Origin of the sequence: Tamlana carrageenivorans, assembly GCF_002893765.1 — a bacterium.
Classification (GTDB): Bacteria; Bacteroidota; Bacteroidia; order Flavobacteriales; family Flavobacteriaceae; genus Pseudotamlana; species Pseudotamlana carrageenivorans.
This window is the reverse complement of record NZ_CP025938.1, coordinates 3,360,244-3,475,586: the sequence shown is the minus strand read 5'-3', so window position 1 is coordinate 3,475,586 and position 115,343 is coordinate 3,360,244. Positions and strand designations below refer to the sequence as shown.

General features: G+C 33.3%; 105 protein-coding genes, 1 other RNA gene and 2 pseudogenes (1 of these 108 running past the window's edge). 51 read left to right on the top strand and 57 right to left on the bottom strand.

The genetic code is table 11. The features are described from left to right. From C1A40_RS15280 to mgrA, 7 genes are all read left to right on the top strand, one after another. Positions 1 to 1,299, top strand: the 3' portion of a protein-coding gene (locus tag C1A40_RS15280; RefSeq protein ID WP_102996654.1) for a peptidase domain-containing ABC transporter. Its footprint begins 897 nt before the window's first position; the window shows 1,299 of its 2,196 coding nt (coding positions 898–2,196); its start codon lies off the left edge, out of view; the stop codon is at positions 1,297 to 1,299. A gap of 101 nt (positions 1,300 to 1,400) precedes the next feature. Beyond that, a complete protein-coding gene (locus tag C1A40_RS15275; protein WP_338418055.1) occupies positions 1,401 to 2,150 on the top strand; it encodes an HlyD family secretion protein in 750 nt (249 codons plus the stop codon). Further along, positions 2,113 to 2,502 (top strand): beta-barrel domain-containing protein, encoded by a 390-nt coding sequence (locus C1A40_RS18745; RefSeq protein WP_338418054.1) that lies wholly within the window; start codon positions 2,113 to 2,115, stop codon positions 2,500 to 2,502. Before C1A40_RS15275 ends, C1A40_RS18745 begins: the two co-directional genes overlap by 38 nt. Positions 2,503 to 3,169: 667 nt before the next feature. Then, the gene (locus C1A40_RS15270) at positions 3,170 to 3,787 is read left to right on the top strand and encodes a YqaA family protein (RefSeq protein WP_102996653.1); all 618 of its coding nucleotides are present in this window, start codon (positions 3,170 to 3,172) and stop codon (positions 3,785 to 3,787) included. Between the two features lie 60 nt (positions 3,788 to 3,847). Beyond that, positions 3,848 to 4,144: a DUF3817 domain-containing protein gene (locus C1A40_RS15265; RefSeq protein ID WP_102996652.1), complete on the top strand. Its 297-nt coding sequence runs from the start codon at positions 3,848 to 3,850 to the stop codon at positions 4,142 to 4,144. Next, entirely contained in the window at positions 4,141 to 5,388 is a 1,248-nt protein-coding gene (locus C1A40_RS15260; protein WP_102996651.1) for a mechanosensitive ion channel family protein, read from the top strand. Before C1A40_RS15265 ends, C1A40_RS15260 begins: the two co-directional genes overlap by 4 nt. Before the next feature lie 329 nt (positions 5,389 to 5,717). Further along, positions 5,718 to 6,734, top strand: coding sequence for an L-glyceraldehyde 3-phosphate reductase (gene mgrA / locus C1A40_RS15255; RefSeq protein ID WP_102996650.1), 1,017 nt, complete (start codon positions 5,718 to 5,720; stop codon positions 6,732 to 6,734). Between the two features lie 57 nt (positions 6,735 to 6,791). Here the strand turns inward: mgrA and C1A40_RS15250 are convergent, their stop codons facing one another. After that, the gene (locus tag C1A40_RS15250) at positions 6,792 to 7,457 is read right to left on the bottom strand and encodes a hypothetical protein (protein WP_102996649.1); all 666 of its coding nucleotides are present in this window, start codon (positions 7,455 to 7,457) and stop codon (positions 6,792 to 6,794) included. 193 nt (positions 7,458 to 7,650) lie between these two features. Continuing rightward, entirely contained in the window at positions 7,651 to 9,627 is a 1,977-nt protein-coding gene (locus tag C1A40_RS15245) for an alpha-ketoacid dehydrogenase subunit alpha/beta (RefSeq protein WP_102996648.1), read from the bottom strand. Positions 9,628 to 9,788: 161 nt separating this feature from the next. Between C1A40_RS15245 and C1A40_RS15240 the strand changes: the two genes are divergently transcribed. The 7 genes from C1A40_RS15240 (at position 9,789) to C1A40_RS15210 (ending at position 17,230) form a co-directional block, all read left to right on the top strand. Next, positions 9,789 to 10,736: an isopenicillin N synthase family dioxygenase gene (locus tag C1A40_RS15240; RefSeq protein WP_102996647.1), complete on the top strand. Its 948-nt coding sequence runs from the start codon at positions 9,789 to 9,791 to the stop codon at positions 10,734 to 10,736. Between the two features lie 61 nt (positions 10,737 to 10,797). Continuing rightward, positions 10,798 to 11,127, top strand: coding sequence for a translation initiation factor (locus C1A40_RS15235; RefSeq protein ID WP_102996646.1), 330 nt, complete (start codon positions 10,798 to 10,800; stop codon positions 11,125 to 11,127). A 3-nt stretch (positions 11,128 to 11,130) separates the two neighbouring features. Further along, the gene (locus C1A40_RS15230) at positions 11,131 to 12,072 is read left to right on the top strand and encodes a DUF1835 domain-containing protein (protein WP_102996645.1); all 942 of its coding nucleotides are present in this window, start codon (positions 11,131 to 11,133) and stop codon (positions 12,070 to 12,072) included. After that, entirely contained in the window at positions 12,062 to 12,931 is an 870-nt protein-coding gene (locus C1A40_RS15225) for a nucleoside phosphorylase (RefSeq protein WP_102996644.1), read from the top strand. The genes C1A40_RS15230 and C1A40_RS15225 overlap by 11 nt, the downstream gene beginning before the upstream one ends. A 12-nt stretch (positions 12,932 to 12,943) precedes the next feature. Then, entirely contained in the window at positions 12,944 to 13,798 is an 855-nt protein-coding gene (locus tag C1A40_RS15220; RefSeq protein ID WP_102996643.1) for a substrate-binding domain-containing protein, read from the top strand. A gap of 237 nt (positions 13,799 to 14,035) precedes the next feature. Further along, positions 14,036 to 15,646: a polysaccharide lyase family 7 protein gene (locus C1A40_RS18685; RefSeq protein ID WP_102996642.1), complete on the top strand. Its 1,611-nt coding sequence runs from the start codon at positions 14,036 to 14,038 to the stop codon at positions 15,644 to 15,646. A 210-nt stretch (positions 15,647 to 15,856) separates the two neighbouring features. Next, on the top strand, positions 15,857 to 17,230 hold the full coding sequence (locus C1A40_RS15210) for a TlpA family protein disulfide reductase (protein ID WP_102996641.1): 1,374 nt from the start codon (positions 15,857 to 15,859) through the stop codon (positions 17,228 to 17,230). A gap of 118 nt (positions 17,231 to 17,348) precedes the next feature. Here C1A40_RS15210 and C1A40_RS15205 read toward each other — a convergent pair whose 3' ends face one another. Further along, positions 17,349 to 18,935, bottom strand: coding sequence for an NAD(P)H-hydrate dehydratase (locus C1A40_RS15205; protein ID WP_102996640.1), 1,587 nt, complete (start codon positions 18,933 to 18,935; stop codon positions 17,349 to 17,351). Between the two features lie 344 nt (positions 18,936 to 19,279). On the opposite strand from C1A40_RS15205, the gene thrA reads away from it, so the two are divergent. The 4 genes from thrA (at position 19,280) to C1A40_RS15185 (ending at position 25,238) form a co-directional block, all read left to right on the top strand. Further along, positions 19,280 to 21,724, top strand: coding sequence for a bifunctional aspartate kinase/homoserine dehydrogenase I (gene thrA, locus C1A40_RS15200; RefSeq protein ID WP_102996639.1), 2,445 nt, complete (start codon positions 19,280 to 19,282; stop codon positions 21,722 to 21,724). Between the two features lie 66 nt (positions 21,725 to 21,790). Then, positions 21,791 to 22,714 (top strand): homoserine kinase, encoded by a 924-nt coding sequence (locus tag C1A40_RS15195; protein ID WP_102997232.1) that lies wholly within the window; start codon positions 21,791 to 21,793, stop codon positions 22,712 to 22,714. Positions 22,715 to 22,819: 105 nt separating this feature from the next. Then, complete coding sequence (thrC, locus tag C1A40_RS15190) at positions 22,820 to 24,115, top strand: threonine synthase (RefSeq protein ID WP_102996638.1); 1,296 nt, start codon at positions 22,820 to 22,822, stop codon at positions 24,113 to 24,115. A 244-nt stretch (positions 24,116 to 24,359) separates the two neighbouring features. Then, on the top strand, positions 24,360 to 25,238 hold the full coding sequence (locus C1A40_RS15185) for an IS982 family transposase (protein WP_102996637.1): 879 nt from the start codon (positions 24,360 to 24,362) through the stop codon (positions 25,236 to 25,238). A 26-nt stretch (positions 25,239 to 25,264) separates the two neighbouring features. On the opposite strand, the pseudogene C1A40_RS15180 reads toward C1A40_RS15185, so the two are convergent. Next, positions 25,265 to 25,812 (bottom strand): annotated as a pseudogene (locus C1A40_RS15180) (NUMOD4 domain-containing protein). A 188-nt stretch (positions 25,813 to 26,000) separates the two neighbouring features. Beyond that, entirely contained in the window at positions 26,001 to 27,476 is a 1,476-nt protein-coding gene (locus C1A40_RS15175; RefSeq protein WP_102996636.1) for a carbohydrate porin, read from the bottom strand. 422 nt (positions 27,477 to 27,898) lie between these two features. Here C1A40_RS15175 and gcvT point away from each other — a divergent pair, with 422 nt between their 5' ends. From gcvT to C1A40_RS15145, 6 genes are all read left to right on the top strand, one after another. After that, positions 27,899 to 28,978, top strand: a complete 1,080-nt coding sequence (gcvT, locus tag C1A40_RS15170) for a glycine cleavage system aminomethyltransferase GcvT (protein WP_102996635.1) — start codon at positions 27,899 to 27,901, stop codon at positions 28,976 to 28,978. A gap of 2 nt (positions 28,979 to 28,980) precedes the next feature. Beyond that, complete coding sequence (locus tag C1A40_RS15165; RefSeq protein WP_102996634.1) at positions 28,981 to 29,895, top strand: glutaminase; 915 nt, start codon at positions 28,981 to 28,983, stop codon at positions 29,893 to 29,895. Positions 29,896 to 29,919: 24 nt separating this feature from the next. Beyond that, positions 29,920 to 30,753 (top strand): sugar nucleotide-binding protein, encoded by an 834-nt coding sequence (locus C1A40_RS15160; protein ID WP_102996633.1) that lies wholly within the window; start codon positions 29,920 to 29,922, stop codon positions 30,751 to 30,753. A gap of 59 nt (positions 30,754 to 30,812) precedes the next feature. Continuing rightward, positions 30,813 to 31,106 carry a 4a-hydroxytetrahydrobiopterin dehydratase gene (locus C1A40_RS15155; RefSeq protein ID WP_102996632.1) on the top strand — a complete coding sequence of 98 codons (294 nt, stop codon included), beginning with the start codon at positions 30,813 to 30,815 and terminating at the stop codon, positions 31,104 to 31,106. Between the two features lie 97 nt (positions 31,107 to 31,203). Next, the gene (locus C1A40_RS15150; RefSeq protein WP_102996631.1) at positions 31,204 to 31,923 is read left to right on the top strand and encodes a YebC/PmpR family DNA-binding transcriptional regulator; all 720 of its coding nucleotides are present in this window, start codon (positions 31,204 to 31,206) and stop codon (positions 31,921 to 31,923) included. A gap of 246 nt (positions 31,924 to 32,169) precedes the next feature. After that, the gene (locus C1A40_RS15145) at positions 32,170 to 33,156 is read left to right on the top strand and encodes a Gfo/Idh/MocA family protein (RefSeq protein WP_102996630.1); all 987 of its coding nucleotides are present in this window, start codon (positions 32,170 to 32,172) and stop codon (positions 33,154 to 33,156) included. 21 nt (positions 33,157 to 33,177) lie between these two features. Here C1A40_RS15145 and C1A40_RS15140 read toward each other — a convergent pair whose 3' ends face one another. Further along, complete coding sequence (locus C1A40_RS15140) at positions 33,178 to 33,915, bottom strand: NYN domain-containing protein (RefSeq protein WP_102996629.1); 738 nt, start codon at positions 33,913 to 33,915, stop codon at positions 33,178 to 33,180. 391 nt (positions 33,916 to 34,306) lie between these two features. On the opposite strand from C1A40_RS15140, the gene C1A40_RS15135 reads away from it, so the two are divergent. Then, positions 34,307 to 36,664, top strand: a complete 2,358-nt coding sequence (locus tag C1A40_RS15135; RefSeq protein ID WP_241910433.1) for a zinc-dependent metalloprotease — start codon at positions 34,307 to 34,309, stop codon at positions 36,662 to 36,664. A gap of 369 nt (positions 36,665 to 37,033) precedes the next feature. On the opposite strand, the gene C1A40_RS15130 is transcribed toward C1A40_RS15135, so the two are convergent. The 5 genes from C1A40_RS15130 to C1A40_RS15110 all read right to left on the bottom strand — a co-directional run bounded on the left by C1A40_RS15130 (position 37,034) and on the right by C1A40_RS15110 (position 41,736). Next, entirely contained in the window at positions 37,034 to 37,582 is a 549-nt protein-coding gene (locus tag C1A40_RS15130; RefSeq protein WP_102996628.1) for a 1-acyl-sn-glycerol-3-phosphate acyltransferase, read from the bottom strand. 3 nt (positions 37,583 to 37,585) lie between these two features. Then, positions 37,586 to 38,674, bottom strand: coding sequence for an iron-containing alcohol dehydrogenase family protein (locus C1A40_RS15125; protein WP_102996627.1), 1,089 nt, complete (start codon positions 38,672 to 38,674; stop codon positions 37,586 to 37,588). Positions 38,675 to 38,828: 154 nt separating this feature from the next. Next, positions 38,829 to 39,527 carry an HAD family hydrolase gene (locus tag C1A40_RS15120; protein ID WP_102996626.1) on the bottom strand — a complete coding sequence of 233 codons (699 nt, stop codon included), beginning with the start codon at positions 39,525 to 39,527 and terminating at the stop codon, positions 38,829 to 38,831. Further along, the gene (gene kdsB / locus C1A40_RS15115) at positions 39,521 to 40,231 is read right to left on the bottom strand and encodes a 3-deoxy-manno-octulosonate cytidylyltransferase (RefSeq protein WP_199287785.1); all 711 of its coding nucleotides are present in this window, start codon (positions 40,229 to 40,231) and stop codon (positions 39,521 to 39,523) included. Before kdsB ends, C1A40_RS15120 begins: the two co-directional genes overlap by 7 nt. A gap of 80 nt (positions 40,232 to 40,311) precedes the next feature. Further along, positions 40,312 to 41,736, bottom strand: a complete 1,425-nt coding sequence (locus C1A40_RS15110; RefSeq protein ID WP_102996624.1) for an ATP-dependent DNA helicase — start codon at positions 41,734 to 41,736, stop codon at positions 40,312 to 40,314. A gap of 129 nt (positions 41,737 to 41,865) precedes the next feature. On the opposite strand from C1A40_RS15110, the pseudogene C1A40_RS15105 reads away from it, so the two are divergent. The 3 genes and pseudogenes from C1A40_RS15105 (at position 41,866) to rsmD (ending at position 43,954) form a co-directional block, all read left to right on the top strand. Then, positions 41,866 to 42,607 (top strand): annotated as a pseudogene (locus C1A40_RS15105) (hypothetical protein). Further along, a complete protein-coding gene (locus tag C1A40_RS15100; RefSeq protein WP_102996623.1) occupies positions 42,591 to 43,412 on the top strand; it encodes a DUF3822 family protein in 822 nt (273 codons plus the stop codon). The pseudogene C1A40_RS15105 and the gene C1A40_RS15100 overlap by 17 nt, the downstream one beginning before the upstream one ends. After that, entirely contained in the window at positions 43,412 to 43,954 is a 543-nt protein-coding gene (gene rsmD, locus C1A40_RS15095; protein WP_102996622.1) for a 16S rRNA (guanine(966)-N(2))-methyltransferase RsmD, read from the top strand. The genes C1A40_RS15100 and rsmD overlap by 1 nt, the downstream gene beginning before the upstream one ends. Positions 43,955 to 44,206: 252 nt before the next feature. Here the strand turns inward: rsmD and rnpB are convergent. Continuing rightward, positions 44,207 to 44,544, bottom strand: an RNA gene (rnpB, locus tag C1A40_RS15090) — RNase P RNA component class A. Between the two features lie 102 nt (positions 44,545 to 44,646). Between rnpB and dnaX the strand changes: the two genes are divergently transcribed. Then, positions 44,647 to 46,374: a DNA polymerase III subunit gamma/tau gene (gene dnaX, locus C1A40_RS15085; RefSeq protein WP_102996621.1), complete on the top strand. Its 1,728-nt coding sequence runs from the start codon at positions 44,647 to 44,649 to the stop codon at positions 46,372 to 46,374. A 20-nt stretch (positions 46,375 to 46,394) separates the two neighbouring features. After that, positions 46,395 to 46,976 (top strand): MiaE family protein, encoded by a 582-nt coding sequence (locus C1A40_RS15080; protein WP_102996620.1) that lies wholly within the window; start codon positions 46,395 to 46,397, stop codon positions 46,974 to 46,976. Here C1A40_RS15080 and C1A40_RS15075 read toward each other — a convergent pair. From C1A40_RS15075 to C1A40_RS15040, 8 genes are all read right to left on the bottom strand, one after another. After that, positions 46,973 to 47,500, bottom strand: coding sequence for a porin family protein (locus tag C1A40_RS15075; protein ID WP_102996619.1), 528 nt, complete (start codon positions 47,498 to 47,500; stop codon positions 46,973 to 46,975). The genes C1A40_RS15080 and C1A40_RS15075 overlap by 4 nt on opposite strands. Positions 47,501 to 47,529: 29 nt before the next feature. Beyond that, positions 47,530 to 47,901, bottom strand: a complete 372-nt coding sequence (locus C1A40_RS15070; protein WP_158651384.1) for a glycosyltransferase — start codon at positions 47,899 to 47,901, stop codon at positions 47,530 to 47,532. Between the two features lie 25 nt (positions 47,902 to 47,926). After that, positions 47,927 to 49,120 carry an IS256 family transposase gene (locus tag C1A40_RS15065; protein ID WP_102996617.1) on the bottom strand — a complete coding sequence of 398 codons (1,194 nt, stop codon included), beginning with the start codon at positions 49,118 to 49,120 and terminating at the stop codon, positions 47,927 to 47,929. A gap of 93 nt (positions 49,121 to 49,213) precedes the next feature. Beyond that, positions 49,214 to 49,579, bottom strand: a complete 366-nt coding sequence (locus C1A40_RS15060; RefSeq protein ID WP_158651383.1) for a glycosyltransferase family protein — start codon at positions 49,577 to 49,579, stop codon at positions 49,214 to 49,216. Positions 49,580 to 49,668: 89 nt separating this feature from the next. Further along, positions 49,669 to 49,890 (bottom strand): hypothetical protein, encoded by a 222-nt coding sequence (locus C1A40_RS15055; RefSeq protein ID WP_102996615.1) that lies wholly within the window; start codon positions 49,888 to 49,890, stop codon positions 49,669 to 49,671. A 99-nt stretch (positions 49,891 to 49,989) separates the two neighbouring features. Next, positions 49,990 to 50,895 carry a Ppx/GppA phosphatase family protein gene (locus C1A40_RS15050; protein ID WP_102996614.1) on the bottom strand — a complete coding sequence of 302 codons (906 nt, stop codon included), beginning with the start codon at positions 50,893 to 50,895 and terminating at the stop codon, positions 49,990 to 49,992. 1 nt (position 50,896) lies between these two features. Then, positions 50,897 to 52,963 (bottom strand): polyphosphate kinase 1, encoded by a 2,067-nt coding sequence (gene ppk1, locus C1A40_RS15045; protein ID WP_102996613.1) that lies wholly within the window; start codon positions 52,961 to 52,963, stop codon positions 50,897 to 50,899. Between the two features lie 138 nt (positions 52,964 to 53,101). After that, positions 53,102 to 53,587: a SixA phosphatase family protein gene (locus tag C1A40_RS15040; RefSeq protein ID WP_102996612.1), complete on the bottom strand. Its 486-nt coding sequence runs from the start codon at positions 53,585 to 53,587 to the stop codon at positions 53,102 to 53,104. A 441-nt stretch (positions 53,588 to 54,028) separates the two neighbouring features. Between C1A40_RS15040 and C1A40_RS18230 the strand changes: the two genes are divergently transcribed. Continuing rightward, positions 54,029 to 54,241 carry a hypothetical protein gene (locus C1A40_RS18230; RefSeq protein ID WP_158651382.1) on the top strand — a complete coding sequence of 71 codons (213 nt, stop codon included), beginning with the start codon at positions 54,029 to 54,031 and terminating at the stop codon, positions 54,239 to 54,241. 299 nt (positions 54,242 to 54,540) lie between these two features. Here C1A40_RS18230 and C1A40_RS15030 read toward each other — a convergent pair whose 3' ends face one another. Together C1A40_RS15030 and C1A40_RS15025 are read right to left on the bottom strand one after the other, a co-directional pair. Next, entirely contained in the window at positions 54,541 to 55,020 is a 480-nt protein-coding gene (locus tag C1A40_RS15030; RefSeq protein WP_067148328.1) for an Lrp/AsnC family transcriptional regulator, read from the bottom strand. A 70-nt stretch (positions 55,021 to 55,090) separates the two neighbouring features. Continuing rightward, on the bottom strand, positions 55,091 to 56,236 hold the full coding sequence (locus C1A40_RS15025; RefSeq protein ID WP_102996610.1) for a M14 family zinc carboxypeptidase: 1,146 nt from the start codon (positions 56,234 to 56,236) through the stop codon (positions 55,091 to 55,093). Between the two features lie 290 nt (positions 56,237 to 56,526). On the opposite strand from C1A40_RS15025, the gene C1A40_RS15020 reads away from it, so the two are divergent. Both C1A40_RS15020 and C1A40_RS15015 read left to right on the top strand, forming a co-directional pair. Continuing rightward, on the top strand, positions 56,527 to 56,928 hold the full coding sequence (locus tag C1A40_RS15020; RefSeq protein WP_102996609.1) for a helix-turn-helix domain-containing protein: 402 nt from the start codon (positions 56,527 to 56,529) through the stop codon (positions 56,926 to 56,928). Positions 56,929 to 56,963: 35 nt separating this feature from the next. Beyond that, a complete protein-coding gene (locus tag C1A40_RS15015; RefSeq protein WP_102996608.1) occupies positions 56,964 to 57,332 on the top strand; it encodes a DNA topoisomerase IV in 369 nt (122 codons plus the stop codon). A gap of 2 nt (positions 57,333 to 57,334) precedes the next feature. Here C1A40_RS15015 and C1A40_RS15010 read toward each other — a convergent pair whose 3' ends face one another. After that, positions 57,335 to 57,835 (bottom strand): hydrolase, encoded by a 501-nt coding sequence (locus C1A40_RS15010; protein ID WP_068604039.1) that lies wholly within the window; start codon positions 57,833 to 57,835, stop codon positions 57,335 to 57,337. A gap of 9 nt (positions 57,836 to 57,844) precedes the next feature. Continuing rightward, on the bottom strand, positions 57,845 to 58,606 hold the full coding sequence (locus C1A40_RS15005; RefSeq protein ID WP_102996607.1) for an MBL fold metallo-hydrolase: 762 nt from the start codon (positions 58,604 to 58,606) through the stop codon (positions 57,845 to 57,847). 92 nt (positions 58,607 to 58,698) lie between these two features. Here C1A40_RS15005 and C1A40_RS15000 point away from each other — a divergent pair, with 92 nt between their 5' ends. Continuing rightward, positions 58,699 to 60,162, top strand: a complete 1,464-nt coding sequence (locus C1A40_RS15000; protein WP_102996606.1) for a nicotinate-nucleotide adenylyltransferase — start codon at positions 58,699 to 58,701, stop codon at positions 60,160 to 60,162. Between the two features lie 54 nt (positions 60,163 to 60,216). Here the strand turns inward: C1A40_RS15000 and bcp are convergent, their stop codons facing one another. After that, a complete protein-coding gene (bcp, locus tag C1A40_RS14995; protein ID WP_102996605.1) occupies positions 60,217 to 60,669 on the bottom strand; it encodes a thioredoxin-dependent thiol peroxidase in 453 nt (150 codons plus the stop codon). Between the two features lie 35 nt (positions 60,670 to 60,704). Here bcp and C1A40_RS14990 point away from each other — a divergent pair, with 35 nt between their 5' ends. Next, positions 60,705 to 61,364 (top strand): endonuclease III domain-containing protein, encoded by a 660-nt coding sequence (locus C1A40_RS14990; RefSeq protein WP_102996604.1) that lies wholly within the window; start codon positions 60,705 to 60,707, stop codon positions 61,362 to 61,364. Positions 61,365 to 61,387: 23 nt separating this feature from the next. On the opposite strand, the gene C1A40_RS18350 is transcribed toward C1A40_RS14990, so the two are convergent. Further along, positions 61,388 to 61,534 carry a hypothetical protein gene (locus C1A40_RS18350; RefSeq protein WP_199287718.1) on the bottom strand — a complete coding sequence of 49 codons (147 nt, stop codon included), beginning with the start codon at positions 61,532 to 61,534 and terminating at the stop codon, positions 61,388 to 61,390. A 52-nt stretch (positions 61,535 to 61,586) separates the two neighbouring features. Further along, positions 61,587 to 62,171, bottom strand: coding sequence for an RNA polymerase sigma factor (locus C1A40_RS14985; protein WP_102996603.1), 585 nt, complete (start codon positions 62,169 to 62,171; stop codon positions 61,587 to 61,589). Positions 62,172 to 62,415: 244 nt separating this feature from the next. On the opposite strand from C1A40_RS14985, the gene uvrA reads away from it, so the two are divergent. Next, on the top strand, positions 62,416 to 65,199 hold the full coding sequence (gene uvrA, locus C1A40_RS14980; RefSeq protein ID WP_102996602.1) for an excinuclease ABC subunit UvrA: 2,784 nt from the start codon (positions 62,416 to 62,418) through the stop codon (positions 65,197 to 65,199). Between the two features lie 3 nt (positions 65,200 to 65,202). Here the strand turns inward: uvrA and C1A40_RS14975 are convergent, their stop codons facing one another. The 3 genes from C1A40_RS14975 to C1A40_RS14965 form a co-directional block, all read right to left on the bottom strand. Beyond that, positions 65,203 to 66,288: a DUF3667 domain-containing protein gene (locus C1A40_RS14975; protein WP_102996601.1), complete on the bottom strand. Its 1,086-nt coding sequence runs from the start codon at positions 66,286 to 66,288 to the stop codon at positions 65,203 to 65,205. 244 nt (positions 66,289 to 66,532) lie between these two features. After that, complete coding sequence (locus tag C1A40_RS14970; RefSeq protein WP_241910544.1) at positions 66,533 to 67,195, bottom strand: T9SS type A sorting domain-containing protein; 663 nt, start codon at positions 67,193 to 67,195, stop codon at positions 66,533 to 66,535. A 338-nt stretch (positions 67,196 to 67,533) separates the two neighbouring features. Continuing rightward, on the bottom strand, positions 67,534 to 68,703 hold the full coding sequence (locus C1A40_RS14965; protein ID WP_102996599.1) for an IS4 family transposase: 1,170 nt from the start codon (positions 68,701 to 68,703) through the stop codon (positions 67,534 to 67,536). 289 nt (positions 68,704 to 68,992) lie between these two features. Between C1A40_RS14965 and C1A40_RS14960 the strand changes: the two genes are divergently transcribed. Then, positions 68,993 to 70,138, top strand: a complete 1,146-nt coding sequence (locus C1A40_RS14960) for a hypothetical protein (RefSeq protein WP_102996598.1) — start codon at positions 68,993 to 68,995, stop codon at positions 70,136 to 70,138. 74 nt (positions 70,139 to 70,212) lie between these two features. Here the strand turns inward: C1A40_RS14960 and C1A40_RS14955 are convergent, their stop codons facing one another. The 4 genes from C1A40_RS14955 to C1A40_RS14940 are packed head-to-tail and all read right to left on the bottom strand — an operon-like array spanning position 70,213 to position 75,730. Further along, positions 70,213 to 71,670: an oligosaccharide flippase family protein gene (locus tag C1A40_RS14955; RefSeq protein ID WP_102996597.1), complete on the bottom strand. Its 1,458-nt coding sequence runs from the start codon at positions 71,668 to 71,670 to the stop codon at positions 70,213 to 70,215. Position 71,671: 1 nt separating this feature from the next. After that, complete coding sequence (locus C1A40_RS14950; RefSeq protein WP_102996596.1) at positions 71,672 to 72,952, bottom strand: glycosyltransferase; 1,281 nt, start codon at positions 72,950 to 72,952, stop codon at positions 71,672 to 71,674. 50 nt (positions 72,953 to 73,002) lie between these two features. After that, on the bottom strand, positions 73,003 to 75,435 hold the full coding sequence (locus C1A40_RS14945) for a YfhO family protein (RefSeq protein ID WP_102996595.1): 2,433 nt from the start codon (positions 75,433 to 75,435) through the stop codon (positions 73,003 to 73,005). Between the two features lie 31 nt (positions 75,436 to 75,466). Then, on the bottom strand, positions 75,467 to 75,730 hold the full coding sequence (locus tag C1A40_RS14940) for a DUF4834 family protein (RefSeq protein ID WP_102996594.1): 264 nt from the start codon (positions 75,728 to 75,730) through the stop codon (positions 75,467 to 75,469). A 144-nt stretch (positions 75,731 to 75,874) separates the two neighbouring features. Between C1A40_RS14940 and C1A40_RS14935 the strand changes: the two genes are divergently transcribed. Both C1A40_RS14935 and C1A40_RS14930 read left to right on the top strand, forming a co-directional pair. After that, positions 75,875 to 76,879: a transporter gene (locus C1A40_RS14935; RefSeq protein ID WP_102996593.1), complete on the top strand. Its 1,005-nt coding sequence runs from the start codon at positions 75,875 to 75,877 to the stop codon at positions 76,877 to 76,879. A 35-nt stretch (positions 76,880 to 76,914) separates the two neighbouring features. Next, entirely contained in the window at positions 76,915 to 78,036 is a 1,122-nt protein-coding gene (locus C1A40_RS14930; protein WP_102996592.1) for a GTP cyclohydrolase, read from the top strand. A 59-nt stretch (positions 78,037 to 78,095) separates the two neighbouring features. On the opposite strand, the gene capB is transcribed toward C1A40_RS14930, so the two are convergent. The 3 genes from capB to C1A40_RS14915 all read right to left on the bottom strand — a co-directional run bounded on the left by capB (position 78,096) and on the right by C1A40_RS14915 (position 82,788). Further along, positions 78,096 to 79,355, bottom strand: coding sequence for a cysteate-C-fatty acyltransferase (gene capB, locus C1A40_RS14925; RefSeq protein ID WP_067148268.1), 1,260 nt, complete (start codon positions 79,353 to 79,355; stop codon positions 78,096 to 78,098). Between the two features lie 249 nt (positions 79,356 to 79,604). Next, positions 79,605 to 80,642, bottom strand: coding sequence for a cysteate synthase (gene capA / locus C1A40_RS14920; protein WP_102996591.1), 1,038 nt, complete (start codon positions 80,640 to 80,642; stop codon positions 79,605 to 79,607). A 73-nt stretch (positions 80,643 to 80,715) separates the two neighbouring features. Continuing rightward, entirely contained in the window at positions 80,716 to 82,788 is a 2,073-nt protein-coding gene (locus C1A40_RS14915) for a S9 family peptidase (RefSeq protein WP_102996590.1), read from the bottom strand. Between the two features lie 243 nt (positions 82,789 to 83,031). On the opposite strand from C1A40_RS14915, the gene C1A40_RS14910 reads away from it, so the two are divergent. Together C1A40_RS14910 and C1A40_RS14905 are read left to right on the top strand one after the other, a co-directional pair. Then, entirely contained in the window at positions 83,032 to 83,355 is a 324-nt protein-coding gene (locus tag C1A40_RS14910) for a YbaB/EbfC family nucleoid-associated protein (RefSeq protein WP_102996589.1), read from the top strand. Positions 83,356 to 83,446: 91 nt separating this feature from the next. Further along, entirely contained in the window at positions 83,447 to 83,776 is a 330-nt protein-coding gene (locus C1A40_RS14905) for a YegP family protein (protein WP_102996588.1), read from the top strand. 35 nt (positions 83,777 to 83,811) lie between these two features. Here the strand turns inward: C1A40_RS14905 and C1A40_RS14900 are convergent, their stop codons facing one another. Further along, the gene (locus C1A40_RS14900; RefSeq protein WP_102996587.1) at positions 83,812 to 84,837 is read right to left on the bottom strand and encodes a threonine aldolase family protein; all 1,026 of its coding nucleotides are present in this window, start codon (positions 84,835 to 84,837) and stop codon (positions 83,812 to 83,814) included. 91 nt (positions 84,838 to 84,928) lie between these two features. On the opposite strand from C1A40_RS14900, the gene prfB reads away from it, so the two are divergent. The 5 genes from prfB (at position 84,929) to C1A40_RS14880 (ending at position 89,609) form a co-directional block, all read left to right on the top strand. Further along, a protein-coding gene (gene prfB, locus C1A40_RS14895; protein WP_158651380.1) for a peptide chain release factor 2 occupies positions 84,929 to 86,039 on the top strand; the annotation gives its coding sequence in 2 pieces (ribosomal slippage) (positions 84,929 to 84,991 and positions 84,993 to 86,039; 1,110 coding nt in all). Beyond that, positions 86,036 to 86,656 carry an HAD family hydrolase gene (locus C1A40_RS14890; protein ID WP_102996585.1) on the top strand — a complete coding sequence of 207 codons (621 nt, stop codon included), beginning with the start codon at positions 86,036 to 86,038 and terminating at the stop codon, positions 86,654 to 86,656. The genes prfB and C1A40_RS14890 overlap by 4 nt, the downstream gene beginning before the upstream one ends. Further along, positions 86,653 to 86,994: an arsenate reductase (glutaredoxin) gene (gene arsC / locus C1A40_RS14885; RefSeq protein ID WP_102996584.1), complete on the top strand. Its 342-nt coding sequence runs from the start codon at positions 86,653 to 86,655 to the stop codon at positions 86,992 to 86,994. Before C1A40_RS14890 ends, arsC begins: the two co-directional genes overlap by 4 nt. Before the next feature lie 81 nt (positions 86,995 to 87,075). Further along, entirely contained in the window at positions 87,076 to 87,384 is a 309-nt protein-coding gene (locus C1A40_RS18570; RefSeq protein ID WP_241910432.1) for a hypothetical protein, read from the top strand. Further along, positions 87,333 to 89,609: an outer membrane beta-barrel protein gene (locus C1A40_RS14880; RefSeq protein WP_241910431.1), complete on the top strand. Its 2,277-nt coding sequence runs from the start codon at positions 87,333 to 87,335 to the stop codon at positions 89,607 to 89,609. The genes C1A40_RS18570 and C1A40_RS14880 overlap by 52 nt, the downstream gene beginning before the upstream one ends. Positions 89,610 to 89,692: 83 nt before the next feature. Here C1A40_RS14880 and C1A40_RS18345 read toward each other — a convergent pair whose 3' ends face one another. Continuing rightward, complete coding sequence (locus C1A40_RS18345) at positions 89,693 to 89,866, bottom strand: hypothetical protein (protein ID WP_169815721.1); 174 nt, start codon at positions 89,864 to 89,866, stop codon at positions 89,693 to 89,695. A 291-nt stretch (positions 89,867 to 90,157) separates the two neighbouring features. Beyond that, positions 90,158 to 90,349, bottom strand: a complete 192-nt coding sequence (locus C1A40_RS14875) for a thioredoxin domain-containing protein (protein WP_102996583.1) — start codon at positions 90,347 to 90,349, stop codon at positions 90,158 to 90,160. A gap of 246 nt (positions 90,350 to 90,595) precedes the next feature. Between C1A40_RS14875 and fumC the strand changes: the two genes are divergently transcribed. After that, complete coding sequence (fumC, locus tag C1A40_RS14870; RefSeq protein ID WP_102996582.1) at positions 90,596 to 91,993, top strand: class II fumarate hydratase; 1,398 nt, start codon at positions 90,596 to 90,598, stop codon at positions 91,991 to 91,993. Between the two features lie 213 nt (positions 91,994 to 92,206). Here fumC and C1A40_RS14865 read toward each other — a convergent pair whose 3' ends face one another. Together C1A40_RS14865 and C1A40_RS14860 are read right to left on the bottom strand one after the other, a co-directional pair. Beyond that, positions 92,207 to 92,806 (bottom strand): Crp/Fnr family transcriptional regulator, encoded by a 600-nt coding sequence (locus C1A40_RS14865; protein WP_102996581.1) that lies wholly within the window; start codon positions 92,804 to 92,806, stop codon positions 92,207 to 92,209. 147 nt (positions 92,807 to 92,953) lie between these two features. Then, the gene (locus C1A40_RS14860) at positions 92,954 to 93,838 is read right to left on the bottom strand and encodes a chromosome partitioning protein ParA (RefSeq protein WP_102996580.1); all 885 of its coding nucleotides are present in this window, start codon (positions 93,836 to 93,838) and stop codon (positions 92,954 to 92,956) included. Between the two features lie 106 nt (positions 93,839 to 93,944). Between C1A40_RS14860 and C1A40_RS14855 the strand changes: the two genes are divergently transcribed. Then, positions 93,945 to 94,964 (top strand): formimidoylglutamase, encoded by a 1,020-nt coding sequence (locus C1A40_RS14855; protein WP_102996579.1) that lies wholly within the window; start codon positions 93,945 to 93,947, stop codon positions 94,962 to 94,964. A gap of 54 nt (positions 94,965 to 95,018) precedes the next feature. On the opposite strand, the gene C1A40_RS14850 is transcribed toward C1A40_RS14855, so the two are convergent. From C1A40_RS14850 to C1A40_RS14835, 4 genes are all read right to left on the bottom strand, one after another. Then, positions 95,019 to 95,603 (bottom strand): NUDIX domain-containing protein, encoded by a 585-nt coding sequence (locus tag C1A40_RS14850; protein WP_102996578.1) that lies wholly within the window; start codon positions 95,601 to 95,603, stop codon positions 95,019 to 95,021. Positions 95,604 to 95,678: 75 nt separating this feature from the next. Continuing rightward, entirely contained in the window at positions 95,679 to 97,370 is a 1,692-nt protein-coding gene (ettA, locus tag C1A40_RS14845) for an energy-dependent translational throttle protein EttA (protein ID WP_102996577.1), read from the bottom strand. A 30-nt stretch (positions 97,371 to 97,400) separates the two neighbouring features. Then, complete coding sequence (locus C1A40_RS14840; RefSeq protein ID WP_102996576.1) at positions 97,401 to 97,583, bottom strand: CAL67264 family membrane protein; 183 nt, start codon at positions 97,581 to 97,583, stop codon at positions 97,401 to 97,403. A gap of 277 nt (positions 97,584 to 97,860) precedes the next feature. Then, on the bottom strand, positions 97,861 to 99,318 hold the full coding sequence (locus C1A40_RS14835; RefSeq protein WP_102996575.1) for an MFS transporter: 1,458 nt from the start codon (positions 99,316 to 99,318) through the stop codon (positions 97,861 to 97,863). A 424-nt stretch (positions 99,319 to 99,742) separates the two neighbouring features. On the opposite strand from C1A40_RS14835, the gene C1A40_RS14830 reads away from it, so the two are divergent. Beyond that, positions 99,743 to 100,924 carry an MFS transporter gene (locus C1A40_RS14830; RefSeq protein ID WP_102996574.1) on the top strand — a complete coding sequence of 394 codons (1,182 nt, stop codon included), beginning with the start codon at positions 99,743 to 99,745 and terminating at the stop codon, positions 100,922 to 100,924. An 88-nt stretch (positions 100,925 to 101,012) separates the two neighbouring features. Here C1A40_RS14830 and C1A40_RS14825 read toward each other — a convergent pair whose 3' ends face one another. From C1A40_RS14825 to C1A40_RS14815, 3 genes are read right to left on the bottom strand one after another with little or no spacing between them, the layout of a single operon-like run. After that, positions 101,013 to 101,735: a pirin family protein gene (locus C1A40_RS14825; RefSeq protein ID WP_102996573.1), complete on the bottom strand. Its 723-nt coding sequence runs from the start codon at positions 101,733 to 101,735 to the stop codon at positions 101,013 to 101,015. Between the two features lie 18 nt (positions 101,736 to 101,753). After that, on the bottom strand, positions 101,754 to 102,191 hold the full coding sequence (locus C1A40_RS14820; protein WP_102996572.1) for a MarR family winged helix-turn-helix transcriptional regulator: 438 nt from the start codon (positions 102,189 to 102,191) through the stop codon (positions 101,754 to 101,756). A 2-nt stretch (positions 102,192 to 102,193) separates the two neighbouring features. Further along, entirely contained in the window at positions 102,194 to 102,724 is a 531-nt protein-coding gene (locus C1A40_RS14815; RefSeq protein ID WP_102996571.1) for an NADPH-dependent FMN reductase, read from the bottom strand. A gap of 170 nt (positions 102,725 to 102,894) precedes the next feature. Here C1A40_RS14815 and C1A40_RS14810 point away from each other — a divergent pair, with 170 nt between their 5' ends. Then, positions 102,895 to 104,523, top strand: coding sequence for an acyl-CoA carboxylase subunit beta (locus tag C1A40_RS14810; protein WP_102996570.1), 1,629 nt, complete (start codon positions 102,895 to 102,897; stop codon positions 104,521 to 104,523). A 69-nt stretch (positions 104,524 to 104,592) separates the two neighbouring features. After that, positions 104,593 to 105,015 (top strand): DoxX family protein, encoded by a 423-nt coding sequence (locus C1A40_RS14805; protein ID WP_102996569.1) that lies wholly within the window; start codon positions 104,593 to 104,595, stop codon positions 105,013 to 105,015. A 128-nt stretch (positions 105,016 to 105,143) separates the two neighbouring features. Here C1A40_RS14805 and sppA read toward each other — a convergent pair whose 3' ends face one another. The 8 genes from sppA to C1A40_RS14765 are packed head-to-tail and all read right to left on the bottom strand — an operon-like array spanning position 105,144 to position 114,830. Beyond that, entirely contained in the window at positions 105,144 to 106,907 is a 1,764-nt protein-coding gene (sppA, locus tag C1A40_RS14800; RefSeq protein ID WP_102996568.1) for a signal peptide peptidase SppA, read from the bottom strand. A gap of 50 nt (positions 106,908 to 106,957) precedes the next feature. Then, the gene (locus C1A40_RS14795) at positions 106,958 to 108,028 is read right to left on the bottom strand and encodes an AMP-binding protein (protein WP_102996567.1); all 1,071 of its coding nucleotides are present in this window, start codon (positions 108,026 to 108,028) and stop codon (positions 106,958 to 106,960) included. Continuing rightward, complete coding sequence (locus C1A40_RS14790; protein WP_102996566.1) at positions 108,012 to 108,989, bottom strand: CPBP family intramembrane glutamic endopeptidase; 978 nt, start codon at positions 108,987 to 108,989, stop codon at positions 108,012 to 108,014. Before C1A40_RS14790 ends, C1A40_RS14795 begins: the two co-directional genes overlap by 17 nt. A 6-nt stretch (positions 108,990 to 108,995) precedes the next feature. After that, positions 108,996 to 110,030 (bottom strand): o-succinylbenzoate synthase, encoded by a 1,035-nt coding sequence (locus tag C1A40_RS14785; protein ID WP_199287717.1) that lies wholly within the window; start codon positions 110,028 to 110,030, stop codon positions 108,996 to 108,998. Positions 110,031 to 110,035: 5 nt separating this feature from the next. Continuing rightward, a complete protein-coding gene (locus tag C1A40_RS14780) occupies positions 110,036 to 112,357 on the bottom strand; it encodes a patatin-like phospholipase family protein (RefSeq protein WP_102996564.1) in 2,322 nt (773 codons plus the stop codon). 19 nt (positions 112,358 to 112,376) lie between these two features. Beyond that, the gene (locus tag C1A40_RS14775) at positions 112,377 to 113,054 is read right to left on the bottom strand and encodes a metal-dependent hydrolase (RefSeq protein ID WP_102996563.1); all 678 of its coding nucleotides are present in this window, start codon (positions 113,052 to 113,054) and stop codon (positions 112,377 to 112,379) included. A gap of 34 nt (positions 113,055 to 113,088) precedes the next feature. Continuing rightward, positions 113,089 to 113,991: a 1,4-dihydroxy-2-naphthoate octaprenyltransferase gene (gene menA, locus C1A40_RS14770; protein ID WP_102996562.1), complete on the bottom strand. Its 903-nt coding sequence runs from the start codon at positions 113,989 to 113,991 to the stop codon at positions 113,089 to 113,091. Then, positions 113,991 to 114,830 (bottom strand): 1,4-dihydroxy-2-naphthoyl-CoA synthase, encoded by an 840-nt coding sequence (locus tag C1A40_RS14765; protein WP_102996561.1) that lies wholly within the window; start codon positions 114,828 to 114,830, stop codon positions 113,991 to 113,993. The genes menA and C1A40_RS14765 overlap by 1 nt, the downstream gene beginning before the upstream one ends. Positions 114,831 to 115,343: the final 513 nt, after the last annotated feature.

Below are 115,343 nucleotides of genomic sequence, written 5' to 3'. Positions count from 1 at the left end.
ATAATGTTTAGTCTAGTATTAGCTTATTATAATTTGGTGTTATTTGGTATATTTTTATCGGGGAGTATTTTATATCTTTTGTGGGTAATTATTTTTTTAAAAAAACGTAGAGATATAGATTACAAGCATTTTTCACAAGTTAGTCAAGAACAAAGTAAGGTTATTGAACTTGTAAATGGTATGCAAGAAATTAAGCTACATAATGCAGAAAAACAAAAGCGTTGGTCTTGGGAGTTTTTACAAGCTAGGCTTTTTAAAATTTCATTAGAGGGTTTAGCATTAGAACAATATCAAAGTGTAGGCTCTGGATTCATTAATGAATTAAAAAATATTTTAATCACTGTTTTATCGGCAAAATTAGTAATTGATGGAGAAATTACTTTAGGGATGATGTTAGCTATTAGTTATATAGTCGGTCAACTTAACTCTCCAATATCCCAACTTATTAATTTCATTCATCAAGTTCAAGATGCTAAAATAAGTTTAGATAGACTGTCTGAAATCCACAATAAAGAAGATGAAGAACAAGCAAACGAACAGAAAATAAGTGATATACCTAAAGACGCTGATTTACAATTAGATAAAGTGTCTTTTCGTTATATAGGTTCCGACCAATTGGTTTTAAAAGATTTGGATTTAATTATTGCTACCAATAAAATAACTGCCATTGTTGGTACAAGTGGAAGTGGTAAAACTACCTTGATGAAACTGCTTTTAAAGTTTTATGAGCCAAACGAAGGACAAATAAAATTAGGTAAGCACGATTTAAAACATATCGCACATAAAGCATGGCGAAGTCAAAGTGGTGTAGTGATGCAAGAAGGCTATATTTTTAGTGATACTATTGCTAATAATATAGCAGTTGGCGAAGATTATGTAGACAAACAAAAACTTGCTCATGCAGTAGACGTGGCAAATATTAAAGAGTTTATTGAAACTTTGCCATTAAGCTACAATACAAAAATAGGTATGGAAGGAGTTGGTTTAAGTACAGGACAAAACCAACGATTACTTATTGCAAGAGCGGTTTATAAAAATCCTGATTTCTTGTTTTTTGATGAGGCGACTTCTGCGTTAGATGCTAATAATGAAAAAGTGATAATGGAAAAATTAAATACTTTTTTTAAAAACAAAACGGTTGTTGTTATTGCACACCGTTTAAGTACTGTAAAAAATGCAGACAAAATTGTAGTATTGGAACAAGGAAAAATTGTTGAAGTTGGTAATCATGAGAGTTTAGTAAAACAGAAAGGGAATTATTATCATTTGGTTAAGAATCAATTGGAGTTGGGGAAGTAGTTTTCAGTAAAAAGTCGCAGTATTCAGTCTCAAATCTTTGGAACAAAGACACCTTTCGACTGCGTCAAGGTGAAATCACAATACTTAGTTAGCAATATAATATGGCTGAAATAAAAAACGAACATATAGAACAAATTGAACTTCGTAGTGAAGAAGTACAAGAAATATTAACCAAAGTACCTCATTGGATGATACGTTGGGGAAACGTCTTGTTTCTTGCACTAATATTAATATTATTATTTATGTCTTGGTTTGTTAAATATCCAGATATTGTAACTTCAGAAGCTTTAATTACAACACAAATTCCACCACAAAAAGAGTATGCTAGAATAACAGGACGATTTGATGCTATTTTAGTAACCGATAATCAAGAAGTTACTAATAATCAAGCTTTAGCAATATTAGAAAATACAGCAAATTACGAAGATGTTTTTAAGTTGAAAAAAGTAATAGATACTATTACTGTAAATAGTAAATCCTTTTATTTCCCCATGGATAGTTTACCAATTTTATTTCTTGGAGATATTGAATCGCAATTTGCTTTGTTTGAAAATAGCTACATTCAATATCAATTGAATAAAGAATTGCAACCTTTTAGTAATGAATTAGTTGCTAACAGGTATTCTGTTTCTGAATTGCATAGACGATTACAAAGTTTACAATCGCAAAAAGAAATTAATAAAACAGAATTAGATTTTAGAAATAAAGACTTGCAACGTAATATAAGCCTGTTTGAAAAAGGTGTTATTTCGGAACAAGATTATGAAAATAAGCAATTAGAATTTGCTCAAGCAGAAAGAAATTACAAGAATTTTGAAGCTTCTATATCACAAAACTGTAAATCAAGGTAATTTAGTATTTACTATTATTCCAAGTGAAAACTCCTCTTTTATAGCCAAACTTAAAACACCTGCTAAAAATTCTGGGAAGCTAAAAATTGGACAAAAAGTAAATATTAAAATTGAAAATTATCCAGATACCGAATTTGGTATATTAAACGGAACAGTTGAAAATATATCTATAATTCCAGACAAAGATGGTTTGTATTTAATAGATGTAGAATTGCCAAAAGAGTTAATTACATCTTACAATAAAGAAATAGACTTTAAACAAGAAATGCGAGGTTCTGCTGAAATCATTACCGAAGATTTAAGATTGATTGAGCGTTTCTTTTATCAGTTTAAAGAAGTGCTAAAAAGGTAATACACTTATATTTTTAAAATTGTATCTTCGGTACAATGGAAGTTCTTAATAAGTTACGATCTGATACTAATTTTTTATAAATAATGATGATGTGAGTTAATCCCAAGTTTATTTAATTGGGAGATTAAAATTTTTTCTATGGATTTATATGAATTAGAAAAATATACTGTTGCAAATTTAAAACTACACAAAGGTTTAAATTGTAACAATAAGTAAAATGATAATGTTTAATTACCCAAGTACAAACGTTTGTTATGAAAACAATACATTCTTGGATATTTTACATAATACAGAATTATAGCTATCTAATTGTATTACATATAATTTGTACTATAATTTATATTATGTAAAATAGAAATTATATGAAACAAAGTAAACGACTTCTATTAAAACCATATTTTTAGTTATAAAAGTCATAATTCCCTATAGCATTATGTATTATCAATATTTAGATATTAATAAATTTAGACACCAAACTAATAATATTGATAAGCATAGTATTTATAAAATCATTTGTTAAGCCATTGTTTAACAATACTATAATTCAAGATTATACAATAAATATCGATTTATATTCTTTAATATTTAACATAAAACTATTATAAATCTACCGTTTAATTTATGTAAATATTAGAGTTAACTGTATATTTGCAGCTTAATTTAAAGCATGAAAAACAGCTCGAAATCTAAAAATGAAAAGTCTCGTATTAAGCTATTACATCAGTATTATAGCTACACGGGATTTTATAATTTTGTTTGGCAGGCCGTTAAAAAGGCATTGCCCATCATTATAGGTGTCGTTGTTTTAGTTTATGTGATCAATCATTTTTTTGATATCAATAAGGCTTTAACCGAACTTACTGAAATTCTTCCTGCTTGGGGGGTGTTAAGTTTCTTTTTCGTGTCTGAAACCCTTTTAGGACTCATCCCTCCCGAAATTTTCATTGCTTGGGCTGGAAAAATGTATAGTCCGTGGTTTTTTCTCGGACTTTTAGCCGTGCTCTCCTATATCGGTGGATTACTGGCGTATTGGATGGGCCGTACCATAACCAAAATACCTTCGGTGCATAATTACTTGGAAGTTAAAATGGAAAAGCAACTTAAAAACTCTCGAAAATGGGGTGGTTTCTTAATTGTTGTGGGGGCCTTACTGCCACTACCCTTTTCAATTTCATGTATTGCTGCTGGAATTATAAAATTTCCTTTTCGAGCAGTAATTCTGTATGGTTCATTGCGCTTATTACGCTTTGTAATTTACGGATTGGTTATTTTCCACGCCTTGTAATAATTGATATTTTAGTGTGGTATTTATCAAAAATTAAATCAATTATATAAAAAAGATATCATGTTCTCATCAATCAATATTTTCAGACTTATTGCCTTATTAGAAGGTGTTTCTTATATTTTATTGTTGTTTATTGCCACGCCTATAAAACATTTTTATAATGATCCGCAGTACGTAAAAATGCTCGGTATGCCACATGGCTTATTGTTTGTTGCCTATGTTTCTTTAGCTTTTATGTTTAAGAAAGAATTCGCATGGAACACCAAGCAATTCCTAACCGTATTAATCGCTTCAGTGATCCCTTTCGGTACTTTTTATATTGATAAAATATACCTTAAAAAATTAAGCACGAAATGAATATTTTAAAACGTCGTTTTTTTGATTATTTAATTTCTTTAGGCCTAGATCAAAACTTAGCTAATTATATCAATGCCTTCGTTTTTCTTCTAGCTTTATTAGTGGTTATTTTCTTAATAGATTTTATTATTAAGAAGATTATTATTCAGGCTTTTACACAGTTGTCAAGTCGTACTAAAACCAATTTCGACGATTTATTAGTCGCCAATAAAGTGCCGCGAAACGTCGCGCATATTATTCCCTTTATTATTGCTTTGGAATTTATTCCCGATATTTTTGAAGATTTTTCAGATTTTGAAATTATTGTTGAAAAGGGGCTTCAGGTTTTTGCTATTATACTGACTCTTTGGGTGGTTAGAAGTGTTTTAAACACCGTTAAAGATTATTTTAAAACCTTGCCCCGATTAAGAGATAAACCTATCGATAGCTACATCCAGGTTTTCATGATATTTGCGTGGACGGTTGGTGTATTTTCGGCTATCGCCATTATGACTGGTATTCCGTTTATTAACTTTATTACGGGTATGGGGGCTCTCTCAGCCATAGTTTTGTTGGTTTTTAAGGATACTATTTTAGGTTTTGTTGCCAGTATTCAAGTGGCCATTAATGATATGGTTCGTATTGGCGATTGGATTACGGTTGAAAAATATGGAGCCGATGGTGATGTGATTGAAATCAATTTAGCCACGGTTAAAGTTCAAAATTTTGATAAAACCATTACCACCATTCCGCCTTATGCCCTAATTTCTGATTCGTTTAAAAACTGGCGTGGTATGTCTACTTCTGGTGGCCGACGCATTAAACGATCCTTAATCATAAAGCAAAGTGGTGTGAAGTATTTGTCGGCTGAAGATGTTGAAACTTTAAAGAAAATACAGTTGTTAACCGATTATCTTGAAACACGTCAAGGCGATATTGATTCATATAACTCATCTCATCAAATAAACAAAGATGTGTTGATTAATGGACGAAACCTGACTAATTTAGGTGTATTCAGAAAATACATCGACTCTTATTTAAAAAGCCATTCTGCTGTAAATAAGGATATGATGATTATGGCACGACAATTAGCACCATCCACACAAGGTATTCCTTTAGAAATTTATGCTTTTAGTAGCGATAAACGATGGGCGAATTATGAATACATCATGGCTGATATTTTCGATCACCTAATTGCCGCACTACCCTATTTTGGTTTAGAAGTTTTTGAACTACCTAGTGATTCTAGTTTTAAACAAGCTTAGGGTTTACACGATGATGAAACATACTTTTTCGTAAGTTTTGACTAAATTTCAAACTTAGAACGTTTTTCGGCCTACCGAAAATTTATCGTAAAATTTGAAGTGAAGTCTCCGTAAAATTTTAGGCTGTTTGGGTCAAGCTATTACTTTGAATTAAGCTGTGTGTTTTGTGACGAGTTCCTAAAATTTAGGAGGCAAACGATAAATTTAAATAAAGTTTCGTGAGCCTAGATTTTTTTGATTCGTTTTTTCATCAATGGAAAAAATGAATACATTTAAGCTTACTAAAACAAGATGAATTTTAGTACTATTTTTATAATAATAACGATATCATGCATATAAACGACAAATCAGGAGTTCAAAGTTATCAAGCAAGTCCAAACCGATATGATAGCATGACATATAAGCGTTCGGGGAAAAGTGGTGTTTTACTACCGGCTTTATCTATTGGCTTGTGGCATAATTTCGGATTTGTAGATGATCTTCAAAAAGGCAGAGAAATACTTCGAACAGCTTTCGATTTAGGGGTTACCCATTTTGATTTGGCTAATAATTACGGTCCACCGTATGGTTCGGCTGAAGAAAATTTCGGTATCATTTTTAAAAAAGATTTTAAACCCTATCGTGATGAATTATTCATTGCTACCAAAGCGGGTTACGACATGTGGCCTGGCCCTTATGGTAATAAAGGGTCTCGTAAATATCTTATTTCAAGTTTAGACCAGAGTTTAAAACGTATGGGTTTGGATTATGTTGATGTTTTTTATCATCATGCGCCAGATCCAGAAACACCATTAGAAGAAACTATGGGTGCTTTGGCCGATATCGTGCGTCAAGGAAAAGCACTATATGTTGGCATTTCAAATTATCAGCCTGAAGACACTCAAAAAGCAGCTAAAATATTAAAGCGCCTAAATGTGCCATTTATACTACATCAAGCCCGGTATTCTATGTTTGATCGTTGGGTTGAAGATGGATTACTAAACACATTAAATGATAATGGTGTAGGTTGTATTGCTTTTTCTCCTTTAGCACAAGGGTTACTTACTGATAAATATATTAATGGTATTCCAGAAGGATCTCGAGCTGCAAAAAACCTAACGTATTTGAATGAAGATACCGTACTAAGTCATACTGAAAAAATTCAAAAGCTTCATGCCATCGCACAAAATAGAAATCAGAAATTATCGGAAATGGCTATTGCGTGGATTTTAAGACAACCACAAGTGGCCTCGGTATTACTTGGAGCAAGTTCAGCTAATCAGCTTAAAGACAATGTAAAGGCATTAAATAACTTAGAGTTTAATCCTGATGAATTGAATTTGATTGAAAACATATTATCGAAATAAATAATCGCTACTTCAGTTAAACCATTCAATATTTAAACGAATAAACAAGAAAAACACTTATTCTTTAACCACAATAACTGTAGCTTTAACACCGGTTGCTAAGTTCCATTGATTGTGCGTTATCACATTACCCTTATCATCAATAACACGAAATTCGGCAGTATTTGGACCCGACTCTCCTTGATTAAGGGCAACAAAATCAATTTTGTTCAATCCTGGTTTTAAGTCTAATTTAAAACCTTTAAATGAATTCGATAAAAACACCCTAGCATGAACAATATCATCATTTACACGCACTTGAATGACATCGCCATCCATATAGCCATGATCGCGATAAATCACATTCACAAACTTAGCCTTGCTTTTAAAATCTCCTAAATATTGATCAACCGTACTACCGTTTCGAAATTCAATTTCTTCTTTACTTAGCTTTAAATCATCCAGAGATTTATTGATTTTATCTGCGTATAACTCTCCTGGATCTCCAAACTCTTCTTCAGAAAACATAGAAAATTCCTTTTTAGGGAAAGGCTTATTTGGAGTTGGTTTAGGAAGGTTAAAATTTGGCTCGGGCTTAATTTCTGGAGTGTTCGGTTTAGTGTCTATAGAATCTTTTGGGGCTTCAATAGCAGGAATACTAAAGTTTTTTTTTCTACTATCAATCTGAGAATAAGCAGATAGTGAAAACAAAATCATAAAGAGATATAAGATGTAAGATTTCATTAATCTTCTATATTTTTATATAAGAAATTTGCCTGTTATTGATAGCAAAGATATTTTTTTCTTTGAAAATCAAAAGCTTCTCAATAACATTTAGTACTTGTTTAACAATAAGTATACCGAAATCAGTAAGTTAAACTTTGAGACCCGACTTGCTTAAGTCTTTCAGAGCGATGATTTAAGAATCCCTAACCCATTAATAAGCCATCAATGTTAATAATGCTTTTTCGAAACGATCTTTGGGTAAATATTGATTTTCCAAGTTTTTAGCAAAAGGAATAGGCGTTTCTAAACTAGCCACTCGCTTTACCGGGCCGTCTAAAAACTCAAAACAATGCTCCATAATCAAGGCAGAAATATCACTAGCTACACCTCCAAAAAGTGAATCTTCTTGTAAAATAATCACTTTACCCGTCTTTTTAACAGAATTATAAATCGTTTCTGTATCTAAGGGCTGAAGGGTTCTTAAGTCAATTAAATCGGCTGCGATGTCTTGATGTTGGTCCAAAGTATCCAAAGCCCAATGTACACCGGCACCATAGGAAATTACGGTAATATCTTTACCTTTTCTAACTACTGAAGCTTTTCCCAAGGGTAATGTAAAATAGTCCTTAGGGACTTCTTGTTTCAAGGTTCTATAAAGCGCTTTATGCTCGAAAAATAATACTGGATTCGGATCGTTAATAGCTGTAGCCAGCAAGCCTTTAGCATCATAAGGAAATGCAGGATATACGACTTTTAGTCCTGGGGTTTTAGTGAACCAGGCTTCATTGGTTTGCGAGTGAAAGGGGCCAGCGCTTACATCGCCACCACAAGGCATTCGTATCACGACATCGGCATTTTGCCCCCAGCGGTAATGCGATTTTGCCAATAAATTAACAACGGGATTGAATCCTGACGAAATAAAATCTCCAAACTGCATTTCAACAACACTTTTCATTCCGGCTATCGATAATCCCATGGCAGTTTCAATGATGGCCGACTCGCAAATGGGTGTGTTGCGTATTCTGTCTTTGCCAAATTGCTCAATAAAGCCTTTGGTGATTTTAAAAGCCCCACCATATTCAGCGATGTCCTGCCCCATCATTATGAGATTATCATGACGCTCTAGGCTTTGCTTTAAACTTTCCGAAATGGCATCAATAAACCTTATGTTGTCAAAATCATTTTTAACAGCAACTTCTTGATATTTAATTTGTTGATAAACATCATTTAATTCTACACTTTCACTAGGTGTTATTTCACTTTCTTCAAAACTAATAGCTATAGCTTCATTAATATTATGAGTGAAATCAGTTTTAATTTCATTTATTATATCTTCAGAAAGCACAGATATACTTTGCAAAAACTGCTCAAAATTATCAATGGGATCTTTAGTTTTCCATGTTTCAAAAAGGCTGTTTGGCACATAATCGGTTCCGCTAGACTCCTCATGACCACGCATTCTAAAGGTTTTAAACTCGATTAAAACAGGTCTGTGATTTTGACGTATACTTTCAGCAATGGCTTTCACTTTAGTAAAAACATCAACAATATTATTACCATCAATAATATGTGATTCCATACCATAACCTAAAGCTCTATCGGCTAAATCTTTACAATGATATTGCTCATTGGTAGGTGTTGATAGTCCGTAGCCATTATTTTCAATGCAAAATATAACAGGCAGTTGCCAAACCGAAGCCACGTTTAAGGCTTCATGAAAATCGCCTTCACTCGTACCGCCTTCGCCTGTAAACACCGCGGTAACTCGATTTTTGTTTTGTAATTTATGTGCTAATGCTATGCCATCGGCCACGCCTAATTGCGGACCCAAATGTGAAATCATTCCTATAATTTTATGGGCTTGAGAACCAAAATGAAAAGAGCGATCGCGACCTTTTGTAAAACCTGAAGCCTTACCATTCCATTGGGAAATTAATTGTTCAAGCGGTATTTTTCGGGTTGTAAATACACCCAGGTTTCGGTGCATGGGTAAAATGTACTCCTCAGCCTTTAAAGCCATAGTCACGCCTACTGAAATCGCTTCTTGCCCCATACCAGAAAACCACTTACTAATCTTGCCTTGGCGTAATAAAATCAGCATTTTTTCCTCTATCATTCTAGGAAACAGCATGTTTTTGTAAAGGGCTATTAATTCGTTTTCTTGGAGATGTTCTGCTTGATATTGCATGCCAAATCGACCGTTATAAGGGTTTTAAATCTTTATTATAAAACAAATCAAAGATACCATAATTTGCGCTGCTTTCTATGGTTTTGTCCATGCAATACGCCGTCTAAATTTTTTCAATGTTTTTCGTACATTTGTGTAACACTCATCATAAATTAAACCTCATGAATAGGATTCCTAGTGTCGATTTAAAAGATTTCATTTCTAATGACGCTACCAAAAAACAAAATTTTGTAGATGCCATTGGTAAAGCTTATGAAGAGATTGGTTTTGTGGCTTTAAAAGGTCATTTTTTAAACCATGAGCTTGAAGAAAATCTTTATAAAGAAATTAAAAGCTTTTTTGACTTACCTATTGAAACCAAACAGAAATACGAAATCCCTGAAATTGGCGGACAACGTGGTTACGTGTCTTTTGGGAAAGAAAGTGCTAAAGGAAAGAAAGAAGGCGACTTAAAAGAGTTTTGGCATTTTGGACAATATGTTGAAGATGATGATGCTTTGAAAGCTGAATACCCTGAAAATGTTATAGTGGAAGAACTTCCGCATTTTAATTCAACAGGAAAAGAAGCTTATAAAATGCTAGAAAAAACCGCAAAATATGTCTTGCGCGCATTAGCCATTCATCTTAATTTAGAAGAAACCTATTTTGACCAATACATTCGTAATGGCAACTCTATTCTAAGACCCATACACTACCCTCCTATTACCGAAGAACCTAAAGAAGCCGTGCGTGCTGCGGCTCACGGCGACATTAATTTAATTACGCTATTAATGGGAGCTCAAGGGCGCGGTTTACAAGTTCAAAATCATAAGGGCGAATGGGTTGATGCTATAGCAGAACCAGATGAACTGATGATTAATGTGGGCGATATGCTTTCTAGACACACTAATAACCAGTTAAAATCAACCATACACCGTGTTATCAATCCGCCAAAAGAACTTTGGGGAACCTCGCGTTATTCCATTCCATTTTTTATGCACCCCATTAGTGCTATGAAATTAGATGTTCTAGAAGCATGTATTGATAAAGAACACCCAAAAGCTTATGAAGACATTACTGCCGGTGAGTTTTTAAGAGAGCGTTTAATAGAATTGGGATTAATAAAATAACTTGCATATTGAAAAAGAAGTCACAAAAACAACTACCTTAATACCCTATAAAGCATAGTAAATGGATTTACAAGATCAGTTAAAAAATTTATTTCCAGATCATATAGAAGAAACACCAGAAGCCACTACAAATAGTGATGATAATATTTGGATGCAGGACGATCCTATTTTATGTAAATACGAGAAGCGTAAAGGTAAACCTATTACCATTTTAGAAGGTTACACCGGTGCTACCGAGGATTTTAAAATTTTAGCCAAGGAAATAAAAACCAAACTTAGCGTTGGTGGTAGTTTTAAAGATGATAAAATTATCATTCAGGGTGATTACCGCGATAAAATCATGAAAATGCTAAAAGAAAAAGGATTTAACGTAAAACGCGTAGGCGGCTAATTTATGGAAAAGAAGATACTTCACATTACTAATGGTTCTGTTTTAACCAACTTTTTAAACGAATTGAAAATTGAAGGTGAATTTCTAACATGGCAAGCCATGTTATGTGAAGGTCCTACTACAGAAAAGGTTTTTTCGGAAGAGTTTTTAGAATTACGCAGAATTCATTTTAAAAAGTTTTATGATGTTGAAGTGGATAATGAACTTATTGAAAGTGAATTAGAAAAACTGGATCATCCCGACCTTTATTCTGAAATTGTATTGTGGTTTGAGTACGATTTATTTTGCCATATTAACATGGTTGCCATTATAAGTCTGCTAAAACAGAAACAAATGCATTTGCCTATTTATTTGGTATGCAGCGGCCGCGTTAAAGGCAGTAAGACTCTAAAAGGGCTTTCAGAACTAAGCACCGAACAACTGTTAGCACACTATCACAACAAAGTATTGCTTACCGCTGAAGATTTAGAATTAGCACGAAATGTGTGGAGTATTTATTGCGGTATCGATCATAATTTACTAAAACCTCTTATCGTAAAAAGCTCTTCGTTTAATTACTTGAGCAACTGCTTAAAAGCGCATTTAGAGCGTTTTCCCGATTCGGTTTCTGGTTTAAACGACCTTGAAAGAAATATTCTTAAAATCATTCATAAAAACAAAATTACTTCTAAAAACCACTTATTAGGCTACATTCTTAATTATCAAGGCTTTTTTGGCTACGGAGACCTTCAACTTACTAGAATTATTGATGAGTTAAGTGTGCTTTATACTATTAAAGAAGATCATATTGAATTAAATAGAGATGGCTATTTAGCACTCGAAAACCAGCTTAATTGTGCAGAAAAAATTGAAAACCATATAATGTATGGAGGCGTCAAAAAAGCAGCCTTTTATTTTAGTCGATCTCAAAACAAACTTATAAAATCTGTGCACTATGACGATTAAGGAGTCAGAACTTATTTTAAATCCTGATGGTAGTATTTATCATTTGAATTTAAAACCTGAAAACATAGCGAATACGGTGTTATTAGTTGGCGATCAAAATCGTGTGGAAAAAATATCAAAACATTTTGATGATATCGAATTTAAAACTCAAAAACGTGAGTTTAAAACCCATACTGGAACCTATAAAGGGAAACGTATTACCGTATTATCGACAGGTATTGGCCCAGATAACATTGATATCGTGATGAATGAATTAGATGCTTTGGTTAACATCAATTTTAAAACCAGACAAATTAAAGAAAATCTAACTAAGCTTGACGTTATTAGAATTGGCACTTCAGGATCGCTTCAAGAAAACATTCCGGTTGACGCCTTTGTTTTAAGCACCCACGGTTTAGATATAAACGGAATGCTTCATGCTTATCAAATGGATCATATTAAAAATCCAGACATCGAAAAGGCTTTTATACAACTTACCAACTGGAGTCCCAATAAAGCGACACCAATAGTTATTCGCGGTAGTGAATCTCTTGAAAAAAAGCTGGAAAGCAACTTAACACACAAGGGGTTAACAGCCACAGCAGGTGGTTTTTATGGTCCTCAAGGCCGTGTTTTAAGATTAGAAATTCAAGATCCCGAATTAAATACTAAAATGGATAATTTTAATTTTAATGGTATGGTGATTTCTAATTTTGAAATGGAAACGTCAGCCATTTATGGTTTGTCAAAATTACTGGGCCATAATGCTTTATCTCTTAATGCTATAATAGCCAATCGTGCGAATGGCACTTTTAGTAAAAACCCATTAGCCGCCATAGAAAAATTGATTCATTACACTTTAAATAAGCTGGTAGAATAGTTATATACTAATATGAAAAACGTAAAGATTGGTGGTGTTCCAGAACATTTTAACTTAGCGTGGCATCTCACCATAAAAAGTGGTGCATACCAAGCGGAAAACATCAATTTACGTTGGCAAGACTATCCCGAAGGTACGGGCGCCATGTGTAAAGGATTAAGAGCAGGCGATATCGATATAGCCATCCTTTTAACCGAAGGCATTGTGAAAGATATTATTGCTGGTAACCCAAGCAAAATTGTGCAAACTTTTGTGCAATCGCCTTTAATTTGGGGTGTTCACGTAGCTAACAATTCTAAATTTGAAACAGTTGCCCAACTTAAAGGACGCAAAGCAGCCATTAGTCGTTACGGTTCTGGTTCGCATTTAATGACATATGTTAATGCTGAAAATTACCATTGGAATTTGGACACCGATTTAAATTTCGAAATCATAAATAACCTTGAAGGTGCTGTAAAAGGTCTTACTGAAGGTAAAGCCGATTATTTTTTATGGGAAAAATTTATGACCAAACCTATTGTAGATCAAGGTGTTTTTAGACGTATTTCCGATTGCCCAACCCCTTGGCCCTGTTTCGTTATTGCTGCTCGTGAAGATTTTATTAAAAATCATGAGCCTGTGCTAAAATCTATTCTTGACATTATTAATAAAACTACGGCAGACTTCAAGAGCATTCCAAGTATTGATAAAACCATAGCTAACCGTTATAATTTGCATTTCGAAGATGTTCAAGACTGGTTAAACCTTACGGAATGGTCGCAAGAATTAATTGATGAACACATGCTCATCGAAATTCAACAGACATTATTTAAATTGGGGATTATTCCAAAAACTAAAAGTTTCGACTCTTTAACACATCGTGTGTAATTTATTACCACCATTCTTTTTTACTATTATTTCAGCTTATTTGTTATCGACTTTAAGGTAAGTAGAAAGGTTTTTTTACAGCCTAATATCTAAGTAGTTTTTCTAAATTGGTTAGGATCTAGAGCTTTTAAGCTTGTTTATTTAGCTTCTTTTATATAAATTCGCTATGTCGTAAACTGGTGAACCAGATAGGTAAACCAGTTTTTTACACAAACTAATAACCCAAAACTCTAACAAATGAAACAAAATTTACTTAAAATCATGCGATTGTTTACAATTTGCATGATATTTTGTGCTTTTAACCCTAAATTGATAGCACAAACTATTCCTGCTGACTTGATGACTAATTGTAGTCAGTGGAAAATCACAAAACCAGATGGTTCAGAACAAAAACCACTTTGTGAGTACCCAAATCAAGACTACTTCTACGTGAATAACACAAATGATGCTATCGTATTTCGAGTAGAAATTAATGGAAGTAACGGATCTACTGCTAACTCAAACTACATTCGCTCTGAGCTTCGTGAAAGACTACCTGATGGAAGTTTAGATGTATATTGGACAACCGCTGGACAACATGTTATTTATGTCGAGCAAGCTATTACCCACTTACCTACTTACAAAAATCATTTAGTAGCTACTCAAATTCATGGTAACAAAGATGATGGTATTGACGATGCTATGGTATTAAGGTTAGAAGGCGAACATTTATTTTTATCATTTAACGGTGGCAAATTAAGACCCGATTTTACTATTAAAACAAATTATCAATTAGGCACAAAACACGAAGTTATTTTTGAAGTGATTGATGGTAAGCATTATTGTTATTATTCAGAAGACGGTAATCTAAAAACCCAATACGATGCTGGAACTGCATCTCAGTATTTAGTTAAGGATACAGCAAATGGCAACGATTATGTCATGGATTTAAACTATAACCAAACCTATTTTAAAGTTGGAAACTACACCCAATCTAATGTTTCTAAAGAAAAAGAATACGCTGATAAAGCAGGGCAAACTTACGATCCAAATGCTTTAAATTACGGTGAAGTTGAAGTTTACAATTTTAGTGTGATTCACGATGGTGTTGCCGATGGTGCCGGTGAAGGTGGCGTTGACCCTCCTGCTCCAGGAACTACACCTCCTGCTGAAAATGAAATCACCATTTTAGATGCTATAGGTGTTGGAACAGAAACTGGTAAAAATAATGTAGGTTCACCTTATGCTTTTGATAATGTCGTAACAGCAGATTTCTATTGGGCTGCTGATGCTTCAGTAGGTGAAGCTTCTATTACTTTCGATTTAGGTTGTAACCGCGATTTAACCGAAATAGGTATTCATTTCTTAAAAGCTGATATTAGAACGACAAATTTTGACATTGCTGTTTCTGATGATAAAGGTGCTACTTTTACAAATGTTATTACCAACCAAGATAGCTACAAAACAGGCTACACAGTTGATGATGAACAAAAATTTGATTTAACAGGAAGCAATGGTCGTTATGTTAAAATTGTTGGTCATGGAAACAGTGCGAATACTGGTTGGACCAGTATTGCCGAGGTACATATTTATGGACAAAATGGAAGTTGTTCAACATTAAGCACTGGTGATGTACATGCTAATAACAATGCATTATCCATTTATCCTAACCCTGCTAGTAATGTTATAAATATTGCTAATGCAAAAGATTTTGAAACTGTTGAAATTTACAACTTAGTAGGTAAATTAGTTTCAAAACAAGCTATTCCAGGAAATTCAATGGATATATCAAACTTAAAATCTGGTTTATATATCTTCAAATTTTCAGGAAAAAATAATACAGTTAATAAACGCGTTATTAAAAAATAAGCGTTAATGACATACTTTTAAAAGCAGATGGAATTTTTCATCTGCTTTTTTTATGCTTAAAAAGCACTTTAAGCAATGATATTAAGTTATGGTTTATAACATAATAGCTTGTAATTCAGTACTAAACATAAAAACAAAATGTTAATATAAATCTAAAATAGTAACAAGCCTATTTCAAATTATTACATTTGGGCAAAACCAATAAAAACAATGAAAAAAATCCTACTTTTAGCTTTAGCAGTATCTGCTTTCAGCTGTAAAACAGAAACAAAGCCAGATTATATTGTGATTTCTGGTAAAATAACAAATAAATTACCAGCAGAATTATCAATTAACACCCAAGACCAATCCTTTACTGAGGTTATAGAGGTTGCTGCCGATGGAACTTTTACTGATACATTAACGGTTGAAAAAGGTTCTTACGTTTTATATGATACTAAAAACCCTGTTTTTTTATACCTAGATTCTGGTTATAATTTAAACATTAATTATGATGCAGCCGATTTTAAAAATTCCTTAGTCATTTCTGGTGAAGGTGCTGCAGAAAACAACTACCTTATAAAAAAACGCGAGAAAACTCCATTATTAATAGGCGATAATGCTAGTTTTTATTCTTTAAATGAAGCCGATTTTAAAAATAAACAATTAGCTATTAAAGACTCGTTAACGGCACTTTTAAATAATACGCCAGGAATTTCTGAAAAGTTTAAAACTTCGGAACAAAAGGAACTTCATTACAATTATTTAGTTGGTTTAAATGTTTATGAAAAAGGACATAGGTATTTTACGAGAGACCAAGAATTTAAAGCCTCAGATGATTTCTTAAAGGGGTTAGATGGCTTCGACTACTCTAATGAAAGCGATTATAAAGAATCTCCTAGTTACAAAAAAATTGTTACCGATCATTATGTGTCTGAGATTACTGAATTCATGACAAAAGATTCTTTAAGCCAAGAAGAAGCTTTTTTCAAAACAGTAAAAAATATTCCTTCAGAGCTTATTAAAAACACCTTTTTGTTTGATTTTGCTAATCAATCTATGGCACGATCAAAAGATATTGAGTCGTTTTATAACACGTTTATGAGCATTTCAACAAATGAAGACAATAAAGCCGTAATTACCGAAAAGTATAACAAACTTACTGCCGTGGCAAAAGGTAAACCATCTCCTAAATTCGTAAATTATGAAAACTATAAAGGCGGTACTACCTCTTTAGATGATTTAAAAGGTAAATATGTGTATATCGATGTTTGGGCGACTTGGTGCGGACCATGTAAACGAGAAATCCCTTTCTTAAAAGAATTGGAAAAAACATATCACGATAAAAACATTGAATTTGTTAGCCTTTCCATCGACAAGGTTTCAGACCGTGAAAAATGGAAAAAAATGATTGAAACTGAAAATTTACAAGGTGTGCAGTTATTAGCTGATAATGATTGGAAGTCTGATTTTGTAAAAGATTACCAAATTCAGGGTATTCCTAGATTTATTTTAGTAGATACTGCTGGAAATATTGTTGACCCTAATGCGCCTAGACCTTCAGATCCTAAATTGGTTGAAATGTTAACCGAGTTAAATATTTAATACCATTATAAATGATATTAAAGAGGCTGAGTTATTAGTTAAAACCTAACAATTCAGCCTCTTTTTCTTTTTATAAATTTAGACACTTAAAAAAGACAACCTAAAGAAAAGAAATGTTTTATTTTTGTTTCTCAGGATTTGCTTCTTTTTCCTTTTCTGCTTCAGTATTTGTTTCTGGCTCCACTGGTTGCTCTGGTTGTTTGAATAAATCTATAAAAGCATCTCCAATATACTCGATAACATGGCTGGCGGTTAAACTTTCAAATCCGCATTGTAAAACAGCGAGATCTGCAGATTTTCCATGTAAATAAGTACCAAAAATGGCTGCGGAAGTTGGGTGGTATCCTTGCGACAATAACCCTAGAACAATTCCGGTTAGCACATCCCCACTACCTGCCGTCGCTAAACCTGGATTCCCTGTGGTATTTACATAAAGCTTATCATTAAAAACAGTGATGCTAAAGGCGCCTTTTATAATGACAATCAGTTTGTGTTTTTTTGTAAATGCTTTTACCTTACTAAGCTTATCGAAATCATCTGTCCAAGTACCAATTAAGCGTTCTAACTCTTTGGGGTGTGGTGTTAAAATACTGTTTTCGGGAAGTAATTTTAATAATGTTTTTTTCTTTGCCAAAATATTAATTCCATCGGCATCAATCACTAATGGTTTTTTATTGGTTTTTAGAAAAGCTTCTAAAGCCTTTATAGTATCATCGTGGGTTCCCAACCCTATACCTAAACCAATCACGGTGGGATCGATATCAAATTGAATGTCAATAATTTTTTCTTCATCACGGTCTGTAATCACCATGGCTTCAGGAAACGAGGCTTGCAAAGGAATGTACCCACATTTAGGAATGTAGGCTGTCACCAACCCTGCTCCAGTGGTTAAAGTGGCTTTACTCGTTAAGGTGACTGCACCAATTTTACCGTAACTTCCACCAATTACTAAAGCATGTCCAAAATCACCTTTATGGGAAAACCGGTCTCTTGGGATATAGTTTGGTACGACTTCAACCTTGCTAATTAATTCGGCTTCAGTTTCAGTACTTATTAAATAATTTGGATCAAGCCCGATATCTAATACTTCCCATTGTGCGGTATATTTCGCAGTTTCAGGTAAAAAGAAAACCAATTTAGGAGAAGCAAAGCTTAATGTAAATCCAGCCCAAACCACATCATTTTCATCGGCTACAGGTTTATCCACAAAAAGTCCGGAAGGCACATCAATAGACAAGGTAAAAGCTTTTGTTTTTCTAAAATAAACGAACAATTCTTTAACCCAATCGGTAACCGGACGATTTAATCCAATTCCAAAAATAGCATCGACAATAATGTCTTTTTCATCAATTTCAGGGAAATCATTACTATTTTCAATAGGTTCTGGCCAAGACTTTGTAACGCCTTTAAGCCTTTCATAGTGCGCTAAAAAATCGTCGGAACGCTTGTTACTATAACCTACAATATAGGTTTTTACATGGTAACCGTGTAAAATCAAATGACGTGCTAAAACTAACCCGTCGCCGCCGTTATTTCCAATGCCACAAAAAATATGTATTGGAACTGGAGCCCCTTGCATGCGTAAATGCATCCAATTGAAAATTTGTTCACCGGCACGTTCCATAAGTTCCACCGAACTGATTTTTTGTCTTTCTTCGGTTAATCGATCGCCTTCGTAAATTTGTTCTTTAGAAAATATTTTCATCTGTGATTTATTATTGTAGATTTTTCAGTTCTCACAAAGGTTTCTCATTTTTTTTCTACGAAAAACCAATCTATATAAGAATACTGCAAAAAAGGTCTTAAAGTTTTTTTATAAGGTTAAAAATAATACTTTTGAAGTGCACTATGTAATTATAATGAATCATTTCAACCAAAATATGAACAGCATTAGTTTCCTTTCGAACAAAGGAAACGTTACTATTTTTGGTACAACTACTAACATTACAACCCTTTGGGGTTGCTAATTACATATTCTTCGGGCATTATTTGTGATTTAAAAAATCATATCATTTCAATTATTATTTTTAATTATCAATTCATTAAAAAATGAAGGTTTTAAAATTTGGGGGGACTTCTGTAGGTTCTTCAAAAAACATAAATAAAGTTATAAGTATATTAGAAAACTACGGTAAACGTGACACGGTTATTTGTGTAGTTTCGGCCGTTGGAGGTATAACCGACAAATTACTTTTAGCTGGGAAGCAAGCACAAAATAAAGAACAGGCATTTTTAAATACATTTAATGATATCAAAGAAAAACATATTGATATTGTTAAAACGTTAAACCCTGAAAACAGTGCATCCATTTTAAAGGAAGTTGAAGAAAAACTTAACGGTTTAAAAAGTTTATTAGAAGGTATTTTCTTGATTAATGAACTGTCTCCAAAAACATCTGATAAGCTAGTAAGTTACGGTGAACTATTGTCGTCTTACATCATTGCTGAAACGATGAAAAACCGTGGTATTGAAGCCGAAAGAAAGAATTCTCAAGAACTTATTGTAACCAATTCAAACTTTACAAAAGCTGAAGTTGATTATAAGGCTACAAATACAAATATTCAAGATTACTTCAAATCTGATTCCAAAACAGTGACCATTTTACCTGGATTTATTTCAAAATCTAAAACAGGTGAAATAACGACTTTAGGTCGTGGTGGATCTGATTTTACTGCAGCTATCGTCGCGGCAGCATTACAGGTGGAGCAACTAGAAATTTGGACAGACGTAAGCGGTATGTACACGACCAACCCTAAATTGGTAAAACAGGCCTACCCTATCGATAAAATTTCATATCAAGAAGCCATGGAATTATCACATTTTGGAGCCAAAGTTTTATATCCGCCAACAGTTCAACCTGTTTTGAGTTTAAGTATTCCTATTCATATTAAAAACACTTTAGAACCTGAGGCTACAGGAACTATTATTTCTAACGACGAAGTTACTTCTACAAAACCAGTAAAAGGTATTAGTAATATTAGCAACATCGCCTTACTTACTTTAGAAGGTAGCGGAATGGTTGGTATTCCTGGTTTTTCTAAACGTTTGTTTGAAACCTTATCGCAGGAAAAAATTAATATCATCATGATTACTCAGGCTTCTTCAGAACATTCTATTTGTTTAGGAATTGAAGAAAAAGATGCTGAAAATGCAAAAGTAGCTATTGATGCCGTTTTTGAAAATGAAATCGCTCTAAATAAAATTGAACCTATCATTATTGAAACTGGTTTATCTATTATTGCGCTTGTTGGTGATAACATGAAAAACCACCAAGGTATTAGTGGTAAAATGTTTAGCAGCTTAGGCAAAAACAACGTAAACGTTAGAGCCATTGCTCAAGGTGCTTCAGAAAAAAACATCACGGCTGTTATTGCAGAAAAAGATGTAAAAAAAGCTTTAAATACGCTACATGAGCAGTTTTTCGAGTCGAAAACAAAGCAACTTAATGTGTTTATTACCGGTGTTGGAAATGTTGGAGAGCGCTTGGTGGAACAAATTCATCAACAGAAAAAATTCTTAAAAGATAACCTAAAAATAAAAATGCGTGTTGTTGGTTTATCAAATTCCAGACAAATGATTTTTGCTGAAGAAGGCATCGATCTTACAAACTGGAAGGACCAATTAAATCAAGGTGAACAAGCGAGTTTACAAGGTTTCTTTGAAAAAACAAAAAGTTTGAATTTACGTAACAGTATTTTTGTTGATGTGACCGCTAATAAAAATGTAGCCGACCTTTATGCTCAGTATTTAAGACAAAGTATTGGTGTGGTTGCTTGTAATAAAATCGCTTGTTCTAGTGATTTTGAAAACTATAAATTACTGAAACGCTTATCCCTAAAATATAATGCCCCATTGTTATTTGAAACTAATGTGGGTGCTGGATTACCAATTATCGATACGCTTAATAATTTGGTAGCTTCAGGTGATAAAATACATTCTATTCAGGCCGTATTATCAGGAAGTTTAAACTTTGTATTTAACAATTTTACCGATAAAACTAAATTCTACGATGTAGTGAAACAGGCTGCCGCCGAAGGCTATACTGAGCCAGACCCAAGAATCGATTTAAGTGGTGTTGATGTGGCTCGTAAAATTTTAATCCTTGCCAGAGAAAGTGGTGTTGAGATGAATTTGGAAGACATCGAAAATAAACCTTTCTTATCGGAAGCAGGCCTGAAAAGTGATAGCGTTGATGATTTCTATGAAACATTAATTACTGATGAAGCGCACTACCAGAGTTTGTATGCTTCCGCGAAAGCGAACAACTGTCAGTTAAAATACGTAGCAAAATTCGACCAAGGAAAAGCAAGCGTTAGTTTACAAGAAATCCCAGAGGGACATCCTTTTTATAACTTAGAGGGAAGTGATAACATTGTCATGTTTTACACACAACGCTACCCAAAACAACCTATGATTATTAAAGGTGCTGGTGCTGGAGCCGATGTTACAGCGTCAGGTTTATTTGCTGATATTATTAGAATCGCAAACGATTAAAAAATGTTACACAAAAAAAGTTCTAGTTATTGCTCTAGTGCCACCGAGAACTATTTAATTGATAGTATGAATGAAATAAAAATATTTTCTCCTGCAACGGTTGCCAATGTGGCTTGCGGATTTGATGTTCTGGGCTTTTGCCTAGACAGTGTTGGCGATGAGATGATTATAAGAAAAGTTGATAAAAAAGGCATTCACATAACACATGTTGAAGGTTTTGATTTACCGCTTGAAGCTTCGCTTAATGTGGCTGGTGTTTCGGCACTTGCTATGTATGAAACAATTGATGTGGATTTCGGATTTGAAATTGAAATATACAAAAACATAAAACCAGGAAGTGGCATTGGTAGTAGTGCGGCAAGTGCTGTAGGTAGTGTTTTTGGTATGAACGAGCTTATTGGGCGTCCTTTTAACAAAACGCAACTAACCGAATTTGCAATTAAAGGGGAAGCTCTAGCTAGTAAATGTGAGCATGCCGATAACTTAGCTCCTGCCCTTTTTGGTGGTTTTACTTTAGTGAAAAGTGTGTCACCTGTACAAATTCTTGAAATTCCTTCGCCAGACGATCTATATGCGACGATTATTCATCCGCAAATTGAAATTAAAACATCGGAATCTAGAGCCATTTTACCTAAAGAAGTGGCTTTATCTGATGCTATTACACAATGGGCGAATGTTGGTAGTTTGGTGCATGCCTTGCATACAAGCAACTACAACTTGATTAAAGACTCACTACATGATGTTATTGTAGAGCCACACAGAAGCAAGCTGATTCCGCATTTTAACGAGGTTAAAACAGAAGTTTTAGAAGCTGGTGCCTTAGGTTGCGGTATTTCTGGTTCTGGACCATCAATTTTCACCTTGAATAAAGGTTTAGAAACGGCAAATAAGGTTAAAGAAACCATGGAAAATGTGTATGCGAAAACTGATATTGCTTTTGAGGTTCACGTATCGAAGATAAATACTAAGGGTGTGAAAGCCATATATTAAGATTGAAATAGCTATACTGTAATTTCCAAAAATACTGAGAAAATACAATATAAAGAATATTAATAATTAATAAACAGATTCCTGCCTTCGCAGGAATGATTAGCAATGAACTATTACTCACTAAACCATAAAGCCCCAGATACAACTTTTGAAAACGCTGTTGTAAAAGGTTTGGCTCCAGATAAAGGCTTATATTTTCCTGAAAGTATTACACCATTACCAAAATCGTTTTTTGAAAATATTGATAATTTATCAAATACAGAAATTGCTTTTGAAGCGATTAAACAATTTGTTTCACCTGAGATCCCTGAGGATGTCTTAAAAACGATTGTTGAAGAGACCTTATCTTTCGATTTTCCAGTTGTTAAGCTAAATGATCATATTTCAACTTTAGAATTGTTTCACGGACCAACCATGGCGTTTAAAGATGTGGGAGCGCGTTTTATGGCCCGTTGTTTAGGCTATTTCAACAAAAATAACAGCAATGAAGTTACTGTTTTGGTGGCGACTTCTGGAGATACTGGTGGTGCCGTTGCTAACGGTTTTCTTGGTGTAAAAGGTGTTAATGTGGTGATCTTATACCCTAGCGGAAAGGTTAGTGACATTCAAGAAAAACAACTTACAACGCTTGGACAAAATATCAAAGCTTTAGAAGTTAATGGTACTTTTGATGATTGTCAGGCCATGGTTAAAGAAGCTTTTTTGGATGAAAGTTTAACTAGTAAAATGCAATTAACTTCAGCCAACTCAATAAACGTGGCACGTTGGTTACCACAGTTGTTTTATTTTATGTTTGCTTACAAACAATTGCATAATGAATTTGAGGATATTGTATTTTCAGTGCCTAGTGGTAACTTTGGAAATGTTTGTGCAGGTATGATGGCCCAACAATTAGGCTTACCAATTAAACATTTTGTAGCTTCTAACAATGAAAACAATGTGGTTACACGTTATTTAGAATCCGAATTATACGAGCCAAAGCCTTCAGTGCAAACCATTAGTAATGCTATGGATGTTGGAGCACCAAGTAACTTTATTCGTATTCAGGAAATTTACAAAAACAACTTTGAAACGTTAAAAAACAATGTGTCTTCTTATAGTTTTTCAGATGATGAAACTAGAGAAGCCATGTTAGAAATTTATAATAATTACAACTATGTTGCCGATCCGCATGGTGCTGTAGGGTACTTGGGTTGCAAATCACATTTAAAAAACAATCCTAAAGCACACTGTGTGTTCTTAGAAACGGCTCACCCAACAAAATTCTTGGATGTTGTAGAGGATGTTATCAAAGAAGAACAGCCTTTACCAGAACAAATACAAGCAGTTATGGGAAAAGAAAAAGAGGCGACTTTAATTTCTAGTTACGAAGACTTAAAAACGTTTCTTTTAAAGAGATAATAGTATATAAAATATAAAGGCTGTTTTAAAGGTTTAATTTTCGTCAATCTGAATTTATTTCAGATTCCCATAATCATTGTATTTCAATATCATGAGATTCTGTGTCAAGCACAGAATGACGGTTGTTTAAACTTTAAGACAGCCTTTTTTAATATCTTAACCCGTTGTGCATTATGATTTAAAAGAAAAAAGTTGTTCATCTTACTGAAAATCAGTAAATTGATTTAACTACAAATCATTAATAATGAACAACTTGAGTGCAAATTACGAAAGAATATTGGAAGTATTAAGAAAAATATCGAAAGAACAACTTTTAAGTTATCAAAGACGACAACCAAAGCTTAGTGATTTAGAACTTATCAGTTTGAGTCTTACTGCCGAATTTATGGGAATAGATAGTGAAAATGACCTTTTTAGAAAACTTCCAGATTCCCTATTATCAAAAATAGAGAGAAGTGTCTACAATAGAAGAAGACGAAAACTAGTTAATAAGCTCAACAGTATCAGGTTAAGCATAGCTTCCCATTTTAATGAATTTGAAGATTATTTTGTAGTAGATAGTATGCCTTTAGAAGTTTGTAAATTATCACGCAGTTCTCGTTCAAAGATTTGTAAAGAAAACACTTATGCATTTCCAGATAAAGGTTATTGTGCAGCTCAAAGTTCTAATTATTACGGTTATAAACTGCACGCTGTTTGTTCTGTAAATGGTGTCTTTCAAAGTATCGATTTGAGTCCAGCATCTGTACACGATATTAATTATCTTAAAGATATTAAGATGCAAATAAGCGATTGTACATTAATTGGTGATAAAGGCTATTTATCAACAGAAATACAGCTTAACTTGTTTGAAACCTGTAATATAACGCTAAATACACCTATGAGAAGCAATCAAAAAAATTACAAAGTACAGCCTTATGTATTTAGAAAAAAGAGGAAAAGGATAGAAACATTATTTTCACAACTTTGTGACCAATTTATGATAAGACGCAATTATGCTAAAACTTTTGAAGGTTTTAAAACAAGAATCGTAGCTAAGATAACTGCTTTAACAACTATTCAGTATATCAATAAGTTTATTTTTGGGAGAAACATTAATAATATTAAAATTAGCATTATTTAAAATGCACAACGGGTTATCTTAATTTTTCAATACTCAGTTACCGATCCCCAATTTTCACCTGATTTTATACGATAAAGCTGCATTTCAGATATACCAAATTGTTTTGCAATCATTTTTAACCTAGTTCTTCGGTTGGGGTCATTTATTTTTCGTTTAATTAATTTCACTCTCGTTTCGGTAAGTTTTGAGTAAGTTCTTTTTCTAGGTTTATTTTTATATTCTGGATTGCTGAATTGATGATTTTCTTTTTCTTTTTAGTTGCCCATTTTAAATTATCTAAGCGATTGTCCGTTTTATCGTAATTTAAATGAATAACATAAACACCATCGTTTTGGTTAAGAAATTGTTCAGCCACTAGTTTATGGACATATCTACTGGTCCATTTTCTTTTTTCCTTCAATTTTAAACGTAGCACTTCATAACCGTTAATAAGGGATTTTTTTTGTTCAATTTCTTGATCGCCTTTACAATTTAAAATTCGGCCGTAATTAGAAATTTTATATTTCTCTTCATCAGAAATTTTATCGTCAAACACAATCTCCTTCCATTCTTCTTTCCAGTAGTCTCTAATCATTTTTTTAGCAATTTTATCAAAAATACTAAAACTATCGCTTTAATCACTTAATTTTCAATAATTTGACTAAAATAATTTTTAAATGACATTGAAAAACTAAAAAAGTTTTTAAAAACTAAGTGTCATGAGAAAGCTTAATCAGTTAAAATTGTACCAATATTTATGCTTAGAAAATCCTAGCCAAAAAACTATTTCCAAAGCCACCATTCTGCTTTAAACCCGAAGTAATAGCCCCATTGCTTTTCTCCTGCAAACTTCAAATAAGGTGAGTACAACTGCTCTTTTGCAAAATCGTTATAATAGGCCAGAGAAGCTACAAAACGCAAATGAGGTCTTGCCCAGATGTCACGTTTTCCAGTGGGTACTAATACAGGTGCAAAACTAAACTTAGTCATACTGGCATAAGGATTAGTTCCGTCCTTTCGTTGTGAATAATGTAATTCAGCTAATAAATGTAAGTAATCTTTTAAATAGAATTGATGTCGTGTCCCCACCGAAAAATCGACCTTCTTATTAAAAACCTCTTGTTCAAAATATGTTGGCGCCCGATGATTAGAATCGGCACCACCTTTACTAATCGTATAAATAACATAAGCATTCAAGGTGTAATTATTTGAGAAATTAAATACCGCATGATTCACTAAAGCCACCGAATAGGCATCATTATAGCGTAATGAATTTTCATCAGGAGCCCCAAAAGTAAGCCATGTTTTCGATAAACCGCCATCACCACCATTGGCAATGCCGCCGCCATATCTTAAGGTAAAATCATTAAACGAACCCGACATTAATTTTTTTAAGTTTCTGTGATAACGCACGCCTAACACATAACCATAATCGGTTGGAAAGTTTTCAGCCTCTGAAATATCTTGGTTAGCATCTTCCGGGGCAGTGTGATCTCCGCCTTCTTCCATGTGATGATATTCTGCAAGGGCAGTAATGCTATTGTTTGCATCAATTTCAAAATCGTGTTCCCCAGCAAAAACAGTGCGTTGTCTTAATGCTGCACTAGGTGTACCTGTTTTAAAATTCAGATAAAAATAGGGTGGTAAAGTAGATGTGGTATCTACGGAAGCGACAAAAATAGTTGATAATCGACTCTTTTTATATTCCACACCAACACCTTGGCCGGAGTGATCATTAAAATAAAAATGATCGGCAATATGTGCATCAGCACCCCGATAAAACCGTGATCCAATCCAAACATTTAACCCAGAGCCTCTTATATTTCTAGCTTCGGCGTAAATTTCCGGCATGGCAAACGTTAAGCCTCCAATACTGCTTGTTGTTGAGTTTCCAATAGTCGTTAAACTTGTAGAATAAACCGCTAAGCGTATTTGAACATGTATTTCTGTTGAGTCTCCTTTTTGAGGATTGAATGTTAAATTAGGGACCAATTCTAAATAATCTTGTTCTTCCAAACGTCCACCAATGCTCCCCATGTTGTTAAGGTTTAGTCGATGCCCAATGGCACCTCCATTATCGAAGGACCAGCCTACACCTACCCTACCATACGACCCAAAGTTTAGATTCTTATTTTTAGCGTATTCATAATTAATTTGAGAAAAGCCATTGAGGCTAAAAATAAAAAAAAGAAGGATAAAAAATGCACTTCCAAAAAAACAACTGTTTTTACTTCTTGTTGAGGGTAGTTTTTTGCTCATTTATTAGGTTGGTTTCTAACAAATATACAAGTAAACTGACTGAATAACAACACCTTTTGTTTAATAAATATCCTACAACTATATTTTAATTCGATTAAATTACGCACCAAATATGGCCTTTAAAACATACTTCAAATCATATAAAAAACACATTATAATCAATACTTTAATTGTATTTGCTGCCTTTTACAAAATCAAAAACATCTATTTATTGTAGATTCAAACAATAAATCATGTTTCGTAATTTATGTTACACCACTAAAGGATTTATAAAAACTTGATTTTTGGAATTTGATATGTCATAACTTAATAAGGTCTATTCTTACTAAAACCTGAGCTTTATTTAACGCTATTTAACAATTTATTCAATCTTTAAACCAGATTAATTTCTATATTTTTGTGCTGCATTTAAAACATAAACAATGAAAAATACAGCCTTAACAGAAACTCATATATCTCTTGGAGCTAAAATGGTTCCCTTTGCAGGATACAACATGCCCGTACAATATGAAGGAGTAAATTTAGAACATGAAACCGTTAGAAAAGGCGTTGGTGTTTTTGATGTTTCTCATATGGGTGAATTTCTTATTGAAGGCGAAAATGCTTTAGACTTAATACAAAAAGTATCTAGTAATGATGCTTCAAAATTAACGATAGGAAAAGCACAGTATAGCTGTTTGCCTAACGATAATGGTGGGATTGTAGACGATTTAATCATCTATAAAATTAAAGATGAAACGTACTTGTTAGTAGTAAATGCAAGTAATATTGATAAAGATTGGGATTGGATTCAGTCCAAGAACGATGTTGGAGCCCATATGCGTAATTTAAGTGACGACTATTCTTTGTTAGCCATTCAAGGTCCAAAAGCTATTGAAGCCATGCAAAGTATTACAAGTCATGATTTAGCCGCTATCAAATTTTACAATTTTGTAGTTGGTGATTTTGCTGGTATTGAGAATGTTATCATCTCGGCAACAGGATATACTGGTAGTGGCGGATTTGAAATTTACTGTAAAAACAGTGAAGTAAAGCAAGTTTGGGATAAAGTATTTGAGGCTGGAGCAGATTATGGCATAAAACCTATTGGTTTAGCAGCACGTGATACGTTGCGTTTAGAAATGGGGTATTGTTTATATGGTAATGATATTGATGACAACACCTCTCCTATTGAAGCTGGTTTAGGATGGATTACAAAATTCACTAAAAATTTTACAAATTCTGAAGCCTTAAAAGCTGAAAAAGAACAAGGTCCTAAAAGAAAACTTGTTGCATTTGAATTGGATGAAAGAGGCATTCCGCGTCAAGGTTATGATATTGTAGATTCAGAAGGATCTGTAATTGGCAAAGTAACCTCTGGAACCATGTCGCCAAGTTTAGGCAAAGGCATCGGTTTAGGGTATGTGCCTACGGAATTAGCAGGTGTGGATAGTAAAATTAGTATTCAGATTAGAAAAAATGCAGTGCCTGCAACAGTTGTTAAATTGCCATTTTATAAATAATAATGGTTGATTTTCAAGCCATTTTAAATCGTATATATCAAGATGCTAAAGCGGTAAAGGATAAAGGTGTTGTAGCATCTTATATCCCAGAATTGGCTCATGTAGATCCTGAAGCTTTTGGTATGCACTTAAGGACTTCCGAAGGCGAAAAATATGGTGTTGGCGATTTCGATAAATTGTTTTCAATTCAGAGTATCTCTAAGGTTTTTGCCTTATCTAAAGCCATGGCCTTAATAGGTGATGCCATATGGAAACGTGTCGATGTTGAACCTAGCGGAAATCCGTATAACTTTTTAGCTTTATTAGAGATTGAAAATAGTATTCCTAGAAATCCCTTTATAAATTCTGGAGCCATTGTAATAGCTGATATTTTGCTTTCTAACTTAAAAAACCCGAAAGCAGATTTTTTAAGTTATGTACGAGAGCTCGCTGGCGATTCTTCTATCAACTATAATGAGGAGGTTGCCTATTCTGAAAAGAATACTGGTTTTAAAAATTACGCCTCAGCAAACCTTTTAAAATCCTTTAATAATTTAGAAAACCCAGTTGATGCTGTTCTGGATTTCTATTTTCATCAATGTGCTATCGAAATGTCTTGCAGTCAGCTATCAAAAGCCTTTTATTTATTTGCAAATAAAGGCAGTTGCATGCAACAAAAACAACATATTAGCAACCAGCAAGTAAAACGTATTAATGCTTTAATGTTAACTTGTGGATTTTATGATGAAGCTGGAGAATTTGCTTTTGAGGTGGGTTTACCAGGAAAAAGTGGCGTTGGTGGAGGCATCGCAGCCTTACTCCCCGATCAATTTGTAATTAGTGTTTGGTCTCCAGGGTTAAACAAAAAAGGCAACTCGAAATTAGGTGTGCATGCCTTAGAGCAGTTTACTACAAAAGCAAAATTATCTATATTTTAGGTTGCTCCAAAGTGCCCCAGTTATATGATAGAACGAGAAAACAAACATACTATTTTAATTTTAGGAGCTAGTGGTTTTCTTGGTGATGCACTTTACAAAGAGCTCTGCTCCTATTTTAGAACGTTTGGCACCTATAATATTAGCAACCGTGCTCTTGAAAAAAACAAACATTTTTTTCAATATAATTTTGAAGAAGATGATATCTATGAAATATTAGAAATTGTAAAGCCTACCATTATCATTTCTGCACTTCGAGGTGATTTTTCAAAGCAAGTTTTACTACATCAACATTTAGCCGAGTATGTGCTGCTTGAAAATACAAAGCTTATATTCCTCTCTTCAGCTAATGTTTTTGATGCGTATAGCAAATACCCCAGTTATGAGTTAGACAAAACTTATAGCAATAGTGTTTTCGGGCATTTTAAAATAAAAATTGAAAACATGCTCTTGCGATTACCTAAAAAGCAAATTGTTATAATCAGACTCCCAATGGTTTTTGGTGCGCAATCGCCAAGAATACAAGAAATTCTTCATTTCTTAAAAGCAAAAGAACCCATTGAAGTCTTTCCTAATTTGGTTATGAATGTTTCTAGCGATTCCAAAATGACGCAGCAAATTCATTACATCATCAATCGTAACAATTATGGTGTTTTTCATTTAGGGAGTGAAGATTTAGTACACCATGACGATTTTATTAAAGAGATTGTGGCTTCTCACGATTTAGAGCAAAATGCTATTTTTAAACAAGTTTATACGACTAATAAGGAACGTTATTTGGCAGTTTTACCTAAATTTAACAAGCTTCCAAAGCATTTACAGTTAAAAAGCGAAGATATTTTAAGTGATTTAAAATTATAGTTGATTACCCACTAGCAATTCCTTAAATTGTAAAGAAAATTAAATTCTATAAAAAAATTATGAGTAAACTTTCTGAACAAGACATCGAAAAAAAATTATTACAATTTCCAGATTGGGAGTATTATGATAATGCCATTCACAGTGAATTCGAATTTGAAAATTTTAAAGATTGCTTTAGCGCCATGAGTCGTATTGCTTTTGAATGTGAAGCCTTAAACCACCACCCCAATTGGACAAATGTGTACAATGTACTTACTGTATCATTATCAACACATAGTGAAAATGGTGTAACCGAAAAAGATTTTAAGTTGGCTAAAGCCATAGAATTTATAGTAGAACCTGAAGAAGATTAATACGATTTATTTGTTTTTGATTTGAAGGTTTTTAAATTTGTCAAATCATTTAAATTAATACAATTGCTGCCACAAGTAGCATAACACACATATAATTATGGGAAGAGCTTTTGAGTTTAGAAAAGCAAGAAAGATGAAACGTTGGTCTGCCATGAGTAAAGCATTTACTCGTATTGGTAAAGACATTGTAATGGCTGTAAAAGAAGGTGGTCCAGATCCAGATAGCAATTCGCGATTACGTGCTGTTATACAAAATGCAAAGGCTGTTAACATGCCTAAAGACAATGTGGAGCGTGCCATAAAACGTGCTAGCGATAAAAGTCAAGGCGATTACAAAGAGGTTATTTTTGAAGGCTATGCTCCACATGGTGTGGCTGTTTTAGTAGAAACTGCAACCGATAATAATACCAGAACAGTAGCAAACGTTAGAAGTTATTTTAATAAATGTGATGGTAGCTTAGGAACTTCTGGGTCTGTTGTTTTTATGTTCGATCATACTTGTAATTTTAGAATAAACGCGGAAGGACTTGATCCTGAAGAATTAGAGTTAGAATTTATAGACTTTGGTGCCGAAGAAGTTTTTGCTGATGAAGATGGTATTTTAATCTACGCCCCTTTTGAAAGTTTTGGCGCTATTCAATCGGAATTAGAAAGTAGAGGTATTGAAATTTTATCTTCTGGATTTGAACGTATTCCACAAGTCACAAAACCTTTAACTCCAGAACAAGCCGCCGATGTAGAAAAACTTTTGGAAAAACTCGACGACGACGACGACGTCCAAAATGTATACCATACCATGGAAGAAAATGGAGAATAAAAACAAAAAAAAGAGAGCTGTAAGGCTCTCTTTTTTTATGGTATGACACTGATTTACAGTGTTTTTAAAATCTAATATTCATCCTAAATTTTTAAGTAATCATTTTCTTTTTTAACTCACTTTATGTCTTTTTATTAGTAATTTAGTACCAATAACGACTAAACAACCATATGATTCTCCTTACCAATTACGGAATCATATCAACTAATTATTGAAACTAACAAAAACTACTATACTACTATTTCTATGAAGAACGTATCAAAAATGATTAAATGGGGCATTATTGGCTGCGGTAATGTCACCGAAGTTAAAAGCGGACCTGCTTATAAAATGACTGGTAACTTTAAGATTTCTGCCGTTATGAGGCGTGATGCTGCAAAGGTTAAGGATTATGCAAAGCGTCATCAAATTGACACTTATTACACCGACGCAGATCAACTTATTAACGACCCAAATGTAGATGCTGTTTATATTGCTACACCTCCAGACACGCACAAATATTATGCTTTAAAAGTAGCTGCATCAGGAAAGCCTTGCTGTATAGAAAAACCCCTATCACCTAGTTACACCGATAGTCTAGAGGTTTACAATGCTTTTAAAGAGAAGAATATTCCGCTATTTGTTGCTTATTATAGACGTTCCCTGCCTAGATTTTTAAAAATTAAATCTTGGTTAGACTCCGGATATATTGGTCAAATTAGGCATATCACAGCACATTTAAGCAAACCACCAAGTGAAACAGATTTATCAAAAACATACAATTGGAGAACTGATGCTAAAATTGCTACTGGTGGTTATTTTGATGATTTAGCTAGTCATGAGTTGGATTTATTTACTTATTTCTTAGGAAATATTAAAGACGCTCACGGGGTAAGTGTTAATCAGCAAAATTTGTATTCTGCTAAAGACGCTGTCTCAGCTAGTTGGCTGCATGAAAACGGAGTAACGGGTTCCGGAATATGGAATTTTGGATGTAGTGAACATCTTGATAAAGTTATTATTTATGGATCGAAAGGCACCATAAAATTCTCTGTCTTTCACGACAAGCCTATTGTGCTAAAGTGTGATGACATAAAAAAAGAAGTGTATATTGAAAACCCTAAACACATTCAATTCCCGCATGTTGAAAATATGAGATTCTATTTTGACGCCCCCTCTAATCCACATCCCTCAACCGGTAAAACAGCATTGCACACCAGTTGGGTTATGGATAAAATTTTAGGTAAGATTTAAATAGTAAAGCGATTAAAACATTCAATGTTTATTCTTAACATAAATCAATTTAAAACGACCATTTGTTTGGTCGCGTTGTTCTAACTCAAATTGATCTAAAGATTTAAAAAGCGGTGTTAATTTTTGAAACCCAAAATTACGGGAATCAAAATTAGGCTGCTTTTTAATGATTAGAGAACCTACATCTCCAAGAAACGCCCACCCATCATCATCAGCACAATCATCAACAGCATGAGATAAAAATTCGATGACTTTAGGTGTAATATTGTACAAGTTTTCTTTTGTTTTTATTGTGCCATCGGTGTGTTTCGGGCTTGCTGTTTCCTTCTTTAAAATTTCAAGGTAAATAAATTTGTCACAGGCCACAATAAATGGATCGGGAGTCTTCTTTTCTCCCATACCGTATACCACCATACCTGCCTCACGCAAACGCGTGGCTAATTTTGTGAAATCACTATCTGAGGATATCAAGCAAAAACCATTTACTTTTTCAGAATATAGAATATCCATAGCATCAATAATCATGGCAGAATCTGTAGCGTTTTTTCCTGTTGTATAACTATACTGTTGTATAGGTGTTATAGCATTTTTTAACAAAACGTTTTTCCACTTTGCTAAATATGGTTTCGTCCAGTCTCCATAAATTCTTTTAATGGTAGGTGTTCCATATTTAGTAATTTCTTCCATCATTTCTGAAATATACTTGGCAGGGATATTATCGCCGTCAATTAATACGGCTATTTTAGTGTCTTTTATCATATTTTTAAAAATAAACAAAATTGCAACCATATTAGTGATTTTGCCTTTTAATATTTTTTAACTTTTTTTTATTACATAAAAATATATAACTAGTTACATTTATGCCGACTTATTCAAATTTACAATTATAAATAATCATTATTCAAACTATGAGTTTACCCAAAAAAACCATTAGGCTTACCTGTCTATTGTTTTTATCTATGTTAATTTTATCACCTCAATATGCTGAGGCACAGAAAAAAACAAGAAAAGAAAGAAGGACAAAACAGAAGCTACTACATCATCTGAAAAAAAATCAAAAGAAAAATCCATTGCAGATTTAACTAAAACTAGCAAAAAATCTGAAGGTTTATTTACCATATATCAAGATTCTATTTCGGGGTCTATAAAAATGTTGATTTCAGAGGACCAAATCGGAAAAGAATTTATTTACTTCAGTCAGGTTGTCGACGGGGTTATGGATGCTGGAAGAATAAACAGAGGGTCTTATAACGATTCAAAAGTTTTTAAAATTGAAAAATATTTCAATAAAATTGAATTCATAACTCAAAATACATCATTTTACTTCGATCCAGAGAGTCCGCTTTCAAAATCTGAAAATGCTAACATAAGTCATGGAACTATGGCCAGCATTAAAGTAGAAAGTTACGATAAAAACAAAGGCTTATATTTAATTGATGCCAACGATTTATTCTTAGATGAAACCTTAGCTCAAATCAAACCTGCATATCGACCAGGGCAATCTCCAACAGCTTTTAAACTTGGCAAATTAAGCAAAGGCAAAAGTAAAATTAACGCCATTAAGAATTACCCTGAAAACACCGATGTTGCTATCGAATATGTTTACTCCTCGCCTTCTGTACTAAACAATGGCTCTGAGGCTGTTGCCGATGGTAGAAATGTGAGTATTAAAGTACACCATAGTTTTATCGCTATGCCTGAAAACAATTACCAACCACGATTTGATGATCCTAGAGTAGGTTATTTTTTAACCCAGGTAAACGATCAAACAGCTACAAACTCTACACCTTATAGAGACTTGATACATAGGTGGGATTTACAAAAGAAAAACCCAGAATTAGAGTTATCGGAACCTGTTGAACCCATCACTTGGTGGATAGAAAATTCTACGCCATTAGAGTGGCGTGAAACCATTAAAGAAGGTGTATTGCAATGGAATGTTGCCTTTGAAAAGGCAGGATTTAAAAACGCCATGGTTGTTAAAGTACAACCTGATGATGCCGAATGGGATGCTGGCGATATTAGATATAATGTTTTACGTTGGACATCTTCTCCAAAACCACCTTTTGGGGGTTACGGACCAAGTTTTGTTAACCCAAGAACAGGACAAATTTTAGGCGCCGATATCATGCTAGAATTTGTGCACTTTACAAATCGTGTGTTTTACGATAAAGTTTACAATCTTGCAACTGCCGAAAAAGCTTATAATGCCGACGACCATGAGTTTGATCATGATAACATGCATTCTTGTTCATTTGCAAGCACCATGCATAATGAATTTATGGTTGCCAATGCTGTAGCAGAAGCCCATGGCGCATCAGATTTAGAGCTTGAAGGCATCAAAAAAGAATCTATGTTAGCGCTTATTATGCATGAAGTTGGTCATACATTAGGTTTAAACCACAACATGAAAGCGAGTCAGTTGTTTTCTCCAGAAGAACTTGCAGATCCAGAATTTATAAAAGGAAAATGCTTAACCGGATCGGTTATGGATTATGCAGCCTTAAATATTACAAGAGACCGTAGTAAACAAGGACAATATAGTGATGTAGCTGTTGGGCCTTATGATATTTGGGCCGTACAATTTGGCTATACACCTTTTAAAACTGCTAAAGAACATCACGATTTATTAAATCAATCGACCAAACCAGAGCTTATTTTTGGAAATGACGCCGATGACATGCGTGCACCAGGAAAGGCCATCGACCCACGTGTTATGATTGGAGACCTTTCAAACGATGCTATTAGATATTCTATCGATCGTATTGAACTGTCTAATGAATTAATGAAAACAGCAAAACAAAATTTTATAAAGACCGATGAGTCGTACCAGGAGTTGCGTCGTATTTATTATTTATTAAGCGGACAAAAATCCACTGCAGCTGGCGTTATTTCGAGATATATTGGTGGAGTCTATGTAGATCGTGCCATGGCAGGACAAGAAGGCGGCACACAACCTTATACGCCTGTATCTTATAAAGATCAAAAAAGAGCTATGAAAGCTTTAAGTGATTATGTTTTTGCTCCTAATGCGTTTAGCGCACCTCACGATTTGTATAATTATTTAGCCATGCAACGTCGTGGTTTTAATTTTAGACAACCTGAAGATCCTAAAATCCACGATCAAATTTTAACTTATCAAAAAAATGTTTTAACGCATCTTTTGCACCCTAATACCTTACAACGTATTTCAGACTCTGAACTTTATGGGAATACTTATAAGTTATCGTCTGTAATGAGCGACCTAAACAATGCCATTTTCAAATCTGATATTAGCGGAAATGTGAATTCATTCAGACAAAATTTACAGTTGGAATACACGCAAATGTTAATAGACATGTTAACGGGTAAACAAAGCGGTAGATATACCAATAATGCAAAATCTATGGCTTTATATAACTTAAAAAATATTAGAAATTGGTCTGCACCTTCAGGTGATATTGCTTCAAAAGCACACAAGCAACACCTTAGAACTTTAATAGATAATGCTACTAAAGAAGTGAAATAGACAATAAAATCTGTAAATAAAAAAGCCACACATATCGTGTGGTTTTTTTTGTTTATTAGTTATGGCTACAACAATCGTTATACTGCACTCTTAACACAGAACCTAATCACATTAAAATTTTATGATTATATAGCGCTTGAAATAAACCTACAATAACACAGAACAAAATAAAATCTTAATTAGCTTAATTATAATAACTTATGGATATTTAATTAAATAATTAATTCAACATATTATTTCTTTCAAAAATGTTTTAAATGAACATTTAATTAGATGTTTTTTGAAAATACGGCATAAGCAAAAGACTCAAAACGTTCATTATATAAATCAAACTTAAAGAATATAGGTTAGATTAATTTTAAGTTTCAACTAAGAGTACTCGGAAATCTTACCTTTTACATTTTTAAAGAAACTATAAATATATTTGAAATCAGCTTCCATATCATGTGTCGGATAAAAAGGCTCTGAAACTAAATTTTGTTTGTTTTCATAATCTAGCGTAAACATAATAATGGGCACATTAGCTTTTTTTGCGATGTAATAAAAGCCTGTGCGAAATGATTCAACCTTTTGACGTGTTCCTTCGGGCGCTAAAGCAATACGAAACTCATCGGCCTGATCAAAAAGCTTAGCGATAGCATCGACTTTATTTTCATTTTCTTGACGATTAATGGGACGTCCGCCAAGTTGTCTTAAAAACCAACCCAAAGGAAAAACAAACAATTCCTTTTTACCAATAAAATAACTTTTTAGCTGTACCGAAGCACGCATTAAAACTCCAATATAAAAGTCATGCCAACTGGTATGAGGTGCCGCTATAATAACGGCTTTTTTAACTGTATTTTTTGAGAAGTCAGAATTACCAACAATACGCCAGCCTAACCATTTAAAATAAATTAATTTAGCTAGTTTTTGCATAGTCTACATTTTTTGATAAAGCGCCTTTAACTTGTCTCTAGTTATTATTTTTTTCCAGTTTTTACCAATTGCATTTTCCCATAGAGGTTCAAGACCTAAGGCCACGCTAATCATGATGTCAAATTCTTCATCGGTTAATTGAGCACAAAGGCTTTGAGGAAGCTCAATATGATGTTTTGCTTTCATTTCTTTAAATAAAGCAACGCCTTCTGGGTAATATTCTTCCAAATGATCGAAAACAATACAATTCCCTATACCGTGCTTGGTACCCAGTAAATAAGACAAGCCATAACTCATGGCGTGTGCCACCCCAACTTGAGAGTAAGCGATACTCATACCACCATGCCACGAAGCCATCATAAGTTTTTCTTGCGCCTCTGTGTCTGAAGGACCAATGGTGTCTTCTAAAAAGATTTCCTTACACAAATCTAAGGCCTTTTCTCCATAACTTTTACTAAAAGCATTTAAATAAGAACCGTTTAAGGACTCTACACAATGGATATAGCAGTCCATTCCCGTATAAAACCATTGATTTTTTGGCACCTCTTTAGTCAGTTCGGGATCCAATACAACCTGATCAAAAGGGGTGAAATCTGAATTTATCCCTAGTTTTTTCTCAGGCCCTGTTAAAACTGTTGTTCTAGACACCTCGGCACCTGTTCCTGAAATGGTTGGAATTCCAATATGAAAAATAGCTGGATTTTTAACCAAATCCCAGCCTTGGTAATCTTTAGATTCGCCTTCGTTGGTTATCATTATTGAAACAGCCTTAGCTAAATCTAAAACAGAACCTCCTCCAATACCTATAATTCCTGAAGGACGTGCTTTTGTTTTTAAAATAATGTATTCTACTAGCGCATCAACTTGAGTTGTTTTGGGTTCTTCTTTAGTCGATACAAAAATAATTTCATCGTCGTAAGACAGTGAAATACTAGATGTTAACCAAGGGGTGTTTTTAAAAACATCATCAATTAAGTAGATAAATGGAGCATTTATACTTTGGCGCTTTGGCGCTAAAATGTCATTCAACTGATTAAAACTACCTCTACCAAAAATAACTCTTGGTACCATTGGAAAGTTCTTATAACTCATTTATTAGGTTTCTTTTTAGAATTGACAAAAATACTATTATTTTAAATTCTTCGGAGGGATATTTGGCTTAAATCACAGGCTAAATATGTATAAAATAGCTTCAGAAAAAACAGTTCAATAAAATATTGATTCGTAGATCAACCCAAACACTTTATTATAAAATATTTAAAACATCTCGTATCGTTTCTATGGTATTATAAGTCTTACCATTTTTTTCTTTTTCCTCAACTTCTTCATGAGCCCAAGTGGTATGATAAGGCACATGAATCGCTTGAGCCCCGATATTCACTAAGGGTAAAACATCAGATTTTAATGAGTTTCCTATCATTAAAAACTCGGAAAGATCTATTTTTAGGTGTTTTAATAATTTTGAATAGTTATTTTCCTTTTTATCACTCAATACTTCAATGTGATGGAAATACTGACTCAAATTCGATCTTTCTAATTTTCTTTCCTGATCGAGTAAATCACCCTTAGTTGCTAAAATAAGTCTGTATTTTTTTGATAAAACCTCCAAGACCTCCTCTACACCATCTAATACTTCGACAGGTTGATTTAACATGGTTTTGCCAATGTTTAGAATGGCTTCAATCGTTTTTGGAGACACATTTTTATTAGATAAATCCAAGGCACATTCCACCATTGAAAGCGTAAATGCCTTAACTCCATAGCCGTACAAACCAAGGTTACCAATTTCCATTTTAAATAGTTCTTGATCTATTTTATTAGGTGTCTCGTATTTGCTCAAAAGTTTAGAGAATTCTGCTTCCGCTTCTCTAAAATACGTTTCGTTAACCCATAAGGTGTCATCAGCATCAAAACCAATAACTTTAATGTTTTTGTAGTCTACCATATTTTTTTGGCGCGTTCTAAATCTTCTGGAGTATCAATTTCAACACCTTCCACATCCGTTTCCACCATTTTTATACGTTTTCCATATTCCAAATAGCGAATACATTCAATTTTTTCTGAAGCTTCTAAGGGCAACATAGGTAGTTTATAGAAATCTAAAATAGCTTCTTTTCTAAAGGCGTAAACCCCTTTATGTTTAAAGTATTTCGCGCCTGCTTCTTTATCGCGTAAATAAGGGATAGGACTTCTAGAGAAGTATAAAGCAAAATTGAATTTATCGACAATAACTTTTACGGTATTCGGATTTTGAATTTCTTCTTCATTGGTAATATGCACCATTAAAGAAGCTAAATCGATATTTTTATCAGTATCCGTTTTAAAAACTTCAATAAGTTTTCTCAAAGACTCTTTATCGGTAAAAGGCTCATCACCTTGCACATTAATAACAATATCAATATCCATAAACTCAACCGCTTCAGCAATTCTATCACTACCACAATCATGTTCCTTTTTGCTCATCATGGCTTTTCCGCCATTTTTTACAATTTCTTGATAAATAATATCGCTATCGGTAACCACAAACACATCGTCAAACAAGCCTGTTGCTACAGTAGCCTCGTAAGTACGAAGGATAACTGTTTTACCACCAAGGTCTTGCATAAGTTTTCCCGGAAAACGCGAAGCCGCATAACGGGCGGGAATCATTGAAATTATTTTCACAAGTTAATTTTTTAAAATATGTTATTAGTATTCTAAATTCAATTCAAAAGTACTTAATTTAAAAGCTATTCTTCAAAAAAATCATCTTTAAAACCGATAAGGTATAATTTTTCTTTAGCTCGGGTAACCGCGGTGTAAAGCCATCTTAAGTAATCTTTATCGATGCCATTTGGTAAATAAGGTTGCTCCACAAAAACAGTATCCCATTGCCCCCCTTGAGATTTATGACAAGTTATCGCATAGGAAAACTTGACCTGTAAAGCGTTAAAATGCTTAGAGGCTTTAACTTTTAAAAACTTTTTGTAATTACTACCTTCGTTTTCAAAATCTTTTAGCACTTCCTGATATAACCGGTTTGAGTCTTCATAAGTTAGCGACGGACTTTTAGCATCAATAGTATCTAGAAGTAAAACGGTTTCAATGGGAGCCATTTTAGGATAATCGACCATTCGAACTTTAACTTCAGCAAAACGAAATCCATAAAGTTCTTCAATTTTAAAAATTTCTAAAACTTCAATAATGTCGCCGTTCGCAATAAATCCCGCTTCTGTAGTAGGTTTAATCCAAAAATAATTATTTTTCACGACCATTAAAAAATCGCCAGCAGATAATTCATTTTCATTAAATAGAATTCGACTTCTAATTTGTTGGTTGTATAAATTAGCACGTTTATTACTTCTTACAATAATAGCCGTTTCTTCATTACCTAACTCGCTATAAGCGTCGTTAATAGCTTCCATAATTTCGTAACCATCAATCAACCTAATTACATCTTTAAAAGGTGCGAGATCAAATTTAAAACTATCAAAAAAGCTACTTGCTAAGGTTTCCCGTAAAACCGTTGCGTTTACTAGAATACCAGAGTTTTGTTCCTGACGTACAACTTCATCCAACTCCATTCTAGTGACCTCTTTATTGTAATATAAAGCTAAGATGTTTTCATCTAAGGCTGGGCTAACATCTATTTTTACCGGTGGCAATTGTGCGGTATCACCTATTAATAGTAATTTACATTGATGCCCTGAATAAACATATTGTATAAGATCATTTAACAATGAACCGTTTTCCATAAACTTGGATTCTCCAGGCGTATCTGGAATCATAGAGGCCTCATCGACAATAAAAATGGTGTTTTTGTGCTTATTGGGCTGAAGAACGAACTTAACCCCTCCTCCCTTTTCTTTTTTAGGGAAATATATTTTTTTATGAATGGTGAAGGCTTCTTTTCCTGAGTAATTAGAAATGACTTTAGCCGCTCTACCCGTTGGCGCCAGTAGCACAGCGCTCTTTTTTACTTTCCATAAATTTGATACAATGGCGCCTACAATGGTGGTTTTTCCGGTTCCGGCATATCCTTTTAGTAAATAAAGAACATTGTTGGATTTATTTAAAATAAATTCAGAAAGTTGTTGCAGAACAATATTTTGTTTTTGCGTTGGTTGGAACGGAAACTGCTGTTTTATAAGCAAATAAAATTGAGAAGCATTCATTAAAGATATGGTAGCGATTTTTTTTATTCAAAGATAGAAATGATTTTTACTCTCTTTGTTTTTGCGGTTAAAAAAAAATTGTAGATTTGCTAAATACCTAAAAATAAATTTTTAATTAAATAGCATACTATGTTAACATTTATTCTTATTACAGTTGCTGTGATACTACTTACAATTGGCTTGGTTAAGTTAATTGACAAAATCATCCCATCTAAACTTAAACCTGTCCTAACTATCGCCCTTTGGATTCTTATTGGCTACCTAGGTTATTTAACATATATGTCTATTTACGAGCCCATCCAATTTAATAAAGTAAAAAACAAACGTTACGTTCAAGTTATTGAGAGTTTAAAAGATATTAGAGACGCGCAATTGGCTCACAGACAAGTTACAGGTAATTTTGCAGGTAAATTTGAAAATTTAATTCAATTTATCGACACTGCAGAATATACAATTACACAACGTAGAGATTCTACTATTTTAGATGAAGAAAAAACAAAATTATACGGTGTAGATTCTTATAAAGAAATTATAGTGATTGATACATTAGGTTTTGTTCCGGTAAAAGATTCCTTATTTAAATCATCTAATAGATACAAAACTATGATGAATGTGCCTGTTGGAAAACCTGGAACTAAATTCAAATTAGATGCTGGTTATATTGAGCAAAATAAAATTAAAATTCCTGTGTTTGAAGCTTCGGTAAAAAAACGTGATATCTTATATGATCAAAATAATGATCTTATTATTCAAGAGAACCAAGTAATCTCTGTTGATGGTGTTAACGGTGATGGATGCACTTAAAGTAGGTTCTATGAACGAAGTTAAAACCACTGGAAACTGGCCTAAAACATATGGCGATAACGAATAATAATTCTAAGGAATTAACAAATATAGAATTGTCCATTCAAATTAGTTTGAGTGGACTTTCTTTTTGTATACTGAATCGTAAGCTAAATGCGATTATTCATTTGAATGACATTCAGTTTGAAAAGAAGCTCAACCCTTTAGAATTATTAGACCGATTAAAAGGTCTTTTTGATTCGGAAAAGTTGTTGTCATACAACTTCTCAAAAGTTATCGTTGTGCATGATAACGACTTATCTACTCTGGTCCCTGAAACTTTTTTTAATGAAGATTACCTGGCCGACTATTTAAAATTTAACTCTAAAATTCTTAAATCCGATTATATTACTTATGATCGTATTGCAGAAAACAAAAGTGTAAATGTTTATGTACCTTATATAAATATTAATAATTTTATATATGATAAATTTGGAGCTTTTACTTTTAAACACATTTCCACGGTACTCATTGAAAAAATTTTACAACTTGAAAAAATTAAAATGAACACACGTATGTATGTTCATGTTCACAAAAATCATTTTGAAGTTATAGTGGTTGAAAACTCTAAATTAAAACTATTTAACAGCTTCATATACAGATCTAAAGAGGATTTTATTTACTATATATTATTTACCGCAGAACAATTAAATTTAAGCCCAGAAACACTAAAGCTTATTTTTTTAGGTGCTATTGCTAAAGATGATCCCTTGTATAAAATAGCATATAAATACATTAGAAATATTAGTTTTGGCCGTCGAAATGATAAGTTCAAATTTGATACTGCACCCAAAACAACTTATGCACACTTCACCTTAATAAACAATTTTTAATGCGAATTATTTCAGGATTATATAAAAGTAGAAAGATCATTGCTCCAAAAAACTTACCTGTTCGTCCTACGACAGACATGGCCAAGGAGTCATTATTCAACATCATTAATAACCTTTATTATTTTGATGAAATTTCTGTTTTAGACCTTTTTGCAGGAACGGGAAATATAAGCTATGAATTTGCATCACGTGGCACCGAGCAAATCACTTGTGTCGACCAGGATTTTGGCTGTATTAAATTTATTAATTCAACAGCTGAAACGTTTGAAATGCCAATTCAAACCATTAAAAGTGATGTGTTTAAATTTCTTGAATCGTCTAAAATTCAAGCCGATATTATTTTTGCCGACCCACCTTACGATTTTACTGTTGAACAATTTTCTAAAATTCCAGACTTGGTATTTTCAAACCAATTATTACTTGAGGGCGGCTTACTTATTGTAGAACATTCTAAACACACAGATCTCTCTAACGTAAGTAATTTCTCTTATTCTAAAAGTTATGGCGGTAATATGTTTAGTTTTTTCGAAATTACCGAATAATATCCTATTATAATTCACTTTTTTTCAGTACTTTAGAAGTAACCCTAAGGTACTACCCTTTCAAATAGCCTTAAAAACCATCTACATAAAACACTTTAAAATGTAGATTTATATTATTGTTTTTATAATTAATACCAAGCTAAAAACCATTAAGCATATTAATGTGACTTTTTAAAGATTTATAATTATTAGTTAGTCACTAGTTTTTAAATGATAAACCCTTCTTTAATAAATCAAAGAAGGGTTTATTTATATTAAAGTAAATCTATAAGCCGAATCCTGTATGATTTTAATTTAAAATTAAACCAAAACCACCCTTATCATTTATCTGAATGTATAGTTACCTATACACTTTAGCTGCCTACCCTCTAGCATCAGACGTGCAGCCTTCAAGCGCTAGTTTACATGACATTGCACCACATAGAGTTTACCCGGTTTCACTACAGCATTACCTGTACATACTTTCTGTTGCACTTTTCCTAATCTCACGACTGGTGGCCATTAACCACTATATTGCACTATGGTGTTCGGACTTTCCTCCCTTAGTACTAAAACAAGTATAGTAAAAGAGCGATAAGGTGATTTACTTGCCAGCAAAAGTACGTAAATTGTTAATAACTCCTATTAAATTTTAGCTTCTGAATTCAGATTTAAGCGTTGAATTTTTACCTTTGTTCTTCTAATATTTTTCAATGGAACATTTTATTGTATCGGCTCGAAAATATAGACCACAAACCTTCAAGGACGTTGTTGGTCAGCAAGCCATTACTAATACTTTACTAAATGCCATTGAAAACAATCATTTAGCCCAAGCCCTTTTATTTACAGGTCCTCGTGGAGTTGGTAAAACAACTTGCGCTCGTATTCTGGCTAAAATGATTAATAGTGATGGTGAAGTAACCGCCGACGAAGATTTTGCTTTTAATGTATTTGAATTAGATGCCGCTTCAAACAACTCTGTTGATGATATTAGAAGCTTAACAGATCAAGTTCGTATTCCGCCACAAGTTGGAAAGTATAAAGTTTATATTATTGATGAGGTACACATGTTATCTCAAGCAGCTTTTAATGCCTTTCTTAAAACTTTAGAAGAACCGCCAAAGCATTGCATATTCATTTTAGCAACTACAGAAAAACATAAAATCATTCCAACCATTTTATCGCGTTGTCAGATTTTTGACTTTAAGCGTATTACTGTAAAGGATGCTAAAGAATATTTAAAATATATTGCTGAAGAACAAGGTATAACAGCCGAAGATGATGCTTTACATATAATCGCTCAAAAAGCCGATGGTGCCATGCGTGATGCCCTTTCTATTTTTGATAGGGTTGTTAGTTTCTCTGGGAAAAACTTAACCAGACAAGCCGTTACCGAAAACTTAAATGTTTTAGATTACGAAACGTATTTTTTAAGCACCGATTTAATTCTAGAGAATAAAATTCCAGATTTACTCATTCAGTTTAATAATACCTTATCAAAAGGTTTTGATGGGCATCATTACATTGCTGGTTTAGCCTCACATTTTAGAGATTTACTGGTTAGTAAAAATAAAGAAACCATAGAGCTTCTTGAGGTTGGCGACCAAACTAAAGCCAAGTATTTAGAACAAGCTAAAAAAGCTTCGCAAGATTTTTTAATGCAAGGCATTAATCTCGCCAATGAATGTGACCTAAAATATAAAACCAGTAAAAACCAGCGACTTCTGGTCGAATTATGCCTCATGCAGCTTGCCTCTATCACTTTTGATGGAGAAAAAAAAAATGGTAAACATTACATAATTCCTGCTTCATATTTTAAAAATAAGGGCATTTCTCCTATAGCGGTTCAAATTCCTGTAAAGCAAGAACAGACTTCGGAAAATCAAGAAAAACCTATTAGTACAACACCAAGTACTACAAACAAAGCTGTTGAACGCTTTCAAGAAAAAAAACCACCAACCATTGTTTTAAAAAAAGAAACCAAACGTACATCTGGACTATCACTTAGCAGTATACGAGCTAAAAAAGAGCACCAAATCAAACAGATGGAAGTGGTCGTAGATGAGGAAAACCTGCCTACTGAACCCTTTACCGAAAGTGAGTTTTTAAAAGTTTGGAATGAATATATCAATTTCTTAAGAAAGGAAGGGAAACATAATTTAGCTTCTATTTTGGCTATTGACACGCCTAAACTTAACGGAACAACAGCGCATTTAGAATTCCCTAATGCCACGAATAAGGTAGAAGTTGAACGTCAGCAATATGATCTATTGCTTTACATAAGAAAGACCTTAAGTAATTATGATATTGCTTTAGAAATTACCATAAATGAAGTTAAGGAAAAACAGTACGCCTACACTACGGTTGAAAAATTTGAAAAACTTAAGGAAAAAAACCCAAGTATCGATCTTTTAAGAAGAACTTTCGACTTAGGTCTTTAATATCATTAAAAAATAAAATTATGCTGGGATTAAAACTACCAACAGACCCAAGATGGGTAAATATTGTAGAAAAGAATATTGAAGAAATTTTAACCGATCATGCTTTCTGCGAACAAAAAGCTACCAGTACCGCCATATCTTTAATAGTTAGTTTCCCAGAATACACCGATTTGGTACAAGAAATGACCGCCTTGGTTAAAGAAGAAATTAGTCATTTTAAAATGGTACATGACAAAATTATTGAACGCGGTTGGGTATTGGGCAGAGATAGACGTGATGAATACGTGATTCAACTTTTAAAGTTTTTCCCAAAAGGCGGTAGCAGAACCACACAACTTGTACACCGTTTATTATATGCCGCTTTAATAGAAGCAAGAAGCTGTGAACGTTTTAGATTACTTTCGGAGGAATTGGAAGACCAAGAGCTTGCAACTTTCTATAGAAATTTAATGGTAAGTGAAGCAAATCATTACACCATGTTTTTAGGCTTTGCAAGAAAATATGGTGATAAAACTGAAGTAGATGCCAAATGGCAAAAGCTTCTAGAATATGAGGCTGAAATCATGAGAGACTTAGGAACCTCTGAAACCATTCATGGTTAAAATTTATATCCAACGCCTATTTGTAAAGTTCTATTTTTAGCGCTTAAACCAGAATCATCATCAAAAACATTTCTTAGTCCGTTGGTGTGGCGTATATCAGCGAAAAGCGCTTGATTTATACGGTGTTCTATTCCTAAAATGGATGAAAAACCAAAATTTTTAGCCAAATCATCAACTTTGTGCACTTTTATGCCAATTTGCGGACCGAAATTGAAATGGATTTTCTTGACCAATTTAACACTTAATAAAACAGGCATTTGAATATAATCAAATTGCAAATCGTCTGCTTTTGAACCTTCATAAGAAAATTGAAGCTCAGGAATAAGAGAAATGGTTTTAGTTAAACTAACATCGGCCAAAAAACCGATATAAAAACCATTTCGATGTTTATTTTCTTCAGGAATATCTGAAGAAAAGTCTAAGCTTGAAATATTCATACCAGCACGAACACCGTACTTTACGTTTTGCGCTATACCTTTTAAGGACAAAAACATGATCATGACAAATAAGTAGAACTGTTTCATAATTAGAGATTTTGGGATTAATTACTTTATTAATTTTCGACTAAAGCTTCGAACATTTTTTTCCATTTAGGAAATATAACTTCTGGTGATAGTCTTAATATATTTTTTCGCGCAGCAGCGCCCATTTGTTTTCTAGACTCAGGATTTTCAATAAGTTTAATTAACGATTGTGCAAAGGAAGTTGTATCATTAACATTTACGAGATAGCCATCTTCGCCATCCTTAAGTTCTTTTACACCACACGGACAATTAAATGCCACTGCGGACCACATGCCATGGTTTCTATAAGAACCTTCAAACCTTGAAGAAAGCGCATAAATAGAAGATTCTAAATACACATCCATGATGCTTGTAACAGGAGAGTTTATCCAAAATTTTGTGTTTTTGAAAAATAATTTCAAAATTCATAGGTTAAAATAATATAGATTATAACCTGTTTGGAAAACAAATATACAATTGATTGTAAATTTGGCCCCATTTAAATCGTGTTTTCTTCCATTTTTTGCTGATGCTTTGAGCTGCTAAATATATGGATTTCAGTGCTGCATCATCATGAGGAAAGACTTTTTTGTTGCGTGTATATTTTCTTAAACTGGCATTAAAACTCTCAATGATATTGGTAGTATATATAAGTTTTCTAATCTCTTTTGGGTAGTTTAAAAACGAGGTCAAATTATCCCAATTGTTTTCCCAAGACTGTACGGCAGAGAGGTATTTATCTTCCCAATTTTGTTTAAAGACTTCGAAAGCCTCTAAAGCGAATTTCTCATTATCGGCTTGATAAATAGCTTTAATATCGACCATTATTGATTTACGGTCCTTATAGCTCACATATTTTAAAGAGTTTCTAATTTGATGTACGATACATATTTGACGTATACTACCTGGAAAAATAGCTTCTACAGCTTTATCTAATCCAGAGAGGTTATCCGAACACAGAAAGAAGATATCTTTTACGCCTCTAGAGCGCAGATCGTCTAAAATGGACATCCAAGCAGCTGCCTTTTCTGTCTCCACAATACTCATGTTCAAAATATCTTGTTGCCCTTCGGTATTCACCCCTAAAACTATCATACAGGCTTTAGATATTACCTTGCCTTCTTGACGTATTTTATAATGAATAGCATCTATCCAGACAATGGGATATACGTCTTCTAAAGGTCTATTCTGCCATTGTTTGATGTCTTCCAATAATTGATTGGTGATAATGGATACCTGTGATGTGGAATACTGCACTCCATAGGTACTTTCAATAAAATCAATAATATCGCTATTGCTCATACCTTTGGCGTAAAGCAGTTGAATACAATCTTCTAATTCTTGACTAATCGATTGATGTTTGGGGACAATAACAGGCTCAAAGCTCGCTTGACGATCTCTGGGGATTTTGATGCGTTGTTCGCCGTTATGAGTCTTGATAGTTTTCTCTGAGAAACCATTGCGCTGGTTGTTCTCAATTACAGAACCTCCTTTTTGAAACCCTAAGTGGGCAGTCATTTCTGCTTTTAAAAGTGATTCAATACCACGTTTAAGCAACTGTTCCTTGACCTGGTCAAAGTCCTCCTTGTTGCTGATTTTGCCGATCAAGGCGTCTAATTGTTTTTCTAAGTCTGAGTTCATAAAATAAAAATTTAAAAGTAAATTTTTTGCCTATGAATTTCAAAATCATTTTTAAACTAACTAACAGCAAAAACACAAAATAGTTTACAGTCCCTAAATATCAAGAACCCAATCTTTATGAACTTTAACTACTTCGGCCCAGCTTTTAATTAGGTCATCCAAACCTTTTTGATGGGTATGTCGTCCAACAGCCAACTCCCTTTTATTCTCTAAGGCTGCAACTTGATCCCGATAAAAAATAAGAGGATTACTAATAATTTCAATATGTTTTAAATACCTCCACTCTTCAACATGATCATCTGAAAGCAAAACGACTTTATCATACGCTTGCCCTCCTTTGTCTAACAAAGCTTTTTTAGCTCTATTTATAAATTTTGTTTTAAATGATTGGGTGTTTTGTGTGTAGTTTACACTTTTAGAATTATGGCGCTCATACACATATTTGAACTTTTTATTCAAAAAATTGGGTAAATAAAGCCCTGAAATGTTATCAATGACCACAATAACAACATCGGGGTTTTCATCTTCTAGTATTGAATTAACTTGATTTATTTTTGAAAAACCATCCAGAAGAGACGTTTTCCTTTAGGAAGATCAATTTTCTTTACAGCATGGTTTATGTCAAAAAAAGGCTTGCTATCTACTTCATCTAAAGCTACAACCACAATGTTATAACCATAATTTCTTATAAAATAATCGGTTTTAATAGCAATAATGCGCTCCTGACCTGTCGTACCATGAAGTTGATTAACAATATAAAGTAATTTCATCCTTTAGTAGTATTAAGCGATAGTTGGGGTATCGAAAAACTTATAAAGACGAATATATATTATAATCCTTTACAACAATACAAGGTGAAGTGCAAAATTTTACTGTGTATTACTAGAAACTGTATCGTAGTAAATACTTTTTATCACACCATCTGCCAATCCTATTTTTGGAACATAAATATTTTTAGCACCACTCCATTTCATGGCAGACAAATAAATACGCATGGCAGGAATGATAACATCGGCACGGTCTTGATTTAAATCTAATTCTGTAATACGTTCTTCGTAAGAGTAATTTTGAAGCGTGTTATAATATGAACTCATATAGAAGTAACTAAGCGGTTTACCCATCGCTTTTCCAGAAATTTTGAAAATTTTATTAATATTCCCTCCCGAACCAATAACCGAAATTTTATCAAATTCTAAAGCATTTGAGACAATCCACTCACGAAGTTCTTGCCAAGCTTCATTTTTAACCATATCATTTAGTAATCTTACAGTTCCTATTTTAAAAGAACGGGATGCTATGGATTTACCTTGATCTATAACTGTAAATTCGGTACTACCACCACCTACATCCACATACAAATAGGTTTTATTAGGATCGATGTATTTATTTAAATCGGTTGCAGCTATAATAGCTGCTTCCTCTTCACCTTCAATAACATCAATTTTAATACCCGATTGTTCTAAAACCAAATCTACTATTTGATTTCCATTTGAAGACTCACGCATGGCTGAAGTTGCACAAGCCTTGTATTTTACGACTTTATGAGACTTCATCAATAATTTAAAAGCGAGCATAGTATCTAAAATACGCTGGGTATTTTCTTTAGAAATTTTACCCTTCACAAAAACATCTGCACCTAAACGAATAGGAACCCTAACTAAAGAGTTCTTCTTGAATTGCACAGGACGCCCTTTTTGTTCAATAATATTTGAAATAAGCAGGCGAACTGCGTTAGAGCCAATGTCTATAGCAGCATATTTTTTAATTGAAAGCATATTAATCCTTTAATTTTTTAAGGTAATAATCATAAATAGCGTATTGAGAACGGATTTTCTCATTATCATTAACACGGTAATTATTTTCTTGAGAATCGCTTAATACTCTAGCCTTTACATTGTCCTTCCAACAAATATTAAATGTATCTATAATTTCCTGTTTAATTTCTTTATCATAAATAGGACAACTTACTTCTACTCTATTTTCAATATTTCTTGTCATCCAATCGGCTGAGGAGATGTATAATTTTGGATTCCCATTATTTCCGAATATATAAATTCTAGAATGCTCTAAAAATTTATCTACAACACTTATTACTTCAATGTTTTCACTCATTCCAGGAACGCCAGGAATTAAACAACACAATCCGCGCACAATCATTTGTATTTTAACCCCTGCTCTGCTCGCTTCATAAAGTTTATCGACCATATCATAGCTAGAAATACTATTCATTTTGAGTCTAATAAGACCTTCTTTTCCTAAACTAACATTTTCAATTTCATTATCAATAAGTTTAAAAACTTCCCTTTTTGTATAATGAGGCGAAACAATTAAATGTTTGTATTTATTAATTTTATAGTTGGTTTCAAAAAAGCCAAAGATTTTATCGACATCTTTTAATATTTTTTGATTGGCGGTAAAGAGTGTGTAATCGGTATAAATTTTAGCCGTAGATTCATTAAAATTCCCGGTACTTATAAAACCATAACGGTGGAATTTCTTCCCTTCTTCTCGCTCAATAACACACATTTTACTATGAACTTTAAGTCCAGTAACTCCAAAGATAAGATGAACACCAACTTCTTCCATTTGTTTCGCATAATTGATATTCGCTTGCTCATCAAATCTTGCACGCAACTCTATAGAGACGGTCACTGTTTTTCCATTTATAGCGGCATTAATTAAAGAGCTAGCGATATGAGAAATTTCTGCTAATCGGTAAATGGTGATTTTTATAGTTTTAACCTTCGGATCTAAAGCGGCTTCTCTTAAAAACTTAACTACATATGAAAACGTTTGGTAAGGGGCATGTAATAAATAGTCCTTTTTAGCAATAGCTTCAAAAATACTAGTTTGTAGACTTAAACCTTTAATGGGTAAGGCTTCAATTTTATCGTATAATAAATCGGTTCTCCCTAAACTTGGGAACCCCATATAATCTCTTCTGTTATGATAACGCCCTCCAGGAATAACACTATCGGTTTCATCAATACCCATTTTAGACATTAAAAACTCTAAGGTATCTTTATCTATGGTTTTGTCGTATACAAATCTTACCGGCTCACCGACTTCACGATGTTTTACACTATCTGAAATTTTATCAATAAAACTCTTACTCAAATCACTTTCAAAATCCAATTCACCATCGCGAGTAATCTTAATCATATGGGCCGAGATACTCTTATAGTCGAAAATATTAAAAATATCGCTTAAACAATGACGTAATAAATCGTCTACCGCAATAATAAAGAACTTTTCCCCTTGTTTTGGTAACACCACAAAACGGTTAACAGATTTAGGGATTTCAATTAAAGCAAATTGTTTCGTATCATCTGGCATTAACATTTTTACAGCCAAATAGGCGCCGCTATCTTTTAAGTTTGGAAGCACGACCTCATCATTAAGAATAATAGTTACCAATGCTGGACTCACTTCTTTTAAAAAATATTCTTTGATAAAATCGCGCTGAGCATCATCAATTTGCGCTTCATTAATGATATGGATATTTTCCTTTTTAAGTTTTTTAACGATATCATATAAAATATCTAAACTTTCACTCTGTTGGTCAATTACAATTTGTGTAATAATTTCGAGTAACTCTTTAGCTCGAATACCTCCAAGTTCATTTTTAGCTCCCTTTCCGGCTTCAACAATTCGTTTTACCGTAGCGTAACGCACCTTAAAAAACTCATCTAAATTATTAGAAAATATACCTAAAAACCTTAACCTTTCAATTAAAGGAACGGTTTCATCTTCTGCTTCCTGTAAAACTCTGGCATTAAATTGTAACCAACTTATCTCTCTATTTATATAACTATTATGTACTGGGGATTCTAATTTAGTCATTAAAGGTATTTTTTAATAATCATAACAAATATATCGTATTTAGCTTGAATAATGTTAACAAATACGTTTGGTTATTGACAAAAAAACCATAGAATTAATAATAATTTAAGATTAGATATTACTTATTTGGAACCTGAATTATTTCAAATGTCTCGGAAACAAAATTTGAACCGTTTTACCTTTTTCGATTTCATTCCAGTGCTTTACATCAAATTCAATTTTAACGAAACCAGAAGTAGGTACATTTTCAATAATTTGATTACCATGGGTATTTACAAAATCTGTGATGGCATGATTATGCCCAAAAATCATAAGGTTATTAATGTGATTATTACAAGATTTTATATAGTCCATTAAATTGTAACCTGCAAAATCATACAAGTCATAATGGTAGCTGATAATCGAATCGTCTATTTCGAGATTTTTAATAAAGATTTCTGCCGTGTTTTTGGCACGATAAGCATCACTTGAAGCGAGTTTGTCTACAACAAAGTTGTCCTTTGCTAATTGTTTTGAAACCAATTCAGCATCTTCCAAGCCTCTTGTATTCAAAGGGCGTTCATGGTCTATAACATCAAATTCCCACGAAGATTTGGCATGCCTAACTAAAATTAAATTTTTCATAATAGTTTATAAATTTCAAAGATTTCTGCATCTTCTTGTTTTAGAAAATTCATACAATCTGTAGCTCAAATCAAATAAAACATCATTAAATGACGAGAATTTATTAAGTAAATTATCCTAGCACGATAAATTAACAAATTCTATCGATTAAGATCTCATTATGAATTCTTAATCGAATATTTAAGTGATTTAACATTTTTTTTGAACTTAAAGAGGCATATAACTTCATTTGTTACACCTACAACAATAAAGTTATGCTCTCAAATCCAACCAAAAAACACCTATTCTACATTGTTTTACAATGTCTTCCCTCATTTTTTAGAAATAACATAAAATTACTCTTTTACTTTAAAAGGCTAAATCACGCTTCAATTTATTTTGAACACTTGCCATGATCTGTAACGCCTGATAAACTTATATAATCACTTTATCAAATGCAATATGAGAAATAATTACCATTGTATTTTAATTCAATACATAAAAAACAGGTTACTTCTAGTTGTTGTAGCTATGTTTCCTTTGTTATCTTTTGGACAATTGGGTTCGCAATCGCCCTCCATACGTACAGGTGATACTTTCGATTGGTCCGACACCCAGTCTAATAATAGCGATGCCGCAACCATTCAAAAAGTAACCGTTAACGGCACAGAGTAAAATACTTTTGCAGCAAGAAAGCTTGGTCTGAAATATGTTTACACACTTTATGGGATAGTGTCCAGGAATTAAAGCACTTAATTCCTTCTTAAAAGTCTTAACCAAGGACACCCTCTTCCCTGCTGAAGTATTTAATATATTCTTAGATAAATTTGGTGTAAATTTTACAATACAACCAAATGTACATGAATTTAAATTACGCAGGTATTAGATTAAACGAGTGACCAATTACTCTATTAAAAACATAAAAAAAGCCCTTTAAAAGGGCTTTTAGTGATTATAATCGATATAAATATTAATTACATTTCATTAAAAATAGAATGCATCAATCGTTTTTTATCGTTGATACTTTCTTCAAGCGAAATCATAGTTTCTGTTCTATAAACACCTTCAATATCATCTAATAAAAAGATAACTTCTTTGGCATGTTCGGTACTTCTTGCTCTAATTTTACAGAAAATATTAAATTTTCCGGTTGTAATATGAGCTACAGTTACATAAGCAATTTCATTTATACGTTCTAAAACAAATTTTGTTTGAGAAGTATTGTTAAGATAAACCCCTACATAAGCTATAAAAGAATAACCTAATTTTTTATAGTCCAGCATTAATGACGAACCTTTAATAATTCCTGATTCTTCCATCTTTTTAACACGCACATGTACTGTTCCAGCTGAAATTAATAGTTTTTTAGCAATGTCTGTAAATGGAATTCTTGTGTTATCTATTAACATGTCAAGAATTTGGTGATCTATTTCGTCTAATTTTATTTTACCCATAATTAACTATTCTTAAATATAAAGCAAAATTAATACATTTTCTTTAAAGATAAAGCATAAAAGATGTGATTTATTTCGTATTCAATAAGATTTTTTCATTATCTATTCTTACTAAAACGTTTTCGCTATCCATTTCCAATGCATTCCCTTGCGCATTAAACACCTCATTTCCATGAGCTTCAATTTCTTTATGACCAAAAATTCCTTCAAGCTGTTCTATTTTAACTATTTTTGGAATAAATTTTAAATTTTCACCGATTAACCTTTCTTCAAATTGAATTCCAACATCTACAACCTCCCCTTTTACTGTTGCATTTCTAATAATGATATCTAAAAACAGTTTTTCATTTTCAGGAATATTTAAATAAGGCTCATAAGCCGATCCATCAACAGAATTTTTAGCGATATAGTCTAAAGACGTTAAATAGGACATATAAATAAGCTCACGCGTCTTCTCTCTTTGATAATCTTCGTGGAAATGCCCCGCTTCAAACAATATGGTTGGTACATTTTCACTCTGAAACGTATCGCCTACACAGTTAATGTTAAAAGCATCATCGTAAACCCCTACTTGATCAGGAATTTCTTGCTGTAACATCGCATTCATAACAGCAATAACCTCCATAGATACCTTTCTATTAGGCGTTATTGTACAATTCTTGTCCTGTGCAGGGGATAAAAATGATACCGTTGCCGATTTATTCACCTTCCCAGCACTAAAAATAGTACGCTGTCCATGTAAATTATAACAAAAGTGAGGCTTAAAGTCATTAAATATAACTCTTAAAACTTGACTCTCTGGTTGGGTCAAATTTTGAGCGTCTCTATTTAAATCTACTTCATTTGCATTAATTCGTGTATAAGCCTTGGCACCATCGGGATTTAAAATTGGAATTATATAAAGTGTACAAGCCTTTAAAAGGTGGTTTAAGTCCGATTCATCTTTTAATAAAGTGTTTAATAGATCAAACAATGCTTTTGTAGTTGTCGATTCATTACCGTGCATCTGTGACCATAATAAGACACGTTTTTTACCATGTCCAGTTTTTACACCATAAATAGGTCTGTCTTGTACAGAGCGACCAATAACTTTTACGCTTGCTGTTTCTGGTAAATTATTTAATAAGGGCTCTATGTCTTTATTAGTAATATAACGACCATAAAGCGCAGTTTCTTTATTATTTAAAAAGAGTGATTTAATAGCTTGAATATTCATGTTGATTATTTAGGTTACAAATGTAAACAAAAACAATATTACATTTGTAAACACAAGAAAAGGTCATTTAGTTTACATCGATAAACCATTTTTAGTACTTAATTTACAGCGACACTTAGAATATTAAACAGATTTATACCTAAAATTATAAAATCCTGTTTTTCAGTATATTAAAACAACTTAATTAAAGTGCTAATTATATTAAAATGTGAGATTTTCGATAGATATAGTGCAAGATTAAACTGAATTAGTTACATTTGTAACAAGTTTATTTTGCTAAACAATTCACAATGGTAAACAACAAGGATTTCATTAAACGACTACAAAAAGTCATGGATTTTTATGGAGAATCAGCTTCTGCTTTCGCTGAAAAAATAGATGTACAGCGCTCTAGTATTTCGCACATCCTTTCAGGAAGAAATAAACCAAGCTTAGATTTTGTTCTTAAAATTTTATCCTCCTATCCTGAGGTAAATTTGTATTGGCTATTAAATGGCAAAGGAGAATTTCCTTCAAGCGAAAAAGAGACTCCGGAAACCAAACCGTCTCCTAAAGACCAAAACCCTCAAACAAATTTTAATTTTGACGAAATTGAAACAAAAACAACAAGCAGTAATTCTGTAGAAGAAAAAACTATAGATCGTATTGTTATATTTTATTCTGACGGAACTTTTAAAAATTACATGAATTAAGGCTTTTCTTTACTAATTTTGCCTAAAATTATTTTATGCGATTCTTACCTCTTTTACTATTGTTTGTTTTATGTAGCTGTTATGAGAAAGCTAGAGATTGCCAATCTTTTCAAACAGGCGAATTTTATAGTGAAGCTACTATTAACGGAGAAGTATTTAAGTCTACTTTTTATAGGAATAAAGATATTCAAGTTGAAACCTATGACAGCAAAGTTGATTCGTCAAAATTACGTTGGGTTAACGATTGTGAAGTGGTTTTTAAAACCATAAACCCAAAGAATATGGCCGAGCGTAAAGATATTCACCTTAAAATATTAACAACTACCGATTCTTCGTACACCTATGAATATTCATATGTAGGTGAAACCAAAAAGCAAAAAGGAACGGCTTATAAAGTGAAATAGATTTAGTTTAAAGGATACAGGAAATGTTCTACAAGGTTAAATTTTAATTCTTTATCTTCTGTAATTTCATAAGTTAAGAACAATTCTCCCCAAAATTCACCATCTGAAAAATCTGCAATAATCCATTTGTGGTTAAGAAGCTTAATGGTGTTTAACATCAGTTTTCTTCCTTCACTAGAAGCATAAGGTATTAACGGATGTTCACCACGAACCTCGTTTAATTTATAAAGCTCATCTTTAATAAACGGAATAAGTTCATCAACTTTATAACCCTCATTTTCAAAATAGGTTATGGCGTCTTCGTTTTTATCAAGGTTAAAATGTGAAGCTTCCATAATGTCATTTTGTAAAACAGCTACAGAATCTTTATATTTTTTTAATTCAGTTCTACTCGTAACTAGCTTTTTGTCAATATCCTTAAATATATTTTTAGCGTTAACATACTGAAACAAAACCAATAAGCTGGTAAATATGAACAGGTACATGAAAATTTTTTGCTTCATTCTATAATTTTAAATTAAAATTTCTAATTCGTCATAAGCCAAGAATACGTTATCCGGCAATGATTTTTCAACTTCATCATGAAATCCCAACAAATGACTAATATGGGTTAAATATGCTTTTTCTGGATTCACTTTTTCAATAAAAGCCAAGGCTTCTTCTAAATTGAAATGTGAATGGTGTGGCTGTATCCGCAAGGCATTAACAACTAAAACCTTCACACCTTTTAGCTTTTCTATTTCTTTATCTGATACCGATTTCATATCAGTTAAATATGCAAAATCATTGAATCGATATCCGAATACCTGCAAAGTAGCATGAAGTCCTTTTATAGGAATTACCACGTCTTCATTTAATTTAAATGATTTGTTTTTTATACGGTTTACATGAAGTGATGGTGCTCCTGGATATTTGTTTTTAGTAGAAAAAATATAATCAAATCGCTTCTTTAATGCTTTTAAAACCCGCTTATGTGCATAAATGGAAATGTCACCTTGTTTAAAATAAAAAGGTCGAATATCATCTAGGCCTAACACATGATCTGAATGCTCGTGGGTAAAAAGAATAGCATCTATTTTAGAACACCCAGAACGTAACATTTGATATCTAAAATCTGGACCACAATCAATTACGTAATGAAATCCGTTCCATTCAATTAAAACTGAAACACGCAAACGTTTATCTTTCGGATTTGAACTTTTACAAACCGGGTGATCACTCCCAATAATTGGGATACCTTGAGAAGTACCAGTACCAAGAAACGTTATTTTCAAAATTTGATAAATTTTAGCCAAAAATAAGGTTATTTTTTTGTTTGCTACACATATTTGATACCTTTGTGAGACACGATACAACTTGTTTTTATATGGAAATTACCATTAAAGGAGATAAAGAGTTTGATGACATTCCTTCATTAAAATCTAAAGCACTTCGCATTAATTTAAACGAAAATATTTACGGTACTTTTGCCGAAATTGGAGCCGGACAAGAAACTTGTCGCCATTTTTTTAGAGCTGGAGGCGCCTCTGGCACCATTGCAAAAGCTATGTCTGCTTACGACAAAGACTTTAGTGATGCTATTTATGGTGCTGAAGACGACGGTCGTTATGTAACCGAAGCTCGTTTACGCAAAATGCTGGCTCATGAGATGAGCTTGATGGAAAATAGACTTACTCGGGAAAAAAATCCGAATAAAATATTTTTCACTTATGCCAATACGGTGGCTACAATTGACTTCGCAAAGCAATTTAAGGGTCATGGTTGGGTTGGAATTAAATACCAAGTTGAAGCTGGAGCTGAATACAACGAAATTATTTTACACCTCCGCTTTAAAGAAACAGACGCCAGGTTACAACAAGAAACTTTAGGAATCCTAGGTACAAACCTAATTTATGGCGCCTTTTATAAGTATAATGAACCAAAAAAATTACTGCGCTATCTTTATGATCATTTAGATAAAGACCGTTTAGAAATTGATACCATAAACTTTTCTGGACCAGTTTTTAGTAATGTTGATAATCGATTGATGAGTTTACAACTGGTTAAAAATGGCATGACCGATGCTGTTATGTTTGGACCAGATGGCACTAATGTTTTACCTGCCAAAGTGTTTTACAAGAAAAACATTTTAGCGCTTCGTGGTAGCTTTAGACCGGTGACTAAAGTGAATATGGCTATGTACGAGAAATCGTACGAAATGTTTATAAAAGAGAATAAAGTCGATGTTAATAAAACGGTTGTTGTTTTTGAAATCACCTTATCAAACTTACGTGCTGAAGGTGAAATTGATGAGCAAGATTTTATTGATCGCGCTGACCTGCTATGCTCTATAGGACAATCGGTTATGATATCTAACTTCCAAGAATACTTTAAGGTTGTTGAATACTTTTCTAACTACACAAAAGCTAGAATGGGATTGGCTATGGGGGTAAATAACCTCATTGATATTTTTGATGAAAAATATTACCGACACATTAGTGGAGGTATCTTAGAAGCTTTTGGTAAACTATTTTTTAAAGATCTAAAAGTATACTTATACCCTATGCTTGACCCGGATACAGGAGAGTTAATCACAAGCGAAAACCTAAAAGTTTACCCTAGAATGAAAGAGTTGTATAAATTCTTCAAATACAACGGAAAAGTTATTGATATTACAGATTACGACCCAAAAATCATGAATATTTTCTCTCGTGAAATACTACAAATGATTTCAAGCGGAGACCGTGGTTGGGAAGATATGGTTCCTGAAGGCACCGCCGAATTAATCAAAGACTATCGTTTGTTTGGCTACACCAGAAAACCATTAACTTTAAACAGAAAAAGAAAATAGAAAACTTAAATATTAAAAAAAGCCTGTAAAATCTTTATTTTACAGGCTTTTTTTCTATTCTAAAATTTGCGCCGCGTGATCTTTAGTTTTCACTTTATCGATAACGCGCTCTACAACACCTTGCTCATCTATTAAAAAGGTTTTTCTATGAATCCCATCATATTCTCTCCCCATAAACTTTTTAGGCCCCCATACGCCGAACGCATTTATAACGGTTTTATCCTCATCAGCTAACAACGGGAATGGGAAATTGTATTTCTTTTTAAAGTTAGTTTGTCTTTTTTCAGAATCTGCACTAACACCCAACAATTCATAACCTTGAGCCTGTAAAGTTTCGTAATTATCTCTTAAATTACAAGCCTCATTAGTACAGCCTGGCGTACTTGCTTTGGGATAAAAAAACACGATTAGTTTTTTTCCTTTATAGTCACTTAGCGAAATTTCACGCCCTTGCTCGTCTTTTGATGTGAAATCTGGTACCGTATCACCTTGCTTTAATGTTTTCATAGTCTTAACTTTGATTTTTAACAAAAATACGATTTATGACGAAACAAGAAAAGGTTGAATTTGTTATAAAAACCTTAAGCGAGCTTTATCCTGAAATACCAATTCCACTAGACCATAAAGATCCTTATACCCTATTAATAGCCGTATTAATGTCGGCGCAAAGTACCGATGTGCGTGTCAACCAAATTACACCTTTGCTATTTGAAAGAGCTGACAACCCGTACGATATGGTTAAACTTTCTGTTGAAGAAATTAGAGAAATTATTAAGCCAGTAGGCCTTTCTCCTATGAAAAGTAAAGGTATTTTTGGTTTATCTCATATTCTTATCGACAAACACAACGGTGAAGTACCTAATGACATGGAGGCTCTTGAAGCACTTCCTGCTGTTGGCCACAAAACAGCAAGTGTTGTCATTTCACAGGCTTTTGGTGTTCCTGCATTCCCTGTAGACACACATATTCACCGACTCATGTATCGCTGGAATTTAAGCAATGGTAAAAATGTGACACAAACTGAAAAAGACGCCAAAAGATTATTTCCTAAAGAATTATGGAACGACTTACATCTACAAATCATTTGGTATGGAAGAGAATACTCTCCTGCTCGAGGCTGGAACTTAAACAAAGATATTATTACAAAAACTATAGGGAGACAATCTGTTATAAAGGATTATTTAAAACAAAAAAAGTCCTGATTTTAAATCAGGACTTTCAATACTTAGTTTAAAAGCGCTTCGAACTTCATTTTTTCACAATTAATAACACTTAAAGCCTTAGAATAACTTAGAAGAAAATTAACCGTTTCTTCTTTCGGTTCAAGATCATCCATCTTGTTAATAAATTTTTCAGAGTAAATTTTTGCCATGTCTTATATTTAAATATTTAATAAGATAACGGCTTAAAAATTAATTTATTGCTTAATTGGTTAAAACAATATTGTGCTTATCTATAATTTTACGAAGATTAATTAAAGCATAACGCATACGCCCCAATGCTGTGTTAATACTCACCCCTGTTTTGTCAGATATCTCCTTAAAACTCATGTCATTATAGATACGCAAAAGCAAAACCTCTTTTTGGTCGTCAGGAAGCTTATCTACCAAACGCCTTACGTCATTTTCAACCTGCTCTTTTATAATCGTTTTTTCAGCATTCAAGCTGGTATCACTTAATACCGAAAAAATGCTAAACTCACCAGAATTATCAAATTTTGGCATTCTATTACTTTTTCTAAAATAATCGATCACCAAATTATGTGAAATACGCATCACCCAAGGTAAAAACTTTCCTTCCTCATTATAAGCACCACGTTTTAAGGTTCGTATTACTTTAATAAAGGTGTCTTGAAATATATCCTCAGCAACATCTTTGTCGAAAACTTTAGAATAAATAAAACTGTAGATTTTTTGTTTATGCCTTAAAATAAGGACTTCTAAGGCGTATTCATCACCTTTTATGTAGCTGCTAACCAGAGTGCCATCTGTAATAAGTTCGTTTCGCATAGTTAATTACTTTAGTTCCGCAAGAGAAATAAACTTCTGTTGCTAGAGGTTATAATGTTTGTAAAGTAATTTTACGCTATAGGCTTATTATGGGTTATTTGATGAATATTTAATCCAAATATAACAACATTCAAGTCTAATATAAAAATAATCGGAAGTTTTTTTAGTATTCTTCGTACTCTAATACTCTTTTTAGGTACAATTACTTATAGTATCTTTGCAGGATTATTGCCTTTGTATGTCTATGAAATCCATCACCAAGAACGAGAACCCTAAAGAAAATATTATAATAAAAGGTGCCCAATTGCACAATTTAAAAAATATTGATGTCACCATACCTAGAAACAAACTCGTGGTAATTACAGGGTTATCGGGTTCGGGGAAGTCAAGCTTAGCCTTTGATACCCTGTATGCTGAAGGACAGAGACGTTACGTGGAGAGTTTATCTAGCTATGCTAGGCAATTTCTTGGACGTTTAAACAAACCCAAAGTAGAATATATTAAAGGCATAGCACCTGCCATTGCTATTGAACAAAAAGTTAATTCTACGAATCCGCGATCAACAGTAGGTACTACCACCGAGATTTTTGACTATCTAAAACTTTTGTTTGCTAGAATTGGCAAAACCTACTCGCCTATTTCTGGGTTAGAAGTCAAAAAAGACACCGTTACAGATGTTATAAAATACATAAAAACCTTTCCTGAAAACGAAAAAATGCTTCTACTAGCACCCATTATCCTAGAGGAAGGGCGCAGCATGGAGGATAAGTTAAAAACACTTAATCAACAAGGATACTCAAGAGTAAAGGTTAATAATGATGTATTTAGAATTGATCAAGTAGAAAACATATCTAAGTCAGACACCTTTTTCTTAGTTGTTGATCGTATTGTTAAAAAAGAAAGTGAGGATTTCTATAATCGTCTAGCCGATGCGATTCAAACAGCATTTTATGAAGGCAAAGGCTCTTGTTTTATAGAAAACCTGAGTACCAAAACTCAGCGACACTTTAGTAATAAATTTGAATTAGACGGGTTAACATTTTTAGAACCCAATATTCATTTATTCAGCTTTAACAACCCTTACGGCGCTTGCCCGAAATGTGAAGGCTACGGAGACATTATAGGTATAGACGAAGACCTTGTTATACCCAACACAGGGCTTTCTGTTTATGAAAACGCCATATTCCCATGGCGTGGAGACAGCATGAGCTGGTACAAAGACCAACTTGTAAACCATTCTCATAAATTCGATTTTCCTATTCACAAGCCATATTTTGAACTTACTGAAGATCAGAAACAATTAATTTGGACTGGAAATCAATATTTTGAAGGGCTAAATACATTTTTCTCCGAACTTGAAGCTAAAGCTTATAAAATTCAGAATCGTGTCATGCTTTCTCGTTACCGAGGAAAAACAAAATGTAAAGCTTGTCAAGGTAAACGATTACGAACTGAAGCTAATTACGTTAAAATTTCTGACGCTACCATTTCTGATCTTGTGGAAACGCCTTTGGATCAACTAGCCTTGTTTTTCAAACAGTTACAATTAAACGAATACGATTTAAAAGTCGCTAAACGACTTCTAACCGAAATAAACAACAGATTAGAATTTCTTTCTAACGTTGGCCTAGACTACCTAACCTTAAATCGAAAATCAAATACCCTTTCTGGAGGTGAAAGTCAGCGTATTAATTTAGCTACCTCCCTAGGTAGTAGCTTAGTTGGTTCCATGTATATATTAGACGAACCAAGTATAGGTCTACACCCTAAAGACACTGAAAAACTCATTTCTGTTTTAAAGTCTTTACGAGATTTAGGCAATACCGTTATTGTCGTAGAGCACGATGAAGATATCATGAAAGCCTCAAATAATATCATTGATATTGGTCCTGAAGCAGGAACTTTAGGAGGCGAGGTAGTTGCTCAAGGGGATTTTAAAACCATTTTAAAATCTGAATCACTAACAGCAAAATACCTAAACGGTACTTTAAATATCAAGGTTCCTAAAACCAGACGAACCTCTAAATATTACATTGACATTTTGGGTGCTAGAGAAAACAACCTAAAAAATATCGATGTGCGCTTCCCTTTAGGCATGCTTACCGTAGTTACAGGAGTATCAGGAAGCGGAAAAAGCACATTAGTAAAAAAAATATTGTATCCTGTTGTGCAAAAGAAACTCACAGATTTTAGTGATAAGGCAGGGCAATTTACTGCTCTAGAAGGCCATTTCAGCAACATAAATCATATTGAATTTGTAGATCAAAACCCAATTGGAAGATCATCACGATCAAATCCTGTGACCTACATCAAGGCTTATGATGACATTCGAGCACTGTTCTCTAAACAAAAACTAAGCAATATAAGAAACTACCAACCGAAACATTTTTCATTTAACGTAGATGGCGGACGCTGTGAAAGTTGTAAAGGTGAAGGTGAAGTAACCATTGAAATGCAATTTATGGCCGACGTGCATTTAGAATGTGAAACTTGTAAAGGAAAACGATTCAAAAAAGAAATTCTCGAAGTAACATATGGCGGAAAAAATATTGATGATATTTTAAATCTAACTATCGATGATGCTATTCAATTTTTTGAAGCTAACGAACAAACAAAAATTAAAAACAAACTTCAACCTCTTCAGGATGTCGGTTTAGGCTATGTGACACTAGGACAAAGCTCCTCGACCCTTTCAGGAGGAGAAGCACAACGTATTAAACTTGCTTCATTTTTAGGAAAAGGCAACAATAAAGAGAAGGCCTTATTCATTTTTGATGAACCCACTACAGGGCTTCATTTTCATGATATTCAAAAGCTTTTAAAATCATTTAATGCTTTAATTTCTAAAGGACATTCTATTATAGTTGTTGAACATAATATTGACCTCATTAAATGCGCTGATTTTATAATTGATTTAGGCCCTGGCGGAGGTGATAAAGGAGGATATTTAGTTGCCTCAGGAACTCCTGAAGACCTTATTAAAAACAACAAGTCTGAAATAGCTAAATACCTAAAAGAAAAACTTTAAATTTTAAAAATACAAAAACGCAAAAACACTTAAAACAATTACAGTAATTGGTATCACGATGGACAGAAATATAAAACTTATGGCTAAAGTTTTAAAAAAGGTATAAAACCAAGACTGATTATAAAAGTTTTTAATAGCAATAATTAAATACAATAACAAAATTAACAGAATACCCCAATCTAGCCAAAATGGAACCTCAAACAAGAAATACACGATTAGCATAAAACTTAATACCGTATAAATAAACGAGAAATAATAAAAACTAAACACCAAATACTCGGCATACAACCTGTTTTTAAAATAAAATGACTTAAGAATTAGAGCGAAAATTGGTAATAAAAAGAATATAGCTATAGGGATTGTATCATAAAAAGTTTGTAAAACCCGCCCCCCTTTCCTAGTCTCATAAAACCTTAAAGACTGAGTATAAAACCGTTTCTCCAAATACCCAGGAGTATCACTCATTCCCATATGAACTAGAATATCTTCTTTAGGTGCTCCAGAAATAATTAATGAATCTAATAGTTTTGCATTAAAATCAAAACTCAGAATTCCCTTATGGTCTTCTTTAGTAGAATCTAACATGGTAGATAATCGCTTTTCTGAAAAATTTGCAATGACATGCCGATCTTTAAAAGCACCTTGATGCTCGACAGTTTTAAGAGAATCATACGTGTTTCTATTTATATCCACAGAATCTATAACTCCTTTTGAGCTTTGTGAAATACTAGAACTTGCTTTAGGCCCTATATGCTTTAGTTGTTTATCTAGATTTTTTACCTGCTCATTCTGCACAAACGAAAACAAAAAATAAAAGAGAATAGACACAAATAAATACATTTGGACTGGATGCAGATACTGCAAGCGCTTACCCTCTATAAACTTTTGAGCCAAAAAACCCGGCTTAAACAATAAAGGAAAAATACTTTTCATCAACCGTCCATCAACAGCAAAATAATTATTTATAATATTATAGAATAAGACCTTAACCGTCAGTCTATCCTTTACTTGTTGCCCGCAAAACGGACAAAAATCAAATGAACTCTTAAACTGCTTTTCGCAGTTTTTACATATTTCTTTGTTTTTCATACAGGTTATTGATGCGATAAAAATACGGATTTATACCATACTACATAACACTTCAAAACAAGATCGTTTTAAACAAATAACTGTTTAAACAGCTTTCAAACTACTTCGCTATCTTATATATTTAGAGAAGAATCATTTAACTTTCATTTCTTCTATTAAACAAAAAAAATCCCCAAGAGTAAATATCTTAGAGATTTCTTATAATAACTATCACAAGTTTAAATCCGAATCACTTGTCTAATAATTATTTAACAAATTTTAAAGTACCACTTTCAGTAGACAATATATACAGCCCAGAATTTAAAGTAGCAACACTAATTTTATTTGAAATAACGCCATTTAATACGCTACGACCAGTTAAATCATAAATCGCATAATCACCCACTATATTAATATCATTAATTACAATAGCTTCAGTGCTTGCATTATAAATTGCAGACAATTTATTTTTGTTAAAACTTTTTGCATTTAATATCTCTTCCTCTATATCTACCACATAGTTTATATAAGTATTACCATCAGCATTAGAACCGACAATCTGAAGCACCCATAAATACCCGTTTTCATAACCAGCCGTTTGATCTACAGGAACAGTACCTGCCGGAATATCTACTGTAACAATAGCTTCTCCTGCAACAAACTCCGAAGATGTAACTGTTAGCAGATCTGTAACCATATCATTACCCCAGCCCAAAGACCCGTTATTAAACCCTACTCTCGAAAAAGTAATATACAACTGATCTCCTACATTCGGATTAGACGCATCATAATCCGTTATATGTAAACTAATGTTTTTTCTGTTTCCATTGTTAAAAACATGATTTCCTACACCATTCCAGGTGTAACCAGCAAATCTTTCTTGTCCACCCACACCTCCATCTGACGCATAAGTAACACCCCCGTTCATTGACACAGAGTAATTAGTTTGTGCTTCCACAATTGTTGTACCTAGTACACAAATTAAGGCCATTAATAATAAAGTAATTTTTTTCATAATCTTAAATGTTTTTAGTTAGACCATAAAATTACTTTTAAAACTAGCTAAGATTAAGTTTCACTTCTAGACCAAAACTTAACAATTTTAAATTTCACTAAATATTGAACTCTACAAAAACTAGACAAACCAATAAGAATTACTATGAAAACCTATGAATTAACAAAAAACAACCAATCCTGTCCTAAACATTTTTGATCTAATCAAAAGTCAACGATTTTACTGGTAATTAGCCATGTTTTTTATCTTTTTCAAAAAAGAACCCCTTGTGTATAATTTTGTTTGGGGGGAGGCTGCTCGTTAAAAGGGCTATCAATCCATTTTTGCAAATCCACTTTGACAAAAAGGTTAAGTCTTATAAAAGCTACTAAATTGGACAAGTACCAATTATATTTTGGATTTGCTTTTAAGGCTTTTAGGATGAGTATAGTAATAAGAGCCGTCCATATTTGTATCATTACGGCATTTTCAGAAGTTCCTATAAACGATTTAATATGTAGCTGTTGTTTGATGTCTCTAAAGAATATCTCAATATCCCATCTAGCTTTGTAGAGTTGGCTAATTGTGTTTGCTGTCCAAGACATTTGGTTGGTAATAAGTTCTATTTCCTGGTTATTTTTATCGTCCCATACAGCTATTCTACGTAGCTTCTTTGGGTATTTTGTTTTTGATTTAGCCCCTGTTAGCTCAATGATTTCATCTTTTAAAACATGATGATGTCTATTTTCTGGCAATTCTTTTTCTTTAATACTCTTAAATTGGATGTTTTCTTTGTGCCTAATTACAAAAAACACTTGGTTGCTGTCCCAAACGTTAAGTAACGAAAAATCATTATAAAATCGATCTGCGACAATAACCGAACGGCTAATCAAAGGAATATCGTAAGCTCCTTTATTATCTGCTGTTTTACCATCGCTAATATTTACATAGTGCGGTAAATTACCATCATAATCAAGCAAGGTGTGCATTTTTACAGCTCCTTTGTGGGTTTTGTATTTTGCCCAATCAAAGAGACTTAAACATAGACTTATCGTTGTAGAATCTAATAGAAATATCTTGGATTTAATTTTGAATTTAACACGTTTTAAGTGAGGGTGCTGTCCAAAACTTTTTAAAAGAACATAGTAGTAATCTCGATAAAGCGTCCAGTCTCGATGTTTGTTTTGATAGCTTATCGTTGATTTAGAAGATGCTTTCTGTATGCCTAAATGATTAAGGTTTCCTGTGGCAGAGCGAAGTCCATTACTTATATCTCGGACGGATTGACTTTTTGCAAATTGACAAAACAACATGGAGACTAAATGTGTCCAACTATTAAATCCTTTTTGATGTTTATCTATTCCCTTGGCTTTTACAAGTTTAGAAAAACTAGAACGGTCTAATTTGGAGATTATCTGAGAGAACAATGTTATATTTGTCATGGAGAAAGGTTGTTTTTTGTTGTGCAACTCAAAAATAATATTTTGAGATACAAAATCCCTTTCTCTTTTTAAGCGTTTTGGACGCTATTGAAAAACAACAAAAGATTTTTATTTTTATTCAATATTCAGATTAAAAACTAATCCAGTGCAACACCCCTTTAATAATAAGTTGTTTTTCTTTGTCTATCCTCGAAATTAAAGTATTTAAACAAACAACTAAAGCACCTACATTTTTTTATGGCACGCTGTTTGTAATCTCTCTAATGTTCAACACATAAAACTTTCAGTTATGAAGAGTAAAACAGAAAACACAGGAAAAAAAATTAGGAACATCATAAACAAAAGCAACCACACTATCTTGTTATTAATCTTCTTTGTTTTTACTTTAAATATTACAAAAACACACGCAAGTAATGACATAACCACAAATTCATACAACTATGCTCATTATGGTAAATCATTTATATTTTCTGTAAATCAAGTGGAGTTTTCAGTTTTCCCTGATGGTCAATTCGATTTCAATCTACTAAGAAACAATTCAAGCGTTAACATCTCTATAAACACTGGAAATACAAGTATTAGCTTCAATTCTGGATATAATTACAACAGCTACGTGCAATATGATGAATACGGAGCCATTATTCAAATTGAAAATATCCCTATTTACTATGATGACTTTGGTAGAATTATAGGTGCAGGATCAACCAATATATCATACAACAATTTAGGGTTTGTATCGAGAGTGGGTGGCTTAAACATATTTTACAATAATCACAACCAATTTATACATACATCTGGCTTTATAAACATATATAACAGAGGTTATATTTACAGACCTTGGCATAGGTATTACTGTGTTCCTAGACCAAACTACTGTGTTGTTTACAGCAGACCGTATAGAACACTTTACCGCCCTGTAAGATATCGATACACCAGACCTTTTATCAATAATAACAGACCAAGAACTGCAATCGCTAACAGAAGAGGTGCTGCGATCACTAGAAATCGCTCTTACGCAACGGCATATAGAAGCAGTAAAAATATTAGACCCGTTAATAGAAGTGCATACAGAAAACCCGTAGCAAACAGAAATCACAACAATAGAAGCACTGCTAAAACCACAAGGAACAACTCTAAAAACGTTGCAAGAACACAAGCTCAAAGAAATTCAAAAAAAACACAATCCAATTACAGAAAAACAAATTCTAAAAATAATGCGGTTGTAAAAAATCCAAACAATAAAAACCCACGTACATATAATAGCAATTCTAGAAAAAGTCAACAAGCTGTTAACAAGTCAAATAACAACGGTAATACAAAAAGACCTAAAACAACTAGATTAAATAACAATAATAATAAACAAAGAACTGCTCAAAATTACAGCAGAAAATCTAATAACAATACAAGATCGACGGCAAGAAGAACACGATCTTAAAATTTTTTGGTTGGTTAGTATTGAAATCCCCGCGAATGCGCTTTATAAAGCATTGTGGGGGTTTCTTTTTTTATCTACTCCCCTTTTATATAACGATTTATAACCAGTGTAATATCTTCAGAAAAATTAAATCTATAAACAATAAATAAATAGATCATACTAACAACTAAAGACTTCAATCCCATATTTATAAATGGATGAAACGGAAATTCCCAAAAATAGAATAGTAAAACACTTATGAAAATTAACAAAACGACATTTAAAGAGGCTCTTGAGAACGGAAACAGTTTAAACTTCCTATAAACAAAATACAACTTAATTGAGTTGTACATAAAAATCGCTAAAAACGTTGCTAAACCAGCCCCGTTAATACCAAGCAACGGTATAAAAACCATATTCAACAACACCATTAGAATAACCAAAAACACACCTAATACCAATACAACTCTATAATAATCGCTATTAAATAGGATAGCATTGTTACTTCCTAAAGCAGAGTCATACAATTTTGAAATACTTATTAAAAACACCACAAACAAACCGTTACTAAACTCTTTAGGTATAATATAATATAGTTCGTTGATGTTTAAAACAATTAACAAGAAGATTAAACCTCCAACCACAAGAAGACTTATAGAGCTGCGTTTATATAAATCACTTAATGAACTAAAATCTCTATCATTTAAATATTTCGCAGATAAAGGCATTAATAATTGGTGCATAGAACGTTGCGGAACAGCAATAACCGTAGCTATGAAAACAGCAACACTATAATAAGCGACCTCTCGTATATCTACATAATGACCTAACATCACTTTGTCTACATCCAACAATACCGTAGCTATAGAACCAGCGATAATAATCAGAAATGAATACTTTAAAATAGCTCCTAAATTATTCAATTTGCTAAAAGTAATTATAGGAAACTTCACAGAGAAGGCATAGAATTTCATAACCAACATACGTAGTACATAAACAAGCACCAAACCTAACATAAACTGTTCTACATCTATTAATTTATAATGCAATAAAAAAAGTAATACCATAGCTCCTACTCTATGAAATACTTCTTTCATAAAATTACCAACCACAGTTTCCATTTGCACTTTTGCCCAAGCAAAAAACACTTCAAAATAAGCTAAGGCTATCGCTATAAAAATGGTATGCCATAAATAATCCTTAATAATTTCATTCTTTTTTGAAAGAAGTCCAGCAATAAAATCATAACCAAAACACGTTACAATTAACAGCGGAATAATGATTAAGATAGGCAAGAAAATCATTAAGGTTAGGAAACTGTGCAGCGAAACTCTGGTTTTAAACGAAGAATAAAATTTAACAAGCGTATTATGCATACCTAAAGACATAATAGGCATAATTACATATGCTAAAGACAGCATATAACTTACCATACCGTAATATTCGTCGCTTAAAAACTCTGTATATAAAAACAACGTATTTATAGCGCCAATAAAAAAACCTAAATAGGTAGAGATAATATTTTTGAATGACTGAACAGCAACTACCCCCATCTTACAGTAAGTTAGATAAAGACTGGGTTAATAATTTTCGATGAAATTTTTTCAAACCAATAGGATATGTTTGTAATGCTCCTTTTTGGTAAGCAAGATAACACTCTAAAATAGTTTTCTTTAGAGCACTAAAATCAGAATAACTAAAACAATAACCCGTATTGGTTTCTTTAATAATTTTTTCAACGTCCCACTGCTTCGGACCAATGGCTAATATGGGTCGATCTGAAACCATATATTCAAATAACTTCCCAGGAATGATACTTCTTGTATCTTCAGAATCTATTTCTATTAACAATAAAATTTGAGACTTTTTTTGAAACGCAATAGACTCTTTATGCGATACATACCCTACATTATTTAAATAATTACTTAACCCGAAATATTCAAGAGAACTCAACACATTTTCACTTACTGAGCCTACTAAACTAAGCTGAAAATCCTTAGCAAAACTTTCATTTTCAATAACTAATTCAGATAAAGCTTTCCATAAAATTTCTGGATTTCTTTTAGACAATAAAGATCCTATATGTGCTAATGAAAACTTTAAATCCATCACAAATTCAACATTCGTTTCATTATCATAACCATTTGTGATCACCTCTATAGGTTTGCTCGTAATAGCCTGAAACTCTTTTTTTGTAGCAAAACTGGTTACCACAACTTGATCTGCCGTATTTAAAACCTGTTTTTCCAAAGCCTTATGTTTGTTTTTTGAAGTCTTCGTTAGTTTTAACTGCTTATGATAACCAATCGTAGTCCATGGATCCCTAAAGTCTGCTAACCACCTTACCCCTAGTTGTTCCTTTAAACGTAATCCGATTAAATGCACACTGTGTGGCGGCCCTGTTGTGATTAAAGTTGAAATTTGCTCTTTTTTTAAGATTTTAGAAAGCTCATCTACAGAAGGATTTACCCATCCAACCCGCGCATCAGGAATAAAAAAATTTCCCCTCACAAAAAGCATCAATTTCTCAAGTAATGATTGATTTTCATTCTCTGAAATAATCCCCTTACTAATCGTTTTAGATGATTTTTTAGACAAAAATCCAGCTAATTTATAAGGCTCCCGAATAGAGCTAGTATAAATCTTTAAATCATCAGAAACTTCCGCTTTTAAGCTTTCATCTAAAATAGGATAATTTGCATTTTCCGGAATATAAACAACAGGCTCCACATTAAATTCAGGCAAATACTTTACAAACTTAAGCCAGCGCTGCACCCCTGGTCCTCCTGCAGGAGGCCAATAATAGGTAACAATAAGCGCTTTTTTCACCTGCATTTTAAATTAAGCTTTAATTAAAAAGACTCTAGTTACAAAGTTCAAGAAAACTATTCTTGAGGTTTTCTTCTAAACTCATAAAACAATCCGCCTACAATCAAAAACATCAATAACATAGAACTTGCTAAAGCAATTTTACTTCCTGTTTTCACAACCTCTGGATCAAATTTAAATTCAATAGTATGATTTCCCGCGGGAATCTGCATACCTCTCAAGAGGTAATTCACACGTATAAATTCTCCAGGCTCCCCATCAATAAAAACCTTCCAGCCATTACCGTAATAAACCTCGGAAAACACCGCAAAACCATCGTTATTATTATTTGACTTATACTTTAAGTAATTAGCCTTAACTTCTACTAAATCAATTACTGAATTTGAATCTATACTAAATTTAAGACTTGTATTATTTAAAAATTCACCCCCTTCATTTAGCGAATAAACTGCTTGTGATTTTGTATCGATACTACCTAGTTTCAAGATTTCTTCATTGGCAGAATCCACTAAACTTAAGCTATCAACAAACCATGCATTACCGTTCACTTCTTCATTTTCATACGGAAACGTATTCCCTTTCTCATCTTGAGCAACAATGTATTTCGTATTCAACATACTTAATACATTAATATTGTTTTTAGCAATGTAAAAATCAAAAACTTCTCGATATCGTCTTAATTCCGCCGCATTATAGCCATTTAAAGAATTATGAAAATATGATGGTTTAGAAGGACCTGAAACCAAATCATAAACACGATAGTATAATGTGTCTTGTAAAATATATTTATCAACTTCTGTAGCTTGAAATGGCTTACTCATTTTTATTCCAGCTACAAAATCTTCATTATTTACATAACGTCTATCTACACCAACTAAATCAAACAAAATAAGTACACAAAATGCTGCAATCGCCCACTTTTCTTTCAATTTTTCTTTCAAAAACATCCATATAACACCAGAAGAAAGCGCTACCAAGACCAATGATCGCAAGGTGTCATTGGTAAATACACGTTTTCGATCCGATTTAATGGCGTCAATAAATTCCTGCCCATAACTTTGACGATACAACCCATCATTCACACCTACAAAATCAAATAACGACGATTTAAACAATAAAAAGACAACACAAAGTCCTCCAGTGATTGCACCTGAATATTTTAAAGCTTTTAATTTTTCTTCTTTAGAAACATGTACATTTAGCAATTTGGAAAGTCCTAAAATACCTAAAGCAGGAACACACAATTCTAAAATAACCTGAATAGAACTAACCGCTCTGAATTTATTGTAAAGCGGTACGTAATCAATAAATATGTCGGTTAAAAACCCTAAATTTTTACCATAAGATAGTAGTAAAGAAAAAACCGTACCACCAACAAGCCACCATTTTAATCGCCCTTGAACTAGAAACAAAGCTAACACAAACAAAAACAACACAACGGCCCCAATGTATGCGGGTGCCTCTACAATGGGTTGATCACCCCAGTATAATGGCGCTCGTTTCGATTCTTGTAATGCTTGAGTAGTTGAAGCACCCAGTTTTCGATAAGCGTCGTAGGTTGCTGATTCTTTGCCTACATTTTCATGATTCCCTCCTCCAACAAATCGAGGTATAAACAAATTAAACGTTTCAACAATACCGTAACTAAATTGAGTTATGTAATCTCTATCCAACCCATTAGTCACTTCTTTAGGTGAACCATCTGGATTAATCGTTAATTCACTTTTACTTCGTTTACTTTCTTTAACATACTCCTGAGTTGCCAAAATATTGGTAGCGTTAAGTGCTATAGCTAACACTAAGGCACCTACCAAAATCCCTACAGCTTTAAAATAAGCTGGAAGCGTTTGTTTTCTGAAAGCATCACTAAAATAAGCAATTCCAAGTATTATGATTAAAAACATCAAATAATAGGTCATTTGAAAATGGTTAGCAACCAATTCCAAACCAAGAGCAATAACGGTTAAGAAAAAACCCCAAATGTACTTCTTACGAAAGGTTAATATTATACCACTTAAAACCAAAGGCATATATGCTATGGCGTGTGCTTTACTATTATGACCTACCCCAAGAATTATAATAAGATATGTAGAAAACCCAAAAGCTATTGCCCCTAAAGCTGCTAATTTAAAATCGACTTTTAAAACCAAGAGAAACACGTAAAAGCTTAGCAAATAAAGAAAAAGATAATCTGCTGGCCTTGGTAAAAAGCGAAGCGCTAAATCTAACTTTTTAATATAATTGTGTGGATATCTTGCCCCGAGTTGATAGGTTGGCATCCCTCCAAAAGCACTATTGGTCCAATAGGTTTCTTGTCCAGTTTCTGCCTTAAAATCCTTTTGTTGCTTACTCATTCCAATAAACTGGACGATATCATTCTGGTAAATAACCTCCCCTTTTAAAACAGGACTAAAATAAGCTAGAGAAATTACAATAAACCCTAGAAGTATAAATATATGTGGTAGAAATCTTTTTATTGAAAACGGCATAAAATGGCTTTAATTCTAATGATTGCGAAAATTAATCTATTTCTTCGAAATCAACATAATCACCTACCTGTTTATTTGAAGTTTTTGTTTGAGGCATTTTATCTATGGTCACTTCTCCTTCCTTTTTAGCCGATTCTTTTCTTGGTGCTTTTTGAAATTGCCCAAATTGTCCTCCAAAACGCTCTTCAGCCTTTTTAGAAACATATTTCATCAAGAAAGGAGCAAAAATTCTCGACAGTATTTTTAAACCGTAATAAACTAACGCAATTATAAGTATGGTTCTTAATAACCCCATTTTTTAACTTTTGATTGTAATTTATAGCAAAAATACAATTCTATCTCCTGAAAAAAAGCCGAAAAATGATAAAAAAACTATAAAATATCTATATTTGAACAACCTTTAACAACTTCATATTTAAAGTTTTTTTAACCAAAGCTTATGAACCTACTAAAATCCACGCTGTTTTTTCTGTTATGTTTAGTAACATCGCAAAGCTATTGCCAATACACAGAAGTTATTAACTCCAATAGACCTGGTGTTTCAAGAAGTGCTTTTTCTGTAGGAACCAATGTGGTGCAATTTGAAGCAGGCCCCTATTTTTTAAAAGAAAAAAGAACCCCGGCAGCCGCTTATGAAGCCTCTGGATTTGGTATCGACTTTGCTGCTAGGTATGGTTTACTATGGGAACCTTTAGAAATAAGTATTGAAGGCACCTACCAAAACGATACGCAAACATACACATCGACATACGATTACGAGTATAATCGCTCAAATTTTAAATTTTTCACCATTGGGGCCAAGTATTTGGTATTTGATCCTTTAAAAAATAAACTTGAAGAAAAGCCAAATTTATACAGTTGGAAAGCTAACAGAACCTTTAAATGGAAATCATTAATCCCTGCAGTTTCTGTTTATCTAGGTGGTAACATCGATGGTGCAGACAATCCATTCACTGCTCCAGGCGTTGAAGGTTTTAGTCCAAAGGTAATGATTGCTACGCAAAACAATTTTGCCAATGGTTGGGTTTTCGTCATGAACTTCATTAAAGACAGAATAGGCACCGATCAATCTGACTTCCAGTATATTTTAACATTAACCCATGCTGTAACCTTGAAATGGGTTATATTTGCCGAAACTCAGGGGATAAAGAGTGATTTCTACGCCGATAATTTATTTAGACTAGGAGCTGCATATTTATGGAATAAAAATCTTCAATTGGATAGTGCAATTACATTCAATACTAAGGACACTCCTGCAGTTTTTAGCGTTAATTTTGGCGCCTCATATCGTTTAGATTTTCACAAAGACAAAAGACCTAAAGTCGATAATTTTGTTGAAGATGAGGAAAACGGCCTACCTAATAACTTAGGCAACACCGACCAAAAGAATGCGAAACCTGAACCTATTGAAAAAAGAAAAAAAGAAGACGTCGATTTTGACTAACTCTAATTAGTTATTCAAAAACCGATTACAGAAGTATGATAAAATTAAAAGAGGTTAAAACTAAAAAGGATCTAAAAGCATTTGTAAAATTTCCTTTCAAACTATATAAAGACTCTAAATATTGGACACCCCCAATTATAAGTCAAGAAATTAAATCGTTTAACAAAAAAGAAAACCCTGTTTTTAATGATGCAGAAGCACGTTTGTTTTTAGCATATAAAAATAATGAAATCGTTGGACGCGTTGCAGCTATAGTTAATTGGCTTGAAATTAAAGGCCAGAACCAAAAAAAAATGCGTTTTGGGTGGTTTGATTTTATTGATGACCTTGAAGTATCTCAAACACTGTTAGACAAGGTTGAAGAAATAGGTAGATCTTATAATTTAGAATATACTGAAGGCCCTGTTGGTTTTTCAAACCTCGACAAAGTAGGTGTTTTAACAGAAGGGTTTGAATCCTTATCATGTATGGTTACATGGTACAACCACCCCTATTACATTAAACATTACGAAGCAGCTAACTATAGGGTTGAAAAGACATATTCTGAGAGTGTTTTTCCTTTCGAAAATGTGAAACCAGAATTTTTCTTAAAAGCACAAACCTTAATAAAAAAGAGGTATCAATTAAGCGCCTTAAATTTCACTAAAACAGCCGATGTTATGCCGTATGTGGATAAAATGTTTGATTTATTTAACCAAACATACGCCTCATTATCATCATTTGTTGCTATTAACGATATACAAAAGGCTTATTTCAAGAAGAAATTTATCAGTTTTATAAATCCGGAATACATAAAGTTTGTTGTTGATAGCAAAAAAGAACTTGTAGCTTTTGCTATTGTTATGCCTTCTTTTTCTGAAGCCTTGCAAAAAGCAAAAGGCCGACTTTTCCCCTTTGGATTTAAATACATCTTAGATGCTAAAAAAAACAGTAAAACTGCCGATTTCTATTTAATTGGTGTCCATCCCGATTATCAAAATCGAGGCGTTCATGCCATAATATTTAACGAATATTACAATACATTTAAGGAAAAAGGTATAGAAACCTGTTATAGAACGCCAGAACTCGAGGACAACGAAGCTATCAAAAAAATATGGAAGCATTTTGATCCTGTCGTTATCAAAAGAAGAAAAACGTTTAGAAAAGAACTATCTTAAAATAAAAAATCCGATTCAATTTTGAATCGGATTTTTTATTTATTTATATTATTTACAAACTATTCACCCATTGCTGCCATAACCGCTGCGGATAAACGCTTATAAGTACCGTTTTCTAAACGCTCACGAATAGCATCAAAAGCATCTAACGTTTCTGAAACATCTTCTAATGTATGCGTTGCTGTTGGGATTAATCTTAATAAAATCATACCCTTAGGTATTACAGGATACACAACTATAGAGCAAAATATACCGTAATTTTCACGTAAATCACGAACCAAAGCCATAGCTTCAGGAATACTACCTTTTAAATACACAGGAGTCACACAACTTTGTGTCGTACCAATATCAAATCCACGTTCCTTTAAACCAGACTGCAAGGCATTCACATTCTCCCATAATTTATTTTTCAATTCAGGCATGGTTTTAAGCATTTCTAAACGCTTAAGTGCTCCAACCACCAATTGCATTTGCAATGATTTTGCAAACATTTGCGAGCGTAAATTATATTTTAAATAGTCAATAATTTCCTGATCTCCAGCAATAAAAGCTCCTGTACTAGCTAAGGATTTTGCGAAAGTGGCAAAATACACATCAATATCAGCTTGAACACCTTGCTCTTCTCCTGCTCCTGCACCAGTAGCTCCTAAAGTTCCAAAACCATGAGCATCATCAACAAATAATCTAAAGTTGAATTTCTTTTTAAGTGCAACAATTTCTTTTAAACGTCCTTGCTCTCCTCGCATACCAAATACACCTTCAGAAATAACCAAAATTCCACCTCCGGTTTGTTCGGCCATTTTTGTAGCACGTTCTAAATTTTTCTCTAAACTTTCTACATCATTGTGCTTATATGTAAAACGCTTACCCATGTGTAAACGTACACCATCAATAATACAAGCATGTGCATCTACATCATAAACAATAATATCATCTTTTGCTACCAATGCGTCTATTGTAGACACCATACCTTGATAACCAAAATTTAAAAGATAAGCTGCTTCTTTCTGAACGAAAGAGGCCAATTCGTTTTGAAGTTTTTCATGTAAGTCGGTGTGTCCAGACATCATTCTAGCCCCCATTGGATACGCAGATCCGTATTGCGCAGCCGCTTCAGCATCCACCTTTCTTACTTCTGGATGATTGGCTAAACCTAGGTAATCATTAATACTCCAAGTGATTACGTCTTTCCCTTGAAATTTCATACGATTTGAAATTTCACCTTCTAGCTTTGGAAAAACAAAATAGCCTTCAGCTTGAGACGCCCATTTTCCTAATGGTCCCTTATCCTTATAAATTTTATCAAATAAATCTCTCATTTATTATAAATCTTGTTGCGATTAAGTTATGGTAAACTTTAAACTCTAACACTTTCCATCAACATCATATTAACGTCGAAAATGATATAAAAAAAAGTAAGTTTGGTTTGAAGTCAATTGGCGCGAAATTAAATATTTATTCGCATTGAACATAATTTTTACTGCTCAATTATTTGTTAAATGAAAAAAGAGATCATTTTTTACATTTATAGTAAAAGATAATCTCTTTGAACAAACTTCATAAAGAAGTTATTTTATATACTGAATGTTTTCTGCAACTTCATTGATGCTATCAAAAAATCCTTGGTCACTCATCCATTTATCACTATAAACTTTACTCATATATCTTGCTCCATGATCGGGAAAAATTATAACAACTTTATCATTTTCACTAAATTCACCATCTTCTTCAAGCTGCTTAATTGCTTGCATCGCGGCACCTGAAGTGTATCCTACGAGCATGCCTTCGGTTCTAGCTAGTTCTCTAGCAGTGTGTGCACTTTCTTCATCAGTAACTTTTACAAATTTATCAATCACATCAAAATCTGTGGCACCAGGTATTAAATTCTTGCCTAAACCTTCAATACGATATGGATAGATTTCTTTTTCGTCAAACTCTCTGGTTTCATGATATTTTTTAATCACAGACCCAAAAGCATCTACTCCTATTACTTTTATATTTGGATTTTGTTCCTTTAAATACTTAGCTGTTCCTGAAATGGTCCCTCCTGTTCCGCTACATGCTACAAGATGCGTAATTTCACCTTCTGTCTGGTTCCAAATTTCTGGACCTGTTGAATGATAATGTGCATCGATATTTAACTGATTAAAATACTGATTGATATACACAGAACCTTTCATTTCGCTATGTAATCTTTTGGCGACTTCATAATAAGAACGCGGATCATCGGCACTAACATGCGCAGGGCACACATAAACCTTTGCCCCCATCGTTTTAAGCATGTCGATTTTATCTGGCGATGACTTTGAGCTCACAGCAAGTACACAATCGTATCCTTTAATAATACTAACCATAGCGATACTAAATCCAGTATTGCCAGAAGTTGTTTCGATTATGGTATCACCTGGTGTAAGAATGCCTTTTTTTTCTGCTTGCTCAATAATGTAAAGTGCTATTCTATCTTTAGAAGATTGTCCTGGATTAAAGGATTCAACTTTCGCGTAAAAATCTCCTTTAAATTCAGAAGTTATTCGATTAAGTTTGATAAGAGGTGTGTTTCCCACCAAATCCAATACGTTGCTATAAACCTGATTTCTTTGTTCCATAAATGTTTTTTAGAAACTGCTTACTTTATGAAGCAAAACAGCTTAAAACCGTACAAAAGTAAAACTTTTTTTTTTACTTACCACGAATTCCTTCTAAATCTAATAAAAACGCATATTCAAGAGCAATTTCTTTTAAACTTTCAAAGCGTCCTGAAGCCCCTCCATGACCAGAATCCATGTCGGTATGAAGTAATAATTTATTGGAATCTGTTTTCTCCTTTCTTAATTTTGCTACCCATTTAGCAGGCTCCCAATATTGTACTTGAGAATCATGGAGACCTGTTGTAACTAACATATTAGGATATTCTTGAGCTTTTACATTATCATAAGGTGAATAGGACTTCATATAATGATAATATTCTGCCTCGTTTGGATTACCCCATTCGTCATACTCTCCTGTTGTTAAAGGTATGGTATCATCGAGCATGGTTGTAACAACATCTACAAAAGGCACTGCTGCTAATACACCATGATATAATTCAGGATTCATATTAATAACAGCTCCCATAAGCAATCCGCCAGCTGAACCTCCATAAGCATAAAGGTGTTTATTTGAGGTGTAATTTTGCTCTATTAAATACTTAGAACAATCAATATAATCGGTAAATGTGTTCATTTTAGTAAGTAACTTACCATTTTCATACCACTCACGGCCTAAATACTCCCCGCCTCTTATATGTGCTATGGCATAAATAAAACCACGATCAAGCAAGCTTAAACGCACGGTAGAAAACGAAGGATCTATGGTAGAACCATACGAACCGTAAGCATATTGCAATAAAGGTGCTGATCCGTCAAATTTTACTCCTTTTTTATACACTAATGATATAGGTACTTTTACGCCATCACGCGCTGTTGCCCAAATACGTTTCGATTCGTAATTTTCTTTCTTGAACTTTCCACCAAGAACTTCCTGCTCCTTTTTAATCTCACTTTCTTTTGTCTTGAAATTATAGTCAATAACCGAACTTGGTGACGTTAACGCGTTATAAGAATACCTTAAAAAAGGACTTTCAAAATCTGGATTATTTCCAATATATGCAGTATAGGTTTCGTTCTCAAAAGGTATATAATAATCCTCTTTTCCATCCCAACTGATAATACGCAGTTTATTGAGTCCGTTTTCACGCTCATTCACCACTAAATAGTCATTAAAAATCTCTATATCCTCAATTAAAACATGGTTTCTGTGAGGGATTACATCTTCCCAAAACTCCTTTGAAGTGTCCTTTAAATTCGTATTAGATATTTTGAAATTTGTTGACTTATCCATATTGGATATGATGTAAAAACTATCATCATAATGAGCAATATTATACTCTAAGTTTTCGGTACGTTCCTGAAAAATCTTAAAATTTTCGTCTGGGGTATCAGCATTTAAAAAACGATATTCTGAAGACAAGGTACTCGATGAACCTATAATAATATACTTCTTAGATTTTGACTTATAAACAAAGGTATTGAAGGTTTCGTCTGCTTCATAAAACACCTCTACATCATCTTTACTATCTGAATGAATTTTATGTTTAAATACTTTTTCTGAACGTAAAGTAACGGGGTCTTTTCGTGTATAAAAAAGTGTTTTATTATCGTTTGCCCATACTGCACTTCCTGTGGTATTTTTTATTTCATCAGAATAAATTTCACCAGTCACTAAATTTTTAATTCGAATGGTGTATTGCCTTCTACTCACTAAATCTACAGCAAAAGCTGCCATAGTATTATCTGGGCTAATTGACAGTCCGCCGAGATTAAAATAAGCTTGATCTTTAGCCATGTCATTACAATCGAAAAGTACTTCTTCTTTGGCTTCTAAAGTACCTTTTTTTCTTGTATAGATAGGGTAATCTTTGCCAGCTTCATATTTTGTGATGTACCAATAACCATTTAGTTTATAAGGTACCGACGCATCATCCTCCTTTATTCTCGATTTCATCTCTTCAAAAAGCGTTTTCTGAAAGTCCTTAGTGTGTGCCATCAAGGCTTTCGTATAATCATTTTCTTTATTAAGATAATCGATCACCTCAGGGTTTTCTCTATCATTTAACCAATAATAGTTATCAATTCTATCATCGTTATGGATACTTAATTTATGAGGAATTTGTTTTGCTATAGCAGCTTGAACCTGAGTTGTTTTTTCTATCATCTTATTATCTTTTTTACAAGAGTGGGCAAAAATAAGGCTTAAGATGATAATATAAACTTGAATTTTTTATTTTATACGATTTACATTTTTAAATTTAAGTATTTTATAGTTAAGAAAGGTATGAATTCGTGTTAATCGTTCAGAAGTAAATCATATGGTTATAATCTCAAGCTATTCTGAGGTTTTTAGTTGATTTCATTAAATTCTTTACTAATTTTGTAAATAATCAAAAAAAAGAAAATTATGTTTGGAGATATGATGGGAATGATGGGAAAACTTAAAGAAACCCAACAAAAAGTAGAAGACACCAAAAAGCGCTTAGACACCGTTTTGGTTGACGAAAACAGTCATGACAACAAATTAAAAGTAACATTAACAGCCAATCGTACTATTAAGTCTATTGACATTGACGAAAGTTTATTAAATGACAAAGAAGAACTGGAGGATTACTTAATTCTTACACTAAATAAAGCCATTGCAAAAGCTACTCAGGTAAACGAATCTGAATTAGCTGCGGTTGCTAAAGAAGGCATGCCTAACATTCCAGGGATGGATTTATTTAAATAAGCAGAGATTTTAACATCTTTTTTAATTGCAGAAATAGTAAAATAAATGAAATTCTCTTATTTTTAGTTTCTAAATCTTAAATTTCAAAAATATGTTCGAACTATTTCAAAGTGAAAACAACGACAAGTACTATTTTCATCTGAAAGCAAAAAATAATCAAATTATTCTAGCTAGTCAAGGTTATGCTGATAAATCTGGTGCCAAAAACGGTATTGAATCTGTAAAAACTAATTGCAGTGACGATTCTAAATTTGAACGCAAAACAGCTTCAAACGGAAAATTTCATTTTAATATCAAAGCGGCTAACGGACAAATTATTGGATCAAGCCAGATGTATGCTTCTGAAGCTGGAATGGAAAACGGCATTGAATCGGTAAAAACCAATGCGCCTACAGCTGAAGTTAAGGAAAAAGAAGCTTAATTCAATAGTTATTGAAAAATTGATTTCAATCTAATTTATTTTTCAGCTAGCTTTTTTAATATTTCTAAAAATCTATTATGCATGGTATCATCATAATTTAAATGTGTTACCATGCGTAATTTCTTATTGCCCATACCAATGATATAAATTTGTTGATCAGCGAGGTCTTGAACAAATTTCTTTTCATCCATAGCCTCATTCAATTCAAAAATAACAATATTAGTTTCAACAGGTTCTACAGACTTAACTACTGATAACTGTGTTAAAAACGCTCCTATTTCTTTGGCCTTTTTATGATCTTCTTTTAATCGTGTAACATGGTTATCCAAGGCATAAATTCCAGCTGCAGCTAGATATCCCGCTTGCCTCATGTTGCCTCCAAATATTTTTCGAACCCGCAAGGCATCTTTCATGATTTTAGCATCACCAACCAGCACGGAACCGACAGGACAGCCCAAACCCTTACTTAAACACACTGATATCGTATCGAAAACTTTACCATACTGAGCAATGGAATCGTTGGTTTCTACAAGGGCGTTCCATAAACGAGCACCATCTAAATGAAAACCAAGACCATTTTCTGCACAAACTTGTCTAATGGCTAGAATCTCTTCAAAATCCCAACAAGCCCCTCCTCCTTTATTGGTTGTATTCTCTATTTCAACCAAACTGGTTTTACTATAGTAATAATCGTCAGGATTAATAGCTTCAATAACCTGCTTCGCAGTAAACATGCCGCGGTTACCATCAATCAATTTACAAGAAACCCCGCTATTAAATGAAGCGCCACCAGATTCATAATTATAAATATGTGCATATTTATCACAAATAACCTGTTCTCCTGGATTGGTATGTAATTTAATAGCTGTTTGGTTGGCCATAGTTCCACTAGGAAAAAACAAAGCAGATTCTTTACCAAACATATCGGCCACCTTTTGCTCTAACATATTTACTGTGGGATCTTCTCGAAATACATCATCACCAACTTCAGCTTGCATCATAGCGGTTAACATATCGTTTGTAGGCTTTGTTACCGTATCACTTCTTAGATCTATATTCATCATGAAATTTTAATGTAAAACTATAAAATTATGCTTAGAATGTTTTTCCCTCCTCTATTAAATCCTATTTTTGTTCAAAAGAAAATGAGATATGATAACATCCGATCAAATTAAAGATCTTAACACCCGCCTTGACAAACTTAGGCACTATCTTTGACATAGATGCCAAGCTTATAGAAATCCAAAACGAAGAAGAACAGACCTTCGATCCCAACTTTTGGAATGATCCCAAATCTGCTGAAATACTCATGAAATCGCTTCGTGTGAAGAAAAAATGGGTAGAAGATTATAAAAATGTAAAGTCCCTTATTGAAGAGCTGGATTTGCTTTATGAATTTTATAAAGAAGGTGAATATACGGCTGAAGAAGTTCAAACGCACTACGATAAAACTGCTACTTTTTTAGAAGACATTGAATTTAAAAATATGCTTTCTGAAGAAGGTGATAGTTTAAGTGCTGTACTTCAAATTACGGCAGGTGCAGGCGGAACAGAAAGCTGTGACTGGGCCAGTATGCTTATGCGTATGTACTTAATGTATGCCGAAAAAAGTGGCTTTAAAGTTAAAGAACTTAACTTTCAGGAAGGCGATGTTGCTGGGATAAAAACCGTAACCCTGGAACTTGAAGGTGATTTTGCTTTTGGTTGGTTAAAAGGTGAAAATGGTGTTCATCGATTGGTGCGTATTTCTCCTTTTGATAGTAACGCCAAGCGCCATACCAGCTTTGCCTCGGTCTACGTTTACCCTTTAGTTGATGATACTATTGAAATTGAGATTAACCCTGCTGATATTGAAATTACCACTGCACGTTCTAGCGGTGCTGGAGGACAAAACGTTAATAAGGTTGAAACCAAAGTTCAGCTACATCATAAACCAACAGGCATTCAAATACAATGTTCTGAAACCCGTTCACAACACGATAACCGATCTCGTGCTATGCAAATGTTGAAATCGCAGCTTTATGAAATTGAACTTCAAAAACAATTAGCGCAACGCGACGATATTGAAGCAGGCAAAATGAAGATTGAATGGGGAAGTCAAATTCGAAACTATGTGATGCATCCCTATAAACTTGTGAAAGATGTGCGTACCGCTCATGAAACGGGAAATGTTGACGCTGTAATGGATGGTAATATTGACGAATTTCTTAAATCCTACCTCATGATGATGGGACAAAAAGTAGAAGACGACAATCAATTATGACCAAAATAAATACCATAATATTCGATCTTGGCGGTGTGCTTATCGATTGGAATCCAGAATATTTGTTTTTAGAGGTCTTTAAAGGAGACCGTCAAAAAATGCGTTGGTTTTTTGACCATATTTGTACCAGTGACTGGAATGAAAATCAGGATGCGGGTTATCCCTTGACAAAAGCCACTGAAGACTTGGTTAAACAGCACCCCAAATATGAAAAAGAAATTAGACTTTTTTATGGCGAATGGGAGCGCATGCTAGGTGGTGCCATACAAGGTACCGTAGATATCCTAAAAAAACTTATTGATTCTAAACAATATAAAGTGGTCGCTTTAACCAATTGGAGTGCCGAAACATTTCCTATTGCTCAAGAAAAATTTGAATTTTTAGAATGGTTTGAAGGCATTTTGGTTTCAGGAGAAGAAAACACTAGAAAACCATTCGAAGCAATTTATAAGCTCACTTTAAAACGCTTTAATATTGATGCTGAAAAAGCTATTTTTATTGATGATAACCTAAGAAACATTGAAGCAGCCAATAAACTGGGTATTCATGGTATTCATTTCACATCAGCAGAAAACCTTGAAAACCAATTAAAAAACTATAACATTCAATTATCATGATTAAAATATACCACAATAATAGATGTAGTAAATCTCGAAGTGGTTTACAAATTCTTGAAAACTCAGGAAAGGAATTTGAAGTTGTTAAATATTTAGAAAATACACCTTCAGAAAAAGAACTAAAGGAAATCATTAATCTTCTAGGTATTGAGCCCATAGCTTTGGTTAGAAAAAATGAAGTCATTTGGAAAAGTGATTTTAAAAACAAAGACTTATCAAATGACGATATTATTAAAGCTATGGTTGAAAATCCTAAATTAATAGAGCGTCCTATTGTTATAAATGGCGATAAAGCTGTAATAGGAAGGCCTCCTGAAGCTATTTCTGAAATTATTTAACAGTTTTTATTAACATAACATTAACCCTTTCCGGCTAAACCATCATATAAATTTGCAGTCGTAGTAAACATACCTTGACTAATGCATAAATTTATATTACCGGTATTTGCTTTTCTATTATTTTCAAACTTGGGGCACACCCAAAGAAAAATAAAAGGCAAAGAACTTACCGTTATAGGAACTATTCTCGATAAAGAAACCAAGCAACCCCTAGAATATGCTACGGTTTCCTTTTTAGTAAAGCTGAAAATAAAATCGTTGAAGGTGGTATTACCAATGAAAAAGGTGAATTTAGTATTCCCATTTCACAGGGAGTTTACGACATTTCTCTGGAGTACATGTCGTATAAAACCGTTAAGCTTTCTGGTAAAGAAATCTCTTCAGATTTAAACTTAGGTTCTATTTCATTAGAAATTAATTTAGAAGCTTTAGATGCTGTTGAAGTTATTGCCGAAACAACTACAGTTGATATTAAACTCGATAAGAAAATTTACAATATAGGAAAAGATCTTACTGCTGCTGGAGGAACCATTAGCGATGCTCTTAATAACGTTCCTTCTGTTTCTGTTGATGTTGAAGGCGCTATGAGCTTAAGAGGAAATGAAAATGTCCGCATTCTAATAAATGGAAAACCATCGGCCATGGCTGGTTTTGGTGACACTAATGTTTTAAGTCAGTTACCCGCCGAAGCTATTGAACGTGTTGAAGTTATCACATCCCCTTCAGCAAGATATGACGCCGAAGGAACTGCAGGAATTTTAAACATTATTTTACGACAAAAAGAAACTTTAGGCTTTAACGGCTCGGTAAACCTTACTGCTGGAAACCCTGATAACCTAGGTGCTTCAACAAATTTAAATTACAGAACCGATAAATTTAATCTTTTTTCAAATTTAGGGTATCGCTACTACGATGCCCCTAGAAACAGTATCAACAATACTTTTTATTTTGATAAAATTGATAACGGACAAATTATAGCGCCTGAATTTGAAAATATTAATGAAGATCAAAAAGTAACACGGTTAAACCGAAACTTCAACGCAAGCTTAGGTATGGAGTACTTTTTAACAAAAAAAACAGCGCTTACTGGAAGTGTATTTTATAGGTATGGTGAAGACGCCGACGAGTCTTTAAACCACAGTAAACGATACAATAATAATGTTTTAGAAGAACAAACACTTCGTAAAGAACAAGAAAATGAAGACGGGAACAGTTTTCAATTTGCTCTGAATTATGTAACTAAATTTAATGACGAAGGCCACGAATTAACAGCCGATTTTCAATATGAAAATCAAGATGAGAAACAATTTTCTAATATCAATGAAAATTATATTACCACCAATCAAATTAACCCAGAGCCTTTTCAGCAAGAAAAAATCAATCAAACTGAAAAAGAAAATGAATATTTAATTCAGGCTGATTATGTTCTACCTATAGGCGAATACACGCGTTTTGAAGCAGGTTTTAGAGGTAATTTCAAAAATGAAATAAAAGATTATACCCTAAGACAGGAAGACTTGAGTACTGGTGATTTTTTTGTAAATGATACGATCTCAAATATTTTTGATTACACTGAAAACATCGCAGCTGTCTATACACAATACGGAACAAAATTTGGTGACTTTTCCTTTTTACTTGGACTGCGATTAGAAAACACCCAATTAAAAGGACGTATCGATTCTCGATTAACTGATGAAGAATTAGAGGAAGCCTTCGGATTTCCTATTGATGTTGATTTTAACAATAATTATTTAGGGCTTTTCCCAACGGTAAACCTTATTTATAATTTAGCTGATGAGAATGAAGATGGTGAAGAAAGCATCACCATTGGTTATAACAGAAGAATTAATAGACCGCGAGGTTGGTACATTAACCCCTTCCCTACACGTTCCAGCCGTACCAATGTGTTTCAAGGAAATCCTAATTTAGCGCCTGCATTTGCTAGTGCTTTCGATATTGGTTATTTAAAACGTTGGGACAAATTAACCTTAACAACGTCCATTTATTATCAACACGAAACGGGTTCATTCGAGCGCGTACAGGAAAATACGAGTTATCAAACTTCCGATGGTATTGACATCATTAGAACAATACCTATAAACTTGTCATCAAACGATAGAGCTGGTGCCGAATTTGGTGTTTTATATAATCCCTATAAATGGTTACGCTTAAACTCTAGCTTTAATTACTTTCAATTTAAAAAAGAAGGAGCGTTTAACGGCGTGGACTATGGAAACAAAGATAATAGCTGGTTCGCTAGGTTTAGTAGCAAGGTTACACTTCCTGCAAAAATAGACTGGCAAACAAATATGTATTACAGAGGACCTAATTCTAACGCTCAAAGCACCTCTAAGGGTATATTTTCTATGGATTTAGCTTTTAGTAAAGAACTTAATGATAATGCCACATTATCTTTAAACGTTCGCGATGTTTTTAACTCAAGAAAACGTAAAACACTTACTGAAACTGAATTTTTTGAAAGAGAAACTGAATTTCAGTGGAGACAACGACAAATAAATGTGTCATTTCTTTACAGATTTAATCAACAAAAACAACGTCATGAAAAACGAGGTCGACAAGGTGATCAATTTGACGATTCCGATTTTGAAGGTTAGTACTAAACTGATTCAAAAAATACGAGCATAAAAAAAAGGAGATTAATAATTTAACCTCCTTTTTTATATAATAAACTTATGTTTTAAGCTTCTCGTTTTGCTTTCTTTTCTTCCTTCATTTCTTTTAGTTTTTCAATAATTGAACCACCAATCCAGTAAGGAACTATAAAAGTTAATAAAAAAATCATTAACCAAAAACCAATGGTTAATATGGTTAAAAATGCTAAAAAGCCTAAATATTGATCAAAATCAAACATAATGTATCGTGTCAGTTATAAAATCTGTCGCAAATATAATGTAAACACTGTAGTTATACAAAATCAAAATAAAATTTATTAACAGAGTTTTTAACGATTACAAAATGAGCCTAATTGGGTTTAGGTTTCCTTGTTAAATAGGGCTTTTTTTCCTAATATCTTTTAGGAAATAATCTTAGATTTGAAGCTGTATCAACCGAAGGTGCTATCACAATCCTCGCCTTATTATCTATTTGCTGGCGTTACCACTTTATGATAAACAGTTAATTGCAAAAAATCTATAACAAGTAATTATTCATCAAAATTTCTTCCTGTAAAGGCCGAATAAATAATGATCAACTCTTCTCTTTTATCACCGCCAATTACAAATACTAAACATACCTTTGAGCTACTATCTGCTTTTAAATGAATCATCTCATTCAACTTTGAAACCTTCCGTTCTCCATTTGCTGAAATTGGAAAATTAATGACAGCCTCTGTCAATTAAGTTGTAAAATTTAGAGCTTCCTCTCTAAATATAATTATTGCCATAATTTTGTTTATTTAATTAAGATTATTAAACACACTACCATAAGTAACTCATTTGATTTATATTACATAAATTATCTCATTTTAAACTGAAGAAAATCATCATATAATTATTAAAAAAGATAATCAAAATTTAGTGCCATCAAGTTCTTAAAAACTAGCAAAAACCTTAACTTTACCTCATTAATTAATACTATTAAAATGAGTTACAGAATCGAAAAAGATACTATGGGTGAGGTACAAGTACCTGCCGATAAACTTTGGGGCGCTCAAACTGAACGTTCTAGAAACAACTTTAAAATTGGACCAGCGGCTTCTATGCCTTTAGAAATTGTTTACGGATTTGCCTACTTAAAAAAAGCGGCTGCCCATACGAATTGTGAATTGGGTGTCATGGATGCTGAAAAACGTGATTTAATTTCTCAAGTTTGTGATGAAATTTTAGAGGGCAAACACGATGATCAATTTCCTTTGGTTATTTGGCAGACGGGTTCTGGAACTCAAAGCAATATGAATGTAAATGAAGTTATTGCTAATAGAGCACACCAATTGGCAGGAAAAGTTATTGGAGAAGGTGAAAAAACCATCCAGCCTAATGATGACGTAAACAAATCGCAATCTTCAAATGATACCTTTCCTACGGGCATGCACATTGCTGCTTATAAAAAGATTGTTGAAACAACCATTCCTGGTGTTAAAAAACTAAGAAATACCTTAAATGATAAATCTAAAGCCTTTAAAGATGTGGTGAAAATAGGTAGAACACACCTTATGGATGCTACACCAATTACTTTAGGTCAAGAAATCTCTGGTTATGTCGCTCAGCTAGATCATGGTTTAAGAGCTTTAGAAAACACATTACCTCACTTAAGTGAACTAGCACTTGGGGGAACAGCAGTTGGAACTGGCTTAAATACTCCTCAAGGTTATAGTGAATTAGTAGCCAAATATATTGCTGACTTTACAAACTTGCCTTTTGTTACAGCTCCTAATAAATTTGAGGCTTTAGCAGCACATGATGCGCTTGTAGAGACTCATGGTGCCTTAAAACAATTGGCTGTTTCATTAAACAAAATTGCTAATGATATTAGATTAATGGCTTCTGGGCCACGTTCAGGTATTGGTGAAATTATCATTCCTGCCAATGAACCAGGAAGCTCTATTATGCCGGGAAAAGTGAACCCTACACAATGTGAAGCTATGACTATGGTTTGTGCTCAAGTTATGGGTAATGATGTCGCTGTTTCTGTTGGTGGTTTACAAGGTCACTACGAGCTTAATGTTTTTAAACCAGTTATGGCTGCAAACGTATTACAATCGGCACAATTAATTGGTGATTCGTGTGTTAGTTTTGAAGAGAATTGCGCTATTGGTATTGAACCAAACCAAGAAGTTATTACTAAATTATTAAACAACTCCTTAATGCTTGTAACAGCGTTAAACCCTAAAATAGGATACTACAAAGCCGCTGAAATTGCAAATACAGCGCACAAAAATGGTACTACTCTAAAGGAAGAAGCTGTCAATTTAGGATATGTCTCTGCCGAAGATTATGATGCTTGGGTAAAACCAGAGAACATGGTTGGAAGTTTAAAATAAACCCTAACAAAATTTAAATAAAAAAGCAGTTCATAATAATGATCTGCTTTTTTTATGATTGGTTAGTTAGTTTGTCTTTAAATGAAAACCTTTAAAGAATCATTCAAATATAAAACTAACCAATTAACTTCCTGTTAACATTTGTTAATAATGTTAAAGAAAACATAAAATTTAACATTTTCTTACAAAATACTTACAACATATGGTAAGGAACTAATTCGACTTTAATTTTTTTCGAATTCTACTTAGCTGCACGGGGCTAATACTTAAATAACTTGCTATTTGATATTGAGGAATACTTTTTTCTATATCTGGCATTTCCTTTTGTAATTTTAGATATCTCGCTGTAGCATCCATAGAAATTAATTCTAATTGACGCTCTTCATATTTAATAAAAATGTGCTCTAAAACTTTATTATACAGCGCACTTATTCTTAAATCTCTATTACAAAGCTCTTTGAAGTCAGCAAAATTCAATTCGTAAACCTTACAGGCTGTTAAGGCCTCATATATCAATTTTGATGGGCTTTTTTGAACTAAAGCCGTTAACGATCCTACAAAACTAAAAGATGTAAAAAAGCTTTTCGTATATTCTTTACCCTCTTTAGAACTCAAATAGGCACGCATTGTTCCAGACTCCAATAGATAAATTTTAGTAGGAACCTCTCCATTTTTAGAAACTTGATCTCCTGCCTTTAAATCTCTAATTGTAGACAATTTTAATAATTGCTTATAACTCTCTTCGGAAACATCTAAGAAAGTATTTAAAAAAGCATGGTTTACATCCATGTATGCATCATTTAAAATTAGCATTAATTATTAATGGAGGGAAGTTATAGCAACATATTGCTATTAAGTTGGACTAAATATATGTAAAATTAAATAATATCAAATCCAGGTATAAAAAAACCTCAAACTTAGCATTTGAGGTTTTTAGCTACTTTGAGTGTTTATATTTTATTATTTCAAGGTGAATTCTGTTGTAGAAACTAAATCCTTTTGGTTGTAAACATTAACAATATAACGTCCTTTCTCAAAATTAGAATCGCCCTTGATATCAACAAATTCACATATATTTAAATTAGCATTTTCATAGTTAAACTTACTAATAATACTATAATTAAAAATTTTACCGGCAAATTCCACCTGTTCGTTAAGTCCTAATGTATTGTTTTTAGGGTCGATAACTTGAACGTATAACTCCTGATCGCCCGCCTGAACTAAGGCATTTTTAGCTACTGTAAAACACACGCGAATTTTATCTGCTCTTCTTGCGCGCTCGGTAGGAATAACTTTTCCTGAAGTTCTTTCTATAACCCCAGAGCCTTTTAAATCTATAGTATTTAGAATTGAAGCATTCTCTACAACTTCAGCCAAGGCATTATTTTGTACTAATAATGAATCGGTAAATACGGTACGTTCTTCTAAACGAACACGTGTGCTATCTAATGATGTTGCTAAGTATGAGTTTTCAATTCTAAGCGAATCGTTTTGAGCTAAAATAGCATCCATTTCCTTCTGAAGAGAAACATATTTCTGCTTGTATCTCCACAAACTTTTCACATTAGTTTCAGAAATTTTTAAAGAATCTATTAATCCTTGAATTCGACCTCTAGCTTCAATTAAGTTATTATTAGTGATTTCACTTTCGCTAATCGCCTCGTCATATTGTTTTGCCATGGCGTTTAAATCATTCATCACTAATTGTTTTTGTTCAGCCAATTCCTTTTTATCGTCATTAGACTGCTTATAAAGGTTCATGGTGTAAAATGCGGTGCCTAAAAATAAAACAATGGCGATACCTAAAGCAATTTTTAATCCAGAACTAGTTTTGTTATTTTCCATAATTTTGTTGATTTAATTTCATTAAAGTTAAACGTAATTTTTAAATTTTGTTTTTTGGGTTATAAAATTTTTATGATGTATTTTTAATATTCAAATTTCACTTATCATGGATAAACTGGTTTTATTTAACACCGCTACATGTAACAAGTTATTAAACAAACGTTTGGGTGAATCCAAGTTTGGTCAACATGTTAAAATGTTGCCACGCGTCACTAATATATACGAACAACTTTTAACTTTGGATGTTGATTTTGTTATCATAGGACTTCCTGAGGATATAGGTGTTTTTGCAAATTATGGTCAAATGGGCGCCTCAAAAACATGGGAATCTACCTTATCTGTACTGTTAAACATACAGAGTAATGTATATACTAAGGCCGAACGCGTTTTAATACTAGGGCATTTAGATTTTAGCTCAGAATTAGAAACACTAAATAAATTAAATGCATCTAAAAAGAAAGATATTACAAAGGCTAGAAATTTAGTCGAAAAAATAGATCAATATGTCTCTCACCTGGTTTATCAAATTGTTTTAGCAGGAAAAAAACCCATTATTATTGGTGGTGGACACAATAACGCATATGGCAACCTTAAAGGTGCTAGTTTGGCTTTGGGACGTCCTGTAAATGCGATTAATTTAGATGCGCATTCCGATTTTAGATCAGAAGAAGGCCGTCATAGCGGAAATGGTTTTAGTTACGCTTCCGCGGAAGGCTTTTTGAATCATTACTTTGTTTTTGGTTTACATGAAAACTATTCATCTAAAGGTATTTTAAAAACACTAAACGATTCCAAAAACATTAAGTATAATACTTTTGAAGCCTTAGAAATAAGAAATGAATTAAAGTTCCGAAAAGAATTAAAACGAGCAGCCTTATTTATTTGTGAAGCACCTTTTGGTATAGAAATCGATTGTGATGCTATTGAAAACATAGCCAGTAGTGCTATGACTCCAAGTGGATTTAGCGTGACCAAAACAAGACAATTTCTACATAATTTTGCAATAGAAGAAAATGCCGTATATCTTCATTTATGTGAAGCCGATACCACCAAAAAGAAAGGCGCACTGGTAGGAAAATTACTTACTTACCTCATTACCGATTTTATAAGAGCCGCTTCAAATTGAGGTATCATTTCATTACTTTAAAAATCTAATTATATTAAAAATTCAACCTTTTAATTAGTCTAAAAGTTTATGAATTTGAGCGTATTGCAATAAAACAATGGTTCTTGTGTCGTGAATATCACCCTGATTTAACATATCAATAGCCTCCGAAAAGGGAATTTCTAAAACCTCTATATCTTCATGTTCTTCTTCTAAACCTCCACCTGAACTCACTTTCATATCATCGGTATATTCACCGATAAAAAAATGCATTTTTTCAGTCATAACACCAGGTGAAGAATAAGCTTCAAACACTTTTTTAACCGCTTTCAGTCTATAACCGACCTCTTCTTCAGTTTCACGAATAACACATGCTTCTGGATTATCTTTATCCAACATACCAGCACATATTTCAACCAACATACCATCTGGATTTTCATTTAAATAGGTTGGCATTCTAAATTGTTTTGTTAAAATAACGGTCTTTTTTAATGTATTATAAAGAAGAATACCGGCACCATCACCACGATCGTAAACTTCTCGCATTTGATTCACCCATTTTCCACTAGACATTAAGTAATCAAAACTGAATTTTTTAAGAATGTAATAGTTGTCCGAAAGCAAGCTGCTTTCAATATTTTTAATTTTATGGTCTCTCATTTTTAATTAAAATCTTTCTAGTCTAAAACAAATTGACATAAAAAACGCCCACTTTACAGTGAGCGCTTTTTAAAACTATCTTACTAATTTTCTATATTTTATACGTTTAGGCATTAAGTCCCCTCCTAGTCTACTTTTCTTGTTTTCCTCATATTCTGAAAAAGAGCCTTCAAAGAAATACACTTGAGAATCGCCTTCAAAAGCTAAAATATGAGTACAAATTCTATCTAAGAACCATCTGTCGTGCGAAATCACTACGGCACATCCGGCAAAGTTTTCCAAACCTTCCTCTAAGGCTCTTAAGGTATTTACATCCAAATCGTTGGTTGGCTCATCCAATAATAAAACGTTTCCTTCTTCCTTTAAAGTCATGGCTAAATGCAGACGGTTACGTTCTCCACCAGATAGTAAACTTACTTTTTTATTTTGTTCACTTCCGGAAAAGTTAAAACGACTTAAATATGCTCTTGAATTCACTTGTTTTCCACCCATCATCACTAATTCTTGCTCGTCGCTAAAATTTTGCCAAATGGTTTTTTCTGGATCAATATTGGAGTGACTCTGATCTACGTATGCGATTTTAGCCGTTTCTCCAACGGTGAACTCTCCTTTATCAGGAGTTTCTTCCCCCATAATCATTCTAAAAATAGTGGTCTTACCTGCTCCATTCGGACCAATAATACCAACAATTCCAGCTTGAGGTAGGTTGAAATTTAAATTGTCGTATAATAATTTATCGCCATAACCCTTGGCTACACCCTTTGCTTCAATCACATTGGTTCCTAAACGTGGTCCATTTGGAATATAGATTTCAAGCTTTTCATCAAGTTGCTTTTGGTCTTGGCTTAATAATTTATCGTAATTCTTTAAACGTGCCTTTTGTTTCGTTTGACGTCCTTTAGCGCCTTGTTTCACCCATTCCAACTCGCGCTCTAATGTTTTCTGACGCTTAGAAGCCGCTTTACCTTCTTGAGCCATACGTTTAGATTTTTGATCTAACCAAGATGAATAGTTTCCTTTCCAAGGAATACCTTCTCCTCGATCCAATTCTAAAATCCACCCAGCCACATTATCTAGAAAGTATCTATCGTGCGTTACAGCAATCACAGTTCCTTTATACTGCGCTAAGTGATGTTCTAACCAATGCACAGATTCGGCATCCAAGTGGTTAGTAGGTTCATCTAAAAGTAAAACATCTGGTTCTTTTAAAAGTAAACGACATAAAGCAACACGTCGCTTTTCACCACCAGACAATACCCCTATTTTTTTATCGCCTTCTGGGGTTCTTAGAGCATCCATGGCAATTTCTAATTTGGTATCCAATTCCCAGGCATTTGCCGCGTCAATTTGATCTTGCAGCACCGCTTGGCGGGCCATAAGTTTCTCCATTTTATCTGGATCTGAATACACCTCTTCCAATCCGAAACTATCGTTAATCTTGTTGTATTCATCAAGAATTGCTACCGTTTCTGCAGCGCCTTCACGCACCACTTCCATGACTGTTTTATCATCATCTAATTTAGGTTCCTGCTCTAAGTAGCCTACCGAATAATCTTGAGAAAAAACCACATCACCTTGGTAATTTTTATCTACGCCAGCGATAATCTTTAAAAGAGTTGATTTTCCTGAACCATTAAGACCTAAAATCCCAATTTTAGCACCATAGAAAAAGCTTAAATATATGTTTTTAAGTACAGGTGTATTTGCACTTTGAAATGTCTTGGTCACCCCAGACATTGAAAAAATAATTTTTTTATCGTCACTCATAGTAAAAGTAATTTTCTGTATTAATATCGATTATACACGTCCTTTTAAAGCATTAAACACCCAAGCTACAGAAAAAAATCCAATGCCTACAGCCGCAAATCCCCAACCTGCTACGTCGTTATATCTAAAAGCACCAAGTGCAATTAATGCCAATCCTACAATTATCATAATCCATGTTGCCCACGCTAAAACCGTGTTTTTATTCATTGCCATAATTTAATTTCTTGTTAATACGTTTAGCTTCATTTAAAAATCACCAACCGTTATAGTTATAGTAATAGTTATCATTTAATAAAAACAAGGAAAACACCTAGCTGTGCTTTCCAGAAGTGAAGTAGCAAATATCGTATTTTTAACAGTAATTTTTAGTAAATATTATGAAGATTATCACTTCAACCAAGATTTTCTCATTTTAACCAGAAAAAAATGAGACTCCTTTTTCAAGAAATCTCATTTATATAGTTGCTATTAATTGTTATCCTAAATTAGACTATTCTAAATCTGTAATAGGCTCGTACCTTGGCACTAGGGTTTTCATTACAATCCATCCTATTAAGTATGCAAAGGCACAAATTGTAAAAATGATAAAATACCCAGCTTCTATACCTTTAAATCCTAAAAAGTTCAGATCATTGTTAGCTGAGAAGTCAAACAACATACCTGACCCTTTATTAATTAGTGTTGAACCTAAACCACCAGCTAGGCCACCAATACCCGTTACCGTTGCAATGGCGGATTTTGGGAACATATCACCAACCGTTGTGAAAATATTTGCAGACCAAGCTTGGTGTGCCGCACCTGCTATACCAATAATAATTACAGGAAACCAATACGTTACATGTCCTAAAGGCTGAGCTACAACAGCTAATAGCGGGAAAAATGCGAAAATTAACATGGATTTCATTCTGCCAGCATAGGGGTTCATCCCTTTTTTATCCACAAAATAGGTTGGTAACCAACCACCAATTATAGATAATAAGGTGATACCATATAATATAAATAAAGCGAATTGTGCTTCTGGATCTGAAGATTCCATGCCATATACTGAACTTAAATAAGCTGGAGTCCAGAATAAATAGAACCACCAAACCCCATCGGTCATAAATTTACCGAATGCAAAGGCCCAAGTTTGTTTGTATTTTGCTAATTGCTTAAAAGACACTTTATTTTTGGTAGCGCCATCATTTTCTTCAAGCTTAGCGTCTTCATTGTCTTGTGTAATATAAACTAACTCTTCTTTATTTACTTTAGGGTGAACTTCAGGTTTATGATACCCAAATTGCCACCATCCCATCCAAATGAAACCTAAAGCTCCAATAACGATAAAAGCTGATTCCCAGCCGAAGTATTTAGCTAATACAGGAATCACAAGCGGGGCAGCCAAGGCACCCACAGTTGCTCCAGCATTAAAAATACTTGTAGCATAAGCACGGTCTTTTTTAGGAAAGAACTCGGCAGTAGCTTTAATGGCTGCGGGGAAATTCCCTGCTTCACCAACGGCTAAAACCAAACGTGCAAATATAAATAATGTAACACTCACGTTAATCACTTTAGAAATATCTTCAACAGTACTGATATGATGACTAGCACTTTCAAATCCTACTAACCAATTACCTGTTAAAATTCCTGAACTAGCAATGCCACAAAAAGCGTGTAATACGGCTCCTAACGACCAAACACCAATAGCCCACATAAACCCTTTTTTAGTATCTAACCAATCTACTAACCGGCCTGCAAACAGAAGACTTATCGCATAAAAAAGTGAGAATAAAGCGGTAATTGTTCCATAATCATTGTCCGTCCAATGAAATTCGGGGGCAATAAAATCTTTCCAAGTTAGAGAAAGCACCTGTCTGTCCAAGTAATTTACTGTGGTAGCCATGAACAGCATTGCTACAATTGTCCATCTGTAATTGGACTTTTTCCCTGTAACATGAGTTGTTTTCATAAATAAATTAAATTTTTATCTTATTAAAATAGTTGTTTTACTCGGTAAATTTAGAGTTGTTTTGCGACAAAAACTAATAGTTTCATGAAAAATGTTATCGATTACATTAATTTGTAAAAAATAACTTTGATATTGTAACAACAAGATTATAGGCTAATTAACATTTATACAGTTATTTAGATCAAAAAATAAAATCCAGAAACTCAGACAAAAAATTTTAGGGTATTTTTTACATTTTTTTCTAAAACCACTCCCTTTGTGGTTATCAAATTAATAAAAGCATTCATTATTAGTTAAAATTATCCAATTTTTGGATCAAAAAATTCTCAGTTTTATAATTAGCTTTATTTAAATTGTTTTAGAAAAAAATTAAATATTATTTCCAGTTTACTTTGTGTCTTCATTTAAATGTAAGCTTAACAAAATGAATAAAGCTTTATTATCGTTAGCCATAGGAGGTTTTGGCATCGGTTTAACAGAATTTGTAATAATGGGGATTCTGCCAGAGGTAGCTACTGCTTTAGACATTAGCATTCCTAAAGCAGGACATTTTATTTCGGCGTATGCCCTTGGTGTTGTTATTGGCGCTCCTGTGCTTACAATATTAGGTAGCAAATGGCGTGCGAACAAAGCTCTACTTGCTCTAATGATCTGGTTTACGGTGCTTAACACACTTTCAACCTTTGCCAATGGCTACAACTCTTTATTAATTTTAAGGTTTCTTTCTGGTTTACCCCACGGTGCTTTTTATGGAATTGGCGCTGTTGTTGCTGGCAAATTATCTAAACCTGGAAAAGAAGCCCAAGGAATTGCCATCATGTTTAGCGGCTTAACATTTGCAAACCTTTTTGGCGTGCCTTTAGGCACATACCTTGGTAAGCACTTTAGTTGGCATGTCTCGTTTTATATGGTTGGCATAGTAGGCGTTCTAGCAGTTTTAAGCGTTCATTTTTGGATACCAATTTTAAAAAAATCTTCTGAAGTCACATTCTTAAAGGAATTAAAAATTTTTAAACGCTTAGAATTATGGCTTATCATTTTACTTACCACTATTGGTACCGGAGGATTCTTTGCGTGGTATAGTTATATTGCCCCATTAATTACTGAAGTTGCCGGTCATCCAGACAACATGGTATCGATAGCAATGATTTTAGCTGGTCTAGGCATGGTTATTGGGAATTTTCTTGGCGCGAAATTAGCAGAAAAATACTCCCCTATTCATGCTATCATTATCACATTAATTTTCATGGTTATATCTTTAATACTAAATACCTTTTTGGCTTCAGATAAAATATTTGTTTTAGTGATGACTTTTATTATTGGAGCGGTTACATTTTGTTTATCAACGCCAATTCAAGTGGCTATAATCAATGCTTCAAAAGGTTCTGAAACCTTGGGGTCGTCAATAAATCAAAGTGCATTTAATATTGGAAATGCTTCGGGAGCATATTTCGCAGGACTTCCCATTGCTATGGGATACGGTTACACCTCTGCAGATTGGGTTGGTGCAGTAATGGCAGGCATAGGCGTTTTTATAGCAGTTGGAATTATTTTCTTAAGGAAGAAACAAGTAAATCGCAAAAACTTAAATCTTGTCTGCGATTAATTAGCTGAAATGACTTCAAAAAACACATCACAAATTCATTATATTTTAATGCATTTGTGATGTATTGTATTTCAATCAGTTTATATATTTAAAACTGCATCGGTACTTCAATAAATAGTAACGACGTATCTTCTTTCGCTTCCGCGGAAAAAGATGCTGTTTCACTGATACCAATAGCATCTCTAGATTCAAGTACTACATCACTAAAAGCCACTTTACCATAAACCACCATGACATAAACGCCGTGTTGAAATCCTTTTAACTCGTAATTAAATATCACACCTGCATCCAAATCTATACGCGATATTTTAGCGTCTTGATGAATCTTCAATATGTTTTCGCTTTCATCATCCATAGAAGACACCAATAGTTGAAGTTTATTTTTCCTATCCGCTTCTTTGAATGCCTTTTGATCGTAACGTGGTTCAACTTGTTCCTGATTTGGCATAATCCAGATTTGGAACAATCCTAAATGTTCCTCTTCAGACCCATTAATTTCGGAATGCTGAATGCCAGTTCCTGCCGACATCACCTGCACTTCTCCAGGAAGCACAGATTCCCAAGAATTATGCATGGAATCTCTATGTTTTAATATCCCCTTTAAAGGAATGGTAATGATTTCCATGTTATCATGAGGATGTGTTCCAAAGCCCATTTTAGGTGCTATTACATCATCATTAAGTACACGAAGCGCCCCAAAATTACTTTTTTCAGGATTATAAAAGTTTGCAAAACTAAATGAATGATTGGCTTGTAACCAACCATGGTTTGCAAAACCACGACTATCTGCTTTATGAATAACTGTTTTCATCTTATTTATTCTTTCTATTTATCTTATTTTATCTAGTAAATCACTTAACTGTATAGCCTCTGCTTCGGTAAGATTTACCAGCAGGTCTTCTTTAAAATCCTTAGAAATTTCATCCAATAAGGACAGACCTTCATCGGTTATTTCAATATGAACTACCCGTCTATCCCCTGGGCACGGCAACCTATTTATTAATTTTTTAGTACATAATTTATCCATTAAACGCGTGGCATTAGGTGCACGCTCTAACATCCGTTCTTTAATAGCTTGTACACTAATAGGCTTTCGTGCGCCTCTTAAAATTCTTAAAATATTAAATTGCTGGGGTGAAATTCCAAAAGGTTTAAAAAATTCATTTTGATGGCTATTTATCCAATTTGCTGTATAAATTATATTAAGCAATGCTTTTACTTTAGCATTAGCGAATTTAGATTGAATATCCTTTGAAATATCTCCCATAATTATAATGCATTTTGAAAAGTTTCTACTTTTTTCTTTAAATCGGCATTAAAACCCATATCGGTTATTTGATTATCAGCAAAGTGTTCGCCAAAAAAAGGCAATGAAAAAGTCTCTACAATCTGGGCATTATGAAAAGGAAACCTTCCTGAAGCAATTTCCAAAACCGACTGTCCTCCTCTACCTCCTGGTGAAGTGGCTAAAAGCAACATGGGTTTACCGTAAAACGTTTTACTTTCAATACGTGTCATCCAATCGAATAAATTTTTAAACGCTGTGGAATAGGCTCCGTTATGTTCTGCAAGCGATAAAATAATACCATCTGTATGCTTAATTAATTTTAAAAAGTCATGAGCCCTATCTGGAATCCCTATTTCTGATTCTAAATCGACACCATAAAGCGGCAATTCAAAATCATTTAAATCTAAAATATTAACCTCTACGTTTTTCAATAAACTTGAAGCGTAAACAGCTAATTGCTTATTTATAGATGTTTTACTATTGCTTCCTGCGAATGCGATTATATTTTTCATATGTATTTTATTTATGATACAAAGCTAAGTAAAATTAATTTATATTCCAAGGAATATATTTCCATGTAAAATATGTGAAAAAATATGACAAATTAAGGATCACACAATTTCCTTGTAAACATTAAGCTAGAATAGCTATTTTTGTGCTTAGCTTAATAATCAAACACATTATGGATCTTAACTTCAATAAAAACGAAGATCACAATAAACTTTTACTCTCCGACCTTAACCAACGCTTAATAAAAGTTAGCCTTGGCGGCGGAAAAAAACGCATTGAAAAACTACATAGTCAAGGTAAAATGACGGCTAGAGAGCGTATTGACTATTTATTAGATGAAAAATCTAAAGCCATTGAAATTGCTGCCTTTGCAGGTGAAGACATGTACGAAGAGCACGGTGGATGCCCTTCTGGCGGCGTTGTGGTAAAAATAGGATACATAAAAGGCAAACAATGTGTTGTGGTTGCTAATGATGCGACTGTGAAAGCTGGTGCCTGGTTTCCTATTACAGGAAAAAAGAATCTTAGGGCACAAGAAATTGCCATAGAAAACAAATTGCCGATTATTTATTTAGTTGATTCTGCAGGCGTTTATCTCCCTTTGCAGGATGAGATATTCCCTGATAAAGAGCATTTCGGACGCATATTTAGAAACAATGCGATTATGAGTAGTATGGGTATTACCCAAATAGCTGCCATTATGGGAAGCTGTGTGGCTGGTGGTGCCTATTTACCTATTATGAGTGATGAATCTATAATTGTGGATAAAACGGGCAGTATTTTCCTTGCCGGAAGTTATTTAGTTAAAGCTGCGATTGGAGAATCCATCGACAATGAAACTTTAGGCGGCGCAACTACCCATTGTGAGATATCTGGAGTTACCGATTATAAGGCTAAAGATGACGAAGATGCTTTAAATACCATAAAAAATATTGTAGGTAAGATTGGTGATTATGATAAAGCTGGTTTTAATCGTATTGAAGCGAAAAATCCTTTAGAAAATCCAGAAGATTTATTTGGAATTATTCCAAAATCTAGAGCCGATCAATATGATATGTATGAGGTTATCAAGCGTTTAGTTGACAACTCCGAATACGATGAATATAAAGCGGGTTACGGACAAACCATAATTACCTGTTATGCTAGAATAGACGGCTGGGCAGTTGGTATCGTAGCTAATCAGCGAAAACTAGTTAAAACCAAAAAGGGTGAAATGCAATTTGGAGGTGTTATTTACAATGATAGCGCCGATAAAGCCACGCGTTTTATAGCAAACTGTAACCAAAAGAAAATTCCTTTAGTGTTTTTACAAGATGTTACTGGATTTATGGTTGGTAGTAAAAGTGAGCATAGTGGTATTATTAAAGATGGTGCTAAAATGGTAAATGCAGTAAGTAATTCGGTTGTGCCCAAATTTACCATTATCATCGGTAATAGCTATGGCGCAGGTAACTATGCCATGTGTGGAAAAGCCTACGACCCTCGATTAATAGCAGCTTGGCCCAGTGCAGAACTAGCAGTAATGAGTGGTAATTCGGCCGCAAAAGTATTATTACAAATAGAAAAAGCTTCTTTAGAAAAATCAGGAGAAAAGATAACGCCTGAAAAAGAAGCAGAATTATTCAATAAAATTAAAGACCGCTATGATAATCAGGTGTCGCCATACTATGCTGCAGCTAGAATTTGGACCGATGGAATTATTAATCCGTTAGATACTAGAACTTGGGTAAGTATGGGTATAGAAGCAGCAAACCACGCGCCTATTGAAAAAGCCTTTAATTTAGGTGTTCTGCAAGTTTAACAAAGGGTTTTATTTTTAAATTCAAGTAATATTTCGTATCTTATTAACTGATAATCAATAACTTCAGTCATGGATACTATAAAATCATTAAACAAATGGGCTAATACACACACGTATCTGCCTTTAGATATGGTTCGCGTTGGCTTGGGGGTATTTCTTTTTTTTAAAGGCATCAACTTTATGACGCATACCGAGTTGCTCATGGGGCTCTTTAAACCTATTGAGAACTTTGCAGGCGGCATGCTTGTATTGCATTATATTGCACCTGCTCATTTTATTGGTGGCGTGCTCATTGCCTTCGGACTCCTAACCCGTTGGGCCATTATCGCACAGCTCCCTATTTTAATAGGAGCCATACTTATTAATTTTGTTGGAGAAATGCATGTAAACAACCTAATTGTAGCTATTTCGGCACTATTAGTATGTAGCTTCTTTTTAGTTTACGGTTCGGGAAGACATTCAGCAGATTATTATTTTAAAATGCAGCAATAATTTGAGGGTAGCATTTTCCAAGAATAGATTTTTCAACCTTTACAGAACTTCATTCACATAAAAAATTCTATAATAATTCTATGTCTATATTTAATAGCTTAGAATTATTATAGAATCAAATAACTTTATTATTTAATTTCCGTACTAAACGGAAACAACAATTGTACACCTTTTTTATCGGTTAAAGCTTTAATTTCTTTTAAAAGCTTATAGTTTTCTGCACCTAATTCTTCTTCTAAAATGGTTTCTTTAGCTTTAACCAAACCAAATTTTCGAAGGATTTTATCCAGATCTTTTTCAAATACAGGAAATTCATTAATTCTATAACTATCAATATTAGCAGCTTCAGCAGCCCGTTTAAGAGCCAGATCTAAACCACCAAGTTCGTCTACCAACCCAATTTTAATGGCATCAGACCCAGTCCAAACCCTTCCTTGTGCTATTTCTTCTACTTGTTCTCTCGTTAAATTTCTTCCATCTGAAACACGTGTAGAAAACAAATCATAAATATCAATAATACCTTCCTTAATATAATGGCGTTGAGCATCACTTAAAGGTTCAAAAAAGCTATAAGTTACTGCATTGGCATTGGTAATCACTTGCTCGGCATTAATCCCCATGTTTTCAGCCAATTGTTTTCCATTAGGTAACATACCAAAAACGCCTATACTTCCTGTAATCGTAGTAGGCTCAGCTATAATTTTATGAGCATTCGAGGCAATGTAATAACCACCCGATGCGGCCAGATCACCCATAGAAACAATAACAGGTTTAACTTGTTTAGTCAGTTCAATTTCTCTCCAAATAAGTTCACTAGCCAGTGCCGATCCCCCTGGAGAGTTAATTCTTAACACAACAGCTTTTACTTTTTCATCTTCACGTGCTTTTTTAAGTGAAGCATTCATAGAACCTTGACCAATGGTATTTTCATCACCTTCACCATACATGATGTCTCCTTGAGCATAGATTACCGCTATTCTATCTTTTGCCGAATAATCTCTAATTTTAGACGACGCATAATTTGAGTAATCTAAAATTGAAACCATTTCAAGCGTTTTTTTTGCCTCTACCCCGATGGCTTGCTTCATCCCATGAACATATTCATCATGATAGGCTATTTTATCTACAAGTCCAGAAGCTTTTGCCAATTTAGGTGTTCTAGCTAACAAACTATCAGCAATACGATTAAGTTGATCTACAGGCACATTTCTGGTTACCGAAATGTCTTGTTTAATATCTTGCCAAAGCGCATTTAAATACACTGAGATTTGTTCCCTGTTGTTGTCACTCATTTCATTACTTAAAAATGGTTCTACAGCACTTTTATACTTCCCTAAACGTACTACTTCCATTTTAACCCCCGATTTCTCTTGAAAATCTTTAAAATACAAACGCTCGGAATACAAACCTTTAAACTCCATCATTCCTGCTGGGTTGATGTAGATGGTATCTGCCACAGAGCTTAAGTAATAATCTTTTTGAGAAAAAACATCGGCGTAAGCCACAATAAACTTCCCTGATTCTTTAAACTTTAACAAAGCGCCTCGCAAGGCTTTAACTTGAGTTATTCCGGCATCAACAAAATTGTTATCTATAGAAATTCCTTTAATATTATCGTCGGTAGCCGCATAATTTATCGCATCTATAATATTAAATAAACCATTTTTTTTAGCTTCATTTAAAAACGAATACTGTTTAAATTCAATCTTTCCGGCGTAATCCTTAATTGGAAAATCTAATTTTAAATTTAATACTGAATTTGGTTTGATTTTAACGGTATCACTAGAAGTAGATCCTGCAATAACACCAATAATTATTAATCCGATAACACATAACGTGCAAAATAATATAATGCCTGTTAATGTTGATAACACACGTTTAAAAAAGCTCATAAAAAATGTTTCCTAATTAGTATTAAAAAAAAGTGGTTCGTTACAAAATATTACGATTTAACCGAGTCTAAAGTTCTTTGGCGGTGAATTTTCCCCGAAGTGGTTTCTACAAACTTAGAAACATTAATAATTTCTTTTGGTTTTTCATATTTACCTAAACCTTCAAAAACTGCTGGTTCTAAATCATTTGAATCACTTTGAATCACCAATACAAGTTTTTCACCTAAAGTATCATCGGGCTTAGAGGTAATAAAAAAATCAGTATTTATTTTACTTTGAAGTTTACGTTCGATTTGCTCTGGATACAATTTAATACCTCCAGAATTCACCACGTTATCGTAACGTCCTAACCATTCAAAACTGTTTGTTGAATGTATTTTTACAATATCATTGGTTACAATTGTTTCATCTGAAATGGCTGGTGCATTAATGACCAAACAATCTCTTTCATCGGTTGAAATAGTGATATTGGGTAAGGTTTTAAAATATGATACTTTTTCAGATTTTTCTAAATGATTAAGTTTTCTCACAGCAATATGTGAAACGGTTTCTGTCATACCATAAGTTTCATAAACCACCGGTTTTTTATCTTGAATTAAATCGACAATATGTTTTGAAACCATGCCTCCACCTACTATTACTGCTTTAATACTTTCTAAATCTTTAGCAAAATTTTTAAGTTGCATTGGTGTAAAGGCGCAAAAATCATAATCCTTTTCATAATCAATTCTTGGAAAAGCAGAAGGTTGTACCATATCCAATTCCAAACCTAAAATGATTGCTCTTACTATGGTCATTTTACCAGCAATAAAGTTTGAAGGCAAACAATGTAGTACTTTATAACCTGGTTTTAAGTTAAAGAAATCGCCGGTAGCAATAGCTGAATTTACCATGGCTTGTTTCTTTATTTTTAATTTTTTAGGTTTACCTGTAGATCCCGATGTCTGTACTTCAACATAATCATAATCATCTAACCAGTCTAATAAAAAATTACCTAATTCTTGCTGAAACGGCAAGCCTTCCTTCACATAGCTATAAGCTACTTCCATTAAATCTTCATGTTTATAACTTACATTATCTAACTTAAACTTGTTGTGAACATTTCTATAATTCGGCATCATAACTATTCAAATTTATATTATTTTCAATTTTTGGTTCTATTAATTTCCCGGTCAGTTTACCTTTCCAATCGGTCCATTTATATTTTTTGGAAAATACGAAAAGTAACGCTGGATACACAATAAAAACAGGAACAAATATTTCCATAAATCCCATTTCTGTAGGGTCTGATAAATCTTTAAACAAAGAGTTGGTTTGAAAGGCTGTCCAATCTGCTGAAACTAAAAGTGCTGTAAATAAATTATTGGCCGCATGAAAGCCTAAGGCCAGTTCCAGTCCGTCGTCCATGAGCGTCATTATTCCCAAAAAAAAGCCCGTTCCTATGTAGTAAATCATAATAATATACCCCAATTGTTCTACCTCTGGATTTGCCAAATGCATTAATCCAAAGCCTACAGAGGTTATTAGTAAAGGCATCCATCGGTTTCTAAAAATCATTCCAAAACCTTGCATTAAATACCCTCTAAAAAAGTATTCTTCAAAACTCGTTTGTAATGGAATAAAAACTACCGCTATAGCACAAAGTATTAAGAATGGTTTTAGTTGAAAATTCCATCGAAACTCTTCTGGATATATAAAATAGTCCATAAAAATAAAACTTACTGAAACCATTCCCCAAAGCACAAATGTAAACCAGAAGCGCGACCAGTCTATTTTTTTTCTTACTGTGGTTAATTTTTTTATGGGGAGTTGATGTAAGTATTTCGAGCTTATAAAAACACCAATTAAACCAATAGAGAATGCAATAAGCATAACAAACAGAAATAGATTGCTACCTAGTAACAGCATAATATCCTGAGCGTTAGAAATCGCAGGATCACCACCATATCTTATTACTTTGTAGGCCACTGCAATACCTAAAGGAATCATACCGATAATTTGCCATGAACAAAATATAATAAACACACCAATAATATAGCGCCACCAGTCGTATAATCCTTTAAAAGCTTGTTCTATATACATTCCAATTTATAATTTAAGGTTCCAACTTAAGTCGCTATTATACACCAACGTACCACGATTTACCTGCAAAGGGCTCTCGAAATTATTGGTAAACAACCCACCAGTACCTAAACCTTGAGGCAAATTACTATGAAGTTTAAATGTAAATTGAGCTATGGCATTTAACCCTACATTACTCTCTAAAGCACTAGTAATCCACCAATTTATATTTTGCTTTTCAGCGGTAGCTATCCAATCTGTACTTCCTCCAAAACCACCAATTAAACTTGGTTTTAAAATGATGTACTGCGGTTTAATCGTTTGTAGCAATTCCTTTTTCTTTGTTACAGAAAACACACCTATTAATTCTTCATCTAAAGCAATAGGCAAGGGTGTTTTTTCACATAAATGGGCCATATCATCTAGCTGACCTTGTTTTATGGGTTGTTCAATGGAATGCAAATCTAATTCAGACAAAACTTTTAATTTTTCTAGGGCTTCTGAAGGTTGAAATGCACCGTTGGCATCTACGCGTAATTCGATATCATTTGATGAAAATTCTTTTCTTATAGATTTTAAAAGGTCGATTTCAGTTTCGAAGTTAATAGCACCAATTTTCATCTTTATACATGAAAATCCGGCTTCAATTTTTGATTTAATTTGGGCTTTCATGAAGCTTTCATCACCCATCCAAATCAATCCGTTAATAGGAATGCCCATTTTTCCTTGTGTAAACTTAGAAGGCAATAATTCAAATGGAGTTATGCTTTGTAAGGATTGAAAAGCCATTTCTAATCCAAATTGAATGGATGGAAAATTATAAAGTTTCTTTAATAGCGCCTCGAGACCTAGATGAATATGCTCACAAGTCCATTTTAAAACGTCTTCATAATTGGGGACATCATCAACACTTAAACCTCGAAATACACCACATTCTCCTATACCTTGTTTATTATTTTCTTGTAAAACAATAAACCATGTTTCCTTTTTTCGAAGTATACCTCGCGAAGTGCCACTGGCTTGCTTAAAATCTAGAATGTACTTATGATATTTTGCTAGCATTATGATTAATTAAATCTTCCAAATTGAAATCCAATTCCTAAAAACACTCGAAATTGGTTTAAATCATTTACCCAAGAAACGTCTAAATTAATAGGTCCAAATAGTGATCTGTATGAAAATGTAGAACCCGCGGAAATCAAGGCACTTGGATCGGTTGCTTCCGACCACGAACCTTTAGGTGATAAAGCAGTATCTGTAAAATCAGTAAAGCCTTTAAAACCTACAGAGCCTAAACTGACATGTGGTTTCACATAAACCTTATTAATCACATTATACTGAAGCCCTAAGCTTAAAGCCATAAATTGGGTTGCTGAAAGCTCATCTTCATTTAAACCATTAAAAGTAAACGTATTATACAATCCACGATTTAAATCACCGCCAATAAAAAACTTTCCTCCGTAGCCATACTCATCAAAACTAAGCTCATTAGATCTTTTAGATTGCTCAAAAGTAAAAGCGCCTTTTGCGTTAATTACCGCTGTTAAAGCAGGTTTAATTGGAATTCGCCGTTCATATCTAATGATGGCATTCGTATAACTATTTGTACTACCGTCAATTTTTTCTTGATAATTAGTATAAGCTTCGTCTACCTTATGCAACAGAGATTGCCCTAAGGACGCATGTAATAAAGTGCCTCTTTTACAATAAAACACTTCCTCGAAACTATTGTAATTAAAATGCACATCAACTAAAACATTATTAAATTTATAATAATCTATAATCAAGGTATCCGAACCTTTGCTTACAGGTATTTTCGGATCTAACTTTAACCTCTTAGATAAGCCTGAAAAACCAAAATAACTTTTATTAGGAATAATGTTGCGGTTAAATTCATATTCAAATTGAAACGTACTATTGTTGATACCATTTACCCCATAGCCATCAGAATATACCTTTTGTTTAAGTTTAAGCCATAACATTTCTGCGCGCCACCACCACATATGTTGCTCACCAAATATTTTTTGATGCTGAAGTAGAAGTTTAGGTTGCTCGGCAATATCCAATGTAAACAATGACCTAGAAGCATTTCCTAGTAAGTTTCTACCCGTATAGTTAAGTATTGCTCCTAAGCCTCTATAAGTATCGTAATGTAATGCTAATTTAACCTGATATTTTGAATTTTCAACGCCATTTATTTCTAGACCTAAAACACCATCTTTCACTTTAGGTACAACAACTATTTGATTAAACAGATTGGTTCCCATAGCTCTATCAATACCTGCTACAATTTCTTTTGGCGTATAATTGGTATTGCTTTCAAAATTTATTCGAGATTTTACTAGGTTTAAGCTTCCTTTACTTATTCCTTTATAAACAACAGTATCTAGCATAAATTCCTCAGGTACTTCAGGTACTTTTGGTTTTCTTTGCTCGAAAGTTTTTAACTTTTCTGCCAATTCCTTTAGCGCATCAGTTTGTTCGTTTGTAGCTATTTTACCTTCTTCGTAAATAAAACTACTTTTATTAAAATCACCTGTTGAATATGTCAAATTAGGTGTATGGTTAACTAACACATCACATAACTTTCTATTTTCGGGATTTTTCATGCTACTCACCAACATACTAGTTTGAAACAGAATAGTGGTTATACTATTTAATTGATCCTTAGGTTTTAATCCCCCTCCAACATCACTACCAATAATGATATCTGCCCCTAAGTTTTTGGCAATATCTGTTGGAAAATTGTTTAAAACACCTCCGTCAACCAGTAAGGTTTCTTCATATTCTACAGGCTTAAAAACAGAGGGAATGGACATACTGGCTCGCATAGCCGTTAATAAGGAACCTCCTTTTATTACGACTTCATTTCCATGAACAATATCGGTTGCTATGGCACGATATGGAATAGGTAATTTATCAAAATCATGTACCCCATAAACAGGGTAAGTTAAAAGCGCAAGAAGTTCACGAAGGTTTTGATCATTTAATAAACCTGTACTAATAGTTGGTTTTTTATTCTGCCAATTTAAGCCAACTAAATAATTATCAAATTCACTTTTTTCTTCGTTTCCAACTCTAGCTAAAGTAACTCTACCTCCTAAAAGGTTTGTCCAATCCAATTTATTCAATATTGTAGCAATATCATTACCTGAATAGCCCATGGAGTATAAACCTCCAACTACACTCCCCATACTAGTTCCCACAACTAAATCTGGAACAATACCTAAGGAATCTAATTTTTGTAAAACAGGAATATGAGCAACACCTTTAGCGCCTCCTCCACTTAAAACCAAAGCTACTTTAGGTTTTTTATCTTGTGCATTTGAAGGTAATTGAATAAAAACTAGTACAAATAAAAGGCAAATGAATTTTATTTTCCGACACATATGGGGCTTAGTTAATGGACTATAACTCTATAAATTCTCCTATTTCTAATAGCATTAAATCTTTATTTTTTTCAAAGAATTTACGTTTAGCGTTTTCATGATCTATTTCTATGTATCCAAAAGTATCGTAATGATACCCCATTACTTTATCGCATTCTATAAAATCACTAGCTATTATAGCATCTTCTATACCCATGGTAAAATTATCGCCAATAGGCAAAATAGCTAGATCTAATGTCGTTTGAAGGGGAATAAGTTTCATATCATAGGTAAGCGCTGTATCTCCTGCTATATAAATATTTTTACGTTCACCTTCAATAACAAACCCACCTGGTTGTCCGCCATAACTACCATCTGGAAAAGAGGATGTATGGATCGCGTTTACGTATTTAACAGTACCAAATTCAAAATCCCATTTACCTCCATGATTCATAGGGTGCCCTTCAATACCAAGTTTCTCATAATAGCTTACAATTTCGAAGTTTGAAACCACTACAGCTCCTGTACGTTTTGCAATAGCTTCAACATCTACAATATGATCTTGATGGGCGTGTGTTACTAAAATATAATCGGCTTTAAGCGTTTCGATATTAACACTAGAAGCTTTTGGATTTGCTGTAATAAAAGGATCCACAAGAATATGTACATCATTCACTTCAATACCTAAACTAGCGTGTCCATAAAACGTTATTTTCATCTTATAAAATTTAGAAGATTAAATTACAAAAAATCTACAACAATTGACCGATTCCCATTAACAATGCTAATAGTACTGTAGTTAATGCTAATTTCTTTAATTCTGGGTCTAATAATTTTAATTCTACATTATTATGCACTGTTTTTAAATGGATAAATAATGGAATGTAAGCAATCAAGTAAATAAAGTTATATAAAGAATCAAAATATATTACTCCGAATAAAAAGGAAAGCACTATAGCTGATATAATTAATACATAATGATATCTTTTCGCATTTTTAGCACCTAATTTAACAGCAAGTGTTATTTTATTTGATTTTTCATCTGATATACGATCTCTCATATTATTCAAATTCAGAACCCCTGTACTTAATAGTCCCATAGTAATAGCTGGTAAAACGGTGATAAAATTCACGGTTTTTGCATACAGCACATAGCAACCAATAACACTCACCAAGCCGAAGAAAATAAAAACAAACACGTCGCCAAGACCTTTATAACCGAAAGCACTGCTTCCTACGGTGTATCGAATTGCGGCAACTACAGCTGCTATGCCTAAAACTAAAAAGGTTAAAGACAACACAAAATACTCTGATCCAAAGGCTACAAAAATTAATAAAATCGCTAAAAACAAGGTTATAATAACCGTAATGATAATGGCGTTTAATAATTGTTTCGGAGTGATTTTACCGGATTGAATGGCGCGTTGCGGACCAATTCTATCATCATTATCTGTACCCTTAATACCATCGCCATAATCATTAGCAAAATTTGAAAGTATTTGTAAACTCAGGGTAGTTAAAATGGCTATAATGCAAATACCCCAATTAAAAACTTGATCGTGTTTAGCCAGAAAAGAAGCTAAAATGATACCTGATACCGATAAAGGAAGCGTTCTTAAACGCATCGCGGAAATCCACGTGGAAAAGTTCCCCATTATGGAATCCATTTTTTGTTAAAATTAGGCTTACGCTTTTCTAGGAAAGCATTTCTTCCTTCCACGGCTTCATCGGTCATGTAGGCTAACCGTGTTGCTTCTCCAGCAAAAACTTGTTGTCCTACCATGCCGTCATCGGTTAAATTCATGGCAAATTTCAACATTTTTATAGAGGTTGGAGATTTCGCTAGTATTTCTTGAGCCCACTCATAAGCGGTACTTTCTAATTCATCATGAGGAATAACGGCATTTACCATACCCATTTCAAAAGCTTCTTGTGCCGAATAGTTCCTTCCTAGGAAAAAGATTTCACGTGCTTTTTTCTGTCCGACCATTTTGGCCAAATAAGCTGAACCGTAACCGCCATCAAAACTGGTAACATCGGCATCAGTTTGTTTAAAAATAGCGTGCTCTTTACTCGCTAAAGTTAAATCACATACCACATGCAAACTGTGTCCGCCACCAACAGCCCAACCAGGAACTACGGCTATAACTGCTTTAGGCATAAAACGAATTAATCGTTGCACTTCTAAAATATTTAATCGGTGGTAGCCATCTTCTCCAACATATCCTTGGTGTCCTCTAGCCTTTTGATCGCCGCCACTACAAAAAGAATAAACGCCGTCTTTTGTTGAAGGGCCTTCGGCTGACAACAACACGACACCAATGTTTATATCCTCATTAGCATCATAAAAAGCATCGTATAATTCGCTTGTCGTTTTTGGCCGGAATGCATTTCGAACATTTGGTCTGTTAAATGCAATTCTAGCCACACCATCACATTTTTTATAGGTAATATCTGTGTATTCTTTTACTGTAACCCATTTAGGTTCTTCCATGACTTAAATTTTGGCCAAAAATAATTTTTATTTCCTTAAAACCCTTATCTCACCAATTAAAAATGACTTTTTTGAAATTTAATTTACATCTTTCAAATGTACTTTTCATTTCGTCACAACTTGTTTTTTGTTTAAATATACTTTCAAAACCAAAAAACTTGATCTTTAACTTTCCACTAATGGGGTATCATTCGAATTGAATTAACCTAAAAACTATTAGATGCCGCTGCTAAAAGTGAAAAATCGAGAAACCTAATAAGCCTTAATATTCAATAAAGCTTTAACATTTTAAGATTATATTAATTTTTTAACTTATATTTTAGATTTTCCCTAAAAACAAAAAACAGCCTTTAAAACCCGTTGTCTTGTAGTCTTTTATTGGTTAAATTTGCATCAGTTAATTATTTATTTAATATAATAATTGCCAACAGAGTATCATACTGATAAACAATTACTTATGCTAATAACCGCCGCCCTCATCATTTCTTCTTTAGTTACTATTAACCTATTGTT

Excerpts from the sequence above, each read along its gene's own strand:
- C1A40_RS15275 (WP_338418055.1), top strand. The coding sequence starts at position 1,401 with ATGGCTGAAATAAAAAACGAACATATAGAACAAATTGAACTTCGTAGT.
- C1A40_RS15270 (WP_102996653.1), top strand. The coding sequence starts at position 3,170 with ATGAAAAACAGCTCGAAATCTAAAAATGAAAAGTCTCGTATTAAGCTA.
- C1A40_RS15265 (WP_102996652.1), top strand. The coding sequence starts at position 3,848 with ATGTTCTCATCAATCAATATTTTCAGACTTATTGCCTTATTAGAAGGT.
- C1A40_RS15260 (WP_102996651.1), top strand. The coding sequence starts at position 4,141 with ATGAATATTTTAAAACGTCGTTTTTTTGATTATTTAATTTCTTTAGGC.
- mgrA (WP_102996650.1), top strand. The coding sequence starts at position 5,718 with ATGCATATAAACGACAAATCAGGAGTTCAAAGTTATCAAGCAAGTCCA.
- C1A40_RS15250 (WP_102996649.1), bottom strand. The coding sequence starts at position 7,457 with ATGAAATCTTACATCTTATATCTCTTTATGATTTTGTTTTCACTATCT.
- C1A40_RS15245 (WP_102996648.1), bottom strand. The coding sequence starts at position 9,627 with ATGCAATATCAAGCAGAACATCTCCAAGAAAACGAATTAATAGCCCTT.
- C1A40_RS15240 (WP_102996647.1), top strand. The coding sequence starts at position 9,789 with ATGAATAGGATTCCTAGTGTCGATTTAAAAGATTTCATTTCTAATGAC.
- C1A40_RS15235 (WP_102996646.1), top strand. The coding sequence starts at position 10,798 with ATGGATTTACAAGATCAGTTAAAAAATTTATTTCCAGATCATATAGAA.
- C1A40_RS15230 (WP_102996645.1), top strand. The coding sequence starts at position 11,131 with ATGGAAAAGAAGATACTTCACATTACTAATGGTTCTGTTTTAACCAAC.
- C1A40_RS15225 (WP_102996644.1), top strand. The coding sequence starts at position 12,062 with ATGACGATTAAGGAGTCAGAACTTATTTTAAATCCTGATGGTAGTATT.
- C1A40_RS15220 (WP_102996643.1), top strand. The coding sequence starts at position 12,944 with ATGAAAAACGTAAAGATTGGTGGTGTTCCAGAACATTTTAACTTAGCG.
- C1A40_RS18685 (WP_102996642.1), top strand. The coding sequence starts at position 14,036 with ATGAAACAAAATTTACTTAAAATCATGCGATTGTTTACAATTTGCATG.
- C1A40_RS15210 (WP_102996641.1), top strand. The coding sequence starts at position 15,857 with ATGAAAAAAATCCTACTTTTAGCTTTAGCAGTATCTGCTTTCAGCTGT.
- C1A40_RS15205 (WP_102996640.1), bottom strand. The coding sequence starts at position 18,935 with ATGAAAATATTTTCTAAAGAACAAATTTACGAAGGCGATCGATTAACC.
- thrA (WP_102996639.1), top strand. The coding sequence starts at position 19,280 with ATGAAGGTTTTAAAATTTGGGGGGACTTCTGTAGGTTCTTCAAAAAAC.
- C1A40_RS15195 (WP_102997232.1), top strand. The coding sequence starts at position 21,791 with ATGAATGAAATAAAAATATTTTCTCCTGCAACGGTTGCCAATGTGGCT.
- thrC (WP_102996638.1), top strand. The coding sequence starts at position 22,820 with ATGAACTATTACTCACTAAACCATAAAGCCCCAGATACAACTTTTGAA.
- C1A40_RS15185 (WP_102996637.1), top strand. The coding sequence starts at position 24,360 with ATGAACAACTTGAGTGCAAATTACGAAAGAATATTGGAAGTATTAAGA.
- C1A40_RS15175 (WP_102996636.1), bottom strand. The coding sequence starts at position 27,476 with ATGAGCAAAAAACTACCCTCAACAAGAAGTAAAAACAGTTGTTTTTTT.
- gcvT (WP_102996635.1), top strand. The coding sequence starts at position 27,899 with ATGAAAAATACAGCCTTAACAGAAACTCATATATCTCTTGGAGCTAAA.
- C1A40_RS15165 (WP_102996634.1), top strand. The coding sequence starts at position 28,981 with ATGGTTGATTTTCAAGCCATTTTAAATCGTATATATCAAGATGCTAAA.
- C1A40_RS15160 (WP_102996633.1), top strand. The coding sequence starts at position 29,920 with ATGATAGAACGAGAAAACAAACATACTATTTTAATTTTAGGAGCTAGT.
- C1A40_RS15155 (WP_102996632.1), top strand. The coding sequence starts at position 30,813 with ATGAGTAAACTTTCTGAACAAGACATCGAAAAAAAATTATTACAATTT.
- C1A40_RS15150 (WP_102996631.1), top strand. The coding sequence starts at position 31,204 with ATGGGAAGAGCTTTTGAGTTTAGAAAAGCAAGAAAGATGAAACGTTGG.
- C1A40_RS15145 (WP_102996630.1), top strand. The coding sequence starts at position 32,170 with ATGAAGAACGTATCAAAAATGATTAAATGGGGCATTATTGGCTGCGGT.
- C1A40_RS15140 (WP_102996629.1), bottom strand. The coding sequence starts at position 33,915 with ATGATAAAAGACACTAAAATAGCCGTATTAATTGACGGCGATAATATC.
- C1A40_RS15135 (WP_241910433.1), top strand. The coding sequence starts at position 34,307 with ATGTTGATTTCAGAGGACCAAATCGGAAAAGAATTTATTTACTTCAGT.
- C1A40_RS15130 (WP_102996628.1), bottom strand. The coding sequence starts at position 37,582 with ATGCAAAAACTAGCTAAATTAATTTATTTTAAATGGTTAGGCTGGCGT.
- C1A40_RS15125 (WP_102996627.1), bottom strand. The coding sequence starts at position 38,674 with ATGAGTTATAAGAACTTTCCAATGGTACCAAGAGTTATTTTTGGTAGA.
- C1A40_RS15120 (WP_102996626.1), bottom strand. The coding sequence starts at position 39,527 with ATGGTAGACTACAAAAACATTAAAGTTATTGGTTTTGATGCTGATGAC.
- kdsB (WP_199287785.1), bottom strand. The coding sequence starts at position 40,231 with ATGATTCCCGCCCGTTATGCGGCTTCGCGTTTTCCGGGAAAACTTATG.
- C1A40_RS15110 (WP_102996624.1), bottom strand. The coding sequence starts at position 41,736 with ATGAATGCTTCTCAATTTTATTTGCTTATAAAACAGCAGTTTCCGTTC.
- C1A40_RS15100 (WP_102996623.1), top strand. The coding sequence starts at position 42,591 with ATGGCGATAACGAATAATAATTCTAAGGAATTAACAAATATAGAATTG.
- rsmD (WP_102996622.1), top strand. The coding sequence starts at position 43,412 with ATGCGAATTATTTCAGGATTATATAAAAGTAGAAAGATCATTGCTCCA.
- dnaX (WP_102996621.1), top strand. The coding sequence starts at position 44,647 with ATGGAACATTTTATTGTATCGGCTCGAAAATATAGACCACAAACCTTC.
- C1A40_RS15080 (WP_102996620.1), top strand. The coding sequence starts at position 46,395 with ATGCTGGGATTAAAACTACCAACAGACCCAAGATGGGTAAATATTGTA.
- C1A40_RS15075 (WP_102996619.1), bottom strand. The coding sequence starts at position 47,500 with ATGAAACAGTTCTACTTATTTGTCATGATCATGTTTTTGTCCTTAAAA.
- C1A40_RS15065 (WP_102996617.1), bottom strand. The coding sequence starts at position 49,120 with ATGAACTCAGACTTAGAAAAACAATTAGACGCCTTGATCGGCAAAATC.
- C1A40_RS15055 (WP_102996615.1), bottom strand. The coding sequence starts at position 49,890 with ATGAAATTACTTTATATTGTTAATCAACTTCATGGTACGACAGGTCAG.
- C1A40_RS15050 (WP_102996614.1), bottom strand. The coding sequence starts at position 50,895 with ATGCTTTCAATTAAAAAATATGCTGCTATAGACATTGGCTCTAACGCA.
- ppk1 (WP_102996613.1), bottom strand. The coding sequence starts at position 52,963 with ATGACTAAATTAGAATCCCCAGTACATAATAGTTATATAAATAGAGAG.
- C1A40_RS15040 (WP_102996612.1), bottom strand. The coding sequence starts at position 53,587 with ATGAAAAATTTAATTTTAGTTAGGCATGCCAAATCTTCGTGGGAATTT.
- C1A40_RS18230 (WP_158651382.1), top strand. The coding sequence starts at position 54,029 with ATGAGAAATAATTACCATTGTATTTTAATTCAATACATAAAAAACAGG.
- C1A40_RS15030 (WP_067148328.1), bottom strand. The coding sequence starts at position 55,020 with ATGGGTAAAATAAAATTAGACGAAATAGATCACCAAATTCTTGACATG.
- C1A40_RS15025 (WP_102996610.1), bottom strand. The coding sequence starts at position 56,236 with ATGAATATTCAAGCTATTAAATCACTCTTTTTAAATAATAAAGAAACT.
- C1A40_RS15020 (WP_102996609.1), top strand. The coding sequence starts at position 56,527 with ATGGTAAACAACAAGGATTTCATTAAACGACTACAAAAAGTCATGGAT.
- C1A40_RS15015 (WP_102996608.1), top strand. The coding sequence starts at position 56,964 with ATGCGATTCTTACCTCTTTTACTATTGTTTGTTTTATGTAGCTGTTAT.
- C1A40_RS15010 (WP_068604039.1), bottom strand. The coding sequence starts at position 57,835 with ATGAAGCAAAAAATTTTCATGTACCTGTTCATATTTACCAGCTTATTG.
- C1A40_RS15000 (WP_102996606.1), top strand. The coding sequence starts at position 58,699 with ATGGAAATTACCATTAAAGGAGATAAAGAGTTTGATGACATTCCTTCA.
- bcp (WP_102996605.1), bottom strand. The coding sequence starts at position 60,669 with ATGAAAACATTAAAGCAAGGTGATACGGTACCAGATTTCACATCAAAA.
- C1A40_RS14990 (WP_102996604.1), top strand. The coding sequence starts at position 60,705 with ATGACGAAACAAGAAAAGGTTGAATTTGTTATAAAAACCTTAAGCGAG.
- C1A40_RS18350 (WP_199287718.1), bottom strand. The coding sequence starts at position 61,534 with ATGGCAAAAATTTACTCTGAAAAATTTATTAACAAGATGGATGATCTT.
- C1A40_RS14985 (WP_102996603.1), bottom strand. The coding sequence starts at position 62,171 with ATGCGAAACGAACTTATTACAGATGGCACTCTGGTTAGCAGCTACATA.
- uvrA (WP_102996602.1), top strand. The coding sequence starts at position 62,416 with ATGAAATCCATCACCAAGAACGAGAACCCTAAAGAAAATATTATAATA.
- C1A40_RS14975 (WP_102996601.1), bottom strand. The coding sequence starts at position 66,288 with ATGAAAAACAAAGAAATATGTAAAAACTGCGAAAAGCAGTTTAAGAGT.
- C1A40_RS14970 (WP_241910544.1), bottom strand. The coding sequence starts at position 67,195 with ATGAACGGGGGTGTTACTTATGCGTCAGATGGAGGTGTGGGTGGACAA.
- C1A40_RS14965 (WP_102996599.1), bottom strand. The coding sequence starts at position 68,703 with ATGACAAATATAACATTGTTCTCTCAGATAATCTCCAAATTAGACCGT.
- C1A40_RS14960 (WP_102996598.1), top strand. The coding sequence starts at position 68,993 with ATGAAGAGTAAAACAGAAAACACAGGAAAAAAAATTAGGAACATCATA.
- C1A40_RS14955 (WP_102996597.1), bottom strand. The coding sequence starts at position 71,670 with ATGGGGGTAGTTGCTGTTCAGTCATTCAAAAATATTATCTCTACCTAT.
- C1A40_RS14950 (WP_102996596.1), bottom strand. The coding sequence starts at position 72,952 with ATGCAGGTGAAAAAAGCGCTTATTGTTACCTATTATTGGCCTCCTGCA.
- C1A40_RS14945 (WP_102996595.1), bottom strand. The coding sequence starts at position 75,435 with ATGCCGTTTTCAATAAAAAGATTTCTACCACATATATTTATACTTCTA.
- C1A40_RS14940 (WP_102996594.1), bottom strand. The coding sequence starts at position 75,730 with ATGGGGTTATTAAGAACCATACTTATAATTGCGTTAGTTTATTACGGT.
- C1A40_RS14935 (WP_102996593.1), top strand. The coding sequence starts at position 75,875 with ATGAACCTACTAAAATCCACGCTGTTTTTTCTGTTATGTTTAGTAACA.
- C1A40_RS14930 (WP_102996592.1), top strand. The coding sequence starts at position 76,915 with ATGATAAAATTAAAAGAGGTTAAAACTAAAAAGGATCTAAAAGCATTT.
- capB (WP_067148268.1), bottom strand. The coding sequence starts at position 79,355 with ATGAGAGATTTATTTGATAAAATTTATAAGGATAAGGGACCATTAGGA.
- capA (WP_102996591.1), bottom strand. The coding sequence starts at position 80,642 with ATGGAACAAAGAAATCAGGTTTATAGCAACGTATTGGATTTGGTGGGA.
- C1A40_RS14915 (WP_102996590.1), bottom strand. The coding sequence starts at position 82,788 with ATGATAGAAAAAACAACTCAGGTTCAAGCTGCTATAGCAAAACAAATT.
- C1A40_RS14910 (WP_102996589.1), top strand. The coding sequence starts at position 83,032 with ATGTTTGGAGATATGATGGGAATGATGGGAAAACTTAAAGAAACCCAA.
- C1A40_RS14905 (WP_102996588.1), top strand. The coding sequence starts at position 83,447 with ATGTTCGAACTATTTCAAAGTGAAAACAACGACAAGTACTATTTTCAT.
- C1A40_RS14900 (WP_102996587.1), bottom strand. The coding sequence starts at position 84,837 with ATGAATATAGATCTAAGAAGTGATACGGTAACAAAGCCTACAAACGAT.
- C1A40_RS14890 (WP_102996585.1), top strand. The coding sequence starts at position 86,036 with ATGACCAAAATAAATACCATAATATTCGATCTTGGCGGTGTGCTTATC.
- arsC (WP_102996584.1), top strand. The coding sequence starts at position 86,653 with ATGATTAAAATATACCACAATAATAGATGTAGTAAATCTCGAAGTGGT.
- C1A40_RS18570 (WP_241910432.1), top strand. The coding sequence starts at position 87,076 with ATGCATAAATTTATATTACCGGTATTTGCTTTTCTATTATTTTCAAAC.
- C1A40_RS14880 (WP_241910431.1), top strand. The coding sequence starts at position 87,333 with ATGTCGTATAAAACCGTTAAGCTTTCTGGTAAAGAAATCTCTTCAGAT.
- C1A40_RS18345 (WP_169815721.1), bottom strand. The coding sequence starts at position 89,866 with ATGTTTGATTTTGATCAATATTTAGGCTTTTTAGCATTTTTAACCATA.
- fumC (WP_102996582.1), top strand. The coding sequence starts at position 90,596 with ATGAGTTACAGAATCGAAAAAGATACTATGGGTGAGGTACAAGTACCT.
- C1A40_RS14865 (WP_102996581.1), bottom strand. The coding sequence starts at position 92,806 with ATGCTAATTTTAAATGATGCATACATGGATGTAAACCATGCTTTTTTA.
- C1A40_RS14860 (WP_102996580.1), bottom strand. The coding sequence starts at position 93,838 with ATGGAAAATAACAAAACTAGTTCTGGATTAAAAATTGCTTTAGGTATC.
- C1A40_RS14855 (WP_102996579.1), top strand. The coding sequence starts at position 93,945 with ATGGATAAACTGGTTTTATTTAACACCGCTACATGTAACAAGTTATTA.
- C1A40_RS14850 (WP_102996578.1), bottom strand. The coding sequence starts at position 95,603 with ATGAGAGACCATAAAATTAAAAATATTGAAAGCAGCTTGCTTTCGGAC.
- ettA (WP_102996577.1), bottom strand. The coding sequence starts at position 97,370 with ATGAGTGACGATAAAAAAATTATTTTTTCAATGTCTGGGGTGACCAAG.
- C1A40_RS14840 (WP_102996576.1), bottom strand. The coding sequence starts at position 97,583 with ATGGCAATGAATAAAAACACGGTTTTAGCGTGGGCAACATGGATTATG.
- C1A40_RS14835 (WP_102996575.1), bottom strand. The coding sequence starts at position 99,318 with ATGAAAACAACTCATGTTACAGGGAAAAAGTCCAATTACAGATGGACA.
- C1A40_RS14830 (WP_102996574.1), top strand. The coding sequence starts at position 99,743 with ATGAATAAAGCTTTATTATCGTTAGCCATAGGAGGTTTTGGCATCGGT.
- C1A40_RS14825 (WP_102996573.1), bottom strand. The coding sequence starts at position 101,735 with ATGAAAACAGTTATTCATAAAGCAGATAGTCGTGGTTTTGCAAACCAT.
- C1A40_RS14820 (WP_102996572.1), bottom strand. The coding sequence starts at position 102,191 with ATGGGAGATATTTCAAAGGATATTCAATCTAAATTCGCTAATGCTAAA.
- C1A40_RS14815 (WP_102996571.1), bottom strand. The coding sequence starts at position 102,724 with ATGAAAAATATAATCGCATTCGCAGGAAGCAATAGTAAAACATCTATA.
- C1A40_RS14810 (WP_102996570.1), top strand. The coding sequence starts at position 102,895 with ATGGATCTTAACTTCAATAAAAACGAAGATCACAATAAACTTTTACTC.
- C1A40_RS14805 (WP_102996569.1), top strand. The coding sequence starts at position 104,593 with ATGGATACTATAAAATCATTAAACAAATGGGCTAATACACACACGTAT.
- sppA (WP_102996568.1), bottom strand. The coding sequence starts at position 106,907 with ATGAGCTTTTTTAAACGTGTGTTATCAACATTAACAGGCATTATATTA.
- C1A40_RS14795 (WP_102996567.1), bottom strand. The coding sequence starts at position 108,028 with ATGATGCCGAATTATAGAAATGTTCACAACAAGTTTAAGTTAGATAAT.
- C1A40_RS14790 (WP_102996566.1), bottom strand. The coding sequence starts at position 108,989 with ATGTATATAGAACAAGCTTTTAAAGGATTATACGACTGGTGGCGCTAT.
- C1A40_RS14785 (WP_199287717.1), bottom strand. The coding sequence starts at position 110,030 with ATGCTAGCAAAATATCATAAGTACATTCTAGATTTTAAGCAAGCCAGT.
- C1A40_RS14780 (WP_102996564.1), bottom strand. The coding sequence starts at position 112,357 with ATGTGTCGGAAAATAAAATTCATTTGCCTTTTATTTGTACTAGTTTTT.
- C1A40_RS14775 (WP_102996563.1), bottom strand. The coding sequence starts at position 113,054 with ATGAAAATAACGTTTTATGGACACGCTAGTTTAGGTATTGAAGTGAAT.
- menA (WP_102996562.1), bottom strand. The coding sequence starts at position 113,991 with ATGGGGAACTTTTCCACGTGGATTTCCGCGATGCGTTTAAGAACGCTT.
- C1A40_RS14765 (WP_102996561.1), bottom strand. The coding sequence starts at position 114,830 with ATGGAAGAACCTAAATGGGTTACAGTAAAAGAATACACAGATATTACC.